This window comes from Anaeromyxobacter sp. Fw109-5 (genome assembly GCF_000017505.1).
In the GTDB taxonomy this organism is placed as follows: Bacteria; Myxococcota; Myxococcia; order Myxococcales; family Anaeromyxobacteraceae; genus Anaeromyxobacter.
Window position 1 is genome coordinate 4,867,000 of the sequence record NC_009675.1, and the last position, 113,445, is coordinate 4,980,444.

General features: G+C 73.0%; 100 protein-coding genes and 1 tRNA gene (2 of these 101 cut by a window edge). 49 read left to right on the forward strand and 52 right to left on the reverse strand.

Translation table 11 applies throughout. The annotated features are described in order from the left end of the window. On the forward strand, positions 1 to 173 hold the final stretch of the coding sequence (locus ANAE109_RS21320) for a hypothetical protein (protein WP_234945202.1). The gene continues 259 nt to the left of window position 1, outside the view; only the last 173 of its 432 coding nucleotides appear in the window; its start codon lies beyond the left edge, outside the window; the stop codon is at positions 171 to 173. 81 nt (positions 174 to 254) lie between these two features. On the opposite strand, the gene ANAE109_RS21325 is transcribed toward ANAE109_RS21320, so the two are convergent. The 3 genes from ANAE109_RS21325 to nuoL are packed head-to-tail and all read right to left on the reverse strand — an operon-like array spanning position 255 to position 5,364. Further along, on the reverse strand, positions 255 to 1,724 hold the full coding sequence (locus ANAE109_RS21325) for an NADH-quinone oxidoreductase subunit N (RefSeq protein ID WP_012098971.1): 1,470 nt from the start codon (positions 1,722 to 1,724) through the stop codon (positions 255 to 257). A 1-nt stretch (position 1,725) separates the two neighbouring features. Beyond that, a complete protein-coding gene (locus ANAE109_RS21330; RefSeq protein ID WP_012098972.1) occupies positions 1,726 to 3,330 on the reverse strand; it encodes a NuoM family protein in 1,605 nt (534 codons plus the stop codon). A gap of 3 nt (positions 3,331 to 3,333) precedes the next feature. After that, positions 3,334 to 5,364 (reverse strand): NADH-quinone oxidoreductase subunit L, encoded by a 2,031-nt coding sequence (nuoL, locus tag ANAE109_RS21335; RefSeq protein WP_012098973.1) that lies wholly within the window; start codon positions 5,362 to 5,364, stop codon positions 3,334 to 3,336. An 80-nt stretch (positions 5,365 to 5,444) separates the two neighbouring features. Between nuoL and selA the strand changes: the two genes are divergently transcribed. Further along, positions 5,445 to 6,881: an L-seryl-tRNA(Sec) selenium transferase gene (gene selA, locus ANAE109_RS21340; protein ID WP_012098974.1), complete on the forward strand. Its 1,437-nt coding sequence runs from the start codon at positions 5,445 to 5,447 to the stop codon at positions 6,879 to 6,881. A 639-nt stretch (positions 6,882 to 7,520) separates the two neighbouring features. Continuing rightward, on the forward strand, positions 7,521 to 8,687 hold the full coding sequence (locus ANAE109_RS21345; protein ID WP_012098975.1) for an HNH endonuclease: 1,167 nt from the start codon (positions 7,521 to 7,523) through the stop codon (positions 8,685 to 8,687). 264 nt (positions 8,688 to 8,951) lie between these two features. On the opposite strand, the gene ANAE109_RS21350 is transcribed toward ANAE109_RS21345, so the two are convergent. The 5 genes from ANAE109_RS21350 to fadI all read right to left on the reverse strand — a co-directional run bounded on the left by ANAE109_RS21350 (position 8,952) and on the right by fadI (position 17,146). Continuing rightward, on the reverse strand, positions 8,952 to 9,644 hold the full coding sequence (locus ANAE109_RS21350; protein WP_012098976.1) for a response regulator transcription factor: 693 nt from the start codon (positions 9,642 to 9,644) through the stop codon (positions 8,952 to 8,954). Between the two features lie 9 nt (positions 9,645 to 9,653). After that, positions 9,654 to 10,589, reverse strand: coding sequence for a cell wall metabolism sensor histidine kinase WalK (locus tag ANAE109_RS21355; RefSeq protein ID WP_012098977.1), 936 nt, complete (start codon positions 10,587 to 10,589; stop codon positions 9,654 to 9,656). Positions 10,590 to 10,780: 191 nt separating this feature from the next. Then, positions 10,781 to 13,138: a hypothetical protein gene (locus tag ANAE109_RS21360; RefSeq protein WP_012098978.1), complete on the reverse strand. Its 2,358-nt coding sequence runs from the start codon at positions 13,136 to 13,138 to the stop codon at positions 10,781 to 10,783. A 497-nt stretch (positions 13,139 to 13,635) separates the two neighbouring features. Next, the gene (gene fadJ, locus ANAE109_RS21365) at positions 13,636 to 15,807 is read right to left on the reverse strand and encodes a fatty acid oxidation complex subunit alpha FadJ (protein WP_012098979.1); all 2,172 of its coding nucleotides are present in this window, start codon (positions 15,805 to 15,807) and stop codon (positions 13,636 to 13,638) included. Positions 15,808 to 15,838: 31 nt separating this feature from the next. Then, positions 15,839 to 17,146 carry an acetyl-CoA C-acyltransferase FadI gene (gene fadI / locus ANAE109_RS21370; RefSeq protein WP_012098980.1) on the reverse strand — a complete coding sequence of 436 codons (1,308 nt, stop codon included), beginning with the start codon at positions 17,144 to 17,146 and terminating at the stop codon, positions 15,839 to 15,841. 171 nt (positions 17,147 to 17,317) lie between these two features. Here fadI and ANAE109_RS21375 point away from each other — a divergent pair, with 171 nt between their 5' ends. Continuing rightward, on the forward strand, positions 17,318 to 17,797 hold the full coding sequence (locus ANAE109_RS21375) for a hemerythrin domain-containing protein (RefSeq protein WP_012098981.1): 480 nt from the start codon (positions 17,318 to 17,320) through the stop codon (positions 17,795 to 17,797). On the opposite strand, the gene ANAE109_RS21380 is transcribed toward ANAE109_RS21375, so the two are convergent. Next, positions 17,798 to 18,772, reverse strand: coding sequence for a ParB N-terminal domain-containing protein (locus ANAE109_RS21380; protein ID WP_012098982.1), 975 nt, complete (start codon positions 18,770 to 18,772; stop codon positions 17,798 to 17,800). A 71-nt stretch (positions 18,773 to 18,843) separates the two neighbouring features. On the opposite strand from ANAE109_RS21380, the gene ANAE109_RS21385 reads away from it, so the two are divergent. After that, positions 18,844 to 19,842, forward strand: a complete 999-nt coding sequence (locus ANAE109_RS21385; RefSeq protein ID WP_012098983.1) for an ATP-binding cassette domain-containing protein — start codon at positions 18,844 to 18,846, stop codon at positions 19,840 to 19,842. 21 nt (positions 19,843 to 19,863) lie between these two features. On the opposite strand, the gene ANAE109_RS21390 is transcribed toward ANAE109_RS21385, so the two are convergent. From ANAE109_RS21390 to rnz, 3 genes are read right to left on the reverse strand one after another with little or no spacing between them, the layout of a single operon-like run. Then, positions 19,864 to 20,703, reverse strand: a complete 840-nt coding sequence (locus ANAE109_RS21390; protein ID WP_012098984.1) for a DUF5714 domain-containing protein — start codon at positions 20,701 to 20,703, stop codon at positions 19,864 to 19,866. Positions 20,704 to 20,725: 22 nt separating this feature from the next. Beyond that, positions 20,726 to 21,979 carry a small ribosomal subunit Rsm22 family protein gene (locus tag ANAE109_RS21395; protein WP_012098985.1) on the reverse strand — a complete coding sequence of 418 codons (1,254 nt, stop codon included), beginning with the start codon at positions 21,977 to 21,979 and terminating at the stop codon, positions 20,726 to 20,728. A gap of 12 nt (positions 21,980 to 21,991) precedes the next feature. After that, on the reverse strand, positions 21,992 to 22,936 hold the full coding sequence (gene rnz / locus ANAE109_RS21400; protein ID WP_012098986.1) for a ribonuclease Z: 945 nt from the start codon (positions 22,934 to 22,936) through the stop codon (positions 21,992 to 21,994). 101 nt (positions 22,937 to 23,037) lie between these two features. Here rnz and ANAE109_RS21405 point away from each other — a divergent pair, with 101 nt between their 5' ends. Further along, a complete protein-coding gene (locus tag ANAE109_RS21405) occupies positions 23,038 to 23,490 on the forward strand; it encodes a DUF3592 domain-containing protein (protein WP_012098987.1) in 453 nt (150 codons plus the stop codon). Between the two features lie 2 nt (positions 23,491 to 23,492). Here the strand turns inward: ANAE109_RS21405 and ANAE109_RS21410 are convergent, their stop codons facing one another. Both ANAE109_RS21410 and ANAE109_RS21415 read right to left on the reverse strand, forming a co-directional pair. Next, positions 23,493 to 24,281: an ABC transporter permease gene (locus ANAE109_RS21410; protein ID WP_012098988.1), complete on the reverse strand. Its 789-nt coding sequence runs from the start codon at positions 24,279 to 24,281 to the stop codon at positions 23,493 to 23,495. Between the two features lie 8 nt (positions 24,282 to 24,289). Next, positions 24,290 to 25,087, reverse strand: coding sequence for an ABC-2 family transporter protein (locus tag ANAE109_RS21415; protein ID WP_012098989.1), 798 nt, complete (start codon positions 25,085 to 25,087; stop codon positions 24,290 to 24,292). A 94-nt stretch (positions 25,088 to 25,181) separates the two neighbouring features. Here ANAE109_RS21415 and ANAE109_RS25420 point away from each other — a divergent pair, with 94 nt between their 5' ends. The 4 genes from ANAE109_RS25420 (at position 25,182) to ANAE109_RS21435 (ending at position 31,263) form a co-directional block, all read left to right on the forward strand. Beyond that, on the forward strand, positions 25,182 to 25,997 hold the full coding sequence (locus tag ANAE109_RS25420) for a ferredoxin--NADP reductase (RefSeq protein ID WP_012098990.1): 816 nt from the start codon (positions 25,182 to 25,184) through the stop codon (positions 25,995 to 25,997). A gap of 289 nt (positions 25,998 to 26,286) precedes the next feature. Continuing rightward, positions 26,287 to 29,259, forward strand: coding sequence for a serine/threonine-protein kinase (locus ANAE109_RS21425; protein WP_012098991.1), 2,973 nt, complete (start codon positions 26,287 to 26,289; stop codon positions 29,257 to 29,259). Positions 29,260 to 29,262: 3 nt separating this feature from the next. After that, the gene (locus ANAE109_RS21430; protein ID WP_012098992.1) at positions 29,263 to 29,760 is read left to right on the forward strand and encodes an isoprenylcysteine carboxylmethyltransferase family protein; all 498 of its coding nucleotides are present in this window, start codon (positions 29,263 to 29,265) and stop codon (positions 29,758 to 29,760) included. A gap of 210 nt (positions 29,761 to 29,970) precedes the next feature. Further along, positions 29,971 to 31,263 (forward strand): serpin family protein, encoded by a 1,293-nt coding sequence (locus ANAE109_RS21435; protein ID WP_012098993.1) that lies wholly within the window; start codon positions 29,971 to 29,973, stop codon positions 31,261 to 31,263. Positions 31,264 to 31,275: 12 nt separating this feature from the next. Here ANAE109_RS21435 and ANAE109_RS21440 read toward each other — a convergent pair whose 3' ends face one another. Continuing rightward, entirely contained in the window at positions 31,276 to 31,752 is a 477-nt protein-coding gene (locus ANAE109_RS21440; RefSeq protein WP_012098994.1) for a GNAT family N-acetyltransferase, read from the reverse strand. Positions 31,753 to 31,818: 66 nt separating this feature from the next. After that, entirely contained in the window at positions 31,819 to 32,295 is a 477-nt protein-coding gene (locus ANAE109_RS25935) for a hypothetical protein (protein WP_234945204.1), read from the reverse strand. Positions 32,296 to 32,459: 164 nt separating this feature from the next. Between ANAE109_RS25935 and ANAE109_RS21450 the strand changes: the two genes are divergently transcribed. Continuing rightward, positions 32,460 to 33,017: a hypothetical protein gene (locus tag ANAE109_RS21450; protein ID WP_041448601.1), complete on the forward strand. Its 558-nt coding sequence runs from the start codon at positions 32,460 to 32,462 to the stop codon at positions 33,015 to 33,017. Between the two features lie 54 nt (positions 33,018 to 33,071). Here ANAE109_RS21450 and ANAE109_RS21455 read toward each other — a convergent pair whose 3' ends face one another. The 7 genes from ANAE109_RS21455 to ANAE109_RS23805 all read right to left on the reverse strand — a co-directional run bounded on the left by ANAE109_RS21455 (position 33,072) and on the right by ANAE109_RS23805 (position 42,160). Further along, positions 33,072 to 35,006 (reverse strand): M3 family metallopeptidase, encoded by a 1,935-nt coding sequence (locus ANAE109_RS21455; protein WP_012098998.1) that lies wholly within the window; start codon positions 35,004 to 35,006, stop codon positions 33,072 to 33,074. A 128-nt stretch (positions 35,007 to 35,134) separates the two neighbouring features. After that, positions 35,135 to 36,133, reverse strand: coding sequence for an NAD(P)H-dependent glycerol-3-phosphate dehydrogenase (locus tag ANAE109_RS21460; protein ID WP_041448602.1), 999 nt, complete (start codon positions 36,131 to 36,133; stop codon positions 35,135 to 35,137). A gap of 164 nt (positions 36,134 to 36,297) precedes the next feature. Further along, positions 36,298 to 37,386 carry an NAD(P)/FAD-dependent oxidoreductase gene (locus ANAE109_RS21465; protein ID WP_012099001.1) on the reverse strand — a complete coding sequence of 363 codons (1,089 nt, stop codon included), beginning with the start codon at positions 37,384 to 37,386 and terminating at the stop codon, positions 36,298 to 36,300. Continuing rightward, complete coding sequence (locus ANAE109_RS21470; RefSeq protein ID WP_012099003.1) at positions 37,383 to 39,143, reverse strand: AMP-binding protein; 1,761 nt, start codon at positions 39,141 to 39,143, stop codon at positions 37,383 to 37,385. The genes ANAE109_RS21465 and ANAE109_RS21470 overlap by 4 nt, the downstream gene beginning before the upstream one ends. Next, on the reverse strand, positions 39,140 to 39,397 hold the full coding sequence (locus ANAE109_RS21475; RefSeq protein WP_234945205.1) for an acyl carrier protein: 258 nt from the start codon (positions 39,395 to 39,397) through the stop codon (positions 39,140 to 39,142). Before ANAE109_RS21475 ends, ANAE109_RS21470 begins: the two co-directional genes overlap by 4 nt. 24 nt (positions 39,398 to 39,421) lie before the next feature. After that, positions 39,422 to 40,489: a type III polyketide synthase gene (locus ANAE109_RS21480; protein ID WP_012099006.1), complete on the reverse strand. Its 1,068-nt coding sequence runs from the start codon at positions 40,487 to 40,489 to the stop codon at positions 39,422 to 39,424. A gap of 90 nt (positions 40,490 to 40,579) precedes the next feature. Then, on the reverse strand, positions 40,580 to 42,160 hold the full coding sequence (locus ANAE109_RS23805; protein WP_012099007.1) for an MASE3 domain-containing protein: 1,581 nt from the start codon (positions 42,158 to 42,160) through the stop codon (positions 40,580 to 40,582). A gap of 152 nt (positions 42,161 to 42,312) precedes the next feature. Here ANAE109_RS23805 and clpB point away from each other — a divergent pair, with 152 nt between their 5' ends. Beyond that, positions 42,313 to 44,937, forward strand: coding sequence for an ATP-dependent chaperone ClpB (gene clpB / locus ANAE109_RS21490; RefSeq protein WP_041448603.1), 2,625 nt, complete (start codon positions 42,313 to 42,315; stop codon positions 44,935 to 44,937). A 96-nt stretch (positions 44,938 to 45,033) separates the two neighbouring features. On the opposite strand, the gene ANAE109_RS21495 is transcribed toward clpB, so the two are convergent. Beyond that, a complete protein-coding gene (locus ANAE109_RS21495; RefSeq protein ID WP_041448604.1) occupies positions 45,034 to 45,993 on the reverse strand; it encodes an MBL fold metallo-hydrolase in 960 nt (319 codons plus the stop codon). A 260-nt stretch (positions 45,994 to 46,253) separates the two neighbouring features. Here ANAE109_RS21495 and ANAE109_RS21505 point away from each other — a divergent pair, with 260 nt between their 5' ends. Continuing rightward, positions 46,254 to 46,748, forward strand: a complete 495-nt coding sequence (locus tag ANAE109_RS21505) for a DoxX family protein (protein WP_012099010.1) — start codon at positions 46,254 to 46,256, stop codon at positions 46,746 to 46,748. Between the two features lie 69 nt (positions 46,749 to 46,817). On the opposite strand, the gene asd is transcribed toward ANAE109_RS21505, so the two are convergent. Further along, a complete protein-coding gene (asd, locus tag ANAE109_RS21510) occupies positions 46,818 to 47,906 on the reverse strand; it encodes an aspartate-semialdehyde dehydrogenase (RefSeq protein WP_012099011.1) in 1,089 nt (362 codons plus the stop codon). A 123-nt stretch (positions 47,907 to 48,029) separates the two neighbouring features. Further along, complete coding sequence (gene truA / locus ANAE109_RS21515; RefSeq protein WP_012099012.1) at positions 48,030 to 48,767, reverse strand: tRNA pseudouridine(38-40) synthase TruA; 738 nt, start codon at positions 48,765 to 48,767, stop codon at positions 48,030 to 48,032. Positions 48,768 to 48,787: 20 nt separating this feature from the next. On the opposite strand from truA, the gene ANAE109_RS21520 reads away from it, so the two are divergent. From ANAE109_RS21520 to ANAE109_RS21530, 3 genes are all read left to right on the forward strand, one after another. Then, on the forward strand, positions 48,788 to 50,035 hold the full coding sequence (locus ANAE109_RS21520) for a hypothetical protein (RefSeq protein WP_012099013.1): 1,248 nt from the start codon (positions 48,788 to 48,790) through the stop codon (positions 50,033 to 50,035). 33 nt (positions 50,036 to 50,068) lie between these two features. Then, positions 50,069 to 51,652 carry a glycosyltransferase family 39 protein gene (locus tag ANAE109_RS21525; protein WP_012099014.1) on the forward strand — a complete coding sequence of 528 codons (1,584 nt, stop codon included), beginning with the start codon at positions 50,069 to 50,071 and terminating at the stop codon, positions 51,650 to 51,652. An 83-nt stretch (positions 51,653 to 51,735) separates the two neighbouring features. Further along, the gene (locus ANAE109_RS21530) at positions 51,736 to 52,785 is read left to right on the forward strand and encodes a polyprenyl synthetase family protein (protein WP_012099015.1); all 1,050 of its coding nucleotides are present in this window, start codon (positions 51,736 to 51,738) and stop codon (positions 52,783 to 52,785) included. Positions 52,786 to 52,913: 128 nt separating this feature from the next. Here the strand turns inward: ANAE109_RS21530 and ANAE109_RS21535 are convergent, their stop codons facing one another. Continuing rightward, entirely contained in the window at positions 52,914 to 53,990 is a 1,077-nt protein-coding gene (locus ANAE109_RS21535; RefSeq protein ID WP_012099016.1) for an LptF/LptG family permease, read from the reverse strand. A gap of 290 nt (positions 53,991 to 54,280) precedes the next feature. Between ANAE109_RS21535 and ANAE109_RS21540 the strand changes: the two genes are divergently transcribed. The 5 genes from ANAE109_RS21540 to ANAE109_RS21560 all read left to right on the forward strand — a co-directional run bounded on the left by ANAE109_RS21540 (position 54,281) and on the right by ANAE109_RS21560 (position 60,073). Next, positions 54,281 to 55,279 carry an NAD-dependent epimerase/dehydratase family protein gene (locus tag ANAE109_RS21540; protein WP_041448606.1) on the forward strand — a complete coding sequence of 333 codons (999 nt, stop codon included), beginning with the start codon at positions 54,281 to 54,283 and terminating at the stop codon, positions 55,277 to 55,279. Beyond that, positions 55,276 to 56,337, forward strand: a complete 1,062-nt coding sequence (locus ANAE109_RS21545) for a lysylphosphatidylglycerol synthase transmembrane domain-containing protein (RefSeq protein ID WP_012099018.1) — start codon at positions 55,276 to 55,278, stop codon at positions 56,335 to 56,337. Before ANAE109_RS21540 ends, ANAE109_RS21545 begins: the two co-directional genes overlap by 4 nt. Beyond that, positions 56,306 to 57,382, forward strand: coding sequence for a glycosyltransferase family 2 protein (locus tag ANAE109_RS21550; protein ID WP_012099019.1), 1,077 nt, complete (start codon positions 56,306 to 56,308; stop codon positions 57,380 to 57,382). Before ANAE109_RS21545 ends, ANAE109_RS21550 begins: the two co-directional genes overlap by 32 nt. Next, positions 57,379 to 59,184: a glycosyltransferase family 39 protein gene (locus ANAE109_RS21555; RefSeq protein WP_012099020.1), complete on the forward strand. Its 1,806-nt coding sequence runs from the start codon at positions 57,379 to 57,381 to the stop codon at positions 59,182 to 59,184. Before ANAE109_RS21550 ends, ANAE109_RS21555 begins: the two co-directional genes overlap by 4 nt. A gap of 82 nt (positions 59,185 to 59,266) precedes the next feature. Then, positions 59,267 to 60,073: a prohibitin family protein gene (locus ANAE109_RS21560; protein WP_012099021.1), complete on the forward strand. Its 807-nt coding sequence runs from the start codon at positions 59,267 to 59,269 to the stop codon at positions 60,071 to 60,073. Positions 60,074 to 60,197: 124 nt separating this feature from the next. Here the strand turns inward: ANAE109_RS21560 and ANAE109_RS21565 are convergent, their stop codons facing one another. Beyond that, positions 60,198 to 61,334, reverse strand: a complete 1,137-nt coding sequence (locus tag ANAE109_RS21565; protein ID WP_012099022.1) for a cellulase family glycosylhydrolase — start codon at positions 61,332 to 61,334, stop codon at positions 60,198 to 60,200. A 15-nt stretch (positions 61,335 to 61,349) separates the two neighbouring features. Next, positions 61,350 to 61,625, reverse strand: a complete 276-nt coding sequence (locus ANAE109_RS21570) for a hypothetical protein (protein WP_041448607.1) — start codon at positions 61,623 to 61,625, stop codon at positions 61,350 to 61,352. 128 nt (positions 61,626 to 61,753) lie between these two features. Here ANAE109_RS21570 and ANAE109_RS21575 point away from each other — a divergent pair, with 128 nt between their 5' ends. The 8 genes from ANAE109_RS21575 to ANAE109_RS21610 all read left to right on the forward strand — a co-directional run bounded on the left by ANAE109_RS21575 (position 61,754) and on the right by ANAE109_RS21610 (position 70,371). Further along, positions 61,754 to 63,283 carry a menaquinone biosynthesis decarboxylase gene (locus ANAE109_RS21575; protein WP_012099024.1) on the forward strand — a complete coding sequence of 510 codons (1,530 nt, stop codon included), beginning with the start codon at positions 61,754 to 61,756 and terminating at the stop codon, positions 63,281 to 63,283. Then, positions 63,280 to 63,981, forward strand: a complete 702-nt coding sequence (locus tag ANAE109_RS21580; protein ID WP_012099025.1) for a ubiquinone/menaquinone biosynthesis methyltransferase — start codon at positions 63,280 to 63,282, stop codon at positions 63,979 to 63,981. The genes ANAE109_RS21575 and ANAE109_RS21580 overlap by 4 nt, the downstream gene beginning before the upstream one ends. Then, positions 63,978 to 64,583, forward strand: a complete 606-nt coding sequence (locus ANAE109_RS21585; protein WP_012099026.1) for a UbiX family flavin prenyltransferase — start codon at positions 63,978 to 63,980, stop codon at positions 64,581 to 64,583. Before ANAE109_RS21580 ends, ANAE109_RS21585 begins: the two co-directional genes overlap by 4 nt. Next, positions 64,584 to 65,747 (forward strand): aminofutalosine synthase MqnE, encoded by a 1,164-nt coding sequence (mqnE, locus tag ANAE109_RS21590; protein ID WP_012099027.1) that lies wholly within the window; start codon positions 64,584 to 64,586, stop codon positions 65,745 to 65,747. A 14-nt stretch (positions 65,748 to 65,761) separates the two neighbouring features. Next, the gene (gene mqnC, locus ANAE109_RS21595; protein WP_012099028.1) at positions 65,762 to 67,639 is read left to right on the forward strand and encodes a cyclic dehypoxanthinyl futalosine synthase; all 1,878 of its coding nucleotides are present in this window, start codon (positions 65,762 to 65,764) and stop codon (positions 67,637 to 67,639) included. 131 nt (positions 67,640 to 67,770) lie between these two features. Next, entirely contained in the window at positions 67,771 to 68,886 is a 1,116-nt protein-coding gene (locus ANAE109_RS21600; RefSeq protein WP_234945206.1) for an amidohydrolase family protein, read from the forward strand. Further along, positions 68,883 to 69,788, forward strand: a complete 906-nt coding sequence (locus ANAE109_RS21605) for a 4-hydroxybenzoate octaprenyltransferase (protein WP_012099030.1) — start codon at positions 68,883 to 68,885, stop codon at positions 69,786 to 69,788. The genes ANAE109_RS21600 and ANAE109_RS21605 overlap by 4 nt, the downstream gene beginning before the upstream one ends. Positions 69,789 to 69,795: 7 nt before the next feature. After that, positions 69,796 to 70,371, forward strand: coding sequence for a GbsR/MarR family transcriptional regulator (locus ANAE109_RS21610; RefSeq protein WP_012099031.1), 576 nt, complete (start codon positions 69,796 to 69,798; stop codon positions 70,369 to 70,371). A gap of 12 nt (positions 70,372 to 70,383) precedes the next feature. Here the strand turns inward: ANAE109_RS21610 and ANAE109_RS21615 are convergent, their stop codons facing one another. Both ANAE109_RS21615 and ANAE109_RS21620 read right to left on the reverse strand, forming a co-directional pair. Then, a complete protein-coding gene (locus tag ANAE109_RS21615; RefSeq protein WP_234945207.1) occupies positions 70,384 to 71,886 on the reverse strand; it encodes an ATP-binding protein in 1,503 nt (500 codons plus the stop codon). Between the two features lie 73 nt (positions 71,887 to 71,959). Beyond that, a complete protein-coding gene (locus ANAE109_RS21620; RefSeq protein WP_041448609.1) occupies positions 71,960 to 73,255 on the reverse strand; it encodes an amidohydrolase family protein in 1,296 nt (431 codons plus the stop codon). 107 nt (positions 73,256 to 73,362) lie between these two features. On the opposite strand from ANAE109_RS21620, the gene prfA reads away from it, so the two are divergent. The 5 genes from prfA to ANAE109_RS21645 all read left to right on the forward strand — a co-directional run bounded on the left by prfA (position 73,363) and on the right by ANAE109_RS21645 (position 78,009). Next, positions 73,363 to 74,481: a peptide chain release factor 1 gene (gene prfA, locus ANAE109_RS21625; protein ID WP_012099034.1), complete on the forward strand. Its 1,119-nt coding sequence runs from the start codon at positions 73,363 to 73,365 to the stop codon at positions 74,479 to 74,481. 142 nt (positions 74,482 to 74,623) lie between these two features. Continuing rightward, positions 74,624 to 75,481 (forward strand): peptide chain release factor N(5)-glutamine methyltransferase, encoded by an 858-nt coding sequence (gene prmC / locus ANAE109_RS21630; RefSeq protein WP_012099035.1) that lies wholly within the window; start codon positions 74,624 to 74,626, stop codon positions 75,479 to 75,481. Positions 75,482 to 75,579: 98 nt separating this feature from the next. After that, positions 75,580 to 76,848 carry a UDP-N-acetylglucosamine 1-carboxyvinyltransferase gene (gene murA / locus ANAE109_RS21635; RefSeq protein WP_012099036.1) on the forward strand — a complete coding sequence of 423 codons (1,269 nt, stop codon included), beginning with the start codon at positions 75,580 to 75,582 and terminating at the stop codon, positions 76,846 to 76,848. After that, complete coding sequence (gene hisG / locus ANAE109_RS21640; RefSeq protein WP_012099037.1) at positions 76,845 to 77,507, forward strand: ATP phosphoribosyltransferase; 663 nt, start codon at positions 76,845 to 76,847, stop codon at positions 77,505 to 77,507. Before murA ends, hisG begins: the two co-directional genes overlap by 4 nt. 118 nt (positions 77,508 to 77,625) lie before the next feature. Then, positions 77,626 to 78,009, forward strand: a complete 384-nt coding sequence (locus tag ANAE109_RS21645) for a zf-TFIIB domain-containing protein (RefSeq protein ID WP_012099038.1) — start codon at positions 77,626 to 77,628, stop codon at positions 78,007 to 78,009. Between the two features lie 5 nt (positions 78,010 to 78,014). Here ANAE109_RS21645 and ANAE109_RS21650 read toward each other — a convergent pair whose 3' ends face one another. Beyond that, complete coding sequence (locus ANAE109_RS21650; RefSeq protein ID WP_012099039.1) at positions 78,015 to 78,710, reverse strand: molybdopterin-dependent oxidoreductase; 696 nt, start codon at positions 78,708 to 78,710, stop codon at positions 78,015 to 78,017. 125 nt (positions 78,711 to 78,835) lie between these two features. On the opposite strand from ANAE109_RS21650, the gene ANAE109_RS21655 reads away from it, so the two are divergent. Further along, positions 78,836 to 78,911 (forward strand) — tRNA-Gly (locus tag ANAE109_RS21655). On the opposite strand, the gene ANAE109_RS26240 is transcribed toward ANAE109_RS21655, so the two are convergent. Genes ANAE109_RS26240 through ANAE109_RS21665 form a run of 3 tightly spaced genes read right to left on the reverse strand, consistent with a single transcriptional unit; the run spans position 78,862 to position 80,819 of the window. Further along, the gene (locus ANAE109_RS26240; RefSeq protein ID WP_012099040.1) at positions 78,862 to 80,253 is read right to left on the reverse strand and encodes a site-specific integrase; all 1,392 of its coding nucleotides are present in this window, start codon (positions 80,251 to 80,253) and stop codon (positions 78,862 to 78,864) included. The two genes, ANAE109_RS21655 and ANAE109_RS26240, sit on opposite strands and share 50 nt — an antisense overlap. Positions 80,254 to 80,280: 27 nt before the next feature. Continuing rightward, positions 80,281 to 80,493, reverse strand: a complete 213-nt coding sequence (locus ANAE109_RS21660; protein WP_041448610.1) for a helix-turn-helix domain-containing protein — start codon at positions 80,491 to 80,493, stop codon at positions 80,281 to 80,283. Between the two features lie 5 nt (positions 80,494 to 80,498). Then, positions 80,499 to 80,819 carry a hypothetical protein gene (locus tag ANAE109_RS21665; RefSeq protein WP_012099041.1) on the reverse strand — a complete coding sequence of 107 codons (321 nt, stop codon included), beginning with the start codon at positions 80,817 to 80,819 and terminating at the stop codon, positions 80,499 to 80,501. A gap of 140 nt (positions 80,820 to 80,959) precedes the next feature. Here ANAE109_RS21665 and ANAE109_RS23810 point away from each other — a divergent pair, with 140 nt between their 5' ends. After that, entirely contained in the window at positions 80,960 to 81,694 is a 735-nt protein-coding gene (locus tag ANAE109_RS23810; protein WP_012099042.1) for a hypothetical protein, read from the forward strand. Here ANAE109_RS23810 and ANAE109_RS21675 read toward each other — a convergent pair. Together ANAE109_RS21675 and ANAE109_RS21680 are read right to left on the reverse strand one after the other, a co-directional pair. After that, complete coding sequence (locus tag ANAE109_RS21675) at positions 81,675 to 82,208, reverse strand: hypothetical protein (protein WP_143828040.1); 534 nt, start codon at positions 82,206 to 82,208, stop codon at positions 81,675 to 81,677. The genes ANAE109_RS23810 and ANAE109_RS21675 overlap by 20 nt on opposite strands. A gap of 492 nt (positions 82,209 to 82,700) precedes the next feature. Further along, complete coding sequence (locus tag ANAE109_RS21680) at positions 82,701 to 85,511, reverse strand: DNA methyltransferase (protein WP_158305925.1); 2,811 nt, start codon at positions 85,509 to 85,511, stop codon at positions 82,701 to 82,703. A gap of 93 nt (positions 85,512 to 85,604) precedes the next feature. On the opposite strand from ANAE109_RS21680, the gene ANAE109_RS23815 reads away from it, so the two are divergent. Further along, on the forward strand, positions 85,605 to 86,816 hold the full coding sequence (locus tag ANAE109_RS23815) for a phospholipase D family protein (RefSeq protein WP_012099045.1): 1,212 nt from the start codon (positions 85,605 to 85,607) through the stop codon (positions 86,814 to 86,816). A gap of 80 nt (positions 86,817 to 86,896) precedes the next feature. Here the strand turns inward: ANAE109_RS23815 and ANAE109_RS23820 are convergent, their stop codons facing one another. Together ANAE109_RS23820 and ANAE109_RS25090 are read right to left on the reverse strand one after the other, a co-directional pair. After that, positions 86,897 to 87,535, reverse strand: a complete 639-nt coding sequence (locus tag ANAE109_RS23820; protein ID WP_012099046.1) for a MerR family transcriptional regulator — start codon at positions 87,533 to 87,535, stop codon at positions 86,897 to 86,899. Between the two features lie 39 nt (positions 87,536 to 87,574). Next, on the reverse strand, positions 87,575 to 87,772 hold the full coding sequence (locus tag ANAE109_RS25090; RefSeq protein ID WP_041448612.1) for a helix-turn-helix domain-containing protein: 198 nt from the start codon (positions 87,770 to 87,772) through the stop codon (positions 87,575 to 87,577). A 118-nt stretch (positions 87,773 to 87,890) separates the two neighbouring features. On the opposite strand from ANAE109_RS25090, the gene ANAE109_RS26085 reads away from it, so the two are divergent. The 7 genes from ANAE109_RS26085 (at position 87,891) to ANAE109_RS25425 (ending at position 95,374) form a co-directional block, all read left to right on the forward strand. Next, the gene (locus tag ANAE109_RS26085; protein ID WP_304411961.1) at positions 87,891 to 88,562 is read left to right on the forward strand and encodes a DNA polymerase beta superfamily protein; all 672 of its coding nucleotides are present in this window, start codon (positions 87,891 to 87,893) and stop codon (positions 88,560 to 88,562) included. Between the two features lie 158 nt (positions 88,563 to 88,720). Next, positions 88,721 to 89,185, forward strand: a complete 465-nt coding sequence (locus ANAE109_RS26090) for a hypothetical protein (protein ID WP_304411962.1) — start codon at positions 88,721 to 88,723, stop codon at positions 89,183 to 89,185. Next, complete coding sequence (locus tag ANAE109_RS21705) at positions 89,182 to 89,922, forward strand: DNA polymerase beta superfamily protein (protein WP_012099049.1); 741 nt, start codon at positions 89,182 to 89,184, stop codon at positions 89,920 to 89,922. Before ANAE109_RS26090 ends, ANAE109_RS21705 begins: the two co-directional genes overlap by 4 nt. A gap of 150 nt (positions 89,923 to 90,072) precedes the next feature. Next, positions 90,073 to 91,059 carry an AAA family ATPase gene (locus tag ANAE109_RS21710; protein ID WP_012099050.1) on the forward strand — a complete coding sequence of 329 codons (987 nt, stop codon included), beginning with the start codon at positions 90,073 to 90,075 and terminating at the stop codon, positions 91,057 to 91,059. A 21-nt stretch (positions 91,060 to 91,080) separates the two neighbouring features. Continuing rightward, positions 91,081 to 93,519, forward strand: coding sequence for a S8 family peptidase (locus tag ANAE109_RS21715; RefSeq protein WP_041448613.1), 2,439 nt, complete (start codon positions 91,081 to 91,083; stop codon positions 93,517 to 93,519). Positions 93,520 to 94,065: 546 nt separating this feature from the next. Further along, entirely contained in the window at positions 94,066 to 94,635 is a 570-nt protein-coding gene (locus ANAE109_RS21720) for a hypothetical protein (RefSeq protein WP_012099052.1), read from the forward strand. A 256-nt stretch (positions 94,636 to 94,891) separates the two neighbouring features. Then, positions 94,892 to 95,374 carry a hypothetical protein gene (locus ANAE109_RS25425; protein WP_012099053.1) on the forward strand — a complete coding sequence of 161 codons (483 nt, stop codon included), beginning with the start codon at positions 94,892 to 94,894 and terminating at the stop codon, positions 95,372 to 95,374. Between the two features lie 8 nt (positions 95,375 to 95,382). On the opposite strand, the gene ANAE109_RS21730 is transcribed toward ANAE109_RS25425, so the two are convergent. Both ANAE109_RS21730 and ANAE109_RS21735 read right to left on the reverse strand, forming a co-directional pair. Then, positions 95,383 to 96,120, reverse strand: a complete 738-nt coding sequence (locus ANAE109_RS21730; RefSeq protein WP_012099054.1) for a patatin-like phospholipase family protein — start codon at positions 96,118 to 96,120, stop codon at positions 95,383 to 95,385. Positions 96,121 to 96,200: 80 nt separating this feature from the next. Beyond that, entirely contained in the window at positions 96,201 to 96,857 is a 657-nt protein-coding gene (locus tag ANAE109_RS21735; RefSeq protein WP_049768670.1) for a class I SAM-dependent methyltransferase, read from the reverse strand. 354 nt (positions 96,858 to 97,211) lie between these two features. Between ANAE109_RS21735 and ANAE109_RS21740 the strand changes: the two genes are divergently transcribed. Beyond that, complete coding sequence (locus ANAE109_RS21740) at positions 97,212 to 98,654, forward strand: carbon starvation protein A (protein ID WP_012099056.1); 1,443 nt, start codon at positions 97,212 to 97,214, stop codon at positions 98,652 to 98,654. 91 nt (positions 98,655 to 98,745) lie between these two features. On the opposite strand, the gene ANAE109_RS21745 is transcribed toward ANAE109_RS21740, so the two are convergent. The 6 genes from ANAE109_RS21745 to ANAE109_RS21770 form a co-directional block, all read right to left on the reverse strand. Continuing rightward, positions 98,746 to 99,891: a DUF4382 domain-containing protein gene (locus ANAE109_RS21745; protein WP_012099057.1), complete on the reverse strand. Its 1,146-nt coding sequence runs from the start codon at positions 99,889 to 99,891 to the stop codon at positions 98,746 to 98,748. A 248-nt stretch (positions 99,892 to 100,139) separates the two neighbouring features. Next, entirely contained in the window at positions 100,140 to 100,802 is a 663-nt protein-coding gene (locus ANAE109_RS21750; RefSeq protein WP_041448614.1) for a hypothetical protein, read from the reverse strand. A 181-nt stretch (positions 100,803 to 100,983) separates the two neighbouring features. Beyond that, complete coding sequence (locus ANAE109_RS21755) at positions 100,984 to 101,415, reverse strand: MaoC family dehydratase (RefSeq protein ID WP_012099059.1); 432 nt, start codon at positions 101,413 to 101,415, stop codon at positions 100,984 to 100,986. Positions 101,416 to 101,444: 29 nt separating this feature from the next. After that, positions 101,445 to 102,668: an NAD(P)/FAD-dependent oxidoreductase gene (locus ANAE109_RS21760; protein ID WP_012099060.1), complete on the reverse strand. Its 1,224-nt coding sequence runs from the start codon at positions 102,666 to 102,668 to the stop codon at positions 101,445 to 101,447. Between the two features lie 17 nt (positions 102,669 to 102,685). Continuing rightward, positions 102,686 to 103,924, reverse strand: a complete 1,239-nt coding sequence (locus ANAE109_RS21765) for an NAD(P)/FAD-dependent oxidoreductase (RefSeq protein ID WP_012099061.1) — start codon at positions 103,922 to 103,924, stop codon at positions 102,686 to 102,688. A 73-nt stretch (positions 103,925 to 103,997) separates the two neighbouring features. Next, the gene (locus ANAE109_RS21770; protein ID WP_012099062.1) at positions 103,998 to 104,606 is read right to left on the reverse strand and encodes an OsmC family protein; all 609 of its coding nucleotides are present in this window, start codon (positions 104,604 to 104,606) and stop codon (positions 103,998 to 104,000) included. A 266-nt stretch (positions 104,607 to 104,872) separates the two neighbouring features. Here ANAE109_RS21770 and ANAE109_RS26035 point away from each other — a divergent pair, with 266 nt between their 5' ends. Then, positions 104,873 to 106,855 carry a sigma 54-interacting transcriptional regulator gene (locus ANAE109_RS26035; protein ID WP_012099063.1) on the forward strand — a complete coding sequence of 661 codons (1,983 nt, stop codon included), beginning with the start codon at positions 104,873 to 104,875 and terminating at the stop codon, positions 106,853 to 106,855. Between the two features lie 76 nt (positions 106,856 to 106,931). Here ANAE109_RS26035 and ANAE109_RS21780 read toward each other — a convergent pair whose 3' ends face one another. The 3 genes from ANAE109_RS21780 to ANAE109_RS21790 form a co-directional block, all read right to left on the reverse strand. Beyond that, complete coding sequence (locus ANAE109_RS21780) at positions 106,932 to 107,777, reverse strand: DUF6544 family protein (protein ID WP_012099064.1); 846 nt, start codon at positions 107,775 to 107,777, stop codon at positions 106,932 to 106,934. Positions 107,778 to 107,911: 134 nt separating this feature from the next. After that, the gene (locus ANAE109_RS21785) at positions 107,912 to 109,273 is read right to left on the reverse strand and encodes an amino acid permease (protein WP_012099066.1); all 1,362 of its coding nucleotides are present in this window, start codon (positions 109,271 to 109,273) and stop codon (positions 107,912 to 107,914) included. Positions 109,274 to 109,331: 58 nt separating this feature from the next. Then, complete coding sequence (locus ANAE109_RS21790; RefSeq protein WP_012099067.1) at positions 109,332 to 110,513, reverse strand: pyridoxal phosphate-dependent aminotransferase; 1,182 nt, start codon at positions 110,511 to 110,513, stop codon at positions 109,332 to 109,334. A 147-nt stretch (positions 110,514 to 110,660) separates the two neighbouring features. On the opposite strand from ANAE109_RS21790, the gene ANAE109_RS21795 reads away from it, so the two are divergent. Then, positions 110,661 to 110,909, forward strand: a complete 249-nt coding sequence (locus tag ANAE109_RS21795; protein WP_012099068.1) for a hypothetical protein — start codon at positions 110,661 to 110,663, stop codon at positions 110,907 to 110,909. 84 nt (positions 110,910 to 110,993) lie between these two features. Here ANAE109_RS21795 and ANAE109_RS23830 read toward each other — a convergent pair whose 3' ends face one another. Further along, positions 110,994 to 111,800 (reverse strand): IPT/TIG domain-containing protein, encoded by an 807-nt coding sequence (locus tag ANAE109_RS23830; RefSeq protein ID WP_012099069.1) that lies wholly within the window; start codon positions 111,798 to 111,800, stop codon positions 110,994 to 110,996. Between the two features lie 493 nt (positions 111,801 to 112,293). Between ANAE109_RS23830 and ANAE109_RS21805 the strand changes: the two genes are divergently transcribed. Beyond that, positions 112,294 to 112,497: a hypothetical protein gene (locus ANAE109_RS21805; protein ID WP_041448615.1), complete on the forward strand. Its 204-nt coding sequence runs from the start codon at positions 112,294 to 112,296 to the stop codon at positions 112,495 to 112,497. A gap of 18 nt (positions 112,498 to 112,515) precedes the next feature. Here ANAE109_RS21805 and ANAE109_RS21810 read toward each other — a convergent pair whose 3' ends face one another. Beyond that, positions 112,516 to 112,773: a hypothetical protein gene (locus ANAE109_RS21810; RefSeq protein WP_041448616.1), complete on the reverse strand. Its 258-nt coding sequence runs from the start codon at positions 112,771 to 112,773 to the stop codon at positions 112,516 to 112,518. A gap of 152 nt (positions 112,774 to 112,925) precedes the next feature. Between ANAE109_RS21810 and ANAE109_RS21815 the strand changes: the two genes are divergently transcribed. After that, positions 112,926 to 113,445 carry the beginning of an ATP-binding protein gene (locus ANAE109_RS21815; protein ID WP_143828042.1) on the forward strand. It continues 2,408 nt past the right edge of the window, so the window shows 520 of its 2,928 coding nt (coding positions 1–520); it begins with the start codon at positions 112,926 to 112,928; its stop codon lies off the right edge, out of view.

Below are 113,445 nucleotides of genomic sequence, written 5' to 3' on the forward strand. Positions count from 1 at the left end.
ACCTGCTCGGCGCCGACGAGGTGCTGGAGGCGGCGGGCGCCGCCGGCGCGCGCACGGTCGTGACCGGACCCCACGAGGACCTGCTCGCCCACGCCGCCCGTCGCCACCCGCTCGCGCAGCCGCTCGCCAAGCCCTTCGCCGCCGACGCGCTGGCGCACCTGCCGGCTTCCTGATCCCGGACGCGAACGCAGGCGCGCCCGCCGTACCGCGCGGTGCGCGGCGCGACGGGCGCGAACACGCCGTCGATGCGCGGCCTACAGGAGGATCGCGCCGGCCGCCTGCGCGAGCCGCACGACCGGATCCGCGACGATGCCGAGCAGCACGACCACCGCCACCGCGGCCGCCAGCGCGAAGGACATCGCGGGAGACGAGAGCGTCTCGCTCTCCCCCACCGCCGGCCGCATGTACATGTAGACCACGACGCGCAGGTAGTAGTAGACGCCCATCGCGCTCGTCACGACGCCCAGGATCGCGAGGCCGTAGAGCTCCGCGCCGACCGCCGCCTGGAAGATGTAGAGCTTCCCGACGAAGCCGGCGGTGGGCGGCACGCCCGCCAGCGAGAGCAGGAACACCGCCATCGCGAAGGCGAGCGCCGGGCGCCGCCGCGCGAGGCCCGCGAAGCGCTCGAGGTCCCAGGCCTCCGCCGGCTCGTCGTCGAGCCGCGACCGCCGCTCGAGCGCCCCCACCACCGCGAACGCGCCGATGGCCGTCGCCGCGTACGCGGCGAGGTAGAAGAGCAGCCCCGCGAGCGCCTTCTCGCGCGCGCCCGCCACCGAGGCGGACAGCACGCCGACGAGCAGGTACCCGGCGTGCGCCACCGAGGAGTACGCGAGCATCCGCTTCACCGAGCGCTGCGGCACGGCGAGCAGGTTCCCGAAGATCATGGTCAGCACGGCGAGGCCGGCGAGGATGCCGGAGAACGCGCTCGCCTGCGCGACGGTGCCCGCCTCGGCGGAGAGGAAGATGCGGACGAGGAAGGCGAACGCGGCGGTCTTCACGCCGGCCGCCATGAACGCGGTCACGGGCGTCGGCGCGCCCTCGTACACGTCCGGCGTCCAGGCGTGGAACGGGACCGCCGCGATCTTGAAGGCGATGCCGGAGGCGACGAGGGCGAGCCCGGCGAGGTAGAGCGAGGAGCCCCGCCCCTTCGCGAGCTCGGCGAACAGCGTCGAGCCGCTCGCCCCGTAGAGCAGCGCCGTGCCGTAGAGCAGCAGCGCCGAGGAGATGGCGCCCAGCACGAGGTACTTGAACGCCGCCTCCGACGGGCGCTTGCCGCGGCGGAGGTAGGCGGCGAGCGAGTAGGTCGCGAGGCTCATGACCTCGATGGCGATGAACGCCACGAGGAGGTCGGTCGCCATCCCGAGCAGCGCCATGCCGGCGGAGCCGAACAGGGCGAGCGCGTAGAACTCGCCGCGCTCCGCGTTGCGGGCGCGCAGCCAGCCCGCGCCGATCAGGGCGGAGAGGGCGAGCCCTCCGCAGACGACCACGGTCACGAAGGCCGAGAAGTCGTCCGCCACCGCCTGCCGGCCGAAGACGTAGCCCGAGACGGGGCGCAGCACCGCCGCCGCGCCGGCGGCCGCGGCGAACACGACCGTGATGCCGGCCTGGTACCCGCGCCGCCCCGAGACGAGGAACACCTCGCTGAGGAGCACCGCGAGCGCCCCGACCGTGAGGATCGCGATCGGCAGGAGCGCCAGGAAGTCGTTCGTCGGGAAGCCGTTCATGTCAGTGAGCCCCACCGGTGGGGAGGACGATCGGGAGCGTGGGGGCGGGGGCCGCGGCTCCGGCGCGGACGGACACCGCCGGCGCGATGGTGCCGACCTGCGGCCCGGTGCCCAGCCGCTGCTCGACCTGCTGGAAGCGCGCGATGAGCCGATCGACCGCCGGCTTCGCCGGCGCGAGGAACGGCCCCGGCAGGATCCCCATCACCACGATGAGCGCGATCATCGGGGCGAGCACGAAGCCCTCGCGCACGGAGAGATCCGGGAGCCCCCGGTTGGCCGGGTTGCGCATCGGCCCGAAGAACACCCGCTCGACCAGGATCAGCATGTAGACCGCGCCGAGGATGACGCCGAGCGCGCCGAGCGTCGCGAAGAGCGACGCCGACTGCAGCCGCGAGAGCCAGCTGCCCGAGAGGATGAGGAACTCGCCCACGAAGCCGTTCGTGCCCGGGAGGCCGACCGACGAGAGCGTGACGATCACGAACGCGGTCGCGATCAACGGCACCTGCCGCGCGAGCCCGCCGTACTCTGCGATGAGGCGCGTGTGGCGCCGCTCGTACAGCATGCCGACGATGAGGAACAGCGCCCCCGTCGACACGCCGTGGTTCAGCATCTGGTAGACCGAGCCGGTGAGCCCCTCCGCCGAGAGGGCGACGAGCCCGAGCATCACGAAGCCGAGGTGCGAGACCGAGGAGTAGGCGACGAGCCGCTTCATGTCCGTCTGCACGAGCGACATGAGCGCGCCGTAGATGATGCCGATCACCGCGAGCGTCGCGATGGCCGTCCGGTACTGGAGCGCCGCCTCGGGGAAGAGCGGGAGCGCGTAGCGGAAGAAGCCGAAGGTGCCCATCTTGAGGAGCACGCCGGCCAGGATCACCGACCCGGCCGTGGGCGCCTCGGTGTGCGCGTCGGGCAGCCAGGTGTGGAGCGGGAACATCGGCACCTTCACCGCGAACGCCAGGGCGAAGGCGAGGAAGAGCCAGCCGGCCGCCTGCGGCGTCACCGCCAGCGACTGCCGGGCCTGGACGTAGTCGAAGGTCCCGCCGTCGTGGAAGTACACGTACAGGATCGCGAGCAGCATGAGGACGCTCGCGGCGAAGGTGTAGACGAAGAACTTCACCGTCGCGTACAGCCGGTTCTGCGAGCCCCACACGCCGATGAGCAGGTACATCGGCACGAGGATGAGCTCCCAGAACACGTAGAAGAGCACGAGGTCGAGGGCGGCGAAGGTCCCGATCATCGCCGTCTCGAGCACGAGCAGCGCGATCATGAACTCCTTCACGCGCTCCTCGACCGCCCGCCACGCCGAGAGGATCACGATCGGGGTCAGCACGGTCGTGAGCATCACGAGCAGGAGCGCCACGCCGTCGAGCCCGACGTGGTAGCCGATCCCGATCGACTGGATCCACGGCGTGAACTGCTCGAACTGGAACTCCGGCGCGCCGGGCGAGGCGTCGAACCCGAACCACAGCCCCAGCGACAGCAGGAAGGTGAGCAGCGAGAACGACAGCGTGATGGCCCGGTGCTGGCCCGGCTCGTCGCGCGGGACGAGCACGAGCGCGAGGGCGCCGGCCGCGGGGAGGAAGGTGACGACGGTGAGCAGGTTCACGAGCTAGCGCCCTCCCGCGCCGAGGACCGTCCAGAGGATCACCGCCGCGGCGACGGCCATCACCGCCGCGTAGCGCTGCAGGTCGCCGTTCTGCGCGACCCGGAACATCGACCCGGCGAACCCCACCGCGCGCGCGACGCCGTTCACGAACAGCCCGTCGATGGCGAAGACGTCCACGATGCGCCACAGGCCGTAGGCGACGAGCCGCAGCGGCTCGATGATGATCGCCTGGTAGAGCTCGTCGACCCGGAACTTGTCGTAGGCGAAGCGGTACACGCGCGGGAACGCGAGCGCGAGCTTGCCGGGGACCGCGATGGCGGGGCCGGCGTACATCGTCCAGGCGACGAGGGTGCCGAGCGCGGCGATGCCCCAGGCCGCGAAGTACGGCCAGCTCGGGTGCTCGCCGGCGTGCAGGTGCTCCACCTCGAGGAGCCGCGCCGTGCCGGCCGCGAACACCGGCTGGACGAAGCGCTCGAACACGTGGCCGAGCGGGCCGTGCACCGGGAGCGCCAGCACCGCCGCGACCACCGCCAGGATCGCGAGGATCCAGAGGGGGATGGTCATCACCGGCGACGACTCGTGCGCGTGCTCGGCGGCGTGGGTGCGGGGCTTGCCGACGAAGGTGAGGAAGAACAGGCGCGACATGTAGAAGGCGGTGCCGAGGGCGGCGACGGCCCCGAGCACGTAGGCGATCTGGCCGACCTGGTGCCACGCCGGGTTGTGGCTGAAGAGCGCGTTCCCGAGGATCGCGTCCTTCGACCAGAAGCCGGAGAGCGGGACGAAGCCCGTGATGGCGAGCGTCGCGATCCCGAAGGTCGCCGCCGTGTGCGGCATCTTCTTGAGGAGCCCGCCCATCTTGCGGATGTCGGTCTCGTCGCCCATGCCGTGCATCACCGAGCCGGCGCCGAGGAAGAGGCAGGCCTTGAAGAACGCGTGCGTGACGAGGTGCAGCACGCCCGCCCACCACGCACCCACGCCCACGCCGATGAACATGAAGCCGAGCTGGCTCACGGTCGAGTAGGCGAGGACCTTCTTGATGTCGGTCTGGACGAAGGCGATGAGCGCCGCGAACAGCGCGGTGAGCGCGCCCACGATGGTCACCGTCGCCATCGCGGCGGGCGCCAGCGAGAAGAGGTACGCGTTGCGCGCCACCAGGTAGACGCCGGCGGTGACCATGGTCGCCGCGTGGATGAGGGCGGAGACGGGGGTCGGGCCGGCCATGGCGTCGGGCAGCCAGACGTAGAGCGGGAGCTGGGCGCTCTTGCCGCACGCGCCGACGAAGAGCCCGATCAGCGCGAAGGTGATCGCCCACTGGAAGGTGCGGCCCGCGAAGGTGCCCACCTGGATCGTGGCGGCGGGGTCGATCGTCCGGGCGATGGCCTGCAGGTCACCGTAGCTCGCGGTGCCGAAGATCGAGAGGAGCGCGAACAGGCCGATGAGGAAGCCGAAGTCGCCGATGCGGTTGGTGACGAACGCCTTGCGGCCGGCGAACGCCTTCGCCGGGTCCGTGTACCAGAACCCGATGAGCAGGTAGCTGCAGAGGCCGACGCCCTCCCAGCCCACGAACGTCAGCACGAGCGTGTCGCCGAGGACGAGCGTGAGCATCGCCGCGACGAACAGGTTCAGGTACGTGAAGTACCGGGCGTACCCGGCGTCGTCCTCATGGGACATGTACGACGCCGAGTAGATGTGGATGAGCGTGCCGACGCCCGTGACGACCATGATCATCGTCCCGGAGAGCCGGTCGACGAACAGCCCCCAGCCGATCGAGACGAGCGCCCGTCCGTCCGGACCGGCGACCCGGATCCAGGGCTCGCCGCGGAAGTGCAGGACGCCGCCCTGCACCACCCACGCGAAGGCGACGGTCGAGACGATGAGCGCACCGATCATCGCGCCGAGCGCGACGAGGGTGACGTTCCCCTTCCCGATCCGCCGCCCGACGAGCCCGTTCACGATCGCGCCCGCGAGCGGGAAGAGGATGATCGCCCAGAGATAGGACTCTGCAGCCGTAGGAGAGGCTACGATAGGGGGCATAGGAGTGCGCGAAGGATTACCCGCTCCAGACAGGTTAGACAAGGCTCTTGTCAGCGGAAAACCTCCGGTAGCATGCGGACATGAGCACTCCAAATTCCGGGACGAGCCCCCCGTCCGAGGCTCGGAAATTGCCTCGCGCCGACAGGCTGCTGGAAGCGGCCGACAGGGCGGGCCTCGTACGCAGGCTCGGCCACGGCGCGGTGATGGAGGCGGTGCGCGCTGCCCTGGAGCGGCTCCGGGCGGAGATCCTGGCCGGCGCGGCCTGTCCAGCGCCCGAGGCCATCGAGCGTGACCTCCTCGAGCGGCTGGAGTCCGCCGCGCGCGGCTCCCTCCGGCCGGTGATCAACGCCACCGGCGTGGTCGTCCACACCAACCTCGGCCGCGCGCCGCTCTCGGAGGAGACGATCGACGCGATGCGGCGTGCCGCCGCGGGCTACACGAACCTCGAGTACGACCTCGAGGCCGGGGAGCGCGGCGATCGCTACGGCCACGCCGAGGCCCCCCTGTGCCGGCTCACCGGAGCCGAGGCCGCCGTGGTGGTGAACAACAACGCCTCGGCGGTGATGCTCGCCCTCGCCGCGCTCATGCCTGCGCGCCCAACGGGCGACTCGCCGGCGGAGGGGGCGCCCGAGGTGGTCGTCTCCCGTGGCCAGCTCGTCGAGATCGGCGGCGGGTTCCGCATCCCGGACGTCCTGCGTCGCTCCGGCGCAACGCTCGTCGAGGTGGGCACGACGAACCGCACCTACCGGCGCGACTACGAGGACGCGATCGGCCCCCGCACGCGCATCCTCATGTCGGTGCACCGCTCGAACTTCCGGGTACAGGGGTTCGTGCACGACCCGTCGCTGGAGGACCTCGTGTCGCTCGGGCGCGAGCGCGATCTGTGGGTGGTGGACGACCTCGGCTCGGGCACGCTGCTCGCCACGGCGCCCCACGGCCTGGGCGTCGAGCCGACCGTGCAGGAGCGGGTCCGCGCCGGCGCGGACCTCGTCTGCTTCTCCGGCGACAAGCTGCTCGGCGGTCCGCAGGCGGGGATCCTCGTCGGCCGGCGCGAGGCGATCCGGCGCGTGAAGCGCCACCCGCTCATGCGCGCGCTCCGCGTGGACAAGGTCACCCTGGCCGGCCTCTCCGCGACGCTCGCCCACTACGAGCGCGGCGAGGCGCTCGAGGCGATCCCGGTCTGGCGCGCCATCTCGGCGCCGGCGCAGGCGCTGCGGGAGCGCGCCGAGCGCTGGCGGGCGGCCCTCGGCGACGCGGGCGCGGCGTGCGCGGTGCTCCCCGGTCAGTCGGCGGTGGGCGGCGGCTCGCTGCCGGAGGTGACGATCCCGACCTCGGTGCTCGCCCTCCCCCCCGGCGATCCCCACGCGCTGCTCGCGCGGCTGCGGCGCTGCGATCCGCCCGTGATCGCGCGCATCGAGGAGGACCGGGTCGTGCTCGATCCGCGCACGGTGCTGCCGGGGGAGGACGAGCCGCTGGTGCGGTGTCTCGTGGAGGCGCTCGGGCGCTCGGGGCGGTAGGTCGGGGTCGCGGTCGCGGTCGCGCGCGGGGTCGCGCGTCGCGGGCGCGGTCGGGGTCGCGGGCGCGGTCGGGGTCGCGGTCGCGGTCGGGGTCGCGGTCGGGTGTGTAGGATCGAAAGGTCGGGGTCGCGGTCTCTTCATTCGTCACATCCCACTGCGACAGCACGCGCATTCGGGCAGGTCGTGTGCCGTCGCCCGTACGCAGACGGGGGCTCGGGCATCGAGGGAGAAGCGCTCAGTTCTCGGCGCGCCTCGCGCATCGCACGGGCGGGTCTTCGTCGCCGTCGACGCGAGGACTGGGGAGCGGGCGGAGCAGGTCCGAGGAAGGTCGCGCAACCGTCTAGCAGCATTCACTAATAGTCCCTGCTATCTCCAGCGACAGCGCTTGCGGGCCACTCGAGTCCCAGTTGCGGTGGGTGAATGTTGCCCTCTTGACGAGGTTCGAGACGAAACGCGCTCACACGTCTTCGGCGCGTCGGGAACACGCTCCTCGCGAGCGTAGGCAGGGCGCGCCGTGCGCGTCCTGCGCGCCGCGTGGATGGCGAAGGGGCGGGCCCGGAACGCAGCGCAGGCGCGAGCCTGGTGCGTTCCAGGAGAGCCGCAAATCGCGTGTTACGAACGGTGCACAGGAGGTGCACCATGCCCGCGATCGCCCCTTCCGCCCTCGACTCGACCCTGCTCGCCCAGCGCCTGCGCGAGCTCGCAGGCCAGGAGCGCGACGTCCAGGTCGAGTTCCTCCTCCACCTCGAGGAGTTCGATCGCCGCCGCGCCTACGTGGAGGCCGGCTACCCCTCGCTCTGGGCGTATTGCCTGGAGGTGCTCCACCTGCGCGAGGGCGCTGCCGGGCGACGCATCCAGGCGATGCGGGTGCTGTGCCGGTTCCCCAGCCTCGAGGACGCCCTGCGCGACGGGCGCCTGGGTTTGTCCACCGTCCAGCTGCTCGGCCAGGTGCTGACCGAGGAGAACCTGCCCGACCTCGTCGGCCGTGCCGCCTACCGCACCAAGGCCGAGGTGGATCACCTCGTCGCCTCGCTCCAGGCGCGCACGGCTCCGCGGACGGGCCTGCGCAAGCTGCCCGACCGCGCCTCAGCCGCGAGCGCCCCGGCGCTGCCGCTGGCGACAGTCCATGCCGGACCTGCCGAGCCGCAGGAGGCGATCCCCGCGCCGGCGGCGGCTGGTGGGTCGCTGCCGCCCACGGTCTCCGCGCTGCCCGACGTTCCTCGCCCGAAGGCGCGGGCGGAGACCCGCGCCGTGAGCGAGAGCGGCTGGTCGCTGCGGGTCACCATCGACCGGGGCTGCAAGGAGGACCTCGAGACGCTCACCGCGCTGCTCTCGCACAAGATCCCGGACGGCGATCTCGCGGCGGTGCTCCGGGAGGCCATCCGCTGCGCCGTCGAGAAGCACGGCAAGCGCAAGGGCGCGATCGCGCCGGAGCGGCAGCGGAAGGCCGACCGGGAGACACGTCCCTCCGCCGAGCCCGCCGCGCCCACGAGCACGATCCCGGCGATAGTGCGGCGCGAGGTCTGGAAGCGCGACGGCGGACGCTGCGCCTGGGTCGCTCCGGACGGGCGGCGCTGCGACAGCCGCTGGCAGCTGGAGCTCGACCACATCCAGCCGCTCGCTCTGGGGGGGCTCTCGACGCTCGACAATCTCCGGGTCGCCTGCAAGCCCCATAACCTGTTGCACGCCGAACAGACCTATGGGCGCGAGCACATGGATCGTTTCCGGCGTGAGAGCGTCTCCGAGCGGACGGGGCATGCCGGCACCGCGCCAGCTGCCATTCAGCAGGGCTTGTGGGCAACGTGACCGCGGTCGGCGGAACGGGAGCAAAGCCGACCGCAGCGCGGCGCGGCGACGCGGCGGACGCGCGGCGACGCCGCCTCTCCGGCCCCTCGTGCCCGCATCTTTTCGCTCGTACTGCTCCCTCTCGCGTGCCCACCGCGGTCGCGCGGTCGGCACCTCGTCCCGAGTCCAGGACGAGCCGATGTGATGAATGACAAGGTCGCGGTCGGGGTCGCGGTCGCGGTCGGGGTCGCGGTCGCGCGCGGGGTCGCGGTCGACGGTCGACCCCTACGGATTGAACCGGTACCCCACCCCTCTCACGGTCTCCAGATGCCTGGGCCTCTCGGCGTCGTCGCCGATGTGCGCGCGGAGCCGGGCGATGAAGTTGTCGACGGTGCGCGCGGTGCCGAAGTAGCGCGAGCCCCACACGTTCTCCATGAGCTGCTCGCGGCTGAAGACGCGATCCGGGTGGGTGACGAAGAAGGCGAGGAGGTCGTACTCCCTGCTGGTGAGGTCGAGCGTGCTGCCGCCCACGGTCGCGCGGCGCGCCTCGAGGTCGAGCTCGATCTGGCCGACCTTCCGCACGGCGCGGTTCGGGCCGGTCTCGCCGCGCGAGCGGCGGCGGCGGAGCAGCGCGTCGATGCGGGCGAGCAGCTCCTTGAGGCCGAACGGCTTCACCAGGTAGTCGTCGGCGCCGAGCTGGAGGCCCGCGACCTTGTCGCCCTCCTGCCCCTTCGCGGACAGGATCAGGATCGGGAGCTCGGGATCGGTCTTGCGGATCTCGCGGACCACCTCGAGGCCGCCGAGCCGCGGCAGCATCACGTCCACGAGGACGAGGTCCGGGCGCTCGGTCTTCGCGAGGCGCAGGCCGGTCTCGCCGTCGCTGGCCGAGCGCACGCTGTAGCCCTCCATGCCCAGGTTGAGCTGCAGGCCGCGGAGGATGGAGGGGTCGTCCTCGATGATCACGATCTTCTCTGCCACTCGCTCTCCCTAGGCTGGCCGCGCGGCGCGCTCGGCCTGCGGCGCCTGCTCGGTGACGCCCGCCGCGGGCAGCGAGATGGTGAACGTCGCCCCGTGGCCCACCTTGCTCGCCACCGAGACCTTGCCGCCGTGGCCGTTCGCGATGTGCTTCACCATCGCGAGCCCGAGGCCGGTGCCCTCGATGGTGCGCGAGAGCGGATCGCGGGCCCGGTAGAACTTCTTGAAGATGCGCTTGTGCTCGCGCTCGGGGATCCCGGGGCCGTTGTCGGTCACGCTGATCTGCACCGTCGGTCCGGACGCCTCGACGCGCACCGCGATCCGCTTCTCCGGCCCGGTGTACTTGTGGGCGTTCTGCAGGAGGTCGAGGATCGCCTCGGAGAGGGCCTCCCGATCGGCCATCACGAGCGGCAGGGCCGGCGCGATGTGGCAGTCCACCTCGGCCGCGTGCTGGAGGAGCATCGCCTCGAACGCCTCGAGCGCCGCGTCCACGATGGGCGCCAGCGGCTGGCGGACGAGCTGGTAGGTGCGCCGGCCCGACTCCATGCGCGCCCAGTCGAGGAGCCGGTTGATGAGCCCGGAGAGCCGCGCGGTCTCCTCGGAGATGATCTCCAGCGCCTCGCGCTGCCGGGCCGGGTCGGGGATGCGGCCGAGCTGGAGCGTCTCCACGAACATGCGGATGGAGGTGAGCGGCGTCCGCAGGTCGTGCGAGACCTTGTTCACGAACTCCGTCTGGAGCTTCGCGAGCCGCGCCTCCCGGAAGATGACGGCCAGGGTGGCGGCCGAGCCGAAGATGGTGGTCGCCACGAGCGCGACGATGAGCCAGCCGAAGACGTAGTCCCGCGGGAGGGTGCCGTAGACGAGGATCAGGATCCCCACCGTCAGCATGAGCGCCGCGGGGACGAGGACGAAGCCGATGACGAGCGGCAGGACGCGGCGGAGCTTCACGGTGGAGCCATCTTAGCGGAGCGCCGCGGGGCTCGCCCGGGACCCTGCGGGACGGGCGCCCGCGCGCAGCGGGGCGGGCGAGCCGCTCTCCTCCCGTCCGAGACGAACTGCGGGGCCCTCTCCAGGGAGAGGGCCCCGCGGGTGCTGCCGAGATGGCGAGCGTGGGCCGGAGCCCACCTCGCCCGTCTCGCCTACTTGAACAGCGCCATGAGGCTCTTGATCGTGGCGTCGAGCACGCCGGTGCCGGCCTCGATGAGCGTGCCGAACGTCGCCGTGTGATCGTTGATCGCCGTGAGCGCCCCGGCGTTGTCCTGGTTGATCACCTGGGTCCGGTGGCAGGAGCCGCAGGCCCGCGAGGCAGGACCGGTCACGTAGCTCGGCACGCCGGCGATGGCGCGGTTCGCGACCGTGTCGGACGCCGAGAGGACGCCCGGCAGCGACGCGGACTGATCCGGCACCTCGTACGTCCCAGGGTTGTGGCAGGACTCGCAGTTCAGGAGCGTGAAGTTGGGGTAGGTGGACGCGATGTGATGCTCGTAGCGCATCTTCGCCACCTTCCCGGCATCCGTCGTCACGTCGAAGTTGATGTCGCCGATGTCGAAGGGCTGCATCGCGTGGATCGCGTGGACGTAGGAGTCGATCGACCGCGACTGCATCTCGAGGTGCGACCCGCCGTTGAGGGTGGTGTGGCAGAGGCGGCACGCGACGACGTTCCCGCCGCGATCGGCGGTGTGGAAGGTCGTGCCGAGCGCGTCATGGCACGCGTTGCACTTGTTGGCGTCGACGATGGCGACGGCAGGGGCGAACCGCTTGGCGACGAGGTCGAACGTCTTCGTCACCGCGTTGAGGGCGACCGGGGCGGTCGCCGGCGTGGTGGCGCCGTGCGGGATGTAGGTGACCCCATCGAGGTTGGGCAGGAACGCCAGCACGGCGAGCTCGACGCGCTTGATCGTGCCGTCCTTGATCTTGTCGGTCCAGGTCGCACCGCCCACGACCGCCAGGTCGGCGGACACGAGCCAGCTCTTGCTGGTCGCGGTGCTGGTCCCCGCGGTGATCGTCCACCCCGCGGCGGCCGTGGCCGTGAGCTTCTGGTTCTTGGCAGCGAGGATGAAGTCCTTCGTGCCGTAGCCATACGGAGCCACGTACGCCGTCGGGACGACCTCGTTCACCGACAGGCCAGCGACGTCGGCGTTCTCGGTCACGGTGACCGTGAACTTGAGGAGGTTGGCGTTGGCGGCGTCCAGGGAGGCGTTCGAGATGTCGGCCGTGAAGGCGCTCGAGTACTTCGTCAGCGCGCCGGCGACGTCGGCGTAGATGAGCTTGTCGTAGCCGGAGTGGAGCTCGCTGAACGCCTTCCCCAGCCCGCCAGCCTTGTGGCACCCCGTGCAGGCGGTGGCACCGGCCGTGTACAGATCCGGGTGCATGGCCGCGGCGTTCTTGGCGGCGATGAGGTCCTTCAGCGCGGGCGCGCGCTTCTCGTCGGTGCCGCCCGTGCCGGTCACGGGGTGGCAGGTCTTGCAAGTCGCCGGCGTGAAGTTGGCGTCGGCGAGGACGAGGTCGAGCTTCCCCTCGTGACAGGTCACGCAGTTCGCCATCGACTGCGGATAGGCGAACTCCATCGCGTGCGACATGTGCGTGTCGGCCATGACGGAGCGCTTGTACGCGTACTTGGTCTTCTGCGCGTCCGTCAGCACGCCACCCTGGGTGGCGTACGCGAGCGGATCGTCGACGAGGAGCTGCCATCCCTGGTGGCCGCCCGCCTTGTTGTCCAGGTGGCAAGCCTTGCAGGCGGCGAAGTCCGGCAGGCCCTCGACCGCGGCCGCGCGGTAGCCGTGCTTCAGGTACGGGGAGCCGTGGCACTTCTCGCAGCCGGACACGTTGGCGGCGGACTCGTAGGTGCCCACGTCGCCGAACGCCAGGCCGGCGTTCGAGACGTCCGTGTAGAGCGTCATCCCCTCGGACCCGATCACGCCGGCGGCGACGTACACGTAGGCCTGGGCGTTCGAGCTCTCGGGCGCGAAGGTCGCGGTCGCGCTGGTCACCTCGTACTGCCCGGCGACCGCCGTCGCGGTCGGATTCCCGTACGTGATCTCGGTCGTGACGAACTGCCGCGTGGCGCTGTCGTACTTGTTCGCGATGAAGCGCTTCTGGTCGAGCTGGGCGAGCCCGGCGTCGACGTACGGGGCCCCGCCCTTGGTGACGGTGAACGTCAGCGTGGACGTATAGGTCGTGTTGTCCGCGTTGAGGACGCTCGAGACGCCGTCGATCGTGACGTTCAGGGTGGAAGCGTCCGTGTACTGATCGTAGATCGCCTGGTGGCGGGCCCCGGCGTCGGTGTGGCACCCGGCGCAGGACTCCAGCGTCGCGGTACGCGTGACATCCGTCCCGTCCGTGCCGTTCGTGCCGTCCGTGCCGTTCGTGCCGTCGGTGCCGTCCGTGCCATCACGACCCGGCGCTCCAGCGGCCCCGTTCTCGCCCGAGCAGCCCGCGAGCGCGAGCGAGCCGGCGAGGAGGAGCACCCCCATGCCCTTGAAAAACTGTCTCATCATCTGTCGTTGTCTCCAGGGAGACCGCGCCGGCGAGGCGCGGGTCGCGCATGAAAGGCGCGAGTTGCTGACGCGTCAACTTGCGCGCCACCCACTTGCGTCAGGTGCGCCAAACCCGGCCCTCCCCGGCGCGCAGATCCTTCGTGACGGACGTTGAGTGAACGTCGGATCGACGCATTGCGAAAACCCGTGATTCCTGCGAGTGAATTTTACGGACCGGCGACAGAGGAGCCCGAGTGGTCGGCGTCTGCGGCGCGGCGACGCGCAAAGCTCGCGTCTTGACGGCGCGCAATCACGGGGCGCTTATCGCGCGTAATTGCTCGGTCGGAGATTTTCTGTCGAGAATCGCACGTTAATCGGTCCGGCGGGACCCGGGTACAGTTGCCCGACCCGCGACGGACAGTCGCAGGGCGCGCGCGGGGAGACGCCGCGGAATGACGCGGCCCCGCGACGCGCAGGGCGCCGCGGGGCCGCAGAGAGGTCGCGCCGGACCGCGAGGGCTACCCGTGAAACGGCCTGCCCGCGGCGGCGTGCTCGACGAGCAGCGGGGCCGGCGCGAAGCGCTCGCCGTGGCGCGCGCGCAGCCGCTCGAGGCGGGCGAGGAGCTCCTTCGGGCCGAGCTTGTCGGCGTAGCGGAACGGGCCGCCCCGGAACGGCGGGAAGCCGAGCCCGAACACCGCCCCCACGTCGCCGTCGCGGGCGCTGCGGAGGATTCCCTCGCCCAGGCAGCGGATCGCCTCGTTCACCATCTGCAGCACCACGCGCTCGCGGATCTCGTCGTGGGCGAAGGGCTTGCGGCTGCGGCCGCCGGGGAGGAGGTCGTAGACGGTCACGTCCACTCGCTTCTCCTTCTTGTCCTCCCCGTACGTGTAGAAGCCCTTCCTGTTCTTCCGCCCCAGCCGGCCGGCCTTCACCACGTCGTGCAGCGCCGCGGGCGACGCCATCCGCGCGCCGAAGGCGTCGTGCAGGATCTTGCCGACCTTCTCGCCCACGTCGATGCCGACCTCGTCGAGGAGCGTGATGGGGCCGACCGGGAAGCCGAACTCCACGAGCGCCCGATCCAGGTCCTCGACCGCCGCGCCCTCCACCAGCAGCTCGGCCGCCTCGTTCATGTACGGGGCGAGGATGCGGCTCGTGTAGAAGCCCGGCCCGTCGCCCACCACGATGACGGTCTTGCCCTGCTTCTTGCCGAGCGCGACCGCGGTCGCCGTCGCCTCCTTGGAGGTCTTCTCCGTCACGATGATCTCGAGGAGCGGCATCTTCTGCACCGGCGAGAAGTAGTGCATGCCCAGCACGGTCTCGGGGTGCGCCGACGCCTCGGCGATCTTCGTGATGGGGATGGACGAGGTGTTCGAGGCGAAGATGCCGGTGGGGTTCACCGCCTCGAAGGCGCGGACCATCTCCTGCTTGAGGGCCAGGTCCTCGAAGACCGCCTCGATGAGCACGTCCACCGCGGCGTAGCCGGACCAGTCGGTGGTGGCGGTGACGAGGCGCATCCTCTCGTCGCGCTCGAGCCGGTCGATGGACCGGCGCTTCACGCGCTCGTCGAGGAGCGCCCGCACGCTGCCGAGCGCCTTCCCCGCCGCGGCGTCGTCGCGCTCGCGGATGCGCACCGGGATCCCGGCGTTCGCGGTGACGAAGGAGATACCGCTCCCCATGAGCCCACCGCCGAGCACGCCCACCCTGCGCGCCGGCCTGGGCCTCACGGCCGGATCGTCCACGCCGGTGTCCTTCTTCAGCGCCGTCGTGGCGAAGAAGATCTCCATGAGCCGCCGCGCCACCTCCGACACGGCGAGCTGGCCGAAGAGCTGGGCCTCCTTCTCGAGCCCCTTCGCGAAGCCCTTCTGGTAGCCGTACTCGATGGCCTCGAGCGCGCGCACCGGCGCGGGGTACATGCCCTTCGTCTTCGCGAGCACCGCCTTGCGCGCCTGGCGGAAGAGCAGCTCGCGCCCGACGCGGTTCTCCTCGAGCGCCACGCGCGTCGCCCGCTCGACCGGGCTCGCCTTGCGCCGCGGCTCGCGGCGGAGCTTGCCGGTCGCGAGCGCGAGCGCGCGCTGGCGGGCCACCGAGACCAGCAGCTGCGAGGGCACCACCTCGTCCACGAGGCCGATCTTGAGCGCCTTCTTCGCCTTCACCGTCTTGCCGGCGAGGATGAGGTCGAGCGCGGTCTGGATCCCCACGAGCCGCGGCAGCCGCTGGGTGCCGCCGGCGCCGGGGATGAGGCCGAGCTGGACCTCCGGGAGGCCGAGCTGGGTCTTCGGGTCGCTCGTGGCGATGCGGTAGTGGCAGGCGAGCGCCCACTCCAGCCCCCCGCCGAGCGCGGAGCCCTGGATCGCCGCGACCACCGGCTTGCGGTAGCGCTCGAGGCGGTCGAGGCCGGCCTGCATCTCGCGGGCGAGCTGCTCCGCCTCGGCGGCGTCCGTGACCGACTGGATGAGGTCGATCTTGGCGCCGGCGATGAAGCCGTCCTTGCCGCTCGTGAAGACGACCCCCTTCACCGCGTCGTCGCCCGCGAACCCGTCGAGCAGCCGGAAGAACTCCTCGACCGCGCCGGGCTCGACGACGTTCACGCTCTCGCCGGGCTCGTCGAGGAACAAGGTCGCGACCCCGTCCGCCACCTCGACCCGGAAGCTCCGGGCCTGCTGCGCTGCCGCCGCCTGTGCCGTCATCATGCGCTCCCCCTCCGTTCCGGGCCCGGGCCGTTCACTCGCGCTCGAGGACGAGCGCCGCCCCGAGGGCGCCCGCCGCGCACACCGTCAGCAGCGCGTGCTGGCCCTGGCGCCGCTCCAGCTCGCGCAGCGTCTGCAGGATCATCCGCGCGCCGGTCGCCGCGAACGGGTGGCCGAGCGCGATGGAGCCGCCGTTCACGTTCAGCTTCGCCGGGTCGATCTCGCCGAGCGGCTCCTTGCGCCCGAGCTCGTTCTCGGCGAAGTCCTTCGAGGCGAACGCCTTCAGGTTCGAGAGCACCTGCGCCGCGAAGGCCTCGTGCATGTCGACGAGGTCCATGTCGGCGAGGCGGAGCCCGGCGCGGTCGAGCGCCACCGGCGCGGCGTAGGCGGGGCCCTGCAGGAGCTGGTCGAGGGGATCGAGCGCGGCGTAGGCGTAGGAGCGCACGAAGCCGAGCGGCCGGAGCCCGAGGGCGCAGGCCTTCTCCTCGCTCATGAGCACGAGCGCCGCGGCGCCGTCCGTGAGCGGGGAGGCGTTCCCCGCGGTGATCGTGCCGTACCTCCGGTCGAAGACCGGCTTGAGCGCCGCGAGCGCCTCGAGGGTGGTCTCCTTCCGCACGACGTTGTCGCGCGCGGCCACCCGCTCGAAGCGCGGGGGCACGGCGACGTGCATCACCTCGCCGTCGAACTTGCCGCTCTCCCAGGCGGCGGCGGCGCGCCGGTGGCTCTCGTACGCCACGCGGTCCTGCGCCTCCCGCGAGATGCCGTTCTTCTGCGCCATCAGCTCGGCGCTCTCGCCCATGGTGAGCCCGGTGGTCGGCTCCTTGAGCGCGGGCGGCTGCGGGGTGAAGTCCCTGGGCCGGAGGGCGGAGAGGATCCGTAGGCGATCGGCGAGGGTCTTCGCGCGCGACACCTCCACGAGCGCCTGCGCGAGCGTGCGGGTCGCGAAGATGGGCGCGTCCGAGAGCGACTCGGCGCCCCCGGAGATGGCGCAGTCGGAGTGGCCGAGCAGGATCTGGTCGGCGGCGTCGGTGGTGGTCTGGATCGACGTCGCGCACGCACGGGCGACGGTGTGGGCCTGCACGCTGCGGGGCAGCTGGGTGCGGAGCACCATCTCGCGGCCGATCAGCGTGACGGTCGGGGACGGGATCACCTGCCCGAACACGACCGAGTCGAACTCCTTCGGCGGGATGCCGCTGCGGGCGAGGAGCTCGTTCACCACCAGCGCGCCGAGCTCGACGGCGGAGAGGTCCTTGAAGTCGGTACCCGCCTTGACGAACGGCGTGCGCAGGCCGGCGACGACCGCCGCCCTGCGGCCCGGTGGAACGGAACCGTACATGCTCATGGGGACGCTCCGATTGACTCGAGAATCGGCCGGCTGCTCGCCCTTGGGTTTAAGGCCCTTGGCGCGGAGCGTCAATGGTGGAGCGGGCCGCTCCCCGGTGGGGGTCGCACGCACGCCCGCCCGAGGAGCGGTTCCCTTGCGCGCCCCCGGCTTCTCCGACACCATCCCAACATGAAGCGGTCGCGGGCGCTGAAGCCTCTGTCGAGCGAGCACCACCAGGCGCTGCTGCTGGCCTTCCAGCTGAAGAAGGGACTCGCGGGCCACTCCGAGTCGGCCGGCGCGCCCAAGGACCTGCCCGGGCTGCTCGCGCTCGCGCGCCGCTTCGAGGAGCAGATCCTCCGGCCGCACTGCCGCGCGGAGGAGGAGCTGCTCGGCAGGTACCTGACCGAGGTGGACATGCGCCGGCTGCGCGGCGAGCACGCGGAGCTGCAGAGGCTGCTCGACGAGGCCAAGGGGGCGCGCCCGGGCGAGCAGCGGGCGCGGCTCGCGGCCTTCGCGGACCTCATCGAGCGGCACGTGCGCTGGGAGGAGCGGGATCTCTTCCCCTACGCCGAGCTGCACGTCGACGAGGCGGCGCTCGCGACCATCGGCGGGGAGCTGGAGAAGCGGCTCGTGCTGGCGCGGTCCGAGGCGAGGACCGCGCGGAGCTGATCAGTCCGTCGCCTCCGCCTGGCCGCCGGAGCGCGCCACGTCCTCCCCGCGCACCTTGGACGGATCCATCCCGCGCGCCCGCTTCGTCATCTGCGCGAAGAGCTCGTCGAACGGCGGGGCGCTCCCCTTCATGAAGCGGAGCGGGTTCACGCGGGCGACGACGAACGCCTTGAGGTAGGGCGAGTCGAAGCCCCGCTCCTTGAGGCGCGCCACCGCCTCGGCCACCGCGTCGTCGAGCTCCAGCACCGCCCTGGCGCGACGCTCGCGCTCGGGCACTGCCTCGGAGAGCCGCTCGTCCACGAAGCCGTCCACCTTCTTGAGGATGGGAGCGTAGGCGCCTCCCGAGAGCCGCGGCCGCTCCTCGTACGCGAAGCCCAGGGTCACGAGCCCGGGCTCCTCGAACTCGAGCGCCATCTCGCTCTCCTTCGGATCGACGGAGCCCGCGAGATCGCGGTACATGCGCACCACCTCGAGCGCCTTCTCACGCAGGTTGTGGGCCTTCTCGATGTTGAGGGCGAGGATCTGGTAGGCGACCTGCCGCTCCGGCACGACGAGCGCGAGGACGCTCCGCGCCCCGAGCTCCTTCAGCGCGGTGAGGCGGTGGCCGCCGTTCGGCGTGAGCCAGGCGTCCTTCTCCCGCACCACGATGATGGGATCGAGGTAGCGGCGGGTCTTGTCCATCGCGACGGTGAGCTTGCGGACGTGAGCGTCCGAGACGTCGCGCTGGAACGGTGTCCGCTCGACCTTGTCGACCGGCAGGGCCGCGAAGAGCAGGGCGTGGCCGCCGAGCGGCTCGCGATAGGTGGCGAGCACCGCCCCGCCGTCGTGCTCGATCTCGCCGGCGAGCTCCTCCAGCTCCGGCGGGCGCTCCGCCAGCGCGAGCTGCGGCGGGGCCAGCTCGGTGGGCGTGAGCTTCACCCCCTTGCGGGCGCGCGGCCGCCCGCTCTTCGTCACCGGGCGCTTCTTCTGGGCCATGAACGCATTGTAACGGCGGCCTCGCGACGAGGGGCTTGCCCCGTCGAGGGCGCCACCGCTAGATCCCTCCGGTGATCGACGTCCGCGGCCTCCGCAAGCACTACCAGGTCCACCGCCGCCCGCCCGGGCTCGGGGCCGCCCTCCGCTCGGTCTTCCGCCGGCGCTACGAGACGGTGCGCGCGGTGGACGGCATCTCTTTCTCGGTCGGTGAAGGGGAGCGCGTCGGCTTCCTCGGCCCGAACGGCGCCGGCAAGACGACGACGCTCAAGATGCTGTCGGGGCTGCTCCACCCGACGGAGGGCGAGCTCACCGTCGCCGGCCACGTGCCGCGCCGGCGGGAGTCCGCCTTCCTGAAGCAGATCACCCTCGTCATGGGCCAGAAGCAGCAGCTCTTGTGGGACCTGCCGCCCGCCGAGACGTTCGCGATGAACCGCGCGATCTACGACATCCCGCGGGCGCAGTTCGACGAGACCCTGGAGGAGCTCGTGCGCCTCCTCGAGCTCGGCGAGCTCGTCCAGAAGCCCACCCGGCAGCTCTCGCTCGGCGAGCGGATGAAGTGCGAGCTCGCCGCCGCGCTCCTGCACCGCCCGCGCGTGCTCTTCCTCGACGAGCCCACCATCGGCCTCGACGTGTCGATGCAGGCCACCGTGCGCAGCTTCGTCCGCGCCTACAACGAGCGGTTCGGCGCGACCGTGCTCCTCACCAGCCACTACATGGAGGACGTCGTCCAGCTCTGCCCGCGCGTCATCGTCATCGATCGCGGCCGGCTCATCTACGACGGCGACCTGCGCGCGCTCGCGCTGAAGGTCCGGCCCGACAAGCGGATCGTGGTGCGCTTCCAGGACGCGAACGGCGGCGGGGCGCCGAGGGACCTCGCGCGCTTCGGCCAGGTGGTGTCGAGCGAGCCCGGCCAGGCGACGATCCAGGTGGCGGCGGAGGACGTCTCGGGCGCGGTGGCGCGCATGCTGGGCGCGCTCGCCGTCGCGGACCTCACCGTGGAGGATCCGCCGCTCGAGGAGGTCATGTCCGAGCTGTTCCGGGCGTCGCGGGAGCGGGTGGCGGAGGGGTGAGGCCGGCGCTCCGGTCGAGCTCTAGCGATGGAACGGGCAGGCGGAGCCGCCGCACTGCTTGTTCACCGGCCGCCACTCGCACTCGGGCCCGCGCGCCGAGAGGTCGACGCGCAGGTGCTCGCGCGCGAACTTCACGGCGGCCAGGATCGAGAGCATCGAGTCGCGCTTGCAGCACCGGGCGGCGTCGGTCGCGCCGACCACCGTGAGCGCCCGCGCCGTCATCCGGTTCGCGAGCCCGCGCTCCTTGCCCTTGAGCGGGGTCGCCTCGGTGACGATGGAGACGAACGTGCCCGTGCCGACGGCCGCGCCGCACGCGCCGAGCATCGCGCAGGAGCCGCCCATGATGGGCGCCACGCGCCGGCGCGCCTCGGCGACGCGCTCGGCGCGCTTCTTCGGCTCGCCCTTCACGTTCGAGTAGGCGGCGACGAGGACCGCCGGGACGAGGAAGTGGTGCTCCGGGCCGTGCAGCTTCACGGCGGCGTGGCGGAGCATCCGCAGCGCGAGCGCCATCGGGTCGCGCTCGTCGGAGGTCGCGCAGACCTTCTCGATGACGTCCATCGCGGGCGCGGCGTGGCACGCGTCGCAGGCGAAGTGTCCGGACTTGCAGCGGGCGGAGCCGAGCTTGGCGGCGCCGCACAGCACGCAGACGAGCTCGGCCGACACCGGCAGGTAGACGAGGTCCTCGCCGCACACGAGACAGCCGGTGAAGGGCGTCTCGTCGGAGGAGGTGGCGAGGTCGCCGCCGTCGCAGCCGGCGTCGCACGGTGCGGACGGCGGCTCGGGCTTCGCGGCGGCGGGCGGGGGGCTCGACTTGAACAGCTTGAACACGCGGAGTCCTCGATCCGGGGGGATCCTCACCATGGAACCGTCGCCGGGCGCAAGATCATCCCCCCGCCGGCCGCTCGCCCGGCGGGACCGGCCGCCCTGCGGGGGCGAGGACCCTCACCGACGACCCCTCGCCGAGCGCGAGCCCGTCGCCGCGCGGCTCGGCGCCCGCGATCTCGACCACGTCGCCGCGGAGGAGCGCTCCGAAGCGGCGGTTCCCGTCGCCGACGTGCTTCTCCTGCAGGGAGAGCCCCACCCTCCCCTCGGGCCCGCACCCCATGTAGCGGAGCCGCCCCTTCGACGCGAGCGGCTCCGACACCACGCGGAACACGCGCCCGGGAGGCGGCTCGACCCAGCCCTCGCCCTTCGGCGCGAGGACGAGGTAGCTCATCTTCGCCGCCTCCTTGCGGAGGCCGGCGGCCTTGCCCAGCTGCGCGACGATGGGCGGTGGCTCGATGGGGCGCTCGGCGTGGCACCAGTCGGTCTCGCGCAGCAGCGCGGGGCAAGGGCCACGGAACAGGCAGGGCGCGCGCACCGCGTGGCCGCGCGCGACGAGCAGGTCGCGCACGCGGAGCAGCGCGCGGGAGGTGTCGCGCAGCGCCGGCTCGATGACCACGAGCGAGCCGCCCGGCCCGACGAGGTCCAGCGCCCCCTCGAGCAGATCGGCCCTGCGCGCGTCGGCGTCGGGCCCGGGGAAGAGCTCGTTCACGACGTGGCCCATCGTGACCACGTCGAAGCGGCGTCCCCCGGCGAGCTCCGCGAGCGGCCGCCCGCGGGTGGGGTTCCACTCGCGCGTGGCGATCGGCTCGCCCGCAGCCGCCGCCAGCGCCCGCGCCGAGGCGAGCGCCCGGGCGGAGCGATCCGCGGCGACCACCTCGGCGGCGCCGGCGTCCAGGGCCGCGAACGCGACCGGCGCGGGGCCGCTGCCGAGGTCGAGCGCGGTGCGCGGGCGGCGCGGCAGCTCGGAGAGGATCCCCCGCGCCTGGAGGTACGAGATGGGCCAGTAGAAGAGCAGGTACGCGCCGAGCAGCCGCTCCTCGTCCAGGTAGCGCGCCCCGGCGAGCTCGCGCTCGCGCGTGAGCCCCCTCGACAGGCGAGCGACCGCGGCGCCCACCTCGCGCAGCTCGTCGGGCGCGAGCAGGCCCCCGTCGGCGGCTGCGCCTCGGGGCGCGGCGCGCGGCTGGGGGCGCTGGCCGTGCCTGCCGCCGCGGATCGCGCCGCGAGGTCCTCTCGACCCGCCGCGGCTCTCGCGCCAGACGCGGACGAGGTGCGGGACCCAGCGGGCGAGGTCTTCGGCGGGAGCGCGCGGCACGGGCCCCGCGTTCTAACCCGGAGCGGGCGCGCCGGCCAGCTCGTCCGGGAGCGGCACCTCGATCGTCATGCCGTCGCTCGCCACGGAGAGCGACCCCGCCCACTCTGCGCGCGCCTCGTCCACGAGCGGCTGCCAGTCGCGGTCGTAGCGGGTGGACAGGTGCGTCAGCACGAGCTCGCGGACGCCCGCCTCGCGCGCGACGCCCGCCGCCTCGCGGGCGGTCGAGTGCATCGTCTCCCTCGCCCGCGCCTGCTCGGCGTCGCCGAAGGTGCAGTCGTGCACCAGCAGGTCCGCGCCCCGCGCCGCGGCGATGGTGCCCGCGCAGGGCCGGGTGTCGCCCGTCACCACCACCGTACGGCCGCGGCGGCGCGGCTCGACCACCTGCTCCGGCTGCACCACGCGCCCGTCCCCGAGCGTCACCGCCTCGCCGCGCTGGAGGGCGCCGTACAGGGGACCCTTCGGCACGCCCAGCGCGGCGGCGCGCTCCGGGTGGAACCGCCCCGGCCGCTCGTCCTCGACGAGCGCCCAGCCGACGGACGGCGTGCGGTGCACCGTCGCGAACGGGCGCATGAGACAGCCGTCGCGCCGCACGTCGGCGCCCGGCGCGACCTCGTGGATGCGCACGTCGAACGCGAGCCGCTCGGTCCCGGTGAAGAGCATGACGTCGAGGAGGCGCTTCGCCGGGCGGGGTCCGTACACGTCCATGGCCGTGGTGCGCCCCTGCATCGAGAGGGTGCGCAGGAAGCCGATGGCGCCGAGGTAGTGGTCGGCGTGGAAGTGCGTGAAGAAGATCGCGTCCACGTCGAAGCCGGTGCCGAAGCGGATCATCTGCCGCTGCGTCCCCTCCCCGCAGTCGACGAGGAACAGCTCCCGGTCGCGGCGCACCGCGAGGCCGGTGAGGTTCCGGTGGATGGTCGGCTGGGCGGCCGAGGTGCCGAGGAAGGTGAGGCGAAGCATCGGCGGGAATGTAACGGAAGCGGGGCGCGCCGGGGGCGCGGTCGGAGGGCGGGCCCGTCGGGTCCGTTGCCTCGGGCGGACCGGGCGGGGAAGATGCTCGGATGCCGAAGTGGTTCGCGATCGCGCTCTGCGGCCTCGGCGCGCTCCTCCTCGCGATCGCGGTGCGCCAGTCGAGCCGCGGGCGCGAGTCGCGCCACTGGACGCGCACCCTCGGGCGCGTGGTCGAGTCGCGGGTGGACCTGCTGAACGAGGCGGACGAGCAGCGCGCGCGGCGGTGGAGGTTCGTGATCCGCTACGCGTACGAGGCGCGCGGGCGGACCCGAGCGTCGGGGCAGGTCTGGGTCGGCTCCGGCGGCGCCGCGTTCGACGACGAGGCCGGGGCGCGCGCGTGGGTGGAGCGGTATCCCGTGGGGCGAGAGGTGCCGGTCTGGTTCGATCCGGCCGACCCGGACCGCGCGGTGCTCGTGACGGGCGCGCCGCGCGGGCAGGTCGCCGTGCTGGTCGTGGCGGGGCTCGCGCTGGTGGGGGTCGGGATCTTCGCGCTGGCGCGGTGAGGCTACGACGACGCGGAGGTGTAATGCCCGATGGAGCGCAGCCAGACGATGCGCGCGAAGGCCGAGAAGGCGAGCGCGCCGAGCAGCACGAAGGCGCCGTGGGAGAACGCCAGCGTGCCGAGGAGGGCGCGCGCCGGGTACGTGGTCATGAGCGCGAGCGGGATGACCGCGGTGAACACGAACCGCAGCACGCCGCGGAACACGTCGGCCGGCCAGCGGGCGGCGTCGAAGATGGAGAGCAGCAGGAACGACAGGTTGTCCACCTTCACCACGAAGAACGCCGACGAGACCACCAGGATCCAGAGCGCGTACAGGATGAGCGTCGCGCAGACGAGCAGCAGGACGGCGGCGAGGACCGCGCCGGGCGAGGGCCAGCGCCCCATGCGGTGGAAGGCGACCGCGAAGATGACGAGGCCGCCCAGGACGTCGAGCGAGCGCCACGGCGCGAACTTGGCGGTGGACACGAGGAACTGCGCGTCGGCGGGCTTGAGCAGCACGAAGTCGAGGGTGCCCTTGCGGATGTGCTCGACGACCGCCGCCAGCGACGGGTTCACCGCCCCCTCGAGGACGCCCTTCATCACGGTGAACCAGCCGATGACCACGAGCGCCTCGTCGAACGTCCACCCCGCGATCGACGCGCGCTGCCCGTAGACCACCAGGACGGGGACGAGCGACCACGAGATCCAGAAGAGCGCGAGGCCGCCCTGGACGAGGAAGTCCACCCGGTACTGCATCGCGATGGCGGTCGAGGCGCGGAGCTGGATCCCGAGCAGCGTGAGGTAGCGGCGCATCGTCACCCTCAGCCCCCGAACGCGGCGAAGCGGCGCAGCCCGGCCCGCCAGGTGATCCGGGCGGCGAGCGCGAGCACGGCCACGTACGTCCACTGGATGGCGAGCTCGCGCAGCGCGTCCGCCCGCGGCGTCAGCCCGATGATCATCTCGACCGGGAAGGAGAGCATGAAGCGGAACGGCGACACCTTCGCGGTCACCTCGAGCCAGCGCGGGAAGAGCTCGAGCGGGACGAGGTACCCGGAGAACACGCCGTAGAGCCCGAGCCACAGCTCGAACACGGACGAGGACGAGTCGATCGCGAAGGCGAGCGCGCCGATGACCGCCATGGCGAGGAAGGTGATGAGCCACGCGCCGATCACCGTGAGCGGGAAGAGCGCGAGGAGCAGCGGGTCCTGGGTGAAGCGGCCCGTCCCCAGCGTCGCCAGCGCGAGGACGACGACGGGGATCGAGGCGAGGAGGCGGAGCGGCATCGCGCCGACGTTGGCGCAGGCGTAGGACACGAGCGGATGGATGGGCCGCAGGAGCCGGTACGCCAGCGTCCCCTGGCGGATCTCGAAGTTCACCTCCCAGATCACCCAGGCGCCCGCGTTGAGCCGCACCACCAGCGCGGCGAGGTAGTAGGCGCCGAACTCCGCCTGCCCGAAGCGGCCGATGGGCGCCTCGCGGGCGACGGCGCTCATGAGGGCGAGCATGACGAGCGGCATCGTCGTGGAGAGCAGCCACACGAGCATCTCGGCCCGGTAGGCGACCGCCTCGGCGAGGCCGACGCGGAGGAGCGTGGGGATGGCGCGGAGGGTGCTGCGCACGATCGTACGGTAACCCGCGGCCGGCCGGTTCGCCCGGTTCGCGTCGCCTCCCGCGGCGCGGGCGCCAGCCGGGAGCGGCCGCTAAGCCTGGAGGGTGGCGCACGCCGAGCTCAACGCCGTCCTGACGCACCGGATCGAGGTCGCGCCCGGCCTCGTCATCCTGCGCGTCGCCCCGGACGGCTGGACGTACCCTCCGTTCCAGCCCGGCCAGTTCGCCGTGCTGGGCCTGCCCCCCAGCGCCCCGCGCGTCGCGCTCTCCGACCCCGAGCCCCCGCCCCGGGATCCCGACCGCCTCATCCGGCGCGCCTACTCCATCGCGTCGTCCTCCCTCGAGCGCGGGCCGCTCGAGCTGTTCGTCACGCTCGTGCGCTCCGGCGAGCTCACGCCGCGGCTGTTCGCGCTCTCCCCCGGCGACCGGCTCTGGCTCGGGCCCAAGCCCGCGGGCATGTTCACCCTGAGAGACGTCCCGCCAGACCGCCACGTGGTGCTCGTCGGGACGGGCACCGGGCTCGCGCCGTACATGAGCATGCTGCGGACCGAGCTCGCCTGCGGCGGCCTGCAGCGCTTCGCCGTGCTCGCGGGCGCGCGCCACTCCTGGGACCTGGGCTACTCGGCGGAGCTCATCACCATGGCGCGGCTCTGCCCGAACTTCACCTACCTGCCGACGGTGAGCCGGCCCGACGCCGAGCCGGCGCCGTGGGGCGGCGCGACGGGATACGTGCAGGCGCTCTGGACGGAAGGGGCGCTCGCGCGCGCCTGGGGCTCGCGGCCGACCCCCGCCGACACCCACGTGTTCCTGTGCGGCAACCCCGCCATGATCGACGACATGACGCTCCTGCTCGAGCGCGAGGGGTTCCGCGAGCACGCGCCGCGGCAGCCTGGGGAGGTGCACGTCGAGCGGTACTGGTGAGTCGATCGGACCGCGCGGACGGGATCCCCTCCGCCCACGGCTCGCCGCGGTGCGCAGGGCTGCGCCCCCTCCGGGGCGACTCCGCCGAGAGGTCGCGAGCGGCGCGCGAGGCGCGACGGCCGAGCGGGTCAGGAGGTATTCATGGCTGGAACAGCGAGGAGAGGCGACGCGGAGACATCCGCCGCGCGAAGGGAGGGGGTGATTTCACGGCCTCTTTCAGGCGCCCGCCGCTCGCGTCGGGTAACGGTATGGGAGCCTCGGACGTGGGAAGTCGACGGATGGAGCTGGCGTGGCGCGTGAACGCGGTCACCTGACGGCAGAGCCGGACGCGGTCGGCGCGGCAGCCGGCGCGCAGGGCGTGTCGGCGCTGCTGGGCGAGCTGGCGCGCGCTCCCGAGGTCGAGCTCGGCTCCGCCTGGGAGCACGTGCTCCGGCCCGGCGCGGTGGTGGGTCGCTTCGAGCTGGTGCGCGAGATCGGGCGCGGCGGGTTCGGCGTGGTGTACGAGGCCCGGGATCGCGAGCTGGGACGCTCCGTGGCCTTCAAGGCGGTACGCGCGGGAGACCGCACCTCGCTGCAGGAGGAGCGGCTCCTCCGCGAGGCCGAGGCCGCCGCGCGCCTGTCGCACCCGAACATCGTCACGGTCTACGACGCCGGACGCTGCGAGCACGGCCCCTATCTCGTGCTCGAGCTGCTCCGGGGCCGGGCGCTCGCGGAGCGGCTCTCCGGCGAGCCCCCGGCGCTGCGAGAGTCGCTGCGGGTCGCCTCGGAGGTGGCGAGCGCGCTCGCCCACGCGCACGCGGAGGGCGTCGTGCACCGCGACCTGTCGCCCGGGAACGTGTTCCTGTGCGACGACGGCCGCGTGAAGGTGCTCGACTTCGGGCTCTCGCACGCCTTCGGGCGGCGGCGGATCAGCGGGGGGACGCCCGGGTACATGGCGCCGGAGCAGTGGCGCGGGGCGCCCGAGGACGAGCGCACCGACGTCTACGCGCTCGGCGTGATGCTCTACCGGATGATCTCCGGGACGCTCCCGTTTCCCGAGGACGAGGACGGGCGCGCCACCATGGGCCCGAAGGCGGCGCCCGCGCTCGAGGTCCCCGACGCGGCCCCCCTCGGCGCCCTGGTCGCGCGCATGCTCGCCAAGGACCCGGTGGACCGTCCGCGGGACGGCGCCGCGGTCGCCGCCGCCCTGCTGGCGCTCCGCGCCGAGCTCGACTCCGCCCCGGCGCCGGCGCGCCCCGCGCCGGCCGGACGCCCGCCTCATCCCCGGCGGCGCTGGGCCGCGGCCGCTCTCGCGGCGGTCGCGCTCGCGCTGATCGCGGGCGGCGTCTCGCTGCGCCAGCGCCAGGGTCTCGACTCACCGCCCGCGGGCGCGGGCGAGGCGCGCGTGATGGTGGCGGTGGCCGACTTCGAGAACCACACCGGTGAGCCCGAGCTGGGCGGCCTCTCCGGGATGCTCATCACGTCGCTCGAGCAGTCGCGCCGGCTCTCGGTGCTCACCCGGGTGCGGATGCTCGACATCCTCCGGCAGCTGGGCCGCGAGAACGTGGCGGGAGTCGACGAGGCGCTCGGCCGCGAGGTGGCGCGCAGCGCGGGGGTGCGCGCGCTGGTCCTCGCGTCGATCCGGCGGTTCGACGATCTCTACTCCATCGAGCTGAAGGCGCTCGACCCGCTCACGAGCGAGTACCTGTTCACGCTCAAGGAGACCGGCCGCGGCAAGGCGAGCGTGCCCAAGATGATCGACCGCCTCTCCGAGGAGACGCGCCAGCGGCTGCGCGAGAGCCCGGCGGAGGTGAGCGCCTCGCGGGTGGACGTCGCGTCGGCCACCACCGGCGACTTCGAGGCCTACGCGAGCTTCTTCCGCGGCGATCAGGCCATGGACGCGACGCGCTACGAACAGGCGCTGTCCGAGTACCGGGCCGCGCTCGCCGCCGATCCCGGGTTCGCGCTGGCGCACTACCGCATCGCGTACCTGGGCGAGTTCACCGGCATCGATCCGTCGGCGCGGCGGGCCTCGATCGAGGCGGCCATGCGGAGCGCGGACCGCGTCCCCGAGAAGGAACGGCTGCTCATCCAGGCGTGGAAGGCGCACGTGGACGGCGACGGGGAGCGGGCGCACCAGCTCTACGCGCGCGCCGTGGCCGCGTACCCGCAGGACAAGGAGGTCCTCTACATGGCGGGGGACCTCCACTTCCACGAGGGGAACCTGCCCGAGGCGCTCGGCCTGTTCGAGCGCGCGCTCGCGCTCGATCCGTTCTGGGAGCCGGCGCTCATGCACGTCGTGGACGCCCTCGGCAAGCTCGGCCGCGTGGACGAGGTGCTCGCCCGCGCCCGGCGCTGGGTCGAGCGGGTGCCGGGCGGCGCGTCGTACCGCTCGCTGGCGCACGCGGAGCTGCTGGCCGGGCGCATCGAGGACGCCGAGCGCGACGCGCGACGCGCGCTCGAGCTGGACGGCAACATCTTCTCGCGCACCGCGCTCGCCGAGGCGTTGATGCTCGGCGAGCGGTACGGCGAGGCCGAGGCCCTCCTGCGCCCCGCCACGGAGCCCGGAGCGGCGCCCACGGATCGCATGAAGGCCTCGGCCCAGCTCGCCGCCGCGCTCGCGTACCAGGGACGGCGCCGGGCGGCGCTGGAGGTGCTCGATCGCCTCCCCTCGCGCACGCCGGGACCGAACGAGCCGAGCCAGCGGCTGCTGCTCCTCCTCGGCGAGCCGTCCCACGACGCCGCGCGCGCCGAGGTCGTGCGGCTCGCCGCCGCGGGAGTGCGCTGGGACGGGCTCCCCACCATCCTGGCGCTCACCGGGGAGCTGGAGGCCGCCGCGGAGCACGCGCGCGCGCTCGAGCCCGGCCCCGCGCGCGCGCTGTACGAGGCGGTCGCGGCGTGGCGAGGGGGAGACCGCGAGCGGGCGCTCGCGCTGCTCGGCCCCCTGCTCGACAACCCTCGCCGGGGCGGCGACGTCGGCTTCGCCGCGACGTGGATCGCGGCGAACGTCGCGCTGGAGGCCCGGCGCGACGAGGACGCCATCGCCTCGCTTCGCGGCGTGCGACAGCTCCCCGGCGGGCTGACCCGCAGCTGGATGTACCCGCGCAGCTTCTACCTCGAGGCGCTGGCGCTGGAGCGGCTCGGCCAGCGAGCCCGCGCCCGGGAGAGCCTCGATCACCTGCTGGCGCTGCTCCGCGGCGCCGATCCCGATCTGCCGCTCCTCGCCGAGGCGAAGGCGCTGCAGCGCCGGCTCGCCGCGCCCGCCCGCGCCGCGCGGCGGTGACCGATGTTCGCCCGCGCGGTGCTCGCGTTCCTGGCGATGCCGGCCGTGGTCGGGATCCTCGTCCCCCTCTGGATCGCGCAGCGAGACGGCTCGCGAGGTCCGGCTCACGGCGCCGGGCTCGTGCTCGCCGGCCTCGGCCTCCTCGCGCTCCTCTGGTGCGTGCGCGACTTCTACGTCATCGGGAAGGGCACGCTCGCGCCGTGGTCGCCACCGAGGCGGCTGGTCGCCGTGGGGCTCTACCGCTTCACGCGCAACCCGATGTACCTCGCCGTGCTCCTGCTCGTCGCCGGCATCGCCGCGTGGCGGAGCTCCCCGTCGGTGCTGGCCTACGCGCTCGTCCTGGCGCTCCTCTTCCACCTGCGCGTGATCCTCAACGAGGAGCGGGCACTCGCGCGCAGCTTCCCGGAGGAGTGGCGCCAGTACGCGCGCGCCGTCCCGCGCTGGCGGCCGCGTCTCTCCCCGTGGCGCGGCCCCGCTCCGGGTCCTGGGCGGGACGCCTGATGGCGGCGCTCGATTGGCACGATCCCGTGAACGTGAACGCGCCCGAGCCCGAGCCCGAGCCCGGCTTTACTCGGGCACGGGCGCGGGCTCGTGCACGGGCTCGACTCGAGTGATCACGGCCATGAGCCCCCTGTACGGGAGGGCCGCCCCGCGCACGACGGGTGAACTCACCGCCTCGCTCTGCTAGCCTCGGTTCCGGAGGTGCCCCCCATGTCGCCCTCGCGTGCCGCCGTCCTCGTCCTCGCGACGCTCACGCTCGTCCCCGCCTGCGGGAACGGCTCCGGATCCGAGCCGCCGCCGGCCGCGCCGGGGGAGCGGGTCGGCTCGACCTCGGCGCGGGTGACGGCACCGGCCCCCGCCGAGGATCTCGCCGCCGCGGTCGCCGGGAACGGCGCGCTCGCCCTCGACCTGTACCGGGTCCTCTCCCTCGAGGCCGAGGAGAACCTGTTCTTCTCTCCGCAGAGCATCGCCTTCGCGCTCTCGATGACCTACCCGGGCGCCGCCGGCGAGACCGCCGCGGCCTTCGAGCGGACGCTCCACGTCTCCATCCCCGAGCCGGATTACCACCGCGCGATGAACGACCTCGACCGGCAGCTCCGGTCGCGCGGGGCGGGGGCGAAGGCGGCCGACGGGCAGCCCTTCCGGCTCCGGCTCGTGAACCAGCTCTTCGCGCAGCGCGGCTTCGCGTTCGAGCCCCCGTTCCTCGACGTGCTGGCCCAGGAGTACGGCGCGGACGTGCGCCTGCTCGACTTCGCGAGCGCGCCGGAGCCCTCGCGCGGGGCGATCAACGGCTGGGTCGCGCAGGAGACCGAGGACCGCATCCTCGACCTGCTGCCCCAGGGGACGATCACGACCGACACCCGCGCCGTGCTCGTGAACGCCATCTACTTCAACGCCGCCTGGGCGAAGCCCTTCGATCCGGCGCTCACGCGCGACCGCGAGTTCACGCTCCTCGACGGCTCGCGGGTCGCGGTCCCGACGATGTCGAGCGCCGATCTGGCCGCCCGCGCCGCCCAGGTGGACGGCGTGGAGGTGGTGGAGCTGCCCTACGACGGCGGCGAGCTGTCGATGCTGCTGCTCGTGCCGCCGTCCGGCGCGCTCGCGGCGCTCGAGCAGGCGCTCACGCCCGAGCGCCTCGCCGAGTACGTCGCCGCGCTGCGCGCGGAGCACCTCGCCCTCACGCTGCCGAGGTTCGAGGTGCGCAGCTCCCTCGCGCTGAAGCCGCCGCTCGCGGCGCTCGGGCTCGAGGTGGCGTTCTCGGAGCTGGCCGACCTCTCGCGCATGTCGAGCCAGGCGGACCTGCTCGTCTCGGACGTGGTGCACCAGGCGTTCGTGAAGGTGAACGAGGCCGGCACCGAGGCGGCGGCGGCGACGGCCGTCATCATCGGCGTCACGAGCATGCCCACCATCCGGCCGGTGGCGATCGACCGGCCGTTCCTGTTCGTCGTCCGCGACGACGCGACGGGCGCGCTGGTGTTCGTGGGGCGCGTCACGAGGCCCTGACGGTCGAGGCGATCAGAGCCGCTTCCGCAGCAGCACGCGCGACTCGCCCGGCCCGTCGTAGTCGGACGAGTACGGCACGCCGTCGGCCTCGTCGTCGCCGGGGAGCACCTCGAACCCCATCGCGGCGTGGAACGCCAGCGATCCTCGGTTGACCGGCGACGTCACCCCGTGCACCTCCGTCGCGCCGAGCTCCCGCGCCGCCGCGAAGAACCGCTCGTAGAGCGCGCGCCCGAGCCCGGCGGCACGGAACGCGGGATCGACGCCGACGAAGTGGATGTACGCCTGCTGGAGCTGCGTCTGCGAGCGGAAGCCGGAGAGAAACGCGACCGCGCGCCCCTCGGCCTCGGCGACGAAGCTCGTCGGGCGGAAGTGGACGAAGAACAGGCGGGGGAGCATGTCCGCCATGCGGCGGCCGCCCCACCAGTCGTTCACCACGCGGATGATGGGATCGTAGTCCCGCGGCTCGGCGTGGCGGATCGTGAACGTCATCGGGCACCTCCGGCGCGGAGCATCGCCCGGCCCGCGCCGGAGCGGAAGCGGGCGCGCGCTGCAGCGTCAGGGCGCGCAGAGCCCCCCGCAGTCGGCGCCGCGCGGCGGCGCGCAGTCGTCGCGTGGATCGTCCACGCAGGCGCGCTCGCCCGGGCAGCGGATGGCGGCGATCCCCCCGCAGAAGACCGGCGCGACGCACACGCCCTCGCAGCCGGGGTCAGCGGGATAGGTGCACGCGTCCCCCGGCACGTCGACGCAGACCAGCGCCTCGGCGCAGGCGGCCACGTTCGCGCCGCCGCAGGGCACGGGCGGCGGGCACTCGCGGATCTCCCAGCCGCACTGTCCGTTCGCGTGCTCGAGGCAGCGGCCGGTCGGCCCGCCCGTGCTCCCGTCGGCGCACGTGAAGTTGGGCATCCCGAGCTGCGGCCCGCACGCTTCGGGATCGCAGACGCCGCCGCCTCCATTCGAGCCCGAGTCGAGGCTGGCGTGGTCGCCGGCGCAGGCGCCGGAGAGGGCGACGAGAACGAGGAGGAGCTTGCGCATGACGCGTCCGGTCGGCTCGAGCTCGACGAGCCTTCGACACCATAGCGCGGCTGCCGGCGCGCGGCCCAGCGTACGCGCCATCACCCGCCGGGACCGCGCATGCCCGGCAAGCGGCACCTCGTCGACGGGGTGTGTTCGCCCATCCATCGGCTACACTTGGAGCGATGGGAGCGCCCGGGAAGATGGCGACGGTGGATCTCATCCTCGCTCGCATCGCGCGGGACGAGGCCGGCGGCCGGATGATGCTGTCGCTCGTCGCGTCCCCCGCGGTGGCCTGGCTATGGGCAGGGACCTGCGCCGCCGCGAGGCGCTTCGAGGCGGGACAGCTCACGTTCACCCACCGCGATCACCACCCGGTCACCTTCCTCTGGCACCATCTCTGGATCGCCCTGTACGTGTGGCTCGGCATGCCCGGGCTTCACGCGCTCTTCGGGGCGTTGCTCGTCGCGGTGACGGGGGTCGGCGCATGGAGCTGGGCTCGCCACCGGGCAGTCGAGCGGCGCGTGGGGCCGGAGGTGCTGCGCGAGTGGCGATTCGGGCTGCTTCGGACGTCACCCGAGCTCGCCGCCCGGGTGGCGGCGGCGGGGGAGGCTGGGCACCCGAACCGGAGCAGCGGAGGCTCCGGCACCCTCGTCACGGTCTTGCGCGTCGTGATCTGGCTCGTCCCCGTCGCCTCGGCCCTGGCGACGATCGCGCTCGTCAGCGCCGCGCTCACACGCTGAGCAGCGGCGCGCGCGTCCCGCGCCCGCCGCTCCCGTGAAATGGGCGCGGGGGGCCTACGCGTTCAGCCACTGCTCGTACGCGTCGAACGCGTGCGGCCTGCCGAGGAAGTCCTTCACCAGCTCGGCGGCGGGCTTCGAGCCGCCGGCCTCGAGGATGGCCCGCCGGTAGCGGCGGGCGGGCTCGGGGTCCATGAGGCCCTTCTCGCGGAACGGGCCGAACAGGTCCTTCGCGATCACGAGCGACCACATGTACGTGTAGTAGATGGCGGAGTAGCCGTCGAGGTGGCCGAAGGACTCGTGGAAGTAGGTGCCGTCCACGTGGCGGAAGGGGGTGTAGCGCTCCTGCAGCTCGGCCACGACGGCGGTGGTGTCGAGTCCCCTCGGATCGCGGCGGTGCAGCTCGAGGCTCGTCGCGGCGTAGAACATCTGCTGCCGCACCATGAGCCCCTTGCCGTACTCGTCCGCCGCCTTCATGCGGCGCACGGCGTCGGCGGGGAGCGACTCCCCGGTCTCGACGTGGCGCGCGAACCCCGCGAGCACTCCGGGATCCCACACCCACTCCTCCAGCATCTGCGAGGGGGCCTCGACGAAGTCCCACTCGGTGGCGACGCCGGACTGGCCGGCCCAGCGCGTGTGGCCGCCGAGCACGTGGTGGAGCAGGTGGCCGAACTCGTGGAAGAACGTCTTCACGTCCCCGTGCTCCATGAGCGCGGGCGCGCCGCCCTGCGGGCGCGGGAAGTTGCAGACGAGGACGCCCTCGGGGAGCTGGCGCCCCTCCTGCCCCGAGGCGAGGGTGAACTGGGCGTAGTGCTTGTACTTGCCGTCGCGGGGGTGCATGTCGAGGTAGACGCGCCCGAGAGGCCGCTCGCCCTCGACCACGTCGTACGCCTCCACCTCCACGTCCCACACCGGCGCGGCGACGCGACGGTAGGCGATGCCGAAGAGGCGGCCGGTGACGTCCAGGACGCCCTCCTTCACGCGCTCGTAGTCGAGGTAGGGGCGCACCGACTGGGAGTCGAAGCCGTACTGCTCGGCCTTCACGCGCTCCTGGAGGTACGCGCTGTCCCACGGCTCGACCCGCTCCGCGCCGGGGACGTCGACGCGCTTGCGCTCGAGGAGCTGCGCGAAGTCGCGCCGCATGCGCGCCTCGGCGGCGCGCGCGATCCGCTCGATGAACTCGGCCGCCGCCGCCTGGCTGCCGATCATCTTGTCCTCGGTGACGTACGCGGCCCAGGTCTCGTAGCCGAGGAGCCCGGCCAGCTCGGCGCGGCGCGCGAGCAGGCGCGCGAGCACGTCGAGGTTCTTCGGGTGGGCGCGCAGCCGGTACAGCCGCCAGAGCGCCTCCCGCGCGGGCTCGCTGCGGGCGTAGGTCATGAACGGCACGTAGTCCGTGTTGTCGGTCGTGACGACGACCTTGCCCTCCGGGCCGGGGGGGTGCGCCCGCCGCCAGTCCTCCGGCAGGCCCTCCAGGTCGGCCGGCTCGAGCTCGAGACGCCGCACGTCGTCCTTGATGTTCCGGCCGAACTCCTGGCCGATGCGGACGAGCTCCTCGCGCAGGGCTCGCACCCGCGCGCGGGTCTCCTCGTCGCGATCGACGCCGGCGCGGCGGAAGTCTCGCAGGCTCTTCTGGAGGTAGTAGCGGGTCGCGGCGTCCTCGCCGGACACGTCGAGCGCGGCGAGCGCGTCGTAGAGGCCGCGGTCGAGCGACAGCTCGGTCGAGAGCGCGTCGATCTCCTGCTCCGAGCGCTCCGCGGCGTCGCGCATGCGCGGATCGGGGTGGACGTTCCGGGCGAGGCTGGCGCGCGCGGCGGCGTCGGAGAGCGCGCCGAACGCGGCGTCGAAGGCGGCGAGCGCGGCCGGCGCGGGGCGCGGCGCCGGCATGGCCTTCAGCCGCCCGGCCTCCGCGCGGGCGCGCTCCATGTCGCGGCGGCAGCCGTGCTCGAACTCCTCGGGGGTCCCGCACAGCTCGCGGGAGGCGTGGGGATGCATCCGCCTAAACTAGGGGAAACACCGCCCGGGCGCACGCGCGGCGCGATCCCGATCTCCGACCGGCGCGGGCGGGCCCCGCCGGAGGGAGGCGCAGAGCCGCAGGCCCGGGATCGTGCGCCGAGGCGCGATCACATCTCCGGCTTCGTCTCCCGCATCATGATCGCCGTCACGGCGTCGCGCGGCGGGACGCCCTCGTAGAGCACGCGGTACACGGTGTCGGTGATGGGCATGTCCACGCCCAGCCGCCGAGCGAGGTCGCGCGCGCTCCTCGCGTTCCGGACGCCCTCCGCCACCTGGCCGATCTCCTTCTGGATCTGCTCGACCGTCTTGCCGGCGGCGAGCCCGCGCCCCACGGTCCGGTTGCGCGACAGGTCCGACGAGCAGGTGAGGACGAGATCGCCGAGCCCCGAGAGGCCTGAGAGCGTGAGCGGGTTCGCGCCCTTGCGGACGGCGAGGCGGGTGATCTCGGCGAGGCCGCGCGTGATGAGCGCAGCGAGGGAGTTCGCTCCGAACTCGAGCCCGTCGGAGATGCCCGCGGCGATCGCGACCACGTTCTTCACGCAGCCGCCGATCTCCGCGCCCACGACGTCGCCGGAGGTGTAAGGCCGGAAGGTCCGGGTGTGGAAGGCGTCCTGGACCTGCTTCGCCACCCGGTCCCAGCGCGCCGCCACCGTCACCGCGGTCGGCAGCCCCTTCGCGACCTCCCTGGCGAAGGACGGCCCGGACAGCACCGCGATGTAGGGGTGGAGCGGCACGGGCAGCACGTCCTCGAGCACCTCGCTCATCGTCATGAGGGTGTCGAGCTCGATGCCCTTCGCGACGCAGACGACGGGCGTGCCGGCGTGCACGTGCCGCTTGGCCTCGATCGCCACCTGGCGCACGGCGTGCGACGGGACCGCGACCACGACGAGCTCCGCCCCCTCGAGCGCCCGGGCGATGTCGCGCGTGGCGAGCAGGGTGGGCGGCAGCGCCGTGCCGGGGAGGTAGCGGTCGTTGCGGTGGTTCTTCGCGATGTCCTCGATGACGGCGTGGTCCTTGTCCCAGGTGGTGACGGAGTACCCCTTGGACGCGAGGAGCGAGGCGAGCGCGGTCCCCCAGGACCCGGCGCCGAGGACGGTGCAGCGCATGATGAGCCTCCTTGCAGCGAATGCTACGCCGCGGGTCTCCCGCTCCCCCGGGAACTCGGGGGCCGCGGGGTCGGAGGACATACCCCGAACGCGGCCCAGCGTCGAGGAGGCGGACGGGCGTGCCCCTCGTCGGGCGCGCGTCCCCCCGGGCCGGTGCGCGCCGCCTAGCCGACCGCGAACCGCACCGCGCGCTCGAACGGCTCGGGACGGGACGCCGCGAGCGCGAGCAGCCGGTGGCGCAGCGCCGGGTGTCGCGTGAGGCTCAGCACGAGGCGCGTCCACGCCCAGTACGGCACGAAGCGCCGCCTCCAGACGCGCTCGTACGGCGCGAGCGCCTCGCGCGTCGCGCCCGCGCGCAGCGCCTCGGGCAGCAGCGCCGCGAGCTCCTGCGCGCAGCCGAACGCGAGGGAGAGCCCCTCGCCCGTGACCGCGTCGAGGTAGCCGGCGGCGTCGCCGAGCAGCACCAGCCGGTCCGCGATGCGCGCGCTGGCGCGGCGTGCGAGCGGTCCGGCGCCGCGCGGCGCGGTGATCGCCGGGGCGTCCTCGAGCAGCCGCGCGAGGGCGGGGAAGCGCGCGAGGAGCGCCTCGTACTCCACCGGCCCCTGCCGCTCGAACAGGAACGCCACGCCCACCCGGCGCGCGCCGACGGGCGTGACGTAGGCCTCGGCCCCCGGGCCGAAGTGCACCTCCACCGCCTCGGCCCAGGGCGGGACCGCGAAGTGGCGCCGGAGCCCGTAGCGGGCCGGGCCCGGCGCGGGCAGCTCGAGCCCCTCGCGGCGGCGCACCTGCGAGCCGAGCCCGTCGGCGGCGACGAGCACCTTCGCGGCGAGGTCGCCGGCCGTCGAGAGCGCCCAGATGCGATCGCGCTCGCGGCGATGGGCCTGCACCTCCGCCTGGAGGAGCTCGACGCCCGCCTCCCGCGCCCGCGCCGCGAGGGCCGCCGAGAGCGCCACGCGCCGCACGCCGAGCCCGCCGGGCTCCGGGAGCCGCACGCGCGCCATGTCCCGGCGCTCGATCCAGCGGATCTCGCGGATGGGCGCGGAGTGTTCGGGGTCGATGCGCCCGGCCACGCCGAGCCGCGAGAGCGCGCGGACGCCGGCGGGGAGGATCCCCTCGCCGCACGCCTTGTCCACGGGCCGGTCCCGCTTCTCGACCACCGTCACCGCGAGCCCGCGCCTCGCCGCGGCGATGGCGAACGCGAGCCCGGCCGGCCCGCCGCCCACCACCACGGCGTCGCGCGCCGGACCGCTCACGGGTGCCGCCCAAGGCGCGCCTGGACGAGGCCGAGCTGCCCGCGCGCGAGCTCGAGGGCGAGCCGGAGCGGCGTCACCCTCCGCGGCGGCGAGAGGGCACCGGCGAGGAAGCGCCGCAGCGCCTCCCGCCTGCGGAGCTTTCCAGAGGACGTGCGGGGGAGCGTCCCGGGGGCGAGGAGCCGCACGGTGTGCGGCGCGACCCCGGTCCGCTCGAGCACGGCGCGCTGGATCTCCGCCGCCAGCGCGCCGTCCGCCCTCGCCTCGCGGCGGCCGCGCTCCGCCAGGATGGCGAGCGCCTCGCCCTCGCCCTCGGGGGTGAACCCCAGCGCCACGGCGCATCCGGGCCGCACGCCCGCGACCTGGGCCACGGCCGCCTCGAACTCCTCGGGCGCGTGGTTCGCGCCGCGCACGATGACGACGTCCTTCTCCCGCCCGTGCAGGTACAGCTCGCCCCCGAGCGCGAAGCCGAGGTCGCCGGTGTCGAGCCAGCCGCCCGCCAGCGCCCGCCGGGTGGCCGCCTCGTCTCCCAGGTAGCCGCGCATGAGCGAGGGCCCCCGCACGAAGACTCGCCCGAGCCGCCCCTCGCCCGCCGGCGCCCCGCCCTCGTCGCGGAGCTCGACCTCGACCCCGGCGATGGGCACGCCCACCGACACGAGCTCGCGCGTCCCCGTCGCGACGACGCCGTCGCGCGCGAGCCGCAGCGGATCGAGGCGGGTCGTCGCGAGCGGCCGGCCGTGTGGGCTCCACGTCACCGCGAGCGCCGCCTCCGAGAGTCCGTACACGGGGACGACGGCGCCGGGGTCGAACCCGTAGGGGACGAAGCGAGCCAGGAAGCGGCGGAGCGCGTCGGCCGACACGGGCTCGGCGCCGTTCAGGGCGAGGCGCCAGCTGGCGAGCGACGACCCGGCGAGCTCGGCGTCCGCCACGCGCTCGGCGCAGAACGCGTAGGCGAAGCTCGGGGCGACCGAGATGGTGCCGCGGTGGCGCGCGATCGCGCGGAGCCAGAGCGCCGGACGCGCGAGGAAGTGCTCGGGCGGGATGAGCACGAGCGGGCCGGGGTAGCTCATCGCGGCGAGCAGACAGCCGATGAGCCCCATGTCGTGGTAGAGCGGCAGCCACGACACGAGGGCGTCCCGGGCGTCGGGCCGCACCGCCGCCATGAGCGCGTCGGCCTGCGCCTGGAGCGCCGCGTGCGAGAGCGCCACCGCCTTCGGGTCCACCGTCGAGCCGGAGGAGAACTGCACGAGGCCCAGGTCCTCCGGCGCGGGCATGCGCGCGAGCCGCTCGCCCCCCTCCGCGAGCTCCGCGACGTCGACGCAGCCGAGCGCGGGCGCGGCGCGCGCCACCGCGCCGCCGAGCAGGCGGCGCACCGCGCCCGAGGAGACGACGAGCCGCGCGCCCGAGACCGCCAGCATCCGCGCCGTCTGGGCGAGGTACTCCTCCATGCGCCCGAGCCGCACCGGCGGGTAGAGCGGGACGGGCACGGCGCCCGCGAGCCAGGTCCCGAAGAACGCGTCGAGGAACTCCGGGCCGGTGCGCAGCACGATGGCCACGCGCTCGCCGGGCGCGACCCCGCGCGCGGCGAGGGCGGCGGCGGTGCGCTCCGCGCGAGCGACGACCTCGCCCCACGGCAGCGCCACCTCCCGCTCGTGGAGGTCGACGAACGACACGCCGCTCGAGTGGCCCGCCGCGGCGAGGAGCGCGTGCGCCAGCGTCGGGGAGCGCGGCGCGGGCGCGGGTGGGCCGCGGAGCCTCACGGGGCCGGCTCCTGGATGGGCGGCAGGAGCGCCGGATCCGTCCGCGCCGCCACGAGCCGGGCGAGGTCCGCGAGGGAGGACGTCCCGGCCGCGTCGTCGTCCTCGAGCACGATCCGGAAGCGGTCCTCGATCGCCACCACGAGCGAGAGGAGCTGCAGCGAGTCGAGCGCGCCCGCGAGCGCGGCGTCCGGCGCGAGCACGCCCCCGGCGAGGCCGAGCTCGTCGCGCACGATGCGCACGATCTCGCGGGCCACCGCAGCTTCACGTTGGGTCATCGGTCACCACCGGAGGAGGAGGAGCTCGGCGGAGAACCCCGGGCCCATCGCCGCGAGGACCCCGAGGTCGCCGGGGCGGGCCTCGCCCGCGTCGAGCAGATCCCGCAGGACGAAGAGCACCGACGCGGACGAGAGGTTCCCCACCTCCTGGAGGGAGCGCCAGGAGCGGGCGACCGCGGCCTCCGGCAGCGCGAGGGCGCGGCGGAAGGCCTCGAGCACCTTCGGCCCGCCGGTGTGGGCGATCCAGTGGCGCACGTCGCCGCGCGCGACGCCGTGATCGGCGAGGAAGCCGTCCACGTCGCGCCCCACGTTGGCCTCGATCACCTCCGGCACCTTCGCCGAGAGGACGACCTTGAGGCCGGTGTCCACGACGTCCCAGCCCATCACCCACTCCGTGTCCGGGTAGAACACCGAGCGGGTCGCGAGGACGCGCGGCGCGGCCGCCGCGGCGCGATCGCCTCCCTGGAGCACCACCGCCGCCGCCCCGTCTCCGAACAGCCCCGTCGCGATGACGTTCGTGATGGACGCGTCCTCGCGCTGGAGGGTGAGCGAGCAGAGCTCGACCGACACCACCAGGGCCACCTCGGACGGGAAGGCCCGCAGCACGTCGGCGGCGCGCGCGAGGCCCGCCGCGCCCGCCATGCACCCGAGCCCGAAGATCGGCGTGCGCTTCACCGCGGGCGAGAGGCCGAGCCGGTTCACCAGCTTGGCGTCGAGCGACGGCGTGGAGATGCCGGTCACGGTCACGAAGTAGAGGTGATCGACCTCGCGCGGGGCGAGCCCGGCGCGCCCGAGCGCGTCGGACACCGCCGCGGCGCCGAGCTCGGTCCCGACGCGGACGAACGCGTCGTTCGCCTTGGCGAAGCTGTCGAGCGCGGGGTACTCGGAGAGCGGGAGGGCGAGGTGCCGGCCGCCCACGCGCGCGGCGCGGTGAAGGTCGGCGAGCCGCTCCACATTGAAGTGCCGCGCCCCCCAGTGGGCTGACAGGGCGGCGATGAGCGTCTCCTGATCCGCGAAGTTCGGAGGCAGCGCACTGCCGGCGGAGAGGATCGCGGGGGGCGGGCTCGTCATGCGGCTCCGGTGGGAGTCACCGAGGCATGCGCTCCCGCGCGCGCGGCTGCAAGGTCCGACCGGGGTTCGCGGCGCCCGGCCGCACCGCCGTCAGGCGAGCGTCACGATGGGCAACGTGAAGCTGAAGGTGCTCCCCTTCCCCGGAGCGCTCTCCACCTCCACGCGGCCGCCGTGGGCCTCCACCAGGCGCCGCACGATGTACAGCCCGAGGCCGAGCCCCTCGCCGTCGTGGCGAGGCCCGCGGTAGTAGCGCTGGAAGAGGCGTTCCTGATCGGCGGGCGCGATCCCCGGCCCCTGGTCGGCGACGGAGATCCGCACGAACCCACCGTCGAGGGCAGCGCGCACGGCGACCGGACCGTCGGAGTACTTGAGCGCGTTCCCCACCAGGTTCACGAGGATGCGATCGAGCCGGTCCGGATCGGCGAGCACGGCGGGCAGCGTGTCCGGCACGGCGAGCTCCAGGCGCGCCGGGTCGAACACGCCCTGCGTGAGATCCAGCACCTCCCCCAGGAAGGCACGCACGTCCACGGGGGCGCGCTGGAGCTGGAGCAGCGCCCCGGCCTCGAGCCGCGCCGAGTCGGCGAGGTCGCGCAGCATCCGCTCCATGCGCCGCGCCGCGGCGAGGATCGCCCGGGCGCCCTTCTGGGCCGCGTCGCCCTCCTTGCCGCCACGCCCGAGGAGCTGCGCCTTGAGCAGCACGATCTGCAGCGGGTTGCGCAGGTCGTGCGAGACGGCGCGCATCAGGTCCTCGCGGCTCTCCTTCGTCTGGCGCAGCTCGGCGATGGTGACGTGGAGCTCGTTCTCGATGTGGCCCTGCAGCCGGACCAGCTCCTGGTGCGGCCTGACCACCGCCCCCACGAACAGCGTGCGGAAAATGAGGAAGAAGGTGAGCAGCAGGTAGCCGTGCCCGAGCAGGTGCACGGGGTCGTTCGGGTGCTGGTACACCGCGAACGAGAGCTCCGAGAGGACCGTCACGGCCAGCGCAGCGCCGATCGTCCGCGCCCCGCGATCGCCGGTGCGGCGCGCCGCCCCGAGGTGCAGGACGACGCCCGCGAGCGCCGCGCCGGCCACGAGGAGCTCGAGGGTGACCTTGAGGGGCGTGAGGCCCCGCCCCTCGACGAAGAACCAGGCGCGGTCTCCCGGCAGGGCCACGTCGAGCGCGAGGAAGGCGGCGACCGCGGCCAGGTGGGGGAGGAGGAGCGTCGCCCGGCCGAGCGAGCCGTCGGAGAGCGCCTTCGGCGGGCGCACCGCCCACACGAGCGTCCCGACCGTCCAGAGGCGAGCGAGGAACCAGTAGTAGATGCCCCGCTCGGTGGTGCCGGGCCCCGCGAACCCCGGCATGCCGGGGAACGCGAGGAGGTGGAGCGCCTCGAAGAGCCCCACCGCCAGGAAGGCCGGTCCGATGAAGCGCGCGCGCGGCTCCGGGAACGCCCGGGCGGCGAACCACTGGACGCCGAAGGTCGCGAACGCGACGCCCACGACCAGCAGCTCGAGGATCGTGTGGATGGCGAGGTACTCGTCGTGCGGCAGCGGGCCGTGCAGCGGCGGCGCCGCGAGCAGGAGGACGAGCGGCGAGGCGAGCGCCGCGAGCCGCGCCGGCCAGGGGCCCGCCGAGGCGGCAAGCGGGCGCGTCGTGGCGCGGTTCGCCGACAGGTCGGTCAAGAGAGTCAAGAAGCCCTGGAGGGACGAGGCCTCGATGTTACACGACCCCGCGAAGAAGCGCCGTCGAGCCGCTTTCGCGGGCGGAGCTCGGGGTTCGGGCGCCGGTGGGCGCCGCGTGGCCCGCTGCTTGCCAAGCCCCCCCGCCGTCTTACGTTCGCGCCATGCGAATGGAAAAGCTCACCGTGAAGGCCCAGGAGGCGCTCGCGGGCGCCCAGACCGAGGCGCGCCGCCGCGATCACCAGGCCATCGACGTCGAGCACCTGGTGCTCGCGCTCCTCGCGCAGCCCGAGGGGATCGCGGGGCCGATCCTGGAGAAGATCGGCGCGGAGCCCTCGCTCGTCGCCTCGCGCGTCGAGGACGAGCTGCGCGACGTCCCGAAGGTCTCCGGAGCCGAGCCCTACCTCGCGAACCGGCTGGCGAAGCTCATCGACCGGGCCGAGGACGCGGCGAAGCGCCTCAAGGACGAGTACGTCTCGACCGAGCACCTCCTGCTCGCCGCGGCCGAGGAGAAGACCGGCGCGGGGGAGGCCCTGCGCGGTTCGGGCGCCACGCCGGACCGCATCCGCGCCGCGCTGCAGGACGTCCGCGGCGGCGCGCGCGTCACCTCGCCCGAGGCGGAGAGCCAGTACCGCGCCCTCGAGAAGTACGCGAAGGATCTCACCGAGCTCGCGAAGGCCGGGAAGCTCGACCCGGTGGTCGGGCGCGACGACGAGATCCGCCGCGTGGTCCAGATCCTCTCCCGCCGCACGAAGAACAACCCGGTGCTGGTGGGCGATCCGGGCGTCGGCAAGACCGCGATCGTCGAGGGGCTCGCGCGGCGGATCGTGGACGGCGACGTGCCCGAGGGGCTCAAGGGCAAGCGGCTCCTCGCGCTCGACCTGGGCGCCATGGTCGCCGGCGCGAAGTACCGGGGCGAGTTCGAGGAGCGGCTCAAGGGCGTCCTCAAGGAGGTCGTCTCGTCCGAGGGACGGATCGTCCTCTTCATCGACGAGATGCACACCATCATCGGCGCCGGTGCCGCCGAGGGGGCGATGGACGCGGGCAACATGCTGAAGCCCGCCCTCGCGCGCGGCGAGCTGCACGCGATCGGCGCGACGACCGTGAACGAGTACCGCAAGCACGTCGAGAAGGATCCCGCCCTCGAGCGGCGGTTCCAGCCGGTGTTCGTGGGCGAGCCGTCGGTGCCGGACACGATCTCCATCCTGCGCGGGCTGAAGGACCGCTACGAGCTCCACCACAAGGTGCGCATCCAGGACGCGGCCCTCGTGGAGGCGGCGCGGCTCAGCCAGCGCTACATCACCGACCGCTTCCTGCCCGACAAGGCCATCGACCTCGTGGACGAGTCGGCGAGCCGCCTGCGCATCGAGATCGACTCCATGCCGACCGAGGTGGACGAGGTCCGCCGCCGCGTCGCGCAGCTCGAGATCGAGCGGCAGGGGCTGCAGAGGGAGCAGGATGAGGCGTCGCGGCACCGCCTCGGCCAGGTGGAGAAGGAGCTCGCGCAGCTCAACGAGGAGTTCACGCGGCTGAAGAGCCGCTGGGACGCCGAGAAGGCGGTCATCCAGGAGATCGCGCAGGCGAAGCAGGAGATCGACGCGCTGAAGCAGCAGCAGGCGCAGGCCGAGCGGGAGGCGAACTTCCAGAAGGCCGCGGAGATCAAGTTCGGGCGGCTGCCCGAGCTCCAGCGCGCGGTCGGCGAGCTCCACGAGAAGCTCGCCCAGCTGCAGAGCGCCGGCGGGCCCATGCTCCGCGAGGAGGTGACGCCGGAGGAGATCGCCGAGGTCGTCTCCAAGTGGACCGGCATCCCGGTCTCGAAGCTCATGGAGGGCGAGGTCGAGAAGCTCCTCGGGATGGAGGACCGCCTGGCGCAGCGGGTGGTCGGCCAGGACGAGGCGGTCCAGGCGGTCTCGGCGGCGGTGCGCCGGGCGCGCTCCGGCCTCCAGGATCCCCACCGCCCCATCGGCTCGTTCATCTTCCTCGGCCCCACCGGCGTCGGGAAGACCGAGACGGCCCGCGCGCTCGCCGAGTTCCTCTTCGACGACGAGGGCGCGATGGTCCGGCTCGACATGAGCGAGTACATGGAGAAGCACGCCGTGTCCCGCCTCATCGGCGCTCCCCCTGGCTACGTCGGCTACGAGGAGGGCGGCCAGCTCACCGAGGCCGTCCGGCGCCGGCCGTACGCGGTGATCCTGTTCGACGAGATCGAGAAGGCCCACCACGACGTCTTCAACGTGCTCCTCCAGATCCTGGACGACGGGCGGCTCACCGACGGTCAGGGGCGCACGGTGGACTTCCGGAACGCGGTCGTCATCATGACGTCCAACATCGGCTCGCAGGAGATCCAGCGGCTCGCCGGCCGGCCCGGCGCCGACGTGTCCGCCATCCGCGAGGCGGCGCTCGAGAACCTGCGCGCGGAGTTCCGGCCCGAGTTCCTGAACCGGGTGGACGAGATCGTGGTGTTCCGGCCGCTCAGCCGCGAGCACGTGGGCCGCATCGTGGAGATCCAGCTCGGGCGGCTGCGCAAGCTCCTCGAGGAGCGGCACATCACGATCGAGCTCAGCGCCGCCGCGCGCGAGGCCATCGCCGACGCGGGCTACGACCCGGTGTACGGCGCCCGGCCGCTGAAGCGCGCCATCCAGCGGATGATCCAGGACCCGCTCGCGACGAAGCTCCTGCGCGGCGAGTTCAAGGCCGGCGACCACGTGGTCGTGGACGAGGGGGCGGACGGGAACATCGCCTTCGCGAAGGGCGTGCGCGCGATCGAGGGCGAGGTGGTGGTGCACTAGGGTTGAAGCGGGGGGCTACAGGCTACGGGAGCGGCGCTCAGGCCGGCCGTTCCCGAAGCCCGAAGCCTGAGGGCCGTAGCCCGAGAAGGAGCTCCGTCAGCCTTTCGGAGCCTGACCGTCCAGCCAGACCTCGAGCCCCTGCGCGTTCAGCTCGAGGTCGGCGCCGAACACCGCGAGCGCCTCCTCGCGCGAGAGCGGCGCGCCGTGCGCGGCGAGGCCGCGGAGGAGCTGATCGCCGAGCGCGTCGCGCAGCGCGGCGTGCCGCCCCGGTCCCGGGGCCGCCGCGCGCGCGAGGCGCACGTGCTCGTCGAGGGCGGCGAGGAGCTGCCTCGCGGCGCTCGGGATGTCGCCCTCGAGCATCCCGAAGTGCGTGAGGTAGATCCGCTCCGGTTGCTCGGAGAGGAGGCGCGCGACCGTCCCGCGCAGCGCGGGCGGATCCAGCTGGACGGGCGTCGTGGTGGGGAAGACGAACGGCCCCTTCGCCGAGTCGGCCTCGCGGTAGGAGAGCCCGAAGGCGTCGCCCGTGAAGAACCCGCGCGTCGCGGCGTCGTGCACCGCGAGGTGGTGCTTCGCGTGGCCGGGCGCGTCGAGCAGGCGCAGCACGCGGCCGCCGAGGTCCACCTCGAAGCCGTCCGGCGCCTCCACCACGCGCGCGGCCGCGATGGGCGGGATCTCGCCGTAGAGCTCCCGGAAGCGCGCCTCGCCGTAGACCTCGGCGGTGCCCGCGATGAGCTTCGAGGGATCGACGAGGTGGCGGGCTCCGCGCGGATGGGCCACCAGCGTCGCGCGCGGGAGCGCCTGCATGAGCTTGCCGGCGCCGCCTGCGTGATCCAGGTGCACGTGGGTCACGATCACGTGCGACACGTCGGCGGGCGCGATCCCGAAGGCGGCCAGCGCCGCGAGGATGCGGGGCACGGAGGACGACGCGGCGGTGTCGACGACCGCCGCCGAGGCGCCGCCGCGGAGCACGTAGCAGGCGGCGAGCTTCGGGCGGACGTAGCCGGCGTCGACGAGGACGACGCCGGGGGCGATCTCGCGGGGAGGGTCGAGGTGCACGGCAGCTCCTGGCTGGAGGGGTCGAGGATCTCTACCGGCGCGGCGGGCGCACGGCAACTCGGCGCCGGCGAGCGACGCGCGGCTCGCATCACCGGCGCGCTGGGCGAGCGAGCCCGCGCCCTTCACGCGGAGCGTCGCCTCCTCCTCCTGCGCGCGGGCGGTCGCCCCACGCGGATCGAGCGTTGACGCGGAGTCCGGGGGCCCGCGCGGTTATGTATGCCGCGGGCGGGGACGGGTCGCCGCCCAGGAGGTCCCCCGGTATGAATAGCCACCTCGAACGCTACTGGCCGCTGCCGCTGCGCATCCTGCTCGGCATCGCCTTCATGGTGCACGGCTTCCCCAAGCTCTTCAGCGCGGAGGGGCACGCGCAGTTCCAGGGCATGCTGGGACAGCTCGGGGTGCCGCTCCCGGCGCTCATGTCCTGGGTGGTCGGCCTGGTCGAGTTCTTCGGCGGGATCGCCCTCGTCGTCGGCCTGGCCACCTGGCTCGTGACGGCGCTGCTGACCATCGACATGCTGGTCGCGATGTTCCTCGTCCACCTGCCGCACGGCTTCGGGTTCCTCCAGATCACCGGGACGACCGCCCAGGGGCCGGTGTTCGGGATGCCCGGGATCGAGGTCAACCTGCTCTACATCGCGGGCCTGCTCGCCCTCTTCATCGGCGGAGCCGGGCCGCTCTCGGTGGACGAGCGGGTCATGAAGCCGGAGAGCCGGCTGCAGGTGCCCTGGCTGCGGCACCGCGAGGCGCATGCCTGAGAACTCCACGGCGCCGCCCGCCCGCGCGAGCGGACGCGACGGCGCCGTGTGAGCCGCGCCGAGAGGCGGCTACTTCGCCTGGATGTAGCCCTCGGCCGTGAGGAGCTCGGCCGTGAGCACCGCGCCGCCCGCGGCGCCGCGCACCGTGTTGTGCGAGAGCGACACGAACCGGTAGTCGAAGAGCGCGTCCGGGCGGAGGCGCCCCACCGCCACGCCCATGCCGCCGCCGATGTCGCGATCGAGCTTCGTCTGCGGGCGGGCGTCGTCCTCGAAGTAGGTGAGGAAGGGCTTGGGCGCGGACGGCAGCCCCATCTTCTGCGGCTTCGGCTCCCAGCTCCGCCACAGCTCGATCACCTCGGCCCGCTCCGGCCTGCGATCGAACGAGACGAACGCGGCCGCCATGTGGCCGTCCGAGGCGGGCACGCGGATGCACTGGGCGGTGATGATGGGGTCCTTCGCCTTCTCGATCTTCCCGCCCGCGAGCTGGCCCCAGATCTTCATCGGCTCCTGCTCGCTCTTCTCCTCCTCGCCCTTGATGAAGGGGATGAGGTTGTCGACCATCTCCGGCCAGGTCTCGAAGGTCTTCCCCGCGCCGCTGATCGCCTGGTAGGTGCACACCGCGACGCGCTTCGGCCCGAACTTCATGAGCGGGTGGAGCGCGGGCACGTAGCTCTGGATGGAGCAGTTGGGCTTCACGGCGATGAAGCCGCGCGAGGTGCCGAGGCGCTTGCGCTGCGCCTCGATGACCGCGGCGTGCTCCGGGTTCACCTCGGGGACCATCATCGGCACGTCGGGGGTGCCGCGGTGCGCGGAGTTGTTCGAGACCACCGGCGTCTCGTGCCGCGCGTAGTCCTCCTCGAGCTTCGCCGTCTCCTCCTTCGACATGTCGACGGCGCAGAAGACGAAGTCCACCTCGCGCGCGATGGCGTCGACGTCGGAGGCGTTCTTCACGGCGAGGGCGGCGGTCGCGCTCGGGATCGCGGTCTTGAGGGCCCAGCGCCCCTTCACCGCGTCGGCGTATTTCTGGCCCGCGGAGTTGGCGCTCGCGGCGACGAGCGTCACCTCGTACCAGGGGTGATTCTCGAGCAACGCGACGAAACGCTGGCCGACCATCCCGGTCGCGCCGAGCACGCCCACCTTCAGCTTCTTCTGGCTCATGACTCCTCGCTGGAAAAGAGCGGCGAAGCGTAGCACACGGGGCGGCCCGGTCGAGGCGGCAGCCCGGCGGGCGGTCGACTCGCGAATCAAGGGGCCGCGGGGTGGCGGCGACGCCCTCGCGGCTCAGTAGAAGACCTCCTCCAGGAAGAGCCCCTGGGGCGGCGCGGTCCGCCCGGCGCGCGTCCGATCGCGCGAGGCGACGAGCGCGGGCATGTCCTCCGCGCGGCGCCTCCCCTTCCCGACCTCGACCAGCGTGCCGACGAAGTTCCGCACCATGTGCTTCACGAACGCGGTCGCCTCCACCACGAGCTCGACCCGGCCCGAGGGCTCGCCGAGCACGTCGAGGCGGTGCACCTCGCGGACGGCGTGGTCGCAGGCGCAGTCCGCCGCCTGGAACGCCGCGAAGTCCTGCCGGCCCAGCAGGTGGCGCGACGCCTCGCGCATCGCCCCGACGTCGAGCGCGCCGAAGAGCTGCCAGGCCTGGAGGCGCGAGAGCGGCGCGCGCGTCTCCAGGTTCTCGAGGACGTAGCGGTACCGCTTGCCCCGGGCGCTCCGCCGCGCGTCGAAGCCGTCCGGCTCCACGCTCGCCGCGCGGACCGCCACCTCGTCGGGCAGGAGCGCGTTCATCCCCTTCACGTAGGCCGCGAGCGGCAGCGGCCGCGCCTCCGGGAAGGACACCACCTGCCCGCGCGCGTGCACGCCCGCGTCGGTGCGGCCGGCGGCCGTCACGCGCCGCGGCTCCTTGTGGAGGGTCGCGAGGGCCCGCTCGACCTCGGCCTGGATCGACGGGCCGTTGGGCTGGACCTGCCATCCGACGTAGCGGGTCCCGTCGTACTCGAGGACGAGCTTCACGACCGGCACGTGCGCAACGTACCACGGCGATGCCGCTCCTCCGCCTGCTCTGCGCCACGCTGCTCCTGGCGGCCGCCGCGCATGCCTGCCGGGACGGCGGGACGTCCGGCGAGCCCCCGCCCGCCGGCGGGGGGGGCGGGGGAGGCGGCGACGGCGGTGGGGACGGGGGCGGAGGCGGCGGAGCTCCCACCACCCCCGGGTGGATCGAGCGCGCGCGGGAAAACTTCGAGGGCGGAGCGCTCCCCGCGAGCGCGTTCGCGCCCGATCCCGTCCCCGACGACGGCCCCTTCTCGGACGGCGGCGCGTACTTCACGAGCAGGGGCGTCACGCCCCCGGCGGCGTTCCGCGCCACCCAGCCGTTCGGGAAGGACGGCTGGCTCACCGTCGAGTCGTACTCGCGCCGCGGCGACGCGCGGCTCGCGGACCACGCCGAGGTGGTCGCAGATCCCGCCGGCGGCGCGAACCACGTGCTGCGCCTGCGCTCCCAGCAGCACACCGACGGCACCGTGGTCCGCCCGACGGCGCCGCTCCCCTCCCGCTACCGCGTCTCGCTCCGCGCCGGCTTCCCCGCCTTCGGCGACGGCGAGGCGGGCGGCAACAACGGCTACGACGCGGGCGACGAGACCGCCGGGCCGTGGTGGCCGGAGGAGCGCGCCGCGAGCCAGAACGGCTTCTACTGGCTCACCATCCTCGACGCGCTGCCCCGGCCGCACAACAACACCTGGATCCACCACCACCGCAAGGTGGTGATCGACTCGGACAACCATCACCCCGCGTGGATGGAGACCTGGACCGGAGACGAGTTCGTCTGGTCTGGCGAGCACCCGATCATGATGATCGCCCTCGACGGCTCGAGGCCGGGCGACGTGAAGACCGGCAACGCCTTCTTCTCGTGGTCGAACGGGGCCTGGCAGCCGTCGGGCGCGATCCGGGCGGTGGACGCCTACCTGCCGGACCGCTGGTATCGCGTCACGATCGAGCGCGACGGGCCGCGCTACACCCTCGAGGTCTCGGGCACGTTCCGTTACGGGGGCGAGGGCACCTACCGGGCCGAGATCGACGCCGCGCAGCGGTGCGTGTGGCACTACCCGGTCGACGCCGCCGAGGCGGCGGGCGCGGCGGGCTGCGTGGACGAGGGGGCGTTCGTGGAGGGGCACCCGCGCTGGCCCGCGGGAGGCGCGTGGCCCGACTGGTTCATGTTCGGCGATCCGCACGTGAACTACTACGAGGGCGAGGTCTACTACGACGACGTCGTCCTGGAGGTGTGGCGGGACTGACGGTCAAGGGCGTCGTCGTGTAGCCTCCCTGCCGTGACCGCCCCCGAGAGCTCCACGGGCTTCGCCGCCGCGAGCCCCTCGCGCGACGCGGGCGCGGCCCCCGGGCGCGCGACGCGCCTCGTCCCTGCGGCGCTCGCGCTCGCGACCTTCGCGCTCCACGCCGCGTGCGGGGGGCGCTACGGCATCTTCCGGGACGAGCTCTACTTCATCGCCTGCGGCGAGCGGCTGGCGTGGGGGTACGTCGATCAGCCGCCGGGGATCGCCGTGGTCGCGCGCGCCGCGCACGCGATCTCCGGCACGTGGGTGCCGGGACTGCGCCTGTTGCCCTGGCTCGCCTCGGCGGCGACCGTGTTCCTCGCGGGGCGGCTCGCGGTGCGCCTCGGCGGCGGCGCCTTCGCGGCCGCGCTCGCGGGCGTCGCCGTCGCGCTCTCGCCGATGCTCGCGGCGCTCGGCCACCTCCTCACCATGAACGCGTTCGAGCCGCTCGCGATGGTCGCCCTCGCCTGCGTGCTCGTGCGGTGCGTGCAGGGGGGCTCGCCGCGGCCGTGGCTCCTCGCCGGCGTGCTCGTCGCGGCGGGCGCGCTCCTCAAGTACACCTCCGTGCTCCTCGCGGCGTCGCTCGTCGCGGGCCTCCTCGCCACCTCCGCGCGGCGCGCGCTCGCGACGCGCTGGGCGCTCGCCGGCGCCGCGCTCGGGGCGGCGCTCGTGCTGCCGAACCTGCTCTGGCAGGCGGCGCACGGCTTCCCCTTCCTGGAGCTCGTGCGCAACGGGCAGCTCTCGAAGAACGCACCCTTCGCGCTCGCCTCGTTCGCGCGCTCCCTGCTCCTCGAGCCCGGTCCGCTCGCGGCGCCCGTCTGGCTCGGCGGCCTCGGCTGGCTGCTCCTCGCGGAGGGCGCGCGGCCTCACCGCTTCCTCGGGCTGGGCGGAGCGCTGTACCTCGCGCTCCTCGTCGCGACGCGCGGCAAGGCCTACTACGCCGCGCCGGCGCTGCCGATCCTGCTCGCCGCGGGCGGCGTGGCCTCGGCGCGGGCGCTCCGGCGTGGCGCCGCGCGGGCCGCGGCGCTGTCGGCCGTCGCGATCACGAGCGCGATCGGGCTCCCCCTCGCCCTCCCGCTCCTCCCGGTGCAGACGTTCGTCCGCTACCAGGCGGCGCTGGGCGTGAGGCCGGAGCCGCTCGAGCGAAAGGCGTACGGGGCGCTGCCGCAGCACTTCGCGGATCAGCACGGATGGGAGGCGCTCGCCGCCGCCGTCGCGGACGTCTCGCGGCGCCTGCCGGCGGAGGAGCGCGCCCGCGCGGCGGTGTTCGCGCAGAACTACGGGCAGGCGGCGGCGCTCGAGGTGCACGGCCCGCGGCGCGGGCTCTCGTTGCCGGTGATCTCGGGGCACAACCAGTACTTCCTGTGGGGCCCGCCCGCGGGCGGCGCCGATCCCCTCCTGGTGGTGTCGGACGAGCGCGAGGACTGCGGCGGCGGCCTGTACCGCGAGCGAACGCTCGCCGCGAGGCTGCCGTCGAGCCCGTGGGTGATGCCCTACGAGGACGCGCGCTGGATCTGGATCTGCCGCGGCGCGACCCGGCCGCTCGCCCCGTTCTGGCCGGCGGTTCGCCACTACGAATGAGGCCCGGCATTCGTTGACCCAGCGACGCCCCCCGCGTTATATGCCTTCAACTTTCGTTGAAAGTCCCGGTCCCGGAGGCTCCCGTGGCAGCGAGTGAGCAGGCCATCCTGTCCCAGCTCGACGCGAGCGCGCAGCGCGGCGTTCGCCCCGAGCGCGCGCAGGCCGCCCTCGCCGACGTGCCGGCGCTCCCGGAGACGCTCGCGGCGCTCGAGGAGCACCTCACGCGCGCGACCGAGGACGCGGAGGAGAAGCTCCGCGCCGCCGCGCGGCACCTGGTCTCCGCGGGCGGCAAGCGGATCCGGCCGATGGTGACGCTGCTCTCCTGCGGCGCCTGCGGCGGGGACATGCGCGCGGCGGTGCCGTACGCCGTCTCGGCCGAGCTCACGCACTCCGCGACGCTGCTGCACGACGACGTGATCGACGACGGCCCCCTGCGCCGCGGCCAGCCCGCCTCGCGCGTCATCTGGGGCAACGCCGTCTCGGTCCTCTCCGGCGACTGGCTCCTCACCCGCGCGCTCGAGATCGTCTCGGCGGAGCCCGCCCGGTCGGCGGCGCTGCCCCCGCTGCTCGCCACCATGCGCCGGCTCGTGGAGGGAGAGGTGCTGCAGCTCTCGCTGCGCAGCTCCTTCTCCGCCACGGAGAAGGACTACCTCGACGTCGTGATCGGAAAGACCGCCTCGCTGTTCGGCTGGGCCGCCGCCGCCGGCGCGTGGGCGGCCGGGCAGGTCGGCCGGATCCCCGAGGCGCTCGTGCAGTTCGGCGAGGGCATCGGCATCGCGTTCCAGCTCGTCGACGACGCGCTCGACTACGCCGCCGACCCGCAGCTCCTCGGCAAGCGGCTCGGCACGGACCTCATCGAGGGGAAGGCGACGCTCCCGCTCATCCGCGCCTGCGAGGCGGAGCCGCGGCTGCGCGAGCGGCTCGCCGCGCTCGTCGAGGGCCAGGACGACGGCGACGCCGTCGCGGCCGACGTGGTCGAGGTGGTGAAGCGCGTCGGCGGCGTCGAGGACGCGCGCGCGCTCGCCCGCGAGCACACCCGCACCTCCCTCGCCGCGCTCGAGGAGGTGCCCGACGGCGTCCACCGGCGGGCGCTGCGCGAGGCCGCGGTGTCGCTCACCGAGCGGGCGTTCTGAGCTGACGGGGACTGCGTCCCCGCCCTGCTCGGCGGGCCCCTTCGACGTCCCGCTCACCCCGAGCGTAGCGGCGCGGCGCGAAGTCGAGGCGGCCCGCTTCGCGGCTTCGCGACCGTCGCCGGGATCGCTCACCGCGCCCGCCGCACGGCGGCGATGCCGAGCGCCAGGAACAGGGCGTTGGGCGCCCAGGCCGCCACCCAGGGCGCCACGCGCCCTGACAGGCCGAGCGCGAAGCTGACGCCCTGGACGCCCCAGAACAGCAGCGACACGCCGACGGACTCGACGAGCGCGGCCGAGACGTGGCCCTTGCGGTTGCGGCGCAGCGCGAGCGCCACCGCGAGCAGCGCGCCGGGCACGCCCGCGAACGGGTAGGCGACGCGGTCGTAACGCTCGAGCTGGAACTCCTCGGTCGCCAGCCCGAGGTGCCGGCGCACGGCGATCTGGGCCACCAGCGTCCTCCAGCGGAGCTGACTCGGCCGGCCGGGGACGACCGCGAAGGCCTCCGGCGGCTCGGGGAACTCGTAGCGGCGAGAGTCCGCGCGCTCGAGCCGCACGCTGCCGTCCGGCAGGAACGTCCGGTCCTGCACCTCCTCGAGCATCCACGCGTCCCCGTCCGGCCGCATGCGCGCCGCGTCGATCCGGCCGGCGAGCCGGAAGTCGGGCGTCACCGCGAGCACCGTCACGCGCGCGAAGCCCCCCCCGGGGAGGCTCGCGCCGAGGTGATAGATCCGGCGCCCGTCGCGGCTGCGGAACCAGCGCTTCGGCTCCCGGGCCTGCTGGAACTGCCTCACGCCGCGTGAGAAGCGCGTGGCGCGGATCTCCTCGGCGCGCGCGGTCGCCTCGACGCCCCAGACGTCGTGGACGACGACGAGCGCGGCCCCTGCGAGCAGCGTGACCGCCGCCACCGGGCCGGCGAGGCGCCACGGCCCGAGGCCCAGCGCCCGCATCGCGGTGTACTCGCGCGTCCTGCGGAAGGTCGAGACGGCGATCGCGGCGCCGAGCACCATCGCCGCGGGCGCCACCTGGCGGACCACCACGGCCGTCTTGTTCGCGTAGAGCTCGAGGACGGCCGGGATCCAGCCCGGCCCCGTGAACGACGCGGAGTTGTCGACGAAGTCCACGGCCAGGAAGATCGCGACCACGCCGGCGAGCGAGCCTACGAACGCCGCGAACGTCCGGCGAGCGGCGTAGCGGAACAGGATCACCGCGCCGCTCCGGGGCGGCTGCCGACCACGCGCGCGTTCGGCGGCACGTACCTCGACAGGTGCGGCAGCATGGACAGCCCCCATAGCACGCCGGGCGTGACGGCGGGCCCATCGTGCCGTGTCCGAGGGCCGCCGTGGAGGCGGCGCCAGACGGGGCGCCCCGCGGTGTGTCGGCCCCGCGAAGTCGAAGGCGACCCGGTGACGCCTGCGCGACTTTGTCGCGCGGCTCGTCGGGGGATCCCTCGTCTCGGGGGAGCGCACGCGAGAAGGCCCGATATGCTCCCGCAGTCATGGCCCCCATCGTCCTCACCGGCTGCGCAGGGTTCATCGGATCTCACGTCGCGCGGCGCCTGCTGCGCGATGGGCACGAGGTGAGCGGGCTCGACAACCTCAACGACTACTACGACCCCTCGCTCAAGCGGGCGCGGCTCGCGCTGCTCGCGCCGGAGCGCGGCTTCCGGTTCACGGCCGCCGACGTGGCGGACAGGGAGGCGCTCGACGCGGTGCTCGACGAGGCCGAGCCCGAGTACGTCGTCCACCTCGCGGCGCAGGTCGGCGTGCGCAACTCGGTGCGGAACCCGCGGGCGTACGCGGAGACGAACCTCGACGGCTTCTTCAACGTGCTCGACGGCTGCGCGCGCCGCGGCGTGCGGCACCTCGTGTACGCCTCGTCGAGCTCCGTCTACGGCTCGAACGAGAAGGTGCCGTTCAGCGAGGAGGATCCCGTCGACCATCCGATCAGCTTCTACGCCGCGACGAAGAAGGCGAACGAGATCATGGCGCACGCGTACAGCCACCTGAACCGGCTGCCCACCACGGGCCTGCGCTTCTTCACGGTGTACGGGCCGTGGGGCCGCCCGGACATGGCGCCCATCCTGTTCGGGCGCGCGATCCTGCGCGGCGAGCCGATCACGCTGTTCAACCACGGCCGGATGCTCCGCGACTTCACCTACGTCGACGACGTCGTCGAGGTCGTCACCGCGCTCGTCCCGCGGCCGCCCGAGCCGGAGGACGCGGCGCCCTACCGCGTCCTCAACGTGGGGAACGACCGGCCCGTCGCCCTGGAGGAGTTCGTCGCGATCCTCGAGCGGCACCTCGGTCGGCCCGCGCTCCGGAAGTACGCGCCCATGCAGCCTGGCGACGTGCCCGCCACCTGGGCGGACGTGAGACGACTGCAGGCGACGGTGGGGTTCGTGCCGCGCACGCCGATCGAGGAGGGGCTCCGGAGGATGACCGAGTGGCTCGTGGCGTACGACGGCGACGCACGGAAGGGAGCGCACGCCGGGTGACCCCGCCCCTCGGAGACCGCGCCGCGGCCGAACCGCCCCCGCCGGGCGTGCCCGCGGGCCCGACCGTCGCGCCGGCGGCGGGCAAGGTCCGCCGCCGCCTCGGGCGCGTCGCGCTCGCCTGGACCCTCGGGATCGCCCTGCTCGCGTGGGTCACGCGCGGCGTCGAGTGGGGGCGGCTCTCGTCGTCGCTGCGCGCGGCGCCGTCGTGGACGTGGGCGGCGGCGGTGCTGGGCCTCGCCGGGAGCTACCTGCTCCGCGCGCTGCGCATCCACGCGGAGCTCGGCAAGCGCCACGGAGCCTCGGTGGGCCAGTGCCTCGAGGTGATGCTGGTCCACAACGCCGCCGTGAACCTGCTCCCCATGCGCGGCGGCGAGGCGGCGTACCCCTGGCTCGTGCACCGCCGGCTGGGCGTGCCGGTCTCGCACGCGGTCGCGAGCCTGGTCTGGATGCGCGTGCAGGACGCGCTCGTGCTCGGCCTCGCGGTCATCGCGCTGTGGCCGGGGCTCGCGGCCCCGCTGCGGCTCGGCGCCGCCCTCCTGCTCGCCGGGGCCATCGCGCTCGGGCTGCGCGTCCTCGAGCGCGCCGCGCTGCGCGCCGGGGCGCGCGATCCTCGCCTCGGCGTGATCCGCGCCGCGACCGGCGCGCTGCAAGCGCTCGCGCTCGCCCCCCGCCACGGCTGGGCGGGCTGGGCCTTCTGCGTCGGGAGCTGGACGCTGAAGCTCCTCGTGCTCGCCGCGCTGCTGGCGGGGCTCTCGGCCCTGCCCGCGCCGGCGGCCCGCACCGGCGTCCTCGGCGGCGAGCTCGCCGGCGTGCTGCCGCTGCAAGGGCCCGCCGGGTTCGGCACCTACGAGGCCGGGGTCTGGGCGGGCGCGTCGCTGCGCGGCCACTCCGCGCTCGAGATCGCGGCGCCCGCCATCGCCGTGCACCTGCTGTCGCTCGCCACGGCGGTGGCGAGCGGCGCCCTGGCGTACGCGGCGTCCCAGCGCCGCGGCGCATCCCCTCGGACCGCCGGGAAGGACGCCGATCGTGCTCCCGCACGTGGCGAGCGAGCTCGCTGAGACACCGACCGCGGTCGAGCTCCCTCCGCATCGCCTCTCCGTCGTCGTGCCCATGTACGACGAGCGCGACAACGCCGCGCCGCTCGTGGACGCCGTGCAGGCGGCGCTCGCCGAGCACCCGCACCCGTGGGAGCTCGTCGTGGTGGACGACGGCAGCCGCGACGGGACGGCGGCGGCGCTCGAGCGGCGCGCGGCGCAGGTCGGGGAGCACGTGCGGGTGATCCGCCTCCTCCGCAACCACGGCCAGTCGGCCGCGATGCAGGCCGGCATCGACGCCGCGCGGGGCGACGTGATCGTCACGATGGACGGCGACCTCCAGAACGACCCGCGCGACATCCCGGCGCTCGTCGCCCGGCTGCTCCGCGGGGACCTCGATCTCGTCGCCGGCTGGCGGCAGCGACGCGAGGACGGCCTCCTCCTGCGCAAGCTCCCCTCCCGCGTCGCGAACCGCCTCATCCGCCGCGCCACCGGGCTCCGCTTCCACGACCTCGGCTGCAGCCTCAAGGCGTTCCGCGGCTCCGTCGTGCGCGAGGTGCGCCTCTACGGCGAGATGCACCGCTTCATCCCGGCCTGGCTCGCCACCGTGACCTCGCCGGACCGCATGGCGGAGGTGCCCGTCTCGCACCACGGCCGGGCGCGCGGGAAGTCCAAGTACGGCCTCTCCCGGACGTTCCGCGTGCTCATCGATCTGCTCGCGGTCCACTTCTTCCTGCGCTACCGCGCGCGGCCCGGACACTTCTTCGGCAGCATCGGCCTCGCCGTGCTCGGCGCCGGGCTCGCGATCCTCGGCTATCTCGGGTTCCTCAAGCTCACCGGCGAGAGCATCGGCGGACGTCCGCTGCTCTCCCTCGGCTTCTTCTGCGTGATCGGCGGGGTGCAGCTCCTCACCACCGGCGTCCTCGCCGAGCTGCTCGTCCGCGTCTACTACGAGGGCGGGCGCGCTCGCTCGTATCACGCCGCGCCCGCGGCCTCGCTCCGCGAGGGCGCCGGGTGGCACGCCCCGCGCCCCCGGCCCCTCCAGCTCCCCCCGCCGGAGGGCGGATGAGGATCCCGACTCAGCCGCTTCGCCGCGAGCCGACCGCCGGCCCGCGGCCCGCGGCCACGACGGCGGACGAGCCGTGGTCCTCCGCCGAGCGGCGCTGGTACGCGGGCGCGATGGCGCTCGCCCTGCTCGTCATGGCGGCGGGGCTCGTCTTCCCGGACCTCATGGGCGGCGACGCCGCGCAGGACGCGGTGATGGCGCTGCGGATGTACCTCGCCGACGACTGGGTCAACCTCGTCAAGAACGGGCGCGACTACCTCGACAAGCCGCACCTCCTCTTCTGGTCGGCGCGGGCGAGCTACGAGCTGTTCGGCGTGCACGACTGGGCCTACCGGCTCCCGTCGGCCCTGGCCTCCCTGCTCGGCGCGTGGGCGGCCTACGGCATGGCGAGGCGCCTCCACGGCGAGACGGCCGGCCGGCTCGCGGCGCTCATGGTGGTCACCGCGTACGCGATCGTGCTCGGCAATCACGACGTCCGCATGGACGCCCTGCTCATGGGCTTCACCGCCTTCGGGACCTGGCAGCTCCTCGAGTACCTGGAGACCGGCCGCGCCCGAGCGGCGGTCCTCGGCGGCGCCGGCGTGGCGCTCGGGGTCTCCGCGAAGGGCATGGTCGCGGTGGCGGTGAGCGGCTGCGTGCTCTTCTTCTACGTGTGGGGCCGCGGCCGCTGGCGGCGGCTGTGGAGCTGGAAGATCGCGCTGGGGATCGCCGTGTTCGTCCTCGCGCTCTCGCCGGTGCTCTTCGCCTACTACCAGCAGTACGATCTCCATCCCGACAAGGTCGTGAACGGTCGCACCGGCGTCTCGGGCGTGAAGTTCATCCTGCTCGGGCAGAGCCTGGAGCGCTTCGGCGGGGGCCGCGGGCACAAGATCGCCGACGACCACCTCTTCTTCTTCCACACGCTGGCCTGGGCGTTCCTGCCCTGGAGCCTCCTGACCTATGCCGCGTGGGCCGAGCGGTTCCGGGAGCTGTTCCGGCGGCGCTGGGCCGCGTTCCGTGAGCGCGAGCAGCTCACCTTCCTGGGCCCGTTCGCGTTCCTCGCCGTCCTGGGCTTCTCGCAGTTCAAGCTGCCCCACTACCTGAACGTCGTGCTGCCCTTCCTCGCCGTGTTCACGGCGAGCTACCTCGCCGACCTGCGCCGCGAGGGCCGGCTGCGGGCGCTCGCGCGTCTCCGGTGGGTGCAGCTCGTCGTCATCGCCGCGCTCCTCGCGCTCGTCGTGGTCCTGAACGCGTGGGCGTTCCCGGTCGAGCGCGCCTGGATCGTGCTCGCCGCGCTCGCGCTGCTCGCCGTCCTCGTCGCGAGCCTCCGCGTCCGCGAGCCGCTCGCGCGCGTGTGGGCGCCCTCCGCCGTCGCCATCCTCCTCGCGGAGCTCCTGGCGAACACCAGCTTCTACCCGCGCCTCGGCCGCTACCAGCCGGGGAGGGACCTCGCGGCCGCCGCGGAGGCGAGCGGCGTCGACTGGGAGCGCACGTTCTTCCTGGAGACCGTCTACCAGCCGTTCCAGTTCTACGCGGGGCGTGTCATCCCGCAGCTGGACTTCGCCGGCCTGCACCGCGAGGTCGCCGCCGGACGAGAGCTCTTCCTCGCCGTGTCCGCGGAGGAGGAGCGCCGCCTGCGCGACGAGGGCATCCCGCACGAGGTGCTCGCCACGAGCCCGAGCTGCCGGGTCCTCAACCTCACGGGAAAGTTCGTGAACCCGCGCACCCGCGACGGCACGTGCAAGACGGTGTTCCTGGTCGCCGCGGGGGCGAGCGCCCCGGACCACCGGCGCGTCGAGCCCGGTCGAACCGGCGACCGTCCGTAGGCGACGCACCGCCAGGACCCGAGCATCCGCTCCCCTCACCGCGGGGCCACGTGTAGGCTGTCCGGAACCCAGGAGCCTCCCAATGCGCCGCCTCCCGCGAACCCTGCTCGTCTCCACCCTCGCCCTCGCGCCTCTCCTCGAGGGCTGCCGCTGGTCGACGGTCGATTCCGGCCACCGCGGCATCGTGTTCAAGGCGCTCGGCGGCGGCACGAGCCGCGAGGTGCTGGGCGAGGGGCTGCACGTGATCCCGCTGTGGAACAGGATCATCCAGTACGACATGCGCGTGCACGAGATGAAGGAGCAGCTCTCCGTGCTCTCGTCGAACGGGCTGCCGCTGCGGGTCGAGGCGAGCGTCCGCTTCCGGCCGGAGCTCGAGGAGCTGTTCGAGCTGCAGACGCAGATCGGCCAGGACTACGACTCGAAGGTGATCGCGCCGATCGTGCGCTCCGAGGCGCGCAAGGTGTTCGGCCGCTACCAGCCGGAGGAGATCTACTCGACGAAGCGCGAGGAGATCGAGCAGCAGATCTACTCGGAGGTGACGCGCGCCCTGAAGGGCAAGCACGTCGTGGTCGAGGCGGTGCTCATCCGCGACGTGGACCTGCCGGAGGCCATCAAGACCGCCATCTCCGACAAGCTCGCCGAGGAGCAGCGCGCGCAGAAGATGAAGTTCACGCTCGACCGCGAGCGTCAGGAGGCGCAGCGCAAGCAGATCGAGGCCGAGGGCATCCTGAAGTACCAGAACATCGTGCGCCAGGGGCTCTCGGCCGAGTACCTGCAGTTCAAGGGGATCGAGGCCACCGAGCGGCTCGCGGCGAGCTCGAACGCCAAGATCGTGATCGTCGGCGGCGCGAAGGGCGGGCTGCCGCTCATCTTCCAGGGCGACAAGTAGGGACGCGCAGGGATCGATCCGGGCGGCGGCGCGCCGGCGCCGTGATCGCGGAGGCCTCGCCCGCTGTCGTGGAGTCGTCGACGTCACCGCAGCGCACCCCGCGAACGTCCGGGGACGCGCGGGCCTACGGCACCGCCGCCGCGTCGCGGACCAGGTCCGCGTAGCGGTTCACCGGGTCGGCCGGGTCGGTGCCGTCGCGCCAGTAGAACGTGTGCGGGTCCCACGCGTCGGGGCGGCCGTCGTAGGCGAACAGCCAGGGCGCGACGCCGGCGCCGCCGGCCGCGCGGATGCAGCGGAACCAGCCGCGGTAGATGGCGCGGCGATCCTCGAGCGGCAGCCCGTCGTTGCGGAGCGCCAGCTCCCCCACGAGGAGCGGCTTCCCGAGACGGCGGGCGGTCGCGATCCGCTCGGAGAGGAACCCCGCCCCGAAGAACGCGGCCCAGTCCGCGGGCACGCCCCACGCCTCCGGGTAGAGGTGCACGGTCGCGTAGTCCAGGTGCGGCGAGGCGGTGAGGAGCGCGAACTCCTCGGCGTCGAGCCCCTCCTCGCCCGAGCCGACGAGGTGCCCGGGCGCCTTCGCCTTCACGAGGGCGGCGAGCTCGTCCACCCAGGCGCGGAGCGCCTCGCGCGAGACGCCGTCCGCGCGCGGCTCGTTCACGAGCTCCCAGGCGAGCACGGCCGGGTGGTCGCCCCAGCGGAGGCCGTCCACCGTGCTGACGCGGTCGAGGAGCGTGGCGACGTGCGCGCGGAAGTGCTCGACCACCGCGCGCTCGGTGAAGAAGCGCGGATCGCCCTCGCGCGGCGCGGGGAGCCCCGCCCAGGCGACGTACTGGCGCTGCCCGCCGTAGGCGTCCCAGCGGTTCGCGAGCGGCAGCACCAGCCGGAGCCCGTGCACGCGGGCCCGCGCGAGGACGAGGTCCAGCCCGCGCAGGGCGACCTCGTCGTAGACCAGCGGCACCACCTGCATCGCGGTGTCCTGCGCGCCGTCGTTGAACGCGTTCGTGCGCAGGGCCCGAACGCCCAGGGCGGAGGCCTTCGCGAGCGTCTCCTCCACGGCGGCGGCCTCCGGATCGCCGCGGCGCAGCGCGCGGGTCGCCTCCTCCTGGAGGTAGTAGGCGTTCAGCGCGACGAGGTGGCCGTCCACGCCGGGCAGGACGAGCGGCGGCCCCTCCGCGCACGCGGCGGCCTCCGCCTCCAGATCCCGTCCGTCCTCGCACGCGGCCACGAAGAGCAAGATGATCGCGGGGGCCCCGGCGCGCACGGGTCCACCGAGGCGTCAGGCGTTGCGCCAGGCGCGCTCGGCGCGGAGCACGATCGCGCCGAGCGGCACGTCGAACGGCCAGGAGTCCGCGATCATGCGCCCGAGCCCCTCCCCGCGGTCGCGCTTCGGCGGGAGCGCCCCGTCGTCGAGGGCGGCGAGGTAGGTGCGGAGGGTGTCGCGGCAGGCGCCGAGCTGGGTCGGGCAGAGCTGGTAGCGCGGGGCGGCGAGCTCCGCCTCGATCTCGGCGAGCGCGCTCACGACGAGGGTGCGGGCCTGCTGGCGGCGGTCCATCGGCACCGCGTTGTACCCGACCTGCGCCGCGAGGGAAACGGCGCCGCCGGGCCGTCCGCGCCCCCGCCCCGGCCATTCTTTCAACGAACATTGAAAGAAAGGGCCGCCGCTGGTAGAGATCGCGCGCCATGGCCTACCGCTCCCTGCGGGAGTTCCTCGATCGGCTGGAGAAGGCGGGCGAGCTCCTCCGCGTGAAGGAGCCGGTCGATCCGGTCCTCGAGATGGCCGCGCTGGCGGATCGCGCGGCGAAGCAGGGGGGGCCGGCGCTCCTCTTCGAGAACGTGAAGGGTCGGGCGCCCGGCGGGTTCCCGGTGGCGATGAACCTGTTCGGGACGCGGCGCCGGGCGAGCTGGGCGCTCTCCTCGGAGGACTTCGAGGAGCACGCGCGCGAGCTCCGCTCGCTCCTGCACATGGCCCCGCCGCAGTCGCTCTGGGACAAGCTGAAGATGCTCCCGAAGCTCGGGAAGCTCGCGACGATGACGCCGAAGCACGTCTCCTCGGCGGCGAGCCAGGAGGTGGTGCTGCGCGAGCCCGACCTCGGTCAGCTGCCGGTGCTCACCACCTGGCCGCACGACGGCGGCCCGTTCGTCACCCTCCCGCAGGTGATCACGCGGGATCCGGACACCGGCATCCGCAACGTCGGCATGTACCGGCTCCAGGTGCTCGGTCCCCGGCGGCTCGCCATGCACTGGCAGCTCCACAAGACCGCGACGGCCCACTACCGCGGCTACCGGAAGCGCGGCGAGCCCATGCCGGTCGCGATCGCGCTCGGCGGCGATCCCGCCCTCACCTACTGCGCCTCGGCGCCGCTGCCGCCCAACGTGGACGAGTACCTGTTCGCCGGGTTCCTGCGCGGCGAGGCGGTGCGGATGACGAAGGGCGTGGCGGTGGACCTCGACGTCCCCGCCGACGCGGATCTCGTCATCGAGGGCTACGTGGACACCGCGGCACCCCTCGTGCGCGAGGGGCCGTTCGGCGATCACACCGGCTTCTACTCGCTCGCGGACGACTACCCCGCCCTGGACGTGGTCGCCGTCACCCACCGCCGCGGCGCGATCTACCCCGCCACCGTGGTGGGTCCGCCGCCGGTCGAGGACCAGTGGCTCGGCAAGGCGACGGAGCGGATCTTCCTGCCGATGCTGCAGATGATCTTCCCGGAGATCGTCGACATGGCGATGCCGGTGGAGGGCGTGTTCCACAACCTCTGCCTCATCTCCATCAAGAAGGAGCACCCCGGCCAGGCGAAGAAGGTCATCCACGGTCTGTGGGGCTCGGGCCAGATGGCGCAGACGAAGACGCTCGTGGTCTTCGACGACGACGTGGACGTGCAGGACGTGCCGCAGGCCGCCTGGCGCGCCTTCGCCAACGTGGACGTGAAGCGCGACCTCGTGATCGCCGACGGCCCGGTGGACGTGCTCGACCACGCCGCCACGCACTTCGCGTTCGGCGGGAAGATCGGCGTGGACGCGACGCGGAAGTGGCGGGAGGAGGGCGGGCGCGAGTGGCCGGAGGTGTGCGTCCACCCGCCCGAGGTGATCGCGCGGATGGACGCGCTGTACGAGCGGCTGGTCCCCGGCGCGGAGCGGCCGCGCCGGCCGCGCATCGCGCCGCCGCCGGCCGCGTCGTGGAAGCCGCCCAGCGGAGGGATCCTCCAGTGAGCGTCCCCCTCCCCGGCGAGGCGCAGCGCGGCTCGGCGGTGCGGGCGATGTTCGACCGCATCGCCCCCCGCTACGACCTGCTCAACCGCGTGATGACGCTGAAGGTCGATCAGGCCTGGCGCCGGCGGCTCCTCGCGGACCTGGCGCCGCGCGACGGCGAGGCCCTGCTCGACCTGTGCGCCGGCACCATGGACGTCGCCGCCCTCGCCCGCCGGCGCTCGCCGGGCCTCCGGATCGTCGGCGCGGACTTCTCGTTCCAGATGCTCGCGCGCGGCGTCGAGAAGACGGGGCTGCCCGCCTCGCAGGCGGACGCGATGGCGCTCCCCTTCCACGCGTCGCGCTTCGACCTCGCCACCGTGACGTTCGGGATGCGCAACCTGGAGCGCTTCGAGTTGGGGCTCGCCGAGCTCGCGCGCGTGCTGAAGCCCGGCGGCCGCCTCGGCGTCCTCGAGTTCTTCCGGCCCGAGTCGACCGGCTCGCGCTTCGTCCACGGCGCGTACAACCGGCTCGCGCTGCCGGTCCTGGGGCGCATCCTCTCGCCGGATCCGGAGGCGTACCGCTACCTCGTCGCCTCCATGGAGCGGTTCGCGTCGCGCCCGGAGTTCGAGGAGGCGGCCCGGCGCGCCGGCTTCCGCGAGGTGCGGGGCGAGACGCTCTTCCCCGGGGTCTGCGGCCTCGTCACGGCGGTGCGGGCATGAAGCTCGTGGTGGCCGTCTCGGGCGCGACGGGCGCCCCCTACGCGAGGCGGCTCCTCGACTTCCTCGCCGCCAACGGGGAGAGGCACGGCGTCTCCGTGGACCTGGTCTTCACCCAGACCGGCAAGCAGGTGTGGAAGCAGGAGATCGGCGCGGAGCCGCGCTACCCGTTCCCGGTCTGGAAGAACCAGGACTTCACCGCGCCGTTCGCGTCGGGCTCCGCGCTCTACGACGGCATGGTGATCGTCCCCTGCTCGTCGGGCGCGCTCGCGCGCATCGCGCACGGCATCTCCATCGACCTCGTGGGCCGCGCCGGGGACGTGATGCTGAAGGAGGGGAAGAAGCTCGTGCTCGTGCTCCGCGAGACGCCGCTCTCGCTCGTGCACGCGCGCGCCATCGCGCAGGTCATCGAGGCGGGGGCCACCGTCCTGCCCGCCTCGCCGTCGTTCTACTCCGGGCCGAAGACCATCGACGCGCTCGTGGACACGGTGGTGTCCCGGGTGCTCGACCGCCTCGGCCTGCCGAACGAGCTCATGAAGCGCTGGGAAGGCCTATCAGGTTCTGGCCGGGGGGATGCGGCCCCCGATCCGATGGAGGAGCCGTAGATGATCTCGACCCTCGCGCACCGCGCGCTCGAGCGCGACGGCCTCGGGCCGATCCGCGACAAGGTCCTCGCCGGCGAGCGGCTCGGCGACGCGGACGCGCTCCGGCTCCTGGAGGCGGCGGACCTCGCCGCGGTGGGCGCCCTGGCGAACCACGTCCGCGAGGCGCGCCACGGCGATCTCACCTTCTACAACCGCAACGTCCACCTGAACCCGACGAACGTCTGCGTCGCGACCTGCAAGTTCTGCTCGTTCGCGCGCAAGGACGATCAGGCCGCCTCCGAGGGCTACACGATGTCCCTCGACGAGGCCGTGCAGAAGGTCCTCTCGCGCCGCGGGCTCGGGATCACCGAGGTGCACATCGTCTCCGGGCTGCACCCGGACCTGCCCTGGGAGTACTACCCGGAGCTGCTGCGCCGCATCCGCCAGGCCTGGCCCGAGCTCGCCATCAAGGCCTTCACCGCCATCGAGATCCACTTCTTCGCGGAGAAGTTCGGGAAGAGCTACGAGCAGGTGCTGCGCGAGCTGCACGAGGCCGGCATGGACACCATGCCCGGCGGGGGCGCCGAGATCTTCGCGACGCGCGTGCGCCGCAAGATCTGCGACGACAAGGCCACCGCCGAGCAGTGGCTCGAGATCCACCGCACCGCCCACCGGCTGGGCCTCAAGACCAACGCCACCATGCTCTACGGCCACATCGAGCGGCTCGACGAGCGCGTGGACCACATGCGGCTCCTGCGCGAGCTGCAGGACGAGACCGGCGGCTTCCAGGTCTTCATCCCGCTCGCCTTCCACCCCGAGCACAACATGATCGGCAAGGCCTTCCCCAAGCCGACCGGGTACGACGCGCTGCGCACCCTCGCGGTGGCGCGGCTGTACCTCGACAACTTCGACCACGTGAAGGCGTACTGGGTCTCGCTCGGCGAGCGGCTCGCGCAGACGTCGCTCGCGTTCGGCGTGGACGACGTCGACGGCACCGTGCTCGAGGAGCGCATCTACCACATGGCCGGCTCGACCGTCCCGCAGGCGCTCTCGGAGCGGACGCTGCACGAGCTCATCCGCGCCGCGGGCCGCGTGCCCGCCGAGCGCGACAGCCTGTACCGCGTCCTGAAGGTGCATGAGCAGCCGCCGAGCGACGCGCCCGGACGCCTGCAGGTCACCGCCTGACTGGAATCGAGCCCATGCCGAAGCTCCGCGCCGCAGCCGTCTCCTTCCTGAACGCGCACCCGCTCACCGTCGGGCTCGAGGGCTCCGACCGGATCGAGCTCGTCCCCGCCGAGCCGTCGCGGTGCGCCGCGATGCTGGAGGACGGCGAGGTGGATCTCGCGCTCGTCTCGGTCGCGGCCCTCACCAAGGGCGAGTACGAGATCGTCCCGGGCATCGCCATCGGCGCGGACGGGCCGGTGCAGACGGTGGTCCTCGCCGGCGAGCAGTCGCCCGCGATCTGGGACGAGGTGTTCCTCGACACGGCCTCGCGCACCTCGCACGTGCTCGCCAAGCTCGTGCTCGACGCGATGGGCGTTCACCCCAAGTTCACGCCGATGCACGCGGACGAGGGGCTCGCGCGCGCCAAGGGGACGAAGGGCGCGCTCGTCATCGGGGACCGCGCCTTCGGCGTGCGGGCGAACCACGTGCTCGACCTCGGGCGCGAGTGGACGCACCTCACCGGCCTGCCCATGATCTTCGCCCTGTGGGCCGCGCGCCCGGGGCGCGTCTCGCCGGAGGACGTGCAGGAGCTGACGCGCGCCGCGCAGCACGGCCTCGGCGTCCGCACCGAGCTCGCCCAGCGCTTCGCCGCGCAGAAGGGCGGCGATCCGGAGCGCTTCCGGCGCTACCTCACGCAGCGCATCCGCTACGGGCTCGGGCCGCACGAGCTGGACGGCCTGGAGGCCTTCCTCGGCAGGGCGGCCGAGAAGGGGTTCCTGCCGCCCATGAAGCTGCGCTTCGTCGACGACGTGGTCCGCACGACGCGCACGCGGCGGCTGGTGTCGCTCGACACCGCGCTGCAGAAGGGCGCCGACGGCGAGCGCCTCGACGCGGACGAGGCGGAGCTCCTCGACGAGAAGGCGCCGCTCCTCGAGCTCGGCCTCGCCGCCGACGCCCGCCGCCGCGCGCTCCACCCGGACGGAGCGGTCACGTACATCGTATCGCGGAACGTGAACTACACGAACGTCTGCACCACGGCGTGCCACTTCTGCGCGTTCTACCGGCCGCGCGGCCACAAGGAGGCCTACGTCCTCGACCGCGACGAGCTGACCCGCAAGATCGACGAGACCGTCGCCCTCGGCGGCATCGAGATCCTGCTCCAGGGCGGCCTGCACCCCGACCTCGGCGTCGAGTGGTACGAGGACCTCTTCCGCTGGGTGAAGGCGAGGTGGCCGGCGATCAACCTGCACGCCCTCTCCCCCGAGGAGATCTGGCACATCGCCCGCACGAGCGAGCTGCCGCTCGACGACACCATCGCGCGGCTCATCGCGGCCGGCCTCGACTCGATCCCCGGCGGCGGCGCGGAGATCCTCGACGACGAGGTCCGCCGCCGGATCGCCCCGCTCAAGTGCTCCAGCGACGAGTGGCTGTCGGTCATGCGGGCGGCCCATTTGAAGGGGCTGCGCAGCACGGCCACCATGATGTTCGGGGTGGGCGAGGAGCCCCGCCACCGGGTCGCCCACCTCGTGCGCCTGCGCGAGCTGCAGGACGAGACGCGCGGCTTCACCGCCTTCATCTGCTGGCCGTTCCAGTCGGCCAACACCCGCCTCACCGCGTCCGACACGAGCGCGCAGGCCTACCTCAGGGTCAACGCGGTCTCGCGGCTCGTCCTCGACAACGTGCCGAACCTGCAGGCCTCCTGGGTGACCATGGGCGGCGGGGTCGCGCAGGCCTCCCTGCACATGGGCTGCAACGACTTCGGCTCGGTGATGATCGAGGAGAACGTGGTCTCCGCGGCCGGCACGACGTTCCAGATGGACGCGGAGGAGGTCGAGCGGCACATCCGCGACGCGGGCTTCCGGCCGGCGCGGCGGAACATGAGGTACGAGCGCGTGGGGGACGCCGCGGCGTGATCCCGAGGGTGTACAGCGCGCCCTGGGTGCTGACGGGGAGGGGGACTGCCCCCTCCTCCGCTCGCCCTGAGCCTGTCGAAGGGCGAGCGACCGCGATCCCGGACGGCGCCGTCGCGCTCGACGGCGATCGCGTGGTCGCCGTCGGCCCGCGCGCCGAGCTCGAGGCCCGCTTCGGCCGGGGCCAGCGGCTCGACGCGGTGATCCTCCCCGCGCTGGTGAACGCCCACGTGCACCTCGAGCTCTCGCACATGGCCGGGCGGGTCGCCGGCGGCGAGGGGCTCCCCTCCTGGATCCAGCTCTTCCTCTCCGCGCGCGCCCACGCGAGCCGCGAGCAGCAGGTGCAGGCGATGATCATGTCCGCCGAGGACATGGTCCGCTTCGGCGTCGCGGCGGTGGGCGACGTCTCGAACACGCTCGGCTCGGTGCAGCCGCTCGCCCAGGTCGGGATCGGCGGGACGGTCTACCACGAGGTGTTCGGCGTGACGCCCGCGCGGATCGAGGCGGCCCTCGCCGGCGCCCGGGCGGCGCGCGCCTCCTGCCCGCCCGCGGCGGGGCTGCGCGTCGTGCTGTCGCCGCACGCGGTCTACTCGACCCACGGCCCCACGCTCGCGCAGCTGCTCCGCGCCGGGCCGGCCTCCATCCATCTGGCGGAGGACCCGGCGGAGCGCGCGCTGTGCGCCACCGGGACGGGCGACTTCGCGCGGATGTACACCTCCCTCGGCGCGCCACGCTCGCTCCGCCCGCACGCGCGCTCGCCGGTCGCGTTCGTCGCCGAGCACCTCGCGCCCCATCACCTCGTCGTCCACTGCGTCGACGTGGACGAGGACGACGTGGCGCTCCTCGCCGCCACCGGGGCGACGGTCGTCCTCTGCCCGCGCTCCAACCGCTACATCGTGGGGAAGCTCCCGCCGCTCGCGGCGTTCCTCGAGGCCGGCGTGCCGCTCGCCGTGGGCACCGACTCGCTCGCCTCCTGCCCGTCGCTCTCGCCCCTCTGCGATCTCGCCCTCCTCCGCCGCGAGCTCCCGCAGGTCCCGGCCTCGGACCTCCTGCCGCTCGCCTGGAACGGCCCCGCCGTCGGCGCGCCGCACGTGGGGGCCCTCGCCCCCGGCACGGCCCCGGGCGTCCTCTCCGCGCCGCTCCGCGGCGCGCGCGTGGAGGACCCCTTCGACTTCGTCGTCTCGACGTTCGGCGCCGAGGAGCGCCCCTTCACCTGGCTCGCGCGCCCGCGCGCGGAGGCCCTCGCATGACCGCCCCCACCCCCGCCCGCGCCGCGCCCCGCGCCCCCGGCGGGACCGTCGCCGCCCTCGCGCGGATGGTGAAGCTCAGCCACTCGCTCTTCGCGCTGCCGTTCGTGGCCGCCGCGGTCGTGCTCGTCTCGCGCGACGCGCGGCTCGAGCCGTTCCGGCTCGCGCTCGTCGCCCTGGCGGTCGTCGCGGCGCGCACCGCGGCGATGGCGATGAACCGCCTCGCCGACCGGCCCTTCGACGCGAGGAACCCGCGCACCGCGCGGCGCGAGCTCGTGACGGGCGAGGTCTCCCCCGCGGCCGCGTGGGCGCTCCTCGCCGGGAGCGGCGCCGCCTTCGTCCTCGCGGCGGCGCTGATCGCGCCCATCTGCGGTTGGCTCTCCCTGCCGGTGCTCGCCATCCTGCTCGGCTACTCGTACGCGAAGCGCTTCACCTGGGCCTGCCACCTCTGGCTCGGCGTCGCGCAGGCGCTGGCGCCGATCGGGGTCGCCATCGCCCTCACCGGCACGGCGCCGCTCCCCGCCGTCGTGCTCGGCCTCGGGGTGGGCGCCTGGATCGCCGGCTTCGACGTCTTCTACTCGCTGCAGGACGCGGACTACGACCGCAGCGTCGGGCTCCGCTCCATCCCGGCGCGGTTCGGCGTCGCCGGCGCGATCGCCTGGGCGCGCGGCCTGCACGTGCTCGCCGTCGCGGGCGTGGCCGCGGCGGGCGCGCTCGCCGGGCGCGGGGCGGGGTGGCTCGCGGGGACGGTCGTCCTCGCCGCGGTGGTCGCCGCCGAGCACGTCTACGTGGCGCCGCGCGGCCAGCTCCGGCAGGAGCGCATCAACGTCGCGTTCTTCAACTACAACGCCTTCGCGGCCGTCGCGTTCGCGCTCTGCGCGCTCGCCGATCTCGCCCTCGCGTGACGTCGCCATGACCGCCACCGCGCCCCGCCCGCCCTCGACCTCGCACGCGCTCGCCCGGGTCGACCTCGCGGTCGCCGACGCGGTCGGCGCGCTCATGGAGCTGTGGGGCTTCCGGCGGCAGCTCGGGCGCGTCTGGGCGGTGCTGTTCCTCTCCGAGCGCCCCCTCGCCGCGCCGGAGCTGTGCGATCGGCTGCACATCTCGACGGGCCTCCTCTCGATGAGCCTCGCCGAGCTCCGCCAGTGGGCCGTCGTCCGCAGCGTCCCCGTCGCCGGCGACCGCAAGGAGCACTTCGAGGCGGAGACGAACGTCTGGAGGCTCGTCGCGAACGTGCTGCGCCAGCGCGAGAAGCGCGCCGTCGAGGGCGCGCTCGAGACCTTCGAGCGGGCGTTGCAGGAGCTCCGCGCCGCGATGGGCGACGTGGATCCCGCCGTGAAGGCGGCGGCGCGCTTCAAGAGCCGCCGGCTCGAGCACCTCGCGGACCTCGCGCGCGCCGCGCTCAACCTGCTCAAGCTCCTCATCGACAGCGCGCGCGTGGACGCCGGCCCGCTCAAGGCGATCAGCGAGACGCTCGCGCGCCGCTGAGCGATCGAGGGCTCACGCGCCGTCCGCGGGCGGCGTCGCCTCGCGCGGCCCGGGGTCGGAGGACCCCCTCGCCAGCGGCAGCTCGACGCAGAAGGTGGAGCCCTCGCGCGGGTGGCTCTTCACGCGGATCGCGCCGCCGCCCGCCTCGATGATCTCGCGTGCGATCCAGAGCCCGAGGCCCAGCCCCCCGTAGTGGTGCGCGCTCACCGCCCGCTCGAACGGCTGGAAGATGCGGGCCTGGTCCTCGGGGGCGATCCCGATGCCGCGATCCGCCACCGTGAGCAGGGCGACGTCGTTCCGTCGCGCGAGGCCGAGGGCGATGGGGCGCCCGGCGCCGTACTTCACGGCGTTCGAGAGCAGGTTCGTGATCACCTGCTCGATCCGCAGCCGGTCGCCCAGGGCGGTCACGCCGGGCGCGACGTCCACCTCGATGGCACAGCCGGCGCGGTCGGCCGCCTCGGCGTGACGTGCGGCGACCGACGTGACGCTCTCGGTGAGGTCGAAGCGCCTGCGCTCCAGCGTCAGCTTGCCGGTGGCGATGCGAGAGACGTCGAGCAGCGTCCCCACGAGCACCCCGAGCCGCTCCACGCTCGCCGCGCTCGCGGCCACGCGCTGCGCGATGCCCGGCAGGTCGGCGGCCGCCTCCGTCCTCCGCAGCATGCGGTGCGCCTTCTGGATCTGCAGCAGCGCCGCCGCGACCGGCGTCTTCAGCTCGTGGCTCGCGACCGAGAGGAACACGTCGCGCGCGCGGACCGCCTCCGCCTTGGCGTCCTCCGACTCCTTCTGAGCGTTGATGTCGGTGAGCGTCCCGATCCACTGCCTCAGCCGTCCGTCCACGGCGCGCACGTGGACGGCGCGGACCAGGAACCAGCGGTACCGCCCGTCGCGGCCGAGGAGGCGGAGGGTCCCCTCGCCGCCCGTCCCCCGCTCGCGCATGCGCCGCCACAGCGCCACGGTGGACCGCCGATCATCGCGGTGGAGGAGCCTCCGCCAGCGTCCACCGGCCAGCTCGGCGTCGCTCTTGCCGGTGTAGTCGCGGATCTGGGAGTTCTGGAACTCGGCGCGGCCGCTGCCGTCGGAGGTCCAGACCATCTGCGGGATGGTCTCGAGCAGCGTCCTGAACCACTCCTGCAGCTCGCGGTGCGCCGCCTCCCGCGCCGTGTGCCGCTCGAGGTACCCCTCGCGAAGCTCGGAGGCGACCCAGCAGAGCGCCCCGCCGACCACGAGGAAGATCCCGGCCGCGCCGACCTCGGCGAAGGACGGCCCGAACGCGCCGTACGGCGGGATCAGCGCGTACGTGCAGAGCGCGGCGGAGAGCCCGAGCGCGACGAGCCCCGGCCCGAGCCCGCCGAGATAGGTCGCGAACACGACGGCCGGGACGAAGAGCGCGAACGGCACGTCGACCACGAGCGGGCGCAGGGCGAGCGAGAGGGCGATGGAGGCGAGCGGGAGCGCGACCCCGAGGGCGTGGGCGCGTGCAAGGTCGAGCTGGGGTGGCGGGAAGCGCACGCGCACGGACCGCAGACTACCGCGCTCGCCGGCGCGCGCATCGGCCGGGAGGGGCAGCCCACCACGGGTCGTGCGACGCTCAGGTGGGGTCGAGCACCGCTCGCGCCGCCTCCCGCGCCGCGGCCGCGATCTCCGCCTCGTCGGCGCCGAGCAGGCGTCCCTCGCGCAGCCTGACCTCGCCGTCCACGATCGCCCACGCCGCCGGGGCGCCCGCCCACAGGAGCGCGAGGTCGCCGGCGGGGAGGTCCGGGAGCGGCACCGCAGGGCGCCAGTCGAGCACGACGACGTCCGCGAGCGCGCCCGGCTCCAGCCGGCCGAGCGACTCGCCGAAGAACTCCGACGCGAGCCCGGCCGCGGCCGGCCAGGCGACCCGGCCCACCAGCCCCGCCGCGGCGCTCGCGTCGCGCTGCGCGTGGCGGAGCATCGTCGCCGCGTGGAGCGCCTCGCCCGCGACGTCCGGGAAGAGGCCGTCCGTGCCGAAGGCCATCGAGAGCCCCACGCTCGCGAAGTCGAGGAGCGGAGGGAGCGCCGCGCCGAAGAACATCGCCGAGCGCGGTGCGACCACGAGGGTGCTGCGGGCGTCGGCGAGCAGCACCGCCTCGGCGTGCACCGTCGTCCCGCCGTGCGCGACGATGGTCCGGGGGCCCAGCAGCCCGTGCGCGGAGAGCACCTCGACGGGGCGGCGGCCGAAGCGGGCGAAGGCGTGCGCGAGATCGCTCTCGTCCTCGCCGAGGCAGACCTGCGCGCCCGCCCGCGCCGCGTGCGACGCCGCGGCGGCGAGGGTGTCGTCGTCGGTGTCGTGCAGCCCCGAGACCCCGACGGCGCCGCGCAGGCGCGCGTCGTCCGCGTGCCGCTCCGCGAACGCGGCGGACGCCCGCACCTCCTCGGTGCCGGCCGGCCCGCGCGCTCCGTACGCCAGCACCGCGCGCGGGCCGAGCGCGCAGGCTCCGGCGAGCGCGTCGAGGGCCTCCGGCGCGGAGCCCGGCGCGGCGCGGAGCTGGTCGAACACGCAGGTCACGCCGGCCCGCAGCGCGGCGACCGCCCCCGCCCGGGCGAGGGCCGCGACGCGCTCCGGCGTGGCGCGCCGCTCCATCCGGCCCCGCAGGCCGGCGCGCAGGTCGGAGACGGTCGGCGGCGGCCGCCCGGGGAGCCCCGCCAGCCGCTGCAGCGCGCCGAGCGCGAGGTGGGCGTGCGCGTCGATCCCCCCCGCCACGACCAGCCGGCCGTCGGCGTCGACGTCCCAGTCGCCCGGCCGCCCCTCGACCCGCCGGCCCGGCGGGGCCACCTCCGCGAGGCGCCGCCCCTCGACCACGACGGTGGCGCCGGCGCCCTGGGGCGCGACGATCCCGTTCCGGATGACGATCCGCCCCTGCACGGCTCGGCATCATCCCTCCCGGCGGGCCGCGGCGCAAAGGCGGCGTCCCGCCGCGTCGACCGAGCGCCTTGCCGGGTGCGCCCTGGAGCGGTTAAGAACGTGCCCCCATGCTGTCCCAGGAAGTCCTGAAGAAGCTCGAGGCGATCGAGCAGCGGTTCGAGGAGCTCACCGCGCTCCTCTCGGACCCGTCCGTCGCCTCGAACGGCGACCGGTTCCGCAAGGTTTCCAAGGAGCGCGCGTCGCTCGAGCCCACCGTGGAGGCGCTGCGCGCCTACCGGAAGCTCGTGACGGACATCGGGGACAACGAGGCGCTGCTGGAGGAGAAGGACCCCGATCTGCGCGAGATGGCGAAGGAGGAGCTCGCCCAGCTTCGCCCGCAGGTCGATCCGGCCGAGGAGCAGCTGAAGCTCTACCTCGTGCCCAAGGACCCCGCCGACGAGAAGGACGTGATCCTCGAGATCCGCGCCGGCGCGGGCGGCGACGAGGCGGGGCTGTTCGCGGCGGAGCTGCTCCGCATGTACCTGCGCTACGCGGAGCGGCGCGGGTGGCGAACGGAGGTCGCGGACACCTCCGCCGGCAACCTCGGCGGCGTGAAGGACGTGACCGTCAACATCGCCGGCGACTCGGTCTACTCCTGGCTCAAGTTCGAGTCGGGCGTCCACCGCGTGCAGCGCGTGCCCGCCACCGAGGCGCAGGGGCGCATCCACACGTCCACCGTGACGGTGGCGGTGATGCCGGAGGCCGAGGACATCGACATCCAGGTGAGCCCCGCCGACATCGAGATGGACGTGTTCCGCTCCACCGGCTCGGGCGGCCAGAGCGTGAACACCACCGACTCCGCCGTGCGCCTCACGCACAAGCCGACCGGCATCATCGTCAAGTGCCAGCAGGAGAAGAGCCAGCTCAAGAACCGCAACATGGCGATGCGCATGCTGCGCGCCAAGCTCTACGAGATCGAGCTCGAGCGGCAGCGCAGCGCGCGCGACGCCGCGCGGAAGAGCCAGGTCGGCACCGGCGATCGCTCGGAGAAGATCCGGACCTACAACTTCCCGCAGGACCGGCTCACCGACCACCGCATCAACTACACGCGCCACAACCTTCCGGCGGTGATGGACGGCGACGTCCAGGACGTCATCGACGCGTGCCGGACCTTCTACGCCGCGCAGGCGCTCCGCGAGGCGTCGCGCGGCAACGCCGCCGACGGCGCCGCGGAGCGCCGCGCCTGAGTCGCGCGGCGAGACCGATGACGACGCGTGTACAGGCGAGTGAAGCGAGCCCGCCGGGGCGCCACCGCGTCAGCCGCGAAGCGGCCCGCGGTGGCGCACGGGACCCGGCGAGCAGGGGTGGGGGCGCAGCCTCCGCCAGACGATGACCTGGACGCCGCTCAAGCTGCTCGCCTGGACGCAGGAGTTCTTCGCGAAGAAGGGCGTGGACTCGCCGCGCCTCACGGCCGAGGTGCTCCTCGCCCGCGCCCTCTCCTGCGATCGCGTCCGGCTGTACCTCGACTTCGACAAGCCGCTCGGCGATCCCGAGCTCGCCGTCTACCGCGAGCTCGTCCGCCGCCGCGCCGAGGGCGAGCCCACGGCGTACCTCGTCGGCAAGCGCGAGTTCTACGGCCGGGACTTCGCGGTGGACGCGCGCGTGCTCGTCCCCCGGCCCGAGACGGAGCTGCTCGTCGAGGCCGCGCTGGCGGAGCTGCCGCGCGGCGGTCGCCTGCTCGACCTCTGCACCGGCTCGGGGGCGATCGGGGTGACGGTCGCGCTCGAGCGGCCGGACGCGCGCGTCCTCGCGACCGACGCCTCGGAGGACGCCCTCGCCGTCGCGCGCGAGAACGCCTCCCGCCTCGGGGCCGTGGTCGAGCTCGCCCACGGCGACCTGTGGGCGGCCGTCCACGGCGACGCGCGGTTCGAGGTGATCGCCTCGAATCCTCCCTACGTGCCGGCCGGAGAGCTCGCGGGCCTCGCGCCCGAGGTGCGGCGCGAGCCCTGCATCGCGCTCGACGGGGGGTTCGACGGGCTCGCCGTCCTCCGCCGCATCGTCTCCGGCGCGCCCGGGCGGCTCGTCCCCGGGGGCGCGCTCCTGCTCGAGATGCACGAGCGCCACCTCGACGAGCTGCCGAGGCTCTGCCTGCAAGCTGGCTTCGAGCGGGCGGAGGCGCGGCGTGATCTCGCCGGGCTGCCCCGTCTGGTGGTGGCCCACATGGCGGGCGGACCCCGCCCGGCGTAGAATCCGCCCGCCTCGACGCCCGATCCTCGTGCGACGGGCCCGCGCCGTCACGCGCGGTGCAACACCCGCGGCGCACGCGCCCGCGGGCCTGGAGTGGAATGGACAAGATCGTCATCGACGGAGGCGTCCCGCTGCGGGGCAGCGTCGCGACCTCCGGCGCGAAGAACGCGGCCCTCCCCATCATCGCCGGCGCCCTCCTCGCCGAGGGCGACCACCTCGTGCGGAACGTCCCGGATCTCGCGGACGTCCGCACCCTCGGGCGGCTGCTCGTCCACATGGGCTGCCAGGCGGAGCGCAACGCCGGCGAGAAAGGCGCCCTCTGGATCAGGGTCCCCGCCGCGGTGCAGCCCGAGGCGCCCTACGAGCTCGTGAAGACGATGCGCGCCTCGGTGGTGGTGCTGGGCCCGCTCGTCGCGCGCTGGGGCAAGGCGCGCGTCTCGCTCCCCGGCGGCTGCGCCATCGGCGCGCGGCCGATCGACCAGCACCTCAAGGGCCTCTCGGCGCTCGGCGCGGAGATCAGGCTCGAGCACGGCTACGTCGAGGCCACGGCGCCGCGCGGGCGGCTCCGTGGCGCCACCTTCACCTTCGACGCGCAGACGGTGACGGGCACCGAGAACGTGATGATGGCGGCGGCCCTCGCCGAGGGCGAGACGCTGCTGCGCAACTGCGCGCGCGAGCCGGAGATCGTGGACCTGGCGGCGGCGCTCGTGCGCATGGGGGCGCGCATCTCGGGCGCCGGCGCGGACGAGATCCGGATCGAGGGCGTGGAGACGCTGCGGCCGCTCGACCACGTGGTCATCGCCGACCGCATCGAGGCGGGCACGTTCCTCGCCGCGGGCGCGCTCCCCGGCAACGACGTGACGGTCCAGGGCTGCGTCCTGGAGCACGTCGAGGCGCTCGTCGAGAAGCTGCGCGCCGCCGGCGCGGAGGTGCTGCCGGTGGACGGCGGGCTGCGCGTGGTCGGCGACGGCCGGCCGCGCCCGGTGGACGTCCGCACCGCGCCCCACCCCGGCTTCCCGACCGACATGCAGGCGCAGATGATGGCGCTCCTCTGCCTCGCCGACGGCTCGTCGAAGATCACGGAGACCGTCTTCGAGAACCGCTTCATGCACGTGCAGGAGCTGCAGCGGCTCGGCGCCGAGATCGCCGTCGACGGGAAGACCGCCGTGGTGAAGGGCGTCCCCGAGCTCTCCGGCGCCCCGGTGATGGCCTCGGACCTGCGCGCCTCGGCGGCGCTCGTCCTCGCGGGCCTCGCGGCGCAGGGGACGACGGAGGTCCATCGCGTGTACCATCTCGATCGCGGCTACGAGCGGATCGAGGAGAAGCTCGCGCCCCTGGGCGCGCGCATCCGGCGGGAGAAGGCGTGAACGGCGAGATCATCACGGTCGCGGTCCCGAAGGGCCGCCTGCTCGAGGAGTCGTCGGCGCTGTTCGAGCGCGCCCTCGGCGTCTCCCCGAAGCGGCTGCTCGACGGCACGCGCAAGCTCGCCGCCGACGCCCCCGAGGCGGGCCTGCGCTTCATCTCGATCCGCGCCGCCGACGTGGCGAGCTACGTCGAGCACGGCGCCGCCGCGGTGGGGATCGTCGGCCTCGACATCCTCCGGGAGGAGCCGCGCGACCTCTACGAGCCGCTCGACCTCGGGATCGGGCGCTGCCAGGTGATCGTCGCCCGCCACAAGCAGGCGAAGCCCCTACCCCGCGGGGTGGCGCCGCGCGTGGCGACCAAGTACCTCTCGCTGGCCGCCCACCACTTCGCTCGGAAGGGCATCCCGGCCGAGATCATCCCGCTCCACGGCTCCATCGAGGTGGCGCCCTCGCTCGGGCTCGCCGACGCCATCGTGGACATCACCGAGACGGGAGAGACGCTCCGCGCCAACGGGCTCGTGATCGAGGAGCTCGTCCTGGACGTCTCGGCTCGCCTGGTGGTCAACCGGGTCGCCCTGAAGCTGCACGCGGAGCGGCTCCGCCGCCTGATCGAGGCCCTTCGGCGGGTCTGTGCCGAGACCGCGACGCCGAAAGTCCGTTGAAACGTCGGATGGCTTCTGCCTAGTATCCCGGGAAGTCCCTGGATAGACCCGGCGTTTCGCTTGGATCCCCTTCCCTGAAACACGTGCCTCACGGTCCCGAGGAGGACCCGTTTCCGTCATGGATTGCCCGCGGTGCAGCGTCGAGATGACCGAGATCGCCCAAGAGGACAGCGCCCTCCAGCGTTGCGGTGAATGCGGAGGCATCTGGGTGGTCGACGTCGCAGACCTGAACAAGATGCTGCTGCACGCGAACCTGCCCGCGCTCTCGGCGCTCGGCGGTTACGTGAACACCGACGAGATCGCCGGCATGTGCCCGGCGTGCAACGTCGACCTCGTGGTGGTCGAGGGCGGTGAGCGGAAGTCGGTCGCCTACGACACCTGCGAGTCGTGCGGCGGGGTGTGGGTGGAGGGCGAAGAGGACGAGCCCGCCCCGGAGCTCGGCTGGCGGGACGCCGAGAAGCAGATCGTCGGCTTCTTCAGGCGCTTCGCGAAGAAGAAGTAGGCCGCTCACCACATCCGATCGTCGCGCCACGGGTACCCGGTGTTGGAGTAGCCGCGGATCTCCCAGTAGCCGCGCTGGTCGTGCGTCATGAGCTCCAGGCGCGAGACCCACTTCGCGCCCTTCCAGGCGTAGAGCTGCGGCGTCACCACGCGCACCGGGCCGCCGTGCGCCCGCGCGAGCGGCGCGCCCTCGACGGCGTGGACGAGGAGCACGTCGGGCTTGAGCGCCTCCTCGAGCGGCAGGTTGGTCGAGTAGCCGTCCGACGCGTGCGCCATGAGGTGCGTAGACTCCGCGAGCGGCCGCGCGAGCGCGAGCACGGTCTCGAGCCGGACGCCGCGGAAGGCGAGGTCGAGGATGGACCAGCCCGTCACGCAGTGGAAGTCCGCCTCGACGGCCTCCTGCGGCAGCTCCATCAGCTCGGCGAAGGAGAGCGTGAGCGGCGCCTCGCAAGCCCCGTCCACCACGAGGCGCCAGCGCTCGGGCGCGATGTCCGGCGTCTCGCCGAGATCGAGCACCGGCCACTCCGCCTTCTCGAAGACGTTCTGGCCCGGCGGCTCCTTCGGCATGCCGTGCCGGTTGCGCGGTCCGTCCCCCTGCGGCGCCGCGTCGGAGAGCGAGGGCGTCGCGCGCATCCTCTCCCCGAAGCGCGCCCGCAGCTCGGCCACGCCCTCCTCGATCCTGCGTCGGATGTCGTCGTTCACGGGAGCCGTTCTAGCCGTTCCGGCCCCGCTCCGCCTCCCGCGCGAGCCGGCCCGACCCGCTCGGCTCGCCCCCGGCCGAACTCCTTGACTCGCGGGCTCCTTCGCGGCAAAAACTGGTTCGCGACGCGGGAATAGCTCAGTTGGTAGAGCATCAGCTTCCCAAGCTGAGGGTCGCCGGTTCGAACCCGGTTTCCCGCTCCAGTCTCCAGGCCGGAACTTCCTGAGCTTTCGCTCGCGGGGTTCCGGCCTTTCTCTTTCCGGCGGTGGGGTCGGGTAGCAACCGGGTAGCAAACCCGCGGGCCTCGGAGTCCGTTCGCCCTGAGCGTAGCGCCCGCGCAGCGGGCGCGGAGTCGAAGGGCGGCACCGTCTCCAGCACAGCCGCCCCGAACGAGAGCCGGTCGACCTCCGCCCGCAGGTACTCTGGTGCCAGGTGCGCGTAGACCTCGGTCGTGAGCTTCGGGTCGCTGTGGCGGAGGATCCGCTGCACCGCCGCGAGGTCCGCGCCCGACATGATGAGCAGGCTTCCGGTCGTGTGGCGCAGGTCGTGGAACCGGATCGGCCGGACCACCGGCTTCACCCAGAGCTTCCGGCCATCGGCCGGGCACCGGCGCAGGTCCTGGTCCGCCGTGGCCTCGACATGACCGCAGCCCTTTCGCCGGCAGACGTGCCGGTAGCCTTCGACGACGCCGGCGCGCCCGAGCGCGCGCCGGAGCGTGTGCTCCAGGTTCACGTCCCGCCGCATCATCGAGCCGTCCAGCTTCGGGAACACGAGCTCGGACGGCGACGCCGTGAGGGCGACCTCCAGGAACGGCACGAGCTCGGTCGCGATCGGGATGCCATCCTGGTGACCGCCCTTCGTCGTCGCCCGATCGTGCGAGCGCGCGACCGTCAAGACCTGGCGCCCGAGGTCCACGTCAGACTTGCGGAGCGCGAGCAGCTCGCCCTTCCGCAGACCCGTGTAGATCGCCGCCGCGAACAACGGACGCCAGCACGGGTCGAGCGCCCGCAGCAGCAGCGGGACCTCGTGGACGCGCAGGAAGTCCGGCTTCCGCCTCGGCACCTTCCGCTTGCGCACGTCGAGGACGGGGTTCGGCCCCGGGTACCGCCCCGCGCGCCGAGCCGCGTTGAACGCGCGGCTCAGGTACCCGCGGAGATGGTTCACCATCTGCGGCGACACCTCGCCCGTCTTCGCCTGCAGGAACGCCTCGACGCGCCCCGCGGTCACCGCGGTGAGCGGCAGCGATGCGAGCTCCGACGCGAGGAAGTGGACGCGGATCGCGCTCTCGTTCGTCGCGTGAGAGGCGAGCGGCTTCGAGTACGTGTCGAGCCACCACTGGAGCAGCTCGGCGAGGGGCCCGCCGCCGTCCTCGGGGAGCCCGACCTCGACGCCGAGCCGGACCCGCTCGGCGCGCCGCTCGAGTTGCCCCTGGAGCTGCCGCGCCTCGGTCTTGGTGCGCGCGGCGCAGGCCTTCGCGCGCCAGCGCCCCGCCTCGTCCTTCCACCGCAGGTACCACGTGCCGCGCTTCAGGTACGGAGCCGCCATGCTGCACCCGCCTTGCTGCCCGGCGCGTCAGCGCCGGTGATCCACCTTCGGCCCGCCGCCGGACCCGAGCGCGAACGCCCGTACCCGCTCCGGAACGAACCGCACGAGCCCACCGACCTTGAGATACGGGAGCAGCCCGGCCTCCGCCTTCTGGTAGACCCACGAGCGGCTGACCTTGAGGTAGCGCGCGACGTCGCGCGCGTCCCAGAGCGTCTCGATCCCATCCGGCCCGTGGTCCATGCCGCTCACCTCTTCGTCTGCTTCGCGTCGAACGCGGGCCCCTTCTCCCGGACGGCGATGCTGCGCTCGTAGAGCAGGTGCAGGAGGTAGTCGGCCGGGTCGAGTCCGAGCGCCTCGCGGTCCTGGTCGAGCAACCGCGCCGCCGGCGGCGGCAGGCCGAAGTGGTTGCGGAGCCCTTCGAGCACGCGCGTCACGTAGCCCGTGAGGTCGCTCCCGCGTCTCGTCGCCTCGCCCTTCAAGAACATGACGAGGTCCCGGGACATCCGGAACGTCTGCATCAGCTTCTCGGCGGACGGGAGCGCTGCGTCGGGCGGCTTCTTCGCCATGCTCGTTGGCCTCTGTACTAGCGTTGTATGTACGTTATCTATACAGCGCGATTCGTCGCGTTTCAATGGAGCGCCCCAACGGTGATCCGTCGCAACGCGCGAGAGGCGCTGCGTCCGCCGGTGAGCGATGATGCTCGTCGATGCGCGCCTACCTCGTCCGCGTCGGCATCGACCAGGCGTTCGGCGGCTGGAACGCGCCGGTGGACCCGGGCACGAACGAGTTCGTCTACGTGCCCATCCCGGAGGGCTCGCCGCAGCGCCCCCGGCTCGAGACGCCGTACGAGCTGGTCCGTCCGGCGCTGGCGCGCTTCGCGGACCGTCACCGCGACGCACCGCTCCGAGCCATCCAGCTCCCCGCCGAGCTTGCGCGGGCGGACATGCACCTCGACCCCGACTTCGAGGCGCTCACGTACGGCGACACCGAGCGGAGGGGCCGCGGCCTCGCCGACCTCGAAGCCGGCGATCTCCTCGTCTTCTACGCAGGCCTCCGGCCGGTCAGCCCGTGCGCGCACACGCTCCTCTACGCGCTCATCGGCCTGTACCGCGTCCGCGACGTGGCGCGCCTCGACGCCGTCCCTCAGGCTCGGTGGCCAGAGAACGCGCACACCCGCCGAGCGGACCCGCGCGCCAGCGACGTCATCGTGCGCGCCGACCGGCGTGCCAGCGGGAGGCTGCGGAGGTGCCTGCCCGTCGGCGAGTTCCGCGACCGTGCCTACCGCGTCACCCGGGAGCTCCTCGAGGTGTGGGGCGGGCTCTCGTGCCGCGACGGCTACCTCCAGCGCAGCGCGGTCCCCCCACGGCTTCTCGACCCCGCCCGCTTCCTGGCGTGGTTCGAACGCGCCGCGCCCGAGCTCGTCAGCTCGAACAACCCTTGACCGGCTTCGCCGCCGGCGACGGGCGGCAGCTCCCGCCCTTCCGGATCGCGGGCCCCCGCGTCCCGGCTTGCGGAGCACCCGGCGCGGCGACGCCCTCGCCTTGGTTCCCGCGTGACGGTGGTGCGTCCTTCGCGAGCGCGAGCATCGCGTCGATCTCCTTCTGCTCCTCCCTGCTGACGTCGTTCATCACGAGCCGGACATTGTTCGCGTACATCCTGTCGGCCAGCTTGGGCGCGAGGTCGAGGAACCCCGGAGCGTCGACGCCGAACTGGAGGAAGTGATCGAACGTAACGAGCGGCCCGCGCTTGCCGACCTCCGCCTTGTGCGGCCCGATGCCGATCCAGTTCACCTTCCCGGCGATGCCCCACCCCTCCGGCTCCTCGCCGATCCCGCCCACGCCGATGACCGCTTCGTACCCGTACCCGCGCACCTGGCCCATGCAGTCATGGATGCCGAAGCGCCCCTCCGCATCCGGATCCCCGTTGTGCGTTCGCTTGTAGACGAGCGTCCTCACGGTGTCCCCCTCGCCGATCTGCCCGACCCCCTCCACCCTCAAACTCAACCCTTCCCCTGATCCCTACACCCATTTGCTCCATTTTGAACCACGTGGTTCAAGAGTTGCCCGGCCCCGCCGCGCTTCATCACTTGAGATCCAAGGACGCCAGCAGCCCGACCCCCCGATCCTGTGGTTGGGAGCGGGGGGTCGGGCTGATGGCGCGCCTCACGCCGCGGTGAACGCCGCTCCGGGCGGCGGGGCCGGGGCGCCGCGATCTCGCGCAGTTACGACGCCAATCCTGATCCCAACCCTGTTACCAATCCCGCTCCCAATCCTGTGGGCGCCGGGGCACAGGGGTCAGGAACACCCCTTCCAAGCATTTTGGACCACGTGGTCCAACGCGACGACCTTCGGGCCGCGCTCGGCGACGCCCGCGCTGTACCCGTTTGCTCCATTTTGAACCACGTGGTTCAAGATAGCGCATCGGGCTATGGGGTGGTCAGCCCGCGATCACCTCCGCCGGAACAACAGAATGTCGTTCCTTGTGATCGCGTGGTGCGCGTTCAACCGTGCCTCCTTCGTCACCGTGATCGGCACGCACGCATCGAGAGTCCACCCGAGCCGATCTCCCATCTCTTGAATAGCCTTCGAGCTCTGGATTGTGACTTCACCGGCGCCGGTATGCGTCACGTTGTCACCGATCACAATCGCTATGGCTCCCCCCGGGCGCACGGCACGGTCCAGGTTCGAAAGAGTCCGCCACATCGACGTGAAGTACCGGATGAGCAAGGACGCCATGTTCTTTCGACGGAACCCGACATCCGCGCCCGAATTCTGCCGGTGGATCTTCTTTGCGATCGCACATGCCGTCCGGGACCCGATCGTCGCATCGAGGCCGTCGATGGCCGCCTCGAGTGCCGCTCGGTCTCGCTGCCGAATCTCGCGTGATCCCGTTAGCTGCATCTCTAGCGAGCTGCGCAGGTTGCTGGGAATATCGAGCAGTGACAGCAAGCTCAGCCGATCTGTGTCGATATACGGAAGGGCCGTCGCATAGGGGGGACTCGTCACCACGGCGTCATACGCCTCGGCGCCGACCCGCAAGTCCGCGCCCTCGGTACCTGAGTCCCGCGACACGACGTGTGCGGGCGGGAACAGGTTTGGGGCCGCTGCCGCCTGTTCTCCGAAATGACGACACCGATCGCGAAAGCGGACCACCCTGGCGCGCAGGAGCATCTCGACTGGCGCATCGGCGAGCGGCTCCTTCCGGCGCCTCACGCGCAGATCGGCCGGCTCCTGGTGAGACACCTCTCGAATCAGACTGCTGAGCAACACCTTCAGCAGAAGCTGCGCCGTCTCGTTCGGCACCTCTTCGACCTGCCTCCTAACTTTGCCTAGACGACGCGCGACCGGACGCGGGAACCAACTCAGGACCTCCTCGCGCGTCGCGGCGGGAAACACCTCAAGGTCCGTGTCCGTCGCGGGCGCTCCGAGCTGCTCCAAGAACGACCGCAGTGCGCGGTCGAGCAGCAGTGCGTTCTCCGTCGCGACCGCAGTTTTGGCGCGCGAGATGAGGACTGCGAGTGGATTTAGGTCGAATCCGACTGCGCGGTGGCCGCTGAGCTGGGCCTCGAGGAGCACCGTCCCACTGCCGCAGAAGGGATCGAGGATTCGGCAACCCGGCTGTGAGACGGAGAGGTTCAGGAGCGTCTTCGCGAGCTGCGGGTAGAACTTTCCCTTGTAGTCGTGAATCCCATGGGTCACGTACTTCGGGTCTCGCCGCGCCGCTGCCCCGTTCTCGAGGCGAGCCTGCCACGTCTGCCAACCGGTGCACGCAGCCCCGACCGTGAGCTCAGAGGTAAGGGCGAGGCGGCGAGCTCGGTCAACGCGGTAGCAGTCCAACGTCGCCGTCAGTTTGCCCTCGGCCGCCGAAACGGGCGCGACGCCGACCACCCTTTCAACTTCCCGGAGCCTGAGCTCATGCTCGTACGGCCACAACCGGTACTTCGGCAACTCGAACGTCACCTTCAAGCTGCGCGGCGGCTTCCTGAAAATGACGATATGCTCGGCGCCCAACCGGCGGGCGGCCGGAACGAAGGAGCGGCGAGTTGCGTGAATCTTCCGCTCGACTGCTCCAAGCCACTCCAGTCCGACTTGAGTGCCGATCTCACCGAGCCGGGCGGCCGAATCAACTTCCTTGCCATCGAAGACCGCTCCGCCGATTACCATGGCACAGTACCTGCCAGGCCGGAGACGCCGCGCAATCCCGGCGAGACATCCGAGCATTTCGTCGGCGTACAGATCGAACCCGCGCTTCTCACGCTGATGGCGAAGATGCGAGCCAATCTCTGCTGATCCCAGTACGCGCGGGTCGAACCCGAGCCAGAAAAGCCTGAACCGATGGTACAGGTGATAGTCCGTGGCGTTCGCGTAAGGCGGCGACGTGACGATGAGGTCGACCGACTCCGGCTCAGGAGCGTCCGGCGACGTGTCAAGTTGCCTTAGGTCGAGAGTCGCGACGCGAGCGCGGCGGTAGCCGAGAAGTCGCTCGAGGGGCTCGTGCTCTACGAGAATCCGCTCAAGGGCGGTCGCGAACAACCGCAGGACGTCTCCGGGGCGATGCCCTTTGTCACGCCGCGTGTAGCGCGTTTCGGAATCCTGATTCGACACCGCTACAACGATCGAGGACAGAGCGACCTCAGACACCAGCCGAGCGTCGTCATCCGCGATCGCGCTCGCGAGCTGCCGCACGTACGCGAGTTCGCGTGTAGCCTGCGCGGTGAACCACTGTTCATAGTTCGGGATGTCCGGCACAAAGCCCTTCGCTGCCCCCCATGCACGCTCAAGGAAGCCTTCGAGGCCGCGGTCGAGCGCGAGGGCGGCAACGCGCTGCCCGAGCGCCCTCAGCACGTCGCGCTGCTCAGGTCCAAGCGCGGTACACTTCGCGCGTGCGATGTGGCCGGCCAAGGGGTTTGCGTCGGTAGAGAGTGCCTGACGTCCCAGCAGAAGCGCCTCTAGCGCTGTCGTCCCGCTCCCGCCAAACGGGTCCCACACGAGCTCACCGGGAAGCGATAGCGCAGCAATGAGGTTGGCCGGGATCTGTGGAATGAACTTCGCGGGATACGGATGCAGATCGTGGCCGAGGTAGCCGGTCTCGTCGTGCGTGAACGCCCAATCGATCGCGCCGAGCGCCTGCATCACGTCCGCGGGATTCGACAGGTCCTCGAGGCGCGAGAGCTGTGGCAGCCGCGGCTGCGAGTACACCGGTTCGGCGACGAACAGGTTGAAATCCGCGTTCCTGGCTGGGCGTGAGCGAGCGGGCATTCTGGGAAGGTGCATACCAGCCCAGACTGACATTCGGCCGGTGGCCGCGACCGGCAGGTCGTCGTACGCTCCCCCCTTCGGAGGGAGCCGATCATGCCCGCATTTGAGTTCCTGAGCCCGCTCGATCAGCCGTTCGCGACAGCACGCGCTGCAGAATGGCTGAAGAATGCGCTCACATCGAAGAAGTACAACGAGTTCCTAGCCGCTGTCGCGTTCGCGAAAGAGGGCGCGCTGAAGCGGCTGCTTCCAGCACTCGATGCGTTCAGGAAGGGGGGAGGGAACGCCGAGATCGTCTTCGGTATCGATCAACAGGGCACGTCCCGGCAGGCGCTCGAGCTGGCCTTGACCTCGCTCGACGCATCGTACGTGTGGAATCACCCTAGCCCGTACATCACATTTCACCCCAAGGCATACCTGTTCAGCGGCCATGATGCGGCTCTGGCTATCATCGGGTCCTCTAACCTCACGGTGGGCGGCCTCGAGACGAACAGCGAGATGGTCGCCTCGATTGCCTTCGACTTGCCTAACGAGAACGCCGCGTGGACGAAGGCTCAGTCGTGGTGGAAGCCGCTCATCGGGCACGCAAATTGCGCAAAGCTCACCGCAGACTTGATAAAGGAACTTGATGCGCGAGGTTTGCTACTGGACGAGACTGCTCCTGGCTCGCATGGCTGCCCCCCTCCCAAGGGCGAAAAAGGCACAGCGACAGGCGCCCCCTACCCGTTCCCATTTACGAAGGTAGTTCCGCCCTCGAGCGCGCCGACGGCAGGCAAGGGGAAGTCTGCCGCGGCCGGCAGTGCCAAGCCGATTTCGGCGACCGCCAAGGCGTACCAGCCGTCCGCGCTGCTGATACAGATCATTCCGCACGAAAATGGCGAGATCTTTCTGAGCGTGACCGCCGTTAACCAGTATCCGGCATTCCTCGGGTGGCCATTCAAGGGGAAGACTACACCGAAGAAGAAGGGCAACAAGCCGTACCCGATGCTGCAGCCGGATCCAATCACAAATTGGCGCCTGTTCGATAAGTCAGGATCCGTGGCTCAGGCGCTCACCGGCTGGAATCTGAACACGATTTACTACGACAAGAAATCGGAGATCCGGATAACGGTTCCGCCCTCGCTCGCGGCAGCCATCCCCGAGTACTCGCTGCTTGAGATGCGGCGCGCCTCGCAGGGCTCCGGTGTCGACTTTTACTGTGACGTGTACCCCAATGGATCTCCTCAGTACGCGTCGATGATCGGCGCGTGTACGCAGACGCTGCCAAGTGGAGGCAAGCCGGTCGCTCGGAAGTACGGATGGATTTGAAAGCGAAGTAGGGCGCCGCCAGCTCACGTCCGCGTAGGCGCGAGGGCGCGCCTCACCGGTGCCGAGCCGCCTCAGGCCGGCTACCCGGCGCGAGAACGGGTCCGCGCCCTCTTCGGCTCGGCCACCGACAGCCAGAGCTCGATGGCGTCCTTCGCCATCCGCTTCGCCTCGGCGAGGTCGTCGCCTTCGGTGATGCAGCAGGGGAGCTCGGCGACCTCGACCGTGTAGCCGCCGGCCTCGAGGTCCGGCGTCAGGACCGCCTTGTACCCGCGTCCGCGCACTCGGATCGTCGCCGCGCGCGGCGCGCTGATCTCGCTCACGCCGCGCTCGAGGTGGCGAGCGACCTTCGCGACGCTGATGGCGAGCACGACCTGCCCCTCGCCGGTGGCCTCGATGAGCTTGGCCGGATCGTCGGTCAAGGCGAACACCTTCTTGCCCTGAGCCGTCAGCGCGAGCGTCGCGAGGGGCTGGTCCGCGTGGCTGCGCAGCCACTTCACGGCGCGCCGGATGGTCTGGACGCTCACGCCCGCCTCGCGGAGCTGCCGCACGACCCGGAGCGCCACCAGGTCCGCGAACGAGTAGACGCGCCGGGATCCGCGCCCGGCCGCCTGCCGCACGGACGATCGGACGAGCCCGGTCCGCGCCCAGTGATCGAGCTGACGGTAGCTGATGCCGGTGAGGGACAGGACCGCCCTGGCGCCGAAGCCGGTCGCAGACATAGACGCTGGATAACACGCGTGTAGTTCGGCTCAACGTCGTCACGGGTGACCCCGCGTCGCCAACGCCTGGAGGGCCGTGGCGGGGATGCGGACGACGTTCAGCACGCGCACGTGGACGAGCTCCCCGCGCGCGCAGAGCTTGTAGACGGTCGCCGTCGAGACCCGCAGGCGCCGGGCCACCTCCCGGACGGTCAGGAACTTCTCGGACCCGGCGTCGCGTCCGGCTTCGGGTAGCAAGGGGGTAGCAAAATCTCCGCGAACGGCCCCGACCGGCTGGGACCGCTGGACTCCGGCGTCCGTCTCAACTCCAGTAGTTGCAAGAGGTTGCGAACCTCCGTGAACGCCTGGACTGCGCGTGAACCCGTTTCCCAAGCTGAGGGTCGCCGGTTCGAACCCGGTTTCCCGCTCCAATTCTCGAGGCCGGAATTCGGTGGCTTGGTCGCCCCGGGTTCCGGCCTTCGTCTTTCCGGGGATCACATCGGAGGCCGTCGAGATCCGCACGGAAGCCCGCTGCTACTCTTCCCCGGTGGAGCATCGTCCGAAGGGCCTCGCGCCGATCGACCCGCTCTCCGTTCCCCTGCCACACGGAACGGAGGTGACGACGCGCGTGGAGCGCCTCGCCGGCGAGCGCCGCGTTCCCCAGGGCGTCGTCGGCCGAGTCATTGCGATACGAGACGACGGCTTCGACGTCCTCATCACCGGGATCGGAACGCTGCGGTACGCGCGGGACGAACTCGTTCCTCGCCGGCCTGGCCAGGTCCGGTTCGCAGAGCAGCGTGCGGCGGACTGGGAGAGGCTCCGGCCCTGCGTCGTCCTCGAAGCCACGGTCGGATCTCGTGCGTGGGGCCTCGCGGACGAGGGGTCGGACACCGACCTTCGTGGCGCGTTCGTGCTGCCGTTCCCGCGGACGGCCGGTCTCGTCGATCCGCCGCACACGCTGACCAGCGCCGACGGCGCGACGCGTTCGTCTCCGCCGACCTCTTCGGCAGCTTCGGGCGGCATGCGGTCAGCCAACTCGGGAAGCTAGCGCGTTCGGCGCGCCTCGCGGAGCACCGCGACCTCGTCCTCGACTGGCTCCGGGAAGAGCCCCCGCCCGACCTGGACGCCGTCGCGGCGAGGCTCGCGCAGATCTCGCCGCGTCCCGCGCCGACGAAGGCAGCCGCGATCCTCGCGGCGAAGGAGTACGTGAAGCAGCTCTATCGGTCGCTTCACGATCTGGGCGTCGTCGAGGCGAACGACTTCGCGTCGCTCGTCCGGTACGCGCGCGACGGCGGAAAGCAGCCCGAGCCGGCGCGCGAGCTCCGACCGAAGAACGCATACAACCTGCTACGCCTCATCCACGTCGCGACGGGGTGGCTGCGAACCGGCGCACCGGAGCTCGAGATGCAGGGCGCCGTCCGCGATCGGCTCCTGGCGGTGAAGCGGGGCGAGGTCGGCCTCGATGCCATGCTCACCGAAGCCGAGGCGCTCGTCCCCGCTCTCGAGGCCGCGCGCGACGCGACCCGCCCGCGCCGCCCCGACCTCGACCGGGCCGACGCGCTGTTCCGGCGCGTCGCCGAGGAGGTCGCCCGGCGATGGCTGGAGCGCGTTCCGGGACCGTTCGGCGCCGACGCTCCGCCCGCACCGGCCGTTCGGGAGGTCAGCTCGTGATCGACAGGGTGCTCGACTCGAAACAGCGCGCGGCCGCCGGGCGGCTCCTCGACCAGGAGTCCGCGGTGCGTCGGAACGTGGTGGTGTCCCTGTCCGGCGCGCACGCGTACGGATTCCCGTCCCCGGACTCCGACCTCGACCTGAAGGCGATCCACGTCGCGCCCACCGAGAGGCTCCTCGGGCTGTCGCCGCCGCCCCAGAGCGCGCCCGACCGGATCGAGCTCCTCGACGGCGTCGAGGTCGACTATTCGTCCAACGAGATCCAGCCCGACCTCGTCGGCATCCTCCAGGGCAACGGAAACTTTATCGAACAAGTCCTGTCGCGATTCGTCCTGCGGTCGTCACCCGAGCACGACTCGGTCCGCGAGGTCGTGAAGAGGAGCCTCTCGCGCCGCCTTCACCGGCCCTACCGCGGCTTCGCGACGGGCCAGCTCCGAGAATGGGAGAAGGACGGATTCCGCTCCGCGAAGAAGCTCCTGTACGTGCTGCGAACGACGCTCACCGGGACACACGCGCTCCTGACGCGCGAGATCGAGACGGACGTCATCCTCCTGCTCGACGCCCACGGGTTTGGAGCAGCCCGCGAGTTGGTGGAAGCGAAGCGTCGCCGCGAGAAGTCGGAGCTGGCTTCCGAAGTCGCCGAGCGCTGGAAGGGAACCGTCGGCCGAACTTTCGACCTGCTCGACTCGGCGCTCGAGCGGTCCGAGCTACCGGAGGAGGCAACGCTGCAGAGGTGAACGCATGGCTTGTGACGCTCCGTCGGGCAACCTTGGTCGGTTAAGGCGGTGACGTTTTCGGGCCGAAAACGCCTGAAAACGTGCGGCTGTCGGTCACCCACGGTATCGTCTGGCTCGGCCGCCCGGTAGCGGGCTCGGGGACCTCGGGACGTGGCGACAGCTGAACAGCTTAAGGCGCTCGTGCGGAGCTTTGGCGAAGGCGATCAGGCGACCTTCCTTGCGGTCGCCATGCAGGTCGCTGCCTACGCCGCGCGCCAGGGCCACGGCAAGCTTGCCGAGGAACTCCGCGCCGCGATCGACGAGGTCAAGGCTCGAGGCGCCGTCGTTCCCCGCAGGCACGAGCCCCCCACCCCCCTCGTCCAGCCACGCGGCGAACTCGCCGGCATTCTCTCCGTCGCGTATCCGAAGACGCGGCTGAGCGAGATGGTCCTCGACACGTCCGTTCGCCGGAAGCTCGACCGCGTCCTGAAGGAGCATCGGCAGTCGTCGAAGCTCCAGGCGCATGGCCTCGCACCGCGGCACCGCCTCCTCCTCGTCGGTCCGCCGGGAAGCGGGAAGACGATGACGGCCGCGGCGCTCGCCGGCGAGATGAGCCTCCCGCTGTTCACTATCCAGCTGGACGGCGTGATCACGAAGTTCATGGGCGAGACGGCCGCCAAGCTCCGGCTCGTGTTCGACGCGATTCGCACCACGCGCGGCGTGTACCTGTTCGACGAATTCGACGCGATCGGCGGTCGCCGGACGGCATCGAACGACGTTGGCGAGATCCGGCGCGTGCTCAACTCGTTCCTGCTGTTCCTCGAGCAGGAGCGGTCCGACAGCCTCGTCGTAGCGGCGACGAACCACCCCGACCTCTTGGACCGAGCGCTATTCAGACGGTTCGACGACGTCGTCGAGTACGGAGCGCCCGAGGGCGCTGCGATCGACCGCGCCATTCGCGCGAAGCTCGGCGCATTCAACATCTCCGGCCTGAGCTGGCCTCGCGTTCGCACCGCAGCACGAGGGCTCAGCTATGCCGAGATCGCGAAGGCGTGCGAGGACGCGTTGAAGGAAACGGTCCTGGCCGACGGCCGAAACGTCTCCACGCAGTCGCTCGTTGAAGCGTTTCGCGAACGACGCAGAACCCGACGAAAGTAGGTCCGTCGGCCGAGAAGGGCCGTGGCCAAACCGAGAATTCGCCGACATCTCTTCGTCCGAGACGCTCCGAACACGGAGCGTTTCACGTCTGTGCACGCAGGTGGCGGGAAGCCGCGGGTCAAGGCACAGGATCGCGGCGCTCACGCGCGCGATCTGGAGGCGGAGCTCGATACCGCCGCTGCTGCGGCGGAAGACGCCGACCGACCGGTCAGGATCGACTTTCATAGCGAACCCGGCTTCGAGCTTGCCCTCGCGAGCCTCGACTCGACGCGGCCTGGCGCGTACGAGCTGCTGGCCGTTCGGCACGATGGTGACGTGACAATCGCGACGGTCCTGGTCGAACGAAAGAGCATCAAGCACTTCCGAAAGGCGATTGAGGAATACGCGGCGAAGGACACGCGGAAGGGCCTACCGGCGCACGAGCGGCTGATCGCGAACATCTCGGCGATTCACCGCGCATCCGTGCGGTCCATCTGGACGGATGAAGGCGCGCCGTTCCCAGCTAACGGGGAGGCGATGTGGTGGGAAGCGTGGCTCCGCCGACGTGAGGGAGCGATCGCCGGTTTCAGGGCTCGCGCCGTCGAGCAGGGACTGCGGCCCGGTCCTCGAACGCTGGCCTTCATCGACCGGCTCGTCACCACCGTGTACGGCACGGTCGAGCAGATGGGAGCTCTGTTCGAGGAGGACGACGCCCTCGCGGAGCTCAGACGCGCGAAGGAACTCTCAACGGAGTTCTTAAGCCTCACGCCCCGGGAACAAGCTGAGTGGGCGCGAGATCTTCGGCGCAGGGTGGTCCCCCCAGGACCCGATGCGCCTTCCGTGTGCCTCCTCGATACGGGCGTCAATCGGGGGCACATCCTCTTGGAGCCGCTCCTCGATGCGAGGTCCACGCTGTCCTGCGACGAACAATGGGGCGCGAACGACCACAATGGCCACGGGACGGAGATGGCGGGCCTGGCCGGGTTCGGAGACCTCGCACCGCTTCTGATGTCTGGCAGCCTCGTTCCAATCCGTCACCGGCTCGAGAGCGTGAAGATCCTTCCTCCCGCCGGGAACAACGAACGCGAAGTCTACGGCGCCCTCACTCAGGAGGCAGTGGCACGCGCAGAGGCTGCGAATCCGGACCGCGCTCGCGCCGTATGCCTCACGGTGACGACCAGGGACGGCCGCGACCAAGGAAAGCCGTCTTCCTGGTCCGCCGCGATCGATCAGTTCGCCGCGGGGGCGCTCGATGATCAGCGACGCCTGTTCTGTGTTTCGGCGGGGAACGCGGACGTCGACGACGCGATGAACTACCCGACGAGCAACGAAACCGACTCGATTCACGACCCTGGGCAGTCGTGGAACGCCATCACAGTGGGCGCGCTCGCGGACCGCGTCGATATTACAGAGCCCGAATTCCACGGCTGGTCCGCGGTGGCGCCAGCCGGTGATCTCGGACCCTGCAGCACGACCTCGTCCACGTGGCCCGGGCAGAGGCGGTGGCCGATCAAGCCCGAAATCCTGATGCCGGGCGGCAACATCGCAATCAACCCGGACCGGACCGTCGTGGATGCGACGGACAGCCTGTCGCTCCTGACGACGCACTGGATGCCCATCGAGCGGCAGTTCACGACCTCTGGCGACACGAGCGCGGCCGCTGCCTTGGCGGCGCGCTTGGCTGCGCGTATCCAAGCGGACTACCGTCAGCTCTGGCCCGAGACGGTTCGGGGCCTGATCGTCCACGCCGCCGAGTGGACCGAGGCGATGCGAAGGCGATTCCCCGCCAAGAACGACGTCGAGAAGCGGCTCAGGTTCTACGGGTTCGGTGTCCCCGACGAAGCTGCCGCGGTTCGAAGCGCGGACGATGCGCTGACGCTCATCGCCCAGAACACGATTCAGCCATTCATAAAGGAGAAGAAGGGCAAGAGCACACGGTTCGTCACCGCGGATATGCACGTTCATCGGCTGCCATGGCCGACGGACGTTCTCACCGAGCTCGGAGAGAGGGACGTGGACCTCCGTGTGACGCTCTCGTATTTCATCGAGCCAAGCCCGGGTGAGCGGGGATGGAAACAGAGGCACCGGTACGCGTCGCACGGCCTCCGGTTCGAGCTTAAGACCGCCACCGAGACATTCGAGCAGTTCCGAACCCGTATCAACCGTGCGGCGCGCGCCGAGGATGAGAAACCTACGAGCAAGGGCGACCAACGGGGGTGGACGCTTGGCCCCGATCTGCGCACCGCCGGATCGATTCACTCCGACACATGGACCGGCCCGGCGATCGACCTCGCGCGCCGCAGTGCGATCGCCATCTACCCCGCGATCGGTTGGTGGCGGGAGCGGCACCATCTAGGTCGATGGAACCAGAAGACGAGGTACTCCCTCGTGGTGTCGATCCGGACACCAGGGATCGAGACCGACATCTACACCCCGGTTGCGATCCAACTCGGCATCCCCGTCCCGACCGAGATCGCGTGACACGTCCTCCCCGTCGGTCGCGCTCGACCGGCGTGAAGAAGCGACCGTAACGATCGTCAGGAGGGGAAATGCCTCAAGAACGATTCGCCCGTCGTCATCCGCGAACGGTGCTCCTCGTCGCGCTTAGCCTCTGGGGCGGAGTTCCAGCGCAGGCGTAGGACCGGCCCGGTCCCGGCACGCCGAAATCTATCGCACTGCGATTCGCGTGGCCCGCGACGCTTGAGGCGGACGTCGATACGGCGGCACTAGATTCGACTCGGACCGACCCGCGACGACGGGCTTGGTCGCTTGGAGGAGCGCCAGTCCACTGATAGCTTCCGGCCCCTCCGCTCCAGCTGCGCAGCGCGATTCGGATCTCGTCGTTTGTGGTTGTCGTCGTCAAGCGCCCGCGAAGCGGGCGCGGAGTCGAGGGCGCCGCTGGCCGCGTAGCCGGCACGGCCTCGTCGAACGAGAGCGGTCCACCTCGGCCGCAGCGAGCGCGTCACGCCAGTGCTCCAGGCAGGCGCCCAGGCTGTGTTTGGCAGAAGTTGTTGCGACGAGGACCGGTTGCGACCGCGGCCTCCGGTCCACTACGACGAGGACATGCTCGCCTACCTCTTCTGGCACTGGCCGGCGCCCACGGTCGACGCCGCGCGCTACGCGGAGGCGCTCGTCGCGTTCCACCGCGCCCTCGCGTCCAGCGCTCCTCCCGGCCTGCGCGCGTCGCGCGTCTTCGAGGTGGAGGCCGCGCCGTGGCTGGCGATCCCGCGCGCGTTCGAGGACTGGTACCTCGTGGACGACTTCGCCGCGCTCGGCGCGCTCAACGACGCTGCCGTCTCCGGCGCCCGCCGCGACCCGCACGACGCGGCCGCCCGGCTGGCGGGCGGAGGCCACGGCGGCGTCTACCGCCTGGTCGCTCCAGGCCTCGGGAGCGCCGCCCTCGATCGCACCACGTGGTGCTCGAAGCCCGACGGCGTTCCGTACGCCGAGTTCCTCACGAGGCTTCCTGCCGGCGAGACCTGGCAGCGGCAGCTGGTGCTCGGGCCGGCCCCCGAGTTCTGCGTCGTCGGCGTGGACGCGGCCGCGGCGCTCGGCGGTGTGGCGGTCCCGGCCCGCCGCATCCACGCCTCACCTTGAGGCCGGCGCGGCCGGACCACGGGCGCACCCGACCCAGGGCGCACCCGACCCAGAGTAATCGTCTCCAATTCATGACGCGCGGAGGGGCAGGAGCGAACTCAGGGGTCTCGTCATCTTCCGTCATGACGCGCGAAGCGCCCGCTCCGCGCGCGTCAACGGATCGGCGCGTCGCTTCGTGATCGCCCGCCTCGGCGCTCCGCAGCAGGGTGCACCCTGCTCGCGAGACATCGAAGCAGATCTCGGCGAGCATCGCGGGATGCACGCGACCCTCCTCACTGCCGCCCTGCTCCTCTCCGTCCCCTCGCGGGCCGGGGACGCCGATCCCCGCTCGCTCGTCGGACGGCCGCTCCCCGAGGCCGCGCGCGGCGACTTCGCTGCGTGGAAGCTCCAGGACACCTGGTTGGTCGACGAGCCCGGGGCAGCCAAGGGGTACGGGTGGGTGATCTGGACGCGCCGTGGCGAGGCGGCCGTGTTCCTCAGGAAGGGAGCCAGGGTGGCGGACGCGCTGCGGGTCTCGGTGCCGCGCGGCCACGCGATCGGGTTCGCCTGCACCCCCGCCGGCTCGGCCGGCCCTGACCCGGACGTCGTCGCGCTGGTCGACGATCCGCCGGTGCCCCAGGGAGCGCGCTGCGTGTTCTCGAGCCCCCGCAAGGCATGGCGGCTCGACCGCAGCCGCGGCCGCATCGAGCCCGTCACGCCGGCCGGGATGCGGTGCCAGCGATCCTGCCCCTGGGACTGAGAGGCGGATCACTCCCGCGACAGCTCGCGCGCGAGCGCGCCCCGCATGCCCTGCGCCGCGCGCTCCATCGCCTCGGGGCCGCGCTCCAGGTGGAACGGGCTCACCCGCGGGACCCCCAGGAGCGCGATGGCCTGCATGCGCGGGCGCTCGGGGATGCGGAGCGCGGGGCTGCCCCTCCGGCGCCACGGCGAGCGCGAGGTGAGGTGATGGTAGAGGACGCGCTCCCCGGCGACCGCGCCGGCGAGCCCGGGGCGGTCCAGGACGCCGCCGTCCAGGTACAGGCGCCTCCCGATCCGCACCGGGTGGAACAGGAGCGGCAGCGCGCAGGATGCGTGAAGCGCCGGAGCGAGCTCCCCGGCGTCGATGACGGAGGTGCGCCTCGCGAGGACGTCGAACGCCGACACGGCGAGCGGAACGCGGCACCGCTCGAACGTCCTCGCGGGAGCGAGCGCCTCGAGCCGCGCGCGGAACCGCGCTCCGCGCAGGAGCCCGAGCCCGGGGCGGAGATCCCAGAAGTGCTCGCGGCGCAGCGCCACGAGCTCCTCGCAGAGCCGGCGCGCCGGGACCCCGGCCGCCCAGAGCCCTCCCACGAGCGCGCCCGCGCTCGAGCCGAGCACGCGCGCGGGGAGCAGCCCCTCCTCCTCGAGGACCCGCACCACCCCCGCGTGCGCGTAGAACCCGAAGAACCCTGACGACAGCGCGAGGGTGAAGGGTCCCGAGGCGAGCCACTCCCGGAGCGTGGGCACGGCGGCAGCATGCCGTCGGGCGGCGCGGGGCGCAACGCCGGAGGCGGCGGCCCGCGGCTCCTCCGCCCGCGACGGCCGCGTCAGCGGGAGCCGCGCAGCACGAGGTCGCCTTCCGTCACGCGCCCGTGCAGCTCGACGAGCCGCACGTCCGTGAACCCAGCCGCCGAGGCCGCCGCGACGAGGGCCCCGTTCTCGTGGAACCGGAACCCGTGCCGGGTGACGCCGCCGAACTGGCGGAGCTTCGCCGCGCTCGAGAAGCCCAGGGTGAGGAGGCCGCCCGGCCTCAGCACGCGGTGCAGCTCGCAGAACGCCCGGGCGAGGTCGGGCCAGAAGTAGACCGTGTTGGTGGTCGCCACGACGTCGAAGCTCGCGTCCTCGAAAGGGAGCGCCTCGACGACCCCGATCTCGAGCCGAGGCTCCTCCGATCCGCGGAGTCGATCGCGTCGCGCGCGAAGCCACGCGACCGCCGCCTCGGACGGATCGACGCCGGCGAGGCTCCGGACGCCGCGGCGGTGCGCCAGCTCGAGCAAGGCCCCGCCGCCGAAGCCGACGTCGAGGAGCCGGCAACCCGCCGTGAGCTCCACGCCCTCCAGCGTCGCCTCGATGAGGTCGCGGTTCCCGCGGTTCAGCGCTCGGGTCATGACGGTGCGACCGAACCAGCCACGTGGCCTGGCCAGCTGCCCGGCGATGATGGCGGACACGGGATTCAGCAGCCGGTACAGAAGAGCTTCGCGCATCTACCCTCCTTAGATCGGGTCCAAGATGCGATCGCGAGTCTCGCACGCTGGGCCTCGATGTCGGAGCGCGCGACCAGGGCTCCCGGATCCGGGCGGGTGCGATCGCCACGCGGCGGGCCACTTTGCGGCCCCTCTCGCGCGAAGCGAGCACGTTCGGTGAGTGCCCCGGTCCGCGCGACCTGGAGGCGCGACCTCGCCCCGCAGCTGACCGCGATCAATCGCGCCGCCCTCCGGATGGCGCAGCCTGAACGGATCATGACGAGGTCCTCCGGGCGACGCTCGATCCCCGGCTGACCGGCGCGTGTGGCGTGAAAGCTCGGTGGTCCCTCGATTCGACATCCTGGAGGTCTCCAGATGGTCCTGTTCCTCGCAAGCGTGGCGGCGCTCGTCGTCGGCTACGCGATCTACGCCAAGGTCGTCGAGAAGGCGTTCGGCATCGAGCCGAGCCGGCCGACTCCGGCGGTGGCCATGGCGGACGGCGTCGACTACGTCGTCCTGCCGCAGTGGAAGATCTTCCTCATCCAGCTGCTCAACATCGCCGGGCTCGGGCCGATCTTCGGGCCCATCCTCGGCGCGCTGTACGGCCCGGCGGCCCTACTCTGGATCGTGATCGGCACCCTCTTCGCGGGCGCGGTGCACGACTACTTCTCGGGCATGCTCTCCGTCCGCAACCGCGGCATGAGCATCCCCGAGGTCGTCGGGCGCGAGCTCGGCGCCGGGCTCAAGCAGTTCATGCGGGGGTTCTCGATCCTGGTGCTGCTGCTCGTCGGCGTCGTCTTCGTGCTCGGCCCGGCGAAGCTGCTCACGACGCTCTCCGGTATGCCGACGCCGTACTGGGTCGCCCTCATCTTCGCGTACTACTTCCTCGCCACGATCCTGCCCATCGACCAGATCATCGGCCGCCTCTACCCCATCTTCGGCGCGGTGCTCCTGTTCATGGCCATCGGCCTCACGGCGGCGCTGTTCGCCCAGGGCTACGACGTGCTGCCGAACGTCACGCTCGAGAACCTGCACCCGACGAAGCTGCCGCTCTGGCCGCTCATGTTCATCACGATCGCGTGCGGAGCGATCAGCGGCTTCCACTCCACGCAGTCGCCGCTCATGGCGCGCTGCATCTCCAACGAGAAGCAGGGCCGCGCGGTGTTCTACGGCGCCATGGTCGGCGAGGGTATCGTCGCGCTGATCTGGGCGACGCTGGGGATGTCGTTCTACCAGAGCCCCGAGGCGCTCAACGCGGTCATCGCGAGCGGCGGCCCGGGCGCGGTCGTGAACGAGGTCTCCCTCACCCTGCTGGGCAAGTTCGGCGGCGCGCTCGCGATCATCGGCGTCGTGGTCCTGCCCATCACCTCGGGTGACACGGCGTTCCGCGCCGCCCGGCTCATCGTCGCCGACTTCCTGAAGTACCCGCAGAAGCTGAAGCTCGCTCGCCTCTACCTCGCGGTGCCGCTGTTCGCCGTCGGGTACCTGATCTCGCTCACGAAGTTCGACGTGCTGTGGCGCTACTTCGGCTGGGCGAACCAGACCCTCGCCACGCTCGTCCTCTGGACCGGCGCCGTGTACATGGTGAAGCGGCGGAAGGCGCACTGGATCGCGACGGTCCCGGCCGCGTTCATGACGACCGTCTCCGTCGCCTACCTGGCGAACGCCAAGATCGGGTTCAACCTGCCGATCCCGGTCGCGACCGGCGCCGGCGTCGCCGCGTCGATCGCCGCGCTGATCGCCTTCTTCGCGCTGTTCAGGCCGAGCCGGGTGCAGGCGCTGGCCGCCGAGCTCGAGGAGCTGGATCGGGCGGCCTGACGCGGGTCGCGCCCCGGCCTCGCCACCGGCGAGGCCATGGCGGCGGCCGGGGCCGCGCCGCGAGCGGGCGCGGGCCCCGGCCGATCCCTCCCTACGGCAGCGCGAGATCCGCGGTGGCGGTGGCGCCCGCCGGGACGGTGGCGCTCACGGATGCACTCGTCGTGAGCGTCTCGTTCCCGTCCCTGTCCACCGTCCGGCGGGTCGCGAGGACGTTGTACGCGCCGGCCGGTACGCTCGGGACGGAGTAGCTCTCGGAACCGCTCGCCACGGTGCCCGCGGCGGTGCGCACGATGAGCGTCGTGGGCGTGCCGCCCGCGTCGAGGCTCTGGCGCACCTGCACCTCGTCGGCCTGCGACTCGTTCGCGGTCGGCGAGATGGCGCCGGAGATCGTCCCCACCTCCGAGGTCACGTCGAACGCCGCGTCCCAGGCGACGACGGCGGACGCCTCGGAGACGGTGATCGCGCCGCTCGCACGCGGGAGATAGACCGCCGGCCCCACCACCGGCTGGCTGACGACGTGGTAGGTCCCGCCCGCGTCGAGCAGGTCGAGGACGTACGAGCCGTCCGCGCCGGTGATCGCGGCGCGCACGATCGTGGGCTCACCGGCCACCGACGTCTGGGCCGTGACGAGCACGCCGGCGAGGCCGGCGCCGCTCGCGCGATCGCTGAGCTTCCCGGCGATCGCCCCGGTCGCGAGGACGTCGACGCCGCGCACCGTGGGGCGCAGGATGTACTTCTCCGAGGCGCCGGTCTCGTGGACGAAGACCGAGCGGTGCGCGTCGAGGTCGACGAGCACGTCGCGGGTGGTGTTCGACTCCACCTCGAAGTTCACGGTGAGCTTCACGCCGGAGCGCTGGCCCGAGGGGACCGTGAGATCGTGGACGGTCCCGTCCGCGAGCGTGACCGTGTTCTGCGGGCCCAGCACGAGCCGCAGCTGGGTGTACTTCCCCGCGGGGATGGTCGCGCCGTCCACCAGCGTGGCGCTCACGCCGCCGGTGAGGGTGAGGAGGTCCACCTGGACGTTGGGCGTGCCGAGCACGATCCAGCCCCCGTCCCCGCCGCCGTCGCGGTGGATCTCCACCCGGCGGACGTCGAGGTGGAGCGCCTGGTAGTCGCCAGGCGCGTCGACCAGGCGGACTCGGACCTGGCCCTGCTCGTCACTCGAGCCGCAGGCGGAGAGCGCGCCCACGAGCGCGGCCGCGACACCGAGCTTCCAGAACTTTCGAGACGACGTCATCGGTCGTGTGCCTCCAGGTTGTGGGTGAGGGTGCGCGCGAACTGGCGCTCGCCCGCTCGAAGGTAGGAACAGGCGACGACGGGAAGAACCTCGTGTCCCTCTTGGGCGGGACAAGCTCCCGCGCGGGCCTGATCGGAGCACGCACCGACCCCCCGCCCGGCGGCCGAGCGGGCTTCTCGCCTCCCAGCGAGACTCTGCTCGTCGGCACGCTCCGCCCCGTGCGAGCGCGCCGTGCGCTCCCGCCGGAGTCAGCCCCGCGTGGCGGCTCTCGCCCCTCGAAACACGAGGTAGAGGCCCACCGCCTGGATGACGTGGTAGAGCGCGTTGTGGTCGAAGTACCGCGGGTGCAGCGCCACGCCCCCCTGCTGCACCGCCGCCGCCACGAAGGTGAGCCCCATCCCCCACGCGCCGGCGATCGCGCCTCGGACGCCTCGCCGAGCCACCCGCACGAAGGCGACGAGGAGGACGATCGCCGCCGGCAGGTAGAACGCGATCGCCACCAGGAACCGCCGGTCGACGCCGACCACCACCGCGGCGTACCCGGCGAACGCCACCGCCACCCCTGCCGTCACCGCGCGCGCGGTGCGCCGGCCGAGCACGAGCCGCGCCGCCGCCCCCCAGCCGGCCACCGCGGCGAGGCCGACCGCGAGGAGCGTCGCGGTCCAGACCATCCGTCCCGGCGTCGAGGCCTTGTCCGCCACGAAGCCGTGCTCGGCGGCGCCCAGCCCCGCCGCCGCGGACAGCACCGCGAAGAAGGCCGCGAACCATCTGCTCGCCGGGGCTCCAGCGTCGCGCACCAGCAGCATCGCGAGCACCGCGCACTCGATGGCGAGACCGAGGTCGGTGAGAGTGACGTCCGGCTCGAGCACGGTGCGACCTCCGGCCCCGTTCCGCCGGGCGCGCCGGGTCACCGTACCATCTCGGGCGCGGTTGACCTCACGTGTGCGAGCGGCGCGAGCGGCGTATCGAGACGCTCCCGAGGACGACCTGCGCCTGCTCCTCGACGGATCGTGAGTCACGTCGTCCGGCGGGCGGTACGGCGCTCGGCGCGCGCGAGCGTCTCGCTCTGAAGCGCCTTCCGAGGTGCGTCGGTCACACCGGCACGGTGTAGCAGAGCGCCGTTCCCTCCAGCGCCACCACCCCGTCGCCTCGGGTCACCGTGGTCTTGAGCTCGGTGATGGGCTTGTCCTCCCGCACCTTCACCACCTCGACCGCGCCTGTGATGGTGTCACCGGGTCGCGCCGGCGCCTTGAAGCTCCAGTCCACGTGCAGGAACACCGTGCCCGGGCCGGGCAGGTCCTCGGCCACCACCGCGTTCAGGATCGCGCTCGTCACCCCGCCCTGCACGATGATCTCGCCGAAGCGCGAGGCGCGCGCGGCGGCCTCGTCGTAGTGGAGCGGGTTGCGATCTCCGCTCAGGTCGGTGAAGCGGCGGATGTCCTCCGCCTCGACCCGCCGGCTGCGCTCGGCTCGCTGCCCCACGCGCGGCGTCCCCTTCGGCCACACTGCGTTCCCCGTCGACATGTGCTCCTCCTCTCCCGATCCCCTCGAGTTCACCTGACCAGCTCCGGCACCGACGCGACGCCCGCGCGCCGCGAGGTCGCGACCTCGGGCGCCGGCAGCTCGTCGAGCGTGCCGATCAGCTCCACCTCGGTCGCCATCTCGCGCGCGAACCGCTTGTGCAGCTCCTTCGCCTCGTCGAGGTCCCACTCGTACGAGGCGATGCGATCGGTGGCCTCGAACAGCCCCACCGACACCGCGTCGCGCGCCGCCTGGTAGCCGGCGAGCGCGTCGTCGGTGCCGCGCACCACCGCGCGCGCGAGCAGCTCGGCGTCCCGCAGCGCGTCGGTGATCCCGTGCGCGGTGATGGGATCCTTGAAGTAGCCGGCGTCGCCGACGAGCGCCCAGCCCGGTCCCCACGCGCGGCGCATGAACCCCGGCGTCCCGGGGAACGGCTGGAGCTTCCCGTCGAGCCGGGCGCCCGCGAGCGCCGCCGCGAGGTCGGGCGCCGCCTCGGTCAGGACCTGCCGGTACAGCGCGTCGACGCCGCCGGGGAGCGCCTCCAGGAGCCGCGGCGGCGGGACCGCGACGAAGACGCAGGTGCGATCGTCGCTCGTCGGGATCGCGCCGACGCTCACGCCAGGCCGGTAGTGCCAGTGGTAGCCCTCCACCTCGAGGCCGGACCAGTAGCCGTAGACGACGCCGCTGGCGTGCCGCCCTTCGCGCTCGGTCGGCGCGCCCACGAGCCGGGCGACCCTCGAGCGCAGGCCGTCGGCGCCGATCACGATCGGCGCCGCCACGCGGGCGCGGCTCCCGTCGATCCCCTCGAGCTCGGCGCCCACGACGCGCCCGGACTCGCCGCGGACGAGCCCGGCGAGCGCGGTGCCGTGGACCACCTGCGCCCCAGCGGCACGCGCCGCCTCCACGAGGATGGGATCGAGGAGGGTCCGGCGCGGGGCGTAGAGCGCGTCCACCCCGTCACGCGGCTTGATCGCGACCGCGAGCGCCTCGTCCGCGTAGTGGAACGTGGCGGCGCGGATCGCTGGCGTCCCGGTGGCCTCCAGCCGGTCGACGAGCCCCCAGCGCGCGAGCTGGAGCACGCCGCCGCGCATGAGGGCGTGGGTCGAGATCGTGTCGCTCCCCTCGCGGTCGCGGTCCACCGCGAGGACGCGCAGCCCGGCGCGGGCGAGCAGCATCGCCGTCGAGGCGCCGGCGCAGCGCGCTCCGATCACGAGGGCGTCGTACTCGGACCGCAAGGGGGTGGAGCTGGAGCTCATGGTCGTTCCTCCGCGGCTCATGCCGCCCGCCTGTCGAGGCGCGCGGCGAGGTGGTCGACGACGGCGGCGGCGTCCGCTCCGACGCCGTCGAGGAAGCTCGACTTGCGCCGCCGAAGGAACTGCAGCCCGAGCACGTAGAGCCCGGGCGATGGGGTGATCCCGCCCGCGTGGCGGATCTCGCCGCGCGCGTCGAGCACGGGCACGCGGAGCCACGGGTAGCTGCGGCGGTAGCCGGTGGCCCACAGCACGGTCCGTATCCCCTCCGCGCGCAGCGCGAGGGAGCCGGGGGCTCGCGGGGGCGCGACGGGGCGCAGCGGCTCCGCCGGCGGCACCGCCTCGCCCAGGCTGACGTTGGCGACGTGATCGTCGATCCGCCCGAGGAGCCGCACGAGACGCCGCTCGGCGGAGGCGATCGTCTCGGCGAGGTCCCCGGAGAGGAGCACGCGGCCGCCCTCGATCCCGGTGACCCGCCCCACGAGCCGCACGCCCGCGTCGCGGAGCACGCCCAGGTCGAGCGTCCGATGGTCCGGGCGGCCCACGAGCTGGAGCGAGGGCTGGCGCCGCGCCACCTCGAGGTCGCCGACGGCGTCCGTCCCCTCGTCGAGGAACCCGGTGGCGTCGAGCCAGGCCATCACGTCGCGCCCGCGGTAGCGTCGAGGCAGCCGGACGTGCCGACCCACCGCGAGCGTCACCGGCCGGCCGGAGCGGTGGAGCTCGTCCGCGAGCTGGAGGCCGGTCGCGGACGCGCCGACCACGAGCACGCCGCCGGGCGGCAGGGCGTCGGCGTTCCGGTACCGCGTGGGGACGAGCTGGACGACGTCGCCGGGGAGCTCCGAGGCGAGCGCCGGGACGTGCGGCGTGTCGCAGTGACCCGTCGCGACGATGACGCTCCCGGCCCGCCACGCGCCGGCATCCGTGGTGACGCGGTAGCCGTCGTCCTCGCGCTCCAGCGCGCGGACCGTGACGCCCTCCTCGACCGGCGCCACGAACGAGCGCGCGTACGCCTCGAGGTAGCCGATCACCTCGCGCCGCGACATGAACCCGTCCGGATCCGGCCCGCGGTACGAGAAGCCCGGGAGCCGCGACTGCCAGCGGGGCGTGAGCAGCCGCAGCGACTCCCACCGCTCCGAGCGCCAGCGCTCGGCGACCCGGCCGCGCTCCAGCACCACGTGAGCCACCCCGCGCGCCTGGAGGCAGCGGCTCGCCGCGAGCCCGGCCTGCCCCCCTCCGATGACGACCACGTCCGTGCGCCTCATGACCGCTCTCCCCGCGTGGCGAGCGGCCGCCGGCCCGCGCCCGTGCGCCCGGCCGGCGGCCCCGAGCCGCGCGTCACGCCTCGTTCACCGAGACCTCGACCGGAACGCCGTTCGTCAGCACGTCGTAGACCGCGGAGCGGGCCCTCGACTGCGCCACGATCTCCCGGAGCTTCTCCTCCGGCGCGTCGCCCTTGATCTTGAAGCTCACGCGGAGCTGCCGGTAACCGTTCCGGACCTCGTTCGAGATCCCGAGGATGCCGCGCAGGTCGATGTCGCCCTCCACCGTCGACTCGACCTCGTAGAGCGTCACGCCGCGCGCGGCGGCGACGTTCCCGATGCCGGCGGTGAGGCAGGCCGCGATCGCGTGGAGCAGGAACTCGACCGGCGTCGGTCCCTGGTCGCGCCCGACGAGGACCGCCGGGTGATCGGCGTCGAGCTCGAACGCGCGCGCGTGCTGGTGCTCGCCGCCCGCCCCGTGGAACCCCTCGATGCGGGTCCGGCTGTGCGTGCCCTGCTGCCAGCGGTTCGTCGCCCGGAACTGGAACTGCGCGAGCTCCGGCTGCGCCTTCACCGCGCCGATGGTCGCGAACAGCGTGGGGGTGTCGACGCCGTTCATCGGCGTGGGCGTGCGGCTCGGCTTGCTCGGCCTGGTGTCGGTCTGCATCGTCGCGCTGGTCTCCATCGTCGTCTCCGTCGCCCTGGGGACCGGTCATCGGTCCCGCGTCGGTGGGCGACGGCGGCTATCGCAGTCGGCGTGCCAGCCGGACGCGCGCGGGAGATCGCTGCGGACACGGACTCTCCCTGCGCCGCTCCCCGCCAGGGACGCGACGAGAGCTCGTCGCGGGACGAGGACTCGTCGCTCCGCTCGACCCGGGGATCGCCGGAGTGCGCGCCGCCGCGCGCTCGCTATGTTCCGCTCGCGCGAGAGGCACGGCAGCGGAGCGAGACATGCAGCCCTCCGAGGTCACCGCAGAGCGACGCATCGACGAGGAGCTCGCCCTCCGCGCCGTCGTGGAGGGGACCGCCTCTGAGACCGGGCAGGAGTTCTACCGGGCGCTCGTCAGGAACCTGGCCCAGGCGCTCGACACCTACGGCGCCTGGCTCACCGAGTACGACGAGCAGCGGGATCGGCTCCGCGCCCTCGCGTTCTGGTTCGGGGGGCAGTGGATGGAGGGCTTCGAGTACGGCATCGCCGGGACCCCCTGCGAGACCGCGGTGCGAGAGCGGCGCGTCGTCCACGTCCCCGATCGCGTCATCGAGCTCTACCCCAGCGACGAGGTGAGGTTCCCTCGCTCCGGCGTGGTCAGCTACCTCGGCGTCCCCCTGCTCGGCGCGGATCAGCGCGTGCTCGGGCACCTGGCGGTGGTGGACATCCGCCCCATCCCTGCCGAGAAGCGGCTCCTCACGCTGTTCGGGATCTTCGCGAACCGCGCGGTCGCCGAGGTCCGCCGCGTCCGCGTGGAGGCGGAGCTGCGCGAGCGCCAGGAGAAGCTCTCCGGCCTCATCGGCAGCGCCATGGACGCGATCGTCGAGTTCGACGGCGACTTCCGCATCACCCTCCTGAACGCCGCCGCCGAGAAGACGTTCGGCTGCATCGCCGTGGAGCGCCGGGGCCGCCCGGCGGAGGAGCTGCTCGGCGCGGCGGCGACGGCCAAGCTGAGGGCGCTCAGCGGCGAGCTCGAGCGGCGCGCGGGAGGTGAGCGCTCGCTCTGGATCCCCGACGGGCTGGTGGCCGAGCCGCCTGGACGCAAGCCCTTCCCCGCGGAGGCGACGCTCTCCCGCTTCGAGGTCCGGGGCCGGCCGTTCTTCACGCTCATCCTGAGGAACGTGGACGAGCGGGTCGAGGCCGAGCGGCGGATCCGCGCGCTCACCGCCCACGCCGATTACCTGCGCGAGGAGCTCGCGGCGGAGCACGGGTTCCACGAGATCCTGGGGCGCAGCCCGGCCCTGCGCCGGGCGCTCCAGGACGTGACGCAGGTGGCGGCGACGGAGGCGACGGTGCTCCTCGTCGGGGAGACGGGCACCGGCAAGGAGCTGTTCGCCCGCGCGATCCACGACCGGAGCGCGCGCCGCGCGCGGCCGCTCGTGAAGGTGAACTGCGCGGCCATCCCGGCGACCCTCATCGAGAGCGAGTTCTTCGGGCACGAGCGCGGCGCCTTCACCGGCGCGACCCAGCGGCGCGATGGCCGGTTCGCGCTCGCCGACGGCGGCACCATCTTCCTCGACGAGATCGGCGAGCTCCCGCTGGAGCTGCAGGGCAAGCTGCTGCGGGTCCTGCAGGAGGGCGAGTTCGAGCCGGTCGGCGCCTCGCGCACGCGAAGGGTGGACGTGCGCGTGGTCGCGGCGACGAACCGCGATCTCCAGCGGGCGGCGCGCGAGGGCACGTTCCGCCAGGACCTCTACTACCGGCTCAGCGTCTTCCCGATCCAGCTCCCGCCGCTGCGGGAGCGCGGCGACGACGTCGTCCTGCTCGCCGCCGCGATGGCCGAGAAGCTCGCGCCCGGTCTCGGGCGAAGGGTCGCCCCGCCGGACGCCGCGGACGCCGCGGCGCTCCGGTCGTATCCGTGGCCGGGGAACGTCCGGGAGCTGCGCAACGTGGTCGAGCGGGCGATCATCACCTCCACCGACGGGCGTTTGAACCTGCACCGGTGCCTGCCCGCGCCAGCGGTCGCGCCCGCGAGCGAGCCGGCGCCGGCCACGCGGGGCGACCCGGAGGTCCTGACCGACCGGCGCCTGCGGGAGCTCGAGCGCGACAACCTGCTCGCCGCCCTCGAGCGGACGCGCTGGAGGGTCGGCGGCAAGGACGGCGCCGCGGCCCTGCTGAGCGTGAGCCCGTCCACGTTGAAGTCGCGCATGAAGGCGCTCGGGATCGCGCGGCCCGCCGCGGGCGCCGGCGCGGGCGCCGCGCTCGGCGATCTCGCCCATCGCTGAACGTCTCCGTCCCGGAGCCGGCCGGCGAGGGGACGAGCCCGCGAGCCGTCGGTCCGCGCGATCGCGGCTACCGCGGCTAGTGATACGTCTCCGGCCGATCCAGCTCGAGCGCCTCGACCGCGAAGCGCGCGTACGGCCGCGTACGGCCGCCGACGTGCCAGCTCGCCTCGAGGAGGACCGGCACGCGCAGGCCGTCGACCTCGTGGTACTCGCTGCACTCCGCGGTCCACGGGGTGAGCACCGGCTGGCCGTCGACCTGGCGATGGCGAGCGGCGGTGATGCGCGACGGCAGCCCGTTCGCGTCGAAGTGGAACGTCGCGGCGACCTCCCTCCCCCGGACGCGCAGGATGGCTCGCGCGCTCGTGTCGTCCACCGGCGTCCAGCGGACGTAGCGCGCGTCGAGCAGGGCGGTCGGGAACCACACCATCTCGCCGAGCAGCCGCTGGAGGGCGGCCTCGTCGATCTCGCGCCCGCGGGCGGCCGCGAGCCTGAAGCTCGAGGCGAGCAGGACGCGCAGCTCGCCCTCGCCCGACACGGACCGGTCGCGCGCGTCGATCCACAGCCCGGGCCCGGTGCGGACGCGGCCCCACCAGACGAAGCCGGGGGGATCGCTCGCGAAGTACTCCTCGCCGCGGATCGCGAGCCAGGGCCTGTCGAGGCGCGGGCGGAACGTCCCCCCGTGGCGGAGCCGGGCGGCGCGGACGGGCGTGTGCCGCGCGGCTCCCGAAGCTTCCGCGTAGCGGCGCACCGGCGGCGGCAGCGCCTCGAGCCCGGCGCGTCGCTGCGGCCCGCCGCTCTCCGAGCTCCACAGCTGGCGCGCCTCCCCGGCGACCCGCCGCTGGAAGCGCCTCGCCTGCACCGCGATCGCCAGCCCCACGCCTCCCGCGGCCAGCGCGGCGATCCCCATCGACCTGCGGATCATGGCGAGCCCCCCTCCTCGCGGCGCATGGTCCCCGATCGCCCGGTCCACCGCACGGTGGCCTTCGGGAGTGGTCCGTCGCGCGGAACCTGCCCGGAGCGCGGCACCTCCCGCCCGGAGGGAGACGCCCCGACTCGTCAGGGCCGCCCGGCGCGCCCGCGGATCACCTGCCAGGCGTACACCGGCAGCCCCAGCAGGAGCAGCACGAACCCCCAGAGCACCGTCTCGGGCCCGGAGCCGGCGACGGCCACCACCGAGAAGGCGAAGGCGAGGGAGGCCAGCGCGATCGGTCCCGCGATCCGCCCGCGCGGCTCGCCCCGGCTGGCGAGGAGGATCACGAGCGCCACCGCCGAGAACGCGTACGGCAGCAGCGTCGAGAGCGTGGCGAGGAGCACGACGAACGAGAACACGGCGACTGCGCTCCGCGTGCCGACGGCGTTCTCCGCGACGAGCAGGGTCACGAGGACGGCGGACACGGCGATCGCGAACGTCGGCGCGCCGAACCCGTTCTGACGCGCGAAGGCGCGAGGGAAGAGGCCGTCGCGCGCCGCCGCCATGGGGACCTGCCCCATGAGCAGCGTGTAGCCGTTCAGCGTCCCCAGGCACGAGGCGACCGCGCCGAGCGTGACGAGCATCCCCGCCCACGATCCCCACAGGGCCGTCGCGGCGGTCGCGAATGGCGCGCCGTCCCGGGCGAGCGCCTCGCGCGGGACCACGCCCAGCACCACCACGGTCCCGGCCACGTAGACGATCGAGGCGAGGACGGTGCCGAGCACGGTCGCCCGCGGGATCGTCACGGAAGGTCGATCGACGTCGTCGCCGGGCACGGTGGCCGACTCGAGCCCCAGGAACGCCCACAGCGTGAGCGCCATGGTCGCGGCGAGCGCGTGCGGCCAGGGCTGTCCGCTCGGGTTCACGGGGAGGAAATGCGCCCCGCGTATGGCGGGCAGACCGAGCAGGCCGACCGCCAGGAGCGGCAGGAGCTTCAGCCCGGTCATGACGAGCTGGAAGCGGCCGGCGCTGGCGACGCCGCGCCAGTTGACGCCCACCGTGAGCCACGTGAGCGCGACCGCCAGCCCGCCCTGCGCGAGGGGCCTCCCCGCGAGCCCGGGGACGATGGCCCCGAGGTAGCTCACCGCGGCGACCGCGATGGCGGCGTTCCCCGCCCACAGGCCGATCCAGTACCCCCAGGCGATCCAGTAGGCGGCGAAGTCGCCGAACGCCGCGCGCACGTACACGTACGGCCCTCCCGCCGCACCGCCCACGAGGCGCGCGAGGCGCGCGAACACGAGCGCGAGGAGGAGCGCGCCGACGGAGGTCCCGATCCAGCCGCCGATGGACAGCGCGCCGAACGGCGCGAGCGCCGCGGGGAGGAGGAAGATCCCCGAGCCGATCATGTTCCCGACCACGAGCGCGGTGCAGGTGAGGACGCCGATCTTGCGGCGCGGCGGCGCGCCGGCGGGCGGAGGCGAGGCGGCGGAGCGGTGCGGCGTGGCCATCGGGCCGCGCATCCTAGCGCGTCCGGGCGCTCGTGAGGCCGGTGCGCCTCCTCTCCGCTCAGGGAGGCGTCGCGGGCGAGCGCCTCACCACCGACCCGAGCCGCGCCAGCGCGTCGGAGAGCGCGTCGGGGGCCACCGCGGTGAAGCACAGCCGCACCCAGCTCTCGAAGCCCCGGCCGCACGCGGGCCCCGGCGTGAGGAGCACGCCCGCGTCGAGGCAACGCTCGAGGAAGCCGTCGAGCCGCTCTCCCGGCGCGAACGAGGGCGCCGCGTCGAAGAACAGGAACGTGCCCGCCTCCGGCGGCGAGCCGCCCACGGCGGCGGCCGCGGCGCGCCCGGCGGCGGCGTAGGAGGCACGCGTCTCCTCCAGCCAGGCGTCGCCCGACTCGAGCGCCCGCGCGGCCGCGAGCTGCATCGGGCGTGCGGCGCAGTAGCTCTCGTGGAACTGGACGGCGCGCACCGCTCGCATCGCCTCGGCCGGGCCGTGGGTGTAGCCGATCCGCGCGCCGGCCAGCGCGTGACTCTTCGAGAGCGTGTGCGTGACGACGACGCGCCCGGCGAGCTCCGGCCGGCGCCACAGCGGCCGGTGCAGGCCCTCGTACACCAGCTCCTCGTACGCCTCGTCGGCGATCACCCACAGATCGTGGCGGCGCGCCACCGTCGAGATCGCGTCCGCGGCCGCCTCCGGGAGGAGCCGGCCCGAGGGGTTGTTCGGCGCGTTCACGTAGATCGCCGCCGTCCGCGGCCCGACGGCCTGCTCGAGCGCGGCCTCGGCGTCGAAGGCGCGGTCGTCGAGCCGCGTGAAGAAGGGGACCTCGACCGGAGTGCAGCCGCGGGAGATGGCGATGCCGCGGATGAGCGGCCAGAACGGCGACGGGAGGACGAGCTCGTCGCCCGGAGCGAGGAGCGCGTGCAGGACGACGGCGAGCCCGGTGGTCGCGCCGGGCATGACCTGCAGGCAGGCCGGATCGATCTCGGCGCCGTGGCGCGATGCGAGCCGGCGCCGGATCGCCTCGAGCAGCCCGGGCTCGCCCTGCACCGGCGCGTAGCCGTGGAGGCGCGGGGTGTCGGCGGAGCGCTGCGCCTCGGCGCGGGCGGCGGGGAGCGGCTCGCGCCAGGTGTCCCCGACGTGGAGCGGGTAGATCGGACCGGGCCGCGAGCGGGCGCGCTCCACGAGCGCGCTGTAGACGTCGTGCGTCAGGCCGGCGGCGGTCGGGGCGACGCGGGGATGGCGCGGCATCGGGCTCCTCGGGCGGGGGTCCCTACCCATACAACGGCCGCACGTCCGGGGCAGGCCCGTGCGCCCGGGGCCCGCTAGCCACTGCTCTGCCCCGAGCGTCCCTCCCGGCTTGCACGCCCCGGGGCTCCGGCCGATCATCCGCCGCGCATGGGAATGGGCCGCCTCGAGCTCCTCGTCGTCCTCCTCGCCGCGCTCGCGGCCGTCGGCGTCGCGTGGTGGGCGAGGAGCGGCCGCTGGCGCCAGCGCCGGCTGCTCCCCATCACCCTCGCCGTGCTCGCGGCGCACGTGCTGCTCGCGCGTCGCCTGGGCTGGGGCGAGCTGCTCGTGGTGGCGGTGATCCTGGTCCCGCTCCTCCTGCTGCCGGTGGGGCTGGCCGGCGGGGACCGCTCGCGCTGAAAGGCGAGCGAGTGCGGGCCGACGCGAGCGCGCCCGGCGCCGCCGTGGGCGGGCCGGGCGCGCATCAGGACTGGCCTCGGACTGCTACTGGGCGTAGGCGCAGATCACCCAGACGCTCCCCGCGTACTGCTGCCCGTTGCGCTTGAACTCGCCGATCCAGGTCCGGCCGTCGACGTCCGGATAGGAGCCCTGCAGCACGCCGGGCAGCACCGCCCGCGCTCCGCCGCTGATGGCCTTCTTGCCGCTCGGGCACACGGCGGTGACCGCCTGTACGCCGGTGCCGGCCGTGATCGTCCTGGCATCGGTGAGCCGCTCGAACCCGGACACGCCGCTCGGGCCTTCCGGCCCCGCCTCGCCCGGCGGGCCCGCGGGGCCCATGGGACCGATCTGACCGGGCTGCCCCGGCTCGCCCTGCGGGCCCGTCATTCCGCTCGGCCCGATCGGCCCGATCGGCCCCTGGGGCCCGGTCTCGCCGCGCTCACCCTGCGGTCCGGCGGGACCGGCTTCGCCGCGTGGTCCCTGCGGGCCGGCAGCACCGGCAGGCCCAGCGGGACCGGGAGGACCGGCGGGACCCTGCGCCCCCTCGGCGCCGATCGTCACGTCCATCGACGCGCTCGCGTTTCCCGGCGCGCGAACGACCACGACCCGGTACGTCCCCGCCTGCAGGTCGTCCGGCAGCGCAGCGACGATGTCCGTCGGCGAGTGGCTCTGCACGGTGAGGACGGCCTTGCCGACGACGACCGTGGCGGGCTGGGAGCCGAAGCCCTGGCCGTGGACGAACAGCACGCCGCCGGCGAGATCGGCGTCGGCGCGGGTGATCTCGATCTTGCCCTGCTGCGCGAGCGCGGCTTGCGCGAAGAGCGCGAGCGCGAGAGCCGTGAACGTCTTCATGGTGAACCCCTCTCCGGCGCCAATCACCACCGGTGACTGACACTTTGGGATGATCGCGAGAGGCTCCGCCACGTCCCCGTTGGGCTTGTAAACGCTGCGCCTTCACGCAGCCACCTCGCGCACCTGCGGCGCGAACGAGCGCGCGCATGCGCGCCCACACCGGCATTCACCCTTCGTCAACAGGAGTCCCCGGCGCGTGCCCGGGCGCGAACCCGCCGAGAAGTCCGATCAATCTCGACCCCCTCGGCCCCCGGGCGCGGGGGTGACCACGCAGCAGACGATCCGGGCGCGGCCGAGGACGCGCGTGAGTCGAGGGCGACCTCGCTCGCCAGTCATCCCGGTCTCGTCGACCCCGCGACCATTGGCCGCTGCGATCGGGACGAGCCGCGCTCGACCTCGACCTCGACGACCCCGACCCCGATCCCGACCGCCGTCCCGACCTCGGCGCGAAGTCGAGGGACGACCTCGGCTATGTTCCTCTCAGGAGGTGTGGATGGCGGGACAGGGCTCCACCGGAAACGTGATCGCGGCGCTGGCGAGCTTCTTCATCCCCGGGCTCGGACAGCTCATCCAGGGCCGGCCGCTCCTCGCGCTGGTGATGTTCGTGCTCGCGGGCCTGCTCTGGCTCGTGCTCCTCGGCTGGATCGTCCACCTGTGGTCGATCATCGACGCGGCCCGCTTCAGGCCGCGCCGCTGATCCCTCGCGCGGCTCCGGTCACGCCTCGGCGGGCGCGCCGCCCACGGTGCGCAGCGCGCCGCGGAACTGCTGGATGAGGCGCATCACCTCGTCGGCCAGATCGACCGACTGCCCCCGGTCGTCCGCCTGGCGGAGGATCACGGCCACCCGGTCGAGCGCCTCGGCGAGCTCCTCCAGCGCCGGCGGCACCCGGATGATGCGCCCCGCCTCGCGGAACCGCACGAGCTCGAGCTCGATGATCTGGGCGAGGAGGCGGGGCTCGCGGATCTGGATCATGTCGAGAGAAAGCTGGCAGCGGCGCCCGGCCCCGCAACCGGTCGCTTCGGGGGCCTGCGACGGGGCGTGACGACCGCCTTCGGTGCAGCCCGGCGACCGGGAGCCCGCTCGAGGGGGACAGCCCCTTCCGTGCACGGAATGCGTCCCCGAGCGTGCCGGTTTTCCTGTCGATGGGGGTCATCCCGCTCTGGCGATCGCTCACCGGGCGCGTGGTCCTGGTGGTGCTCGCGTGGCTCGTCCCGTTCGTGGCGATCTCGGTCGGCGCGGGAGTGGTCGTGTACCGGGACCGCATCGCCGCAGAGCGAGGCGCCAACCTGGAGCTCGCTCGCGCCGCATCGAGCGCGTTCGAGGGCTTCGTGCGCGACGTGCTGCGGCAGGAGCAGTTCGTCGGCGACGCGATCGCGACGCGCCGCCTCGAGCCGGACCTCGTGACCTTCCTGCTGACCCGCGCCGACGCGGAGTACGACTCCATCCGGGACTTCTCGTGGCTCGATCCGGAAGGACGGGTCCTCGCCTCCAGCGACGCCCGCCTGCTCGGGCAGTCCATCGCCGACCGCGAGTACCACCGTCGCATCCTGCAGGGCGCCGAGTTCGCCGTGAGCGACGCGATCGCCACGGGACCGGACGGCGGGCGGACCGTCGCGATCGCCCGCGCCGTCCGCGACGAGGGCG

Coding starts and splice junctions, on each gene's coding strand:
- ANAE109_RS21325 (WP_012098971.1), bottom strand. CDS start 1,724: ATGAACGGCTTCCCGACGAACGACTTCCTGGCGCTCCTGCCGATCGCG.
- nuoL (WP_012098973.1), bottom strand. CDS start 5,364: ATGCCCCCTATCGTAGCCTCTCCTACGGCTGCAGAGTCCTATCTCTGG.
- selA (WP_012098974.1), top strand. CDS start 5,445: ATGAGCACTCCAAATTCCGGGACGAGCCCCCCGTCCGAGGCTCGGAAA.
- ANAE109_RS21345 (WP_012098975.1), top strand. CDS start 7,521: ATGCCCGCGATCGCCCCTTCCGCCCTCGACTCGACCCTGCTCGCCCAG.
- ANAE109_RS21360 (WP_012098978.1), bottom strand. CDS start 13,138: ATGATGAGACAGTTTTTCAAGGGCATGGGGGTGCTCCTCCTCGCCGGC.
- fadJ (WP_012098979.1), bottom strand. CDS start 15,807: ATGATGACGGCACAGGCGGCGGCAGCGCAGCAGGCCCGGAGCTTCCGG.
- fadI (WP_012098980.1), bottom strand. CDS start 17,146: ATGAGCATGTACGGTTCCGTTCCACCGGGCCGCAGGGCGGCGGTCGTC.
- ANAE109_RS21375 (WP_012098981.1), top strand. CDS start 17,318: ATGAAGCGGTCGCGGGCGCTGAAGCCTCTGTCGAGCGAGCACCACCAG.
- ANAE109_RS21380 (WP_012098982.1), bottom strand. CDS start 18,772: ATGGCCCAGAAGAAGCGCCCGGTGACGAAGAGCGGGCGGCCGCGCGCC.
- ANAE109_RS21390 (WP_012098984.1), bottom strand. CDS start 20,703: ATGGTGAGGATCCCCCCGGATCGAGGACTCCGCGTGTTCAAGCTGTTC.
- rnz (WP_012098986.1), bottom strand. CDS start 22,936: ATGCTTCGCCTCACCTTCCTCGGCACCTCGGCCGCCCAGCCGACCATC.
- ANAE109_RS21405 (WP_012098987.1), top strand. CDS start 23,038: ATGCCGAAGTGGTTCGCGATCGCGCTCTGCGGCCTCGGCGCGCTCCTC.
- ANAE109_RS21410 (WP_012098988.1), bottom strand. CDS start 24,281: ATGCGCCGCTACCTCACGCTGCTCGGGATCCAGCTCCGCGCCTCGACC.
- ANAE109_RS21430 (WP_012098992.1), top strand. CDS start 29,263: ATGTTCGCCCGCGCGGTGCTCGCGTTCCTGGCGATGCCGGCCGTGGTC.
- ANAE109_RS21435 (WP_012098993.1), top strand. CDS start 29,971: ATGTCGCCCTCGCGTGCCGCCGTCCTCGTCCTCGCGACGCTCACGCTC.
- ANAE109_RS21440 (WP_012098994.1), bottom strand. CDS start 31,752: ATGACGTTCACGATCCGCCACGCCGAGCCGCGGGACTACGATCCCATC.
- ANAE109_RS25935 (WP_234945204.1), bottom strand. CDS start 32,295: ATGCGCAAGCTCCTCCTCGTTCTCGTCGCCCTCTCCGGCGCCTGCGCC.
- ANAE109_RS21450 (WP_041448601.1), top strand. CDS start 32,460: ATGGGAGCGCCCGGGAAGATGGCGACGGTGGATCTCATCCTCGCTCGC.
- ANAE109_RS21455 (WP_012098998.1), bottom strand. CDS start 35,006: ATGCATCCCCACGCCTCCCGCGAGCTGTGCGGGACCCCCGAGGAGTTC.
- ANAE109_RS21460 (WP_041448602.1), bottom strand. CDS start 36,133: ATGCGCTGCACCGTCCTCGGCGCCGGGTCCTGGGGGACCGCGCTCGCC.
- ANAE109_RS21480 (WP_012099006.1), bottom strand. CDS start 40,489: ATGACGAGCCCGCCCCCCGCGATCCTCTCCGCCGGCAGTGCGCTGCCT.
- clpB (WP_041448603.1), top strand. CDS start 42,313: ATGCGAATGGAAAAGCTCACCGTGAAGGCCCAGGAGGCGCTCGCGGGC.
- ANAE109_RS21505 (WP_012099010.1), top strand. CDS start 46,254: ATGAATAGCCACCTCGAACGCTACTGGCCGCTGCCGCTGCGCATCCTG.
- asd (WP_012099011.1), bottom strand. CDS start 47,906: ATGAGCCAGAAGAAGCTGAAGGTGGGCGTGCTCGGCGCGACCGGGATG.
- ANAE109_RS21520 (WP_012099013.1), top strand. CDS start 48,788: ATGCCGCTCCTCCGCCTGCTCTGCGCCACGCTGCTCCTGGCGGCCGCC.
- ANAE109_RS21540 (WP_041448606.1), top strand. CDS start 54,281: ATGGCCCCCATCGTCCTCACCGGCTGCGCAGGGTTCATCGGATCTCAC.
- ANAE109_RS21555 (WP_012099020.1), top strand. CDS start 57,379: ATGAGGATCCCGACTCAGCCGCTTCGCCGCGAGCCGACCGCCGGCCCG.
- ANAE109_RS21560 (WP_012099021.1), top strand. CDS start 59,267: ATGCGCCGCCTCCCGCGAACCCTGCTCGTCTCCACCCTCGCCCTCGCG.
- ANAE109_RS21570 (WP_041448607.1), bottom strand. CDS start 61,625: ATGGACCGCCGCCAGCAGGCCCGCACCCTCGTCGTGAGCGCGCTCGCC.
- ANAE109_RS21575 (WP_012099024.1), top strand. CDS start 61,754: ATGGCCTACCGCTCCCTGCGGGAGTTCCTCGATCGGCTGGAGAAGGCG.
- ANAE109_RS21585 (WP_012099026.1), top strand. CDS start 63,978: ATGAAGCTCGTGGTGGCCGTCTCGGGCGCGACGGGCGCCCCCTACGCG.
- mqnE (WP_012099027.1), top strand. CDS start 64,584: ATGATCTCGACCCTCGCGCACCGCGCGCTCGAGCGCGACGGCCTCGGG.
- mqnC (WP_012099028.1), top strand. CDS start 65,762: ATGCCGAAGCTCCGCGCCGCAGCCGTCTCCTTCCTGAACGCGCACCCG.
- ANAE109_RS21605 (WP_012099030.1), top strand. CDS start 68,883: ATGACCGCCCCCACCCCCGCCCGCGCCGCGCCCCGCGCCCCCGGCGGG.
- ANAE109_RS21610 (WP_012099031.1), top strand. CDS start 69,796: ATGACCGCCACCGCGCCCCGCCCGCCCTCGACCTCGCACGCGCTCGCC.
- prfA (WP_012099034.1), top strand. CDS start 73,363: ATGCTGTCCCAGGAAGTCCTGAAGAAGCTCGAGGCGATCGAGCAGCGG.
- prmC (WP_012099035.1), top strand. CDS start 74,624: ATGACCTGGACGCCGCTCAAGCTGCTCGCCTGGACGCAGGAGTTCTTC.
- murA (WP_012099036.1), top strand. CDS start 75,580: ATGGACAAGATCGTCATCGACGGAGGCGTCCCGCTGCGGGGCAGCGTC.
- ANAE109_RS21645 (WP_012099038.1), top strand. CDS start 77,626: ATGGATTGCCCGCGGTGCAGCGTCGAGATGACCGAGATCGCCCAAGAG.
- ANAE109_RS26240 (WP_012099040.1), bottom strand. CDS start 80,253: ATGGCGGCTCCGTACCTGAAGCGCGGCACGTGGTACCTGCGGTGGAAG.
- ANAE109_RS21660 (WP_041448610.1), bottom strand. CDS start 80,493: ATGGACCACGGGCCGGATGGGATCGAGACGCTCTGGGACGCGCGCGAC.
- ANAE109_RS21665 (WP_012099041.1), bottom strand. CDS start 80,819: ATGGCGAAGAAGCCGCCCGACGCAGCGCTCCCGTCCGCCGAGAAGCTG.
- ANAE109_RS23810 (WP_012099042.1), top strand. CDS start 80,960: ATGCGCGCCTACCTCGTCCGCGTCGGCATCGACCAGGCGTTCGGCGGC.
- ANAE109_RS21680 (WP_158305925.1), bottom strand. CDS start 85,511: ATGCCCGCTCGCTCACGCCCAGCCAGGAACGCGGATTTCAACCTGTTC.
- ANAE109_RS23815 (WP_012099045.1), top strand. CDS start 85,605: ATGCCCGCATTTGAGTTCCTGAGCCCGCTCGATCAGCCGTTCGCGACA.
- ANAE109_RS23820 (WP_012099046.1), bottom strand. CDS start 87,535: ATGTCTGCGACCGGCTTCGGCGCCAGGGCGGTCCTGTCCCTCACCGGC.
- ANAE109_RS25425 (WP_012099053.1), top strand. CDS start 94,892: ATGCACGCGACCCTCCTCACTGCCGCCCTGCTCCTCTCCGTCCCCTCG.
- ANAE109_RS21735 (WP_049768670.1), bottom strand. CDS start 96,857: ATGCGCGAAGCTCTTCTGTACCGGCTGCTGAATCCCGTGTCCGCCATC.
- ANAE109_RS21740 (WP_012099056.1), top strand. CDS start 97,212: ATGGTCCTGTTCCTCGCAAGCGTGGCGGCGCTCGTCGTCGGCTACGCG.
- ANAE109_RS21745 (WP_012099057.1), bottom strand. CDS start 99,891: ATGACGTCGTCTCGAAAGTTCTGGAAGCTCGGTGTCGCGGCCGCGCTC.
- ANAE109_RS21755 (WP_012099059.1), bottom strand. CDS start 101,415: ATGTCGACGGGGAACGCAGTGTGGCCGAAGGGGACGCCGCGCGTGGGG.
- ANAE109_RS21760 (WP_012099060.1), bottom strand. CDS start 102,668: ATGAGCTCCAGCTCCACCCCCTTGCGGTCCGAGTACGACGCCCTCGTG.
- ANAE109_RS21765 (WP_012099061.1), bottom strand. CDS start 103,924: ATGAGGCGCACGGACGTGGTCGTCATCGGAGGGGGGCAGGCCGGGCTC.
- ANAE109_RS21770 (WP_012099062.1), bottom strand. CDS start 104,606: ATGGAGACCAGCGCGACGATGCAGACCGACACCAGGCCGAGCAAGCCG.
- ANAE109_RS26035 (WP_012099063.1), top strand. CDS start 104,873: ATGCAGCCCTCCGAGGTCACCGCAGAGCGACGCATCGACGAGGAGCTC.
- ANAE109_RS21780 (WP_012099064.1), bottom strand. CDS start 107,777: ATGATCCGCAGGTCGATGGGGATCGCCGCGCTGGCCGCGGGAGGCGTG.
- ANAE109_RS21785 (WP_012099066.1), bottom strand. CDS start 109,273: ATGGCCACGCCGCACCGCTCCGCCGCCTCGCCTCCGCCCGCCGGCGCG.
- ANAE109_RS21790 (WP_012099067.1), bottom strand. CDS start 110,513: ATGCCGCGCCATCCCCGCGTCGCCCCGACCGCCGCCGGCCTGACGCAC.
- ANAE109_RS21795 (WP_012099068.1), top strand. CDS start 110,661: ATGGGAATGGGCCGCCTCGAGCTCCTCGTCGTCCTCCTCGCCGCGCTC.
- ANAE109_RS23830 (WP_012099069.1), bottom strand. CDS start 111,800: ATGAAGACGTTCACGGCTCTCGCGCTCGCGCTCTTCGCGCAAGCCGCG.
- ANAE109_RS21805 (WP_041448615.1), top strand. CDS start 112,294: ATGGCGGGACAGGGCTCCACCGGAAACGTGATCGCGGCGCTGGCGAGC.
- ANAE109_RS21810 (WP_041448616.1), bottom strand. CDS start 112,773: ATGATCCAGATCCGCGAGCCCCGCCTCCTCGCCCAGATCATCGAGCTC.